At 72.1% G+C, this 107,626-nt stretch carries 117 protein-coding genes, 1 tRNA gene and 2 pseudogenes; 57 read left to right on the forward strand and 63 right to left on the reverse strand.

All coding sequences use genetic code 11. The features are described 5' to 3' along the window. Positions 1–105: 105 nt before the first annotated feature. Complete coding sequence (locus ACH5AO_RS30895) at positions 106–576, forward strand: GNAT family N-acetyltransferase (RefSeq protein WP_398930394.1); 471 nt, start codon at positions 106–108, stop codon at positions 574–576. Between the two features lie 194 nt (positions 577–770). On the opposite strand, the gene arfB is transcribed toward ACH5AO_RS30895, so the two are convergent. Further along, positions 771–1,208: an alternative ribosome rescue aminoacyl-tRNA hydrolase ArfB gene (arfB, locus tag ACH5AO_RS30900; RefSeq protein ID WP_398930396.1), complete on the reverse strand. Its 438-nt coding sequence runs from the start codon at positions 1,206–1,208 to the stop codon at positions 771–773. A gap of 174 nt (positions 1,209–1,382) precedes the next feature. Between arfB and ACH5AO_RS30905 the strand changes: the two genes are divergently transcribed. Beyond that, complete coding sequence (locus tag ACH5AO_RS30905) at positions 1,383–1,958, forward strand: TerD family protein (protein ID WP_279539912.1); 576 nt, start codon at positions 1,383–1,385, stop codon at positions 1,956–1,958. Positions 1,959–2,025: 67 nt separating this feature from the next. On the opposite strand, the gene ACH5AO_RS30910 is transcribed toward ACH5AO_RS30905, so the two are convergent. Beyond that, positions 2,026–3,429, reverse strand: a complete 1,404-nt coding sequence (locus tag ACH5AO_RS30910; RefSeq protein ID WP_398930399.1) for a M1 family metallopeptidase — start codon at positions 3,427–3,429, stop codon at positions 2,026–2,028. A gap of 50 nt (positions 3,430–3,479) precedes the next feature. Between ACH5AO_RS30910 and ACH5AO_RS30915 the strand changes: the two genes are divergently transcribed. Beyond that, entirely contained in the window at positions 3,480–3,980 is a 501-nt protein-coding gene (locus tag ACH5AO_RS30915; protein ID WP_398930616.1) for a hypothetical protein, read from the forward strand. Positions 3,981–3,990: 10 nt separating this feature from the next. Here ACH5AO_RS30915 and ACH5AO_RS30920 read toward each other — a convergent pair whose 3' ends face one another. Continuing rightward, positions 3,991–4,668 (reverse strand): pentapeptide repeat-containing protein, encoded by a 678-nt coding sequence (locus ACH5AO_RS30920; RefSeq protein WP_398930401.1) that lies wholly within the window; start codon positions 4,666–4,668, stop codon positions 3,991–3,993. 133 nt (positions 4,669–4,801) lie between these two features. Between ACH5AO_RS30920 and ACH5AO_RS30925 the strand changes: the two genes are divergently transcribed. From ACH5AO_RS30925 to ACH5AO_RS30935, 3 genes are read left to right on the forward strand one after another with little or no spacing between them, the layout of a single operon-like run. Further along, the gene (locus ACH5AO_RS30925) at positions 4,802–5,962 is read left to right on the forward strand and encodes an NAD(P)-binding protein (RefSeq protein WP_398930403.1); all 1,161 of its coding nucleotides are present in this window, start codon (positions 4,802–4,804) and stop codon (positions 5,960–5,962) included. Between the two features lie 55 nt (positions 5,963–6,017). Continuing rightward, positions 6,018–6,992, forward strand: coding sequence for a zinc-binding dehydrogenase (locus ACH5AO_RS30930; protein ID WP_398930405.1), 975 nt, complete (start codon positions 6,018–6,020; stop codon positions 6,990–6,992). After that, a complete protein-coding gene (locus tag ACH5AO_RS30935; protein WP_398930618.1) occupies positions 6,989–7,903 on the forward strand; it encodes an aminoglycoside phosphotransferase family protein in 915 nt (304 codons plus the stop codon). The genes ACH5AO_RS30930 and ACH5AO_RS30935 overlap by 4 nt, the downstream gene beginning before the upstream one ends. A gap of 36 nt (positions 7,904–7,939) precedes the next feature. Here the strand turns inward: ACH5AO_RS30935 and ACH5AO_RS30940 are convergent. After that, a tRNA-Thr gene (locus tag ACH5AO_RS30940) sits at positions 7,940–8,013 on the reverse strand. An 86-nt stretch (positions 8,014–8,099) separates the two neighbouring features. Continuing rightward, entirely contained in the window at positions 8,100–8,510 is a 411-nt protein-coding gene (locus tag ACH5AO_RS30945; protein ID WP_398930407.1) for a DUF3224 domain-containing protein, read from the reverse strand. A gap of 91 nt (positions 8,511–8,601) precedes the next feature. On the opposite strand from ACH5AO_RS30945, the gene ACH5AO_RS30950 reads away from it, so the two are divergent. From ACH5AO_RS30950 to ACH5AO_RS30970, 5 genes are all read left to right on the forward strand, one after another. Continuing rightward, on the forward strand, positions 8,602–9,573 hold the full coding sequence (locus ACH5AO_RS30950) for a helix-turn-helix transcriptional regulator (protein ID WP_398930408.1): 972 nt from the start codon (positions 8,602–8,604) through the stop codon (positions 9,571–9,573). Positions 9,574–9,782: 209 nt separating this feature from the next. After that, positions 9,783–10,871: an ABC transporter ATP-binding protein gene (locus tag ACH5AO_RS30955; protein ID WP_398930410.1), complete on the forward strand. Its 1,089-nt coding sequence runs from the start codon at positions 9,783–9,785 to the stop codon at positions 10,869–10,871. 183 nt (positions 10,872–11,054) lie between these two features. Continuing rightward, a complete protein-coding gene (locus ACH5AO_RS30960) occupies positions 11,055–11,498 on the forward strand; it encodes a hypothetical protein (RefSeq protein ID WP_398930412.1) in 444 nt (147 codons plus the stop codon). A 210-nt stretch (positions 11,499–11,708) separates the two neighbouring features. Then, positions 11,709–12,440, forward strand: a complete 732-nt coding sequence (locus ACH5AO_RS30965; RefSeq protein WP_398930414.1) for an NDP-sugar synthase — start codon at positions 11,709–11,711, stop codon at positions 12,438–12,440. 61 nt (positions 12,441–12,501) lie between these two features. Beyond that, the gene (locus ACH5AO_RS30970; RefSeq protein ID WP_398930416.1) at positions 12,502–12,951 is read left to right on the forward strand and encodes a VOC family protein; all 450 of its coding nucleotides are present in this window, start codon (positions 12,502–12,504) and stop codon (positions 12,949–12,951) included. Between the two features lie 85 nt (positions 12,952–13,036). On the opposite strand, the gene ACH5AO_RS30975 is transcribed toward ACH5AO_RS30970, so the two are convergent. The 6 genes from ACH5AO_RS30975 to ACH5AO_RS31000 form a co-directional block, all read right to left on the reverse strand. After that, the gene (locus tag ACH5AO_RS30975) at positions 13,037–14,695 is read right to left on the reverse strand and encodes a DoxX family membrane protein (RefSeq protein WP_398930418.1); all 1,659 of its coding nucleotides are present in this window, start codon (positions 14,693–14,695) and stop codon (positions 13,037–13,039) included. A gap of 118 nt (positions 14,696–14,813) precedes the next feature. Then, positions 14,814–15,758, reverse strand: a complete 945-nt coding sequence (gene rlmB / locus ACH5AO_RS30980) for a 23S rRNA (guanosine(2251)-2'-O)-methyltransferase RlmB (protein WP_398930420.1) — start codon at positions 15,756–15,758, stop codon at positions 14,814–14,816. A gap of 179 nt (positions 15,759–15,937) precedes the next feature. Continuing rightward, positions 15,938–17,338 carry a cysteine--tRNA ligase gene (gene cysS, locus ACH5AO_RS30985; protein WP_398930422.1) on the reverse strand — a complete coding sequence of 467 codons (1,401 nt, stop codon included), beginning with the start codon at positions 17,336–17,338 and terminating at the stop codon, positions 15,938–15,940. A 141-nt stretch (positions 17,339–17,479) separates the two neighbouring features. Then, complete coding sequence (gene ispF / locus ACH5AO_RS30990) at positions 17,480–17,995, reverse strand: 2-C-methyl-D-erythritol 2,4-cyclodiphosphate synthase (protein ID WP_398930424.1); 516 nt, start codon at positions 17,993–17,995, stop codon at positions 17,480–17,482. Further along, on the reverse strand, positions 17,985–18,770 hold the full coding sequence (gene ispD / locus ACH5AO_RS30995; RefSeq protein WP_398930426.1) for a 2-C-methyl-D-erythritol 4-phosphate cytidylyltransferase: 786 nt from the start codon (positions 18,768–18,770) through the stop codon (positions 17,985–17,987). Before ispD ends, ispF begins: the two co-directional genes overlap by 11 nt. Before the next feature lie 369 nt (positions 18,771–19,139). Continuing rightward, the gene (locus tag ACH5AO_RS31000; protein WP_003953493.1) at positions 19,140–19,622 is read right to left on the reverse strand and encodes a CarD family transcriptional regulator; all 483 of its coding nucleotides are present in this window, start codon (positions 19,620–19,622) and stop codon (positions 19,140–19,142) included. 652 nt (positions 19,623–20,274) lie between these two features. On the opposite strand from ACH5AO_RS31000, the gene ACH5AO_RS31005 reads away from it, so the two are divergent. Beyond that, entirely contained in the window at positions 20,275–20,991 is a 717-nt protein-coding gene (locus tag ACH5AO_RS31005; protein ID WP_398930428.1) for a DUF461 domain-containing protein, read from the forward strand. Positions 20,992–21,229: 238 nt separating this feature from the next. Here the strand turns inward: ACH5AO_RS31005 and ACH5AO_RS31010 are convergent, their stop codons facing one another. Further along, positions 21,230–21,910, reverse strand: a complete 681-nt coding sequence (locus ACH5AO_RS31010; RefSeq protein ID WP_030829297.1) for a response regulator transcription factor — start codon at positions 21,908–21,910, stop codon at positions 21,230–21,232. Next, positions 21,907–23,199: a sensor histidine kinase gene (locus ACH5AO_RS31015; RefSeq protein ID WP_398930429.1), complete on the reverse strand. Its 1,293-nt coding sequence runs from the start codon at positions 23,197–23,199 to the stop codon at positions 21,907–21,909. Before ACH5AO_RS31015 ends, ACH5AO_RS31010 begins: the two co-directional genes overlap by 4 nt. A 201-nt stretch (positions 23,200–23,400) precedes the next feature. On the opposite strand from ACH5AO_RS31015, the gene phoU reads away from it, so the two are divergent. Together phoU and ACH5AO_RS31025 are read left to right on the forward strand one after the other, a co-directional pair. Continuing rightward, on the forward strand, positions 23,401–24,102 hold the full coding sequence (phoU, locus tag ACH5AO_RS31020) for a phosphate signaling complex protein PhoU (protein ID WP_398930431.1): 702 nt from the start codon (positions 23,401–23,403) through the stop codon (positions 24,100–24,102). Positions 24,103–24,231: 129 nt separating this feature from the next. After that, positions 24,232–24,387: a hypothetical protein gene (locus ACH5AO_RS31025; protein WP_398930433.1), complete on the forward strand. Its 156-nt coding sequence runs from the start codon at positions 24,232–24,234 to the stop codon at positions 24,385–24,387. A gap of 201 nt (positions 24,388–24,588) precedes the next feature. On the opposite strand, the gene ACH5AO_RS31030 is transcribed toward ACH5AO_RS31025, so the two are convergent. Next, positions 24,589–25,902 (reverse strand): MDR family MFS transporter, encoded by a 1,314-nt coding sequence (locus ACH5AO_RS31030; protein ID WP_398930435.1) that lies wholly within the window; start codon positions 25,900–25,902, stop codon positions 24,589–24,591. Between the two features lie 153 nt (positions 25,903–26,055). Between ACH5AO_RS31030 and ACH5AO_RS31035 the strand changes: the two genes are divergently transcribed. Continuing rightward, the gene (locus tag ACH5AO_RS31035) at positions 26,056–26,817 is read left to right on the forward strand and encodes a phosphoglyceromutase (RefSeq protein WP_398930437.1); all 762 of its coding nucleotides are present in this window, start codon (positions 26,056–26,058) and stop codon (positions 26,815–26,817) included. A gap of 160 nt (positions 26,818–26,977) precedes the next feature. On the opposite strand, the gene ACH5AO_RS31040 is transcribed toward ACH5AO_RS31035, so the two are convergent. Beyond that, complete coding sequence (locus tag ACH5AO_RS31040; RefSeq protein WP_398930439.1) at positions 26,978–27,415, reverse strand: ATP-binding protein; 438 nt, start codon at positions 27,413–27,415, stop codon at positions 26,978–26,980. Positions 27,416–27,660: 245 nt separating this feature from the next. Here ACH5AO_RS31040 and ACH5AO_RS31045 point away from each other — a divergent pair, with 245 nt between their 5' ends. Continuing rightward, on the forward strand, positions 27,661–28,491 hold the full coding sequence (locus ACH5AO_RS31045; RefSeq protein ID WP_398930441.1) for a GntR family transcriptional regulator: 831 nt from the start codon (positions 27,661–27,663) through the stop codon (positions 28,489–28,491). Positions 28,492–28,656: 165 nt separating this feature from the next. Here the strand turns inward: ACH5AO_RS31045 and ACH5AO_RS31050 are convergent, their stop codons facing one another. Then, positions 28,657–29,244, reverse strand: coding sequence for a DUF6928 family protein (locus tag ACH5AO_RS31050; RefSeq protein WP_398930443.1), 588 nt, complete (start codon positions 29,242–29,244; stop codon positions 28,657–28,659). A 368-nt stretch (positions 29,245–29,612) separates the two neighbouring features. On the opposite strand from ACH5AO_RS31050, the pseudogene ACH5AO_RS31055 reads away from it, so the two are divergent. After that, positions 29,613–29,835: pseudogene (locus ACH5AO_RS31055) on the forward strand (hypothetical protein). 316 nt (positions 29,836–30,151) lie between these two features. Here ACH5AO_RS31055 and ACH5AO_RS31060 read toward each other — a convergent pair. Together ACH5AO_RS31060 and ACH5AO_RS31065 are read right to left on the reverse strand one after the other, a co-directional pair. Beyond that, positions 30,152–31,495: a hypothetical protein gene (locus ACH5AO_RS31060; RefSeq protein WP_398930445.1), complete on the reverse strand. Its 1,344-nt coding sequence runs from the start codon at positions 31,493–31,495 to the stop codon at positions 30,152–30,154. 127 nt (positions 31,496–31,622) lie between these two features. Beyond that, a complete protein-coding gene (locus ACH5AO_RS31065; protein WP_398930447.1) occupies positions 31,623–32,057 on the reverse strand; it encodes a hypothetical protein in 435 nt (144 codons plus the stop codon). Between the two features lie 168 nt (positions 32,058–32,225). Between ACH5AO_RS31065 and ACH5AO_RS31070 the strand changes: the two genes are divergently transcribed. Beyond that, a complete protein-coding gene (locus ACH5AO_RS31070; protein ID WP_398930449.1) occupies positions 32,226–33,212 on the forward strand; it encodes an alpha/beta fold hydrolase in 987 nt (328 codons plus the stop codon). A 76-nt stretch (positions 33,213–33,288) separates the two neighbouring features. Here ACH5AO_RS31070 and ACH5AO_RS31075 read toward each other — a convergent pair whose 3' ends face one another. Next, positions 33,289–34,110, reverse strand: a complete 822-nt coding sequence (locus ACH5AO_RS31075; RefSeq protein WP_398930451.1) for a hypothetical protein — start codon at positions 34,108–34,110, stop codon at positions 33,289–33,291. 94 nt (positions 34,111–34,204) lie between these two features. On the opposite strand from ACH5AO_RS31075, the pseudogene ACH5AO_RS31080 reads away from it, so the two are divergent. Further along, positions 34,205–34,297 (forward strand): annotated as a pseudogene (locus ACH5AO_RS31080) (restriction endonuclease); the annotation flags it as partial. A 44-nt stretch (positions 34,298–34,341) separates the two neighbouring features. Here ACH5AO_RS31080 and ACH5AO_RS31085 read toward each other — a convergent pair. Further along, positions 34,342–34,809, reverse strand: a complete 468-nt coding sequence (locus ACH5AO_RS31085; protein WP_398930453.1) for a DUF2000 family protein — start codon at positions 34,807–34,809, stop codon at positions 34,342–34,344. Between ACH5AO_RS31085 and ACH5AO_RS31090 the strand changes: the two genes are divergently transcribed. Then, positions 34,808–35,614, forward strand: a complete 807-nt coding sequence (locus ACH5AO_RS31090; protein ID WP_398930455.1) for a helix-turn-helix domain-containing protein — start codon at positions 34,808–34,810, stop codon at positions 35,612–35,614. The genes ACH5AO_RS31085 and ACH5AO_RS31090 overlap by 2 nt on opposite strands. Before the next feature lie 76 nt (positions 35,615–35,690). On the opposite strand, the gene ACH5AO_RS31095 is transcribed toward ACH5AO_RS31090, so the two are convergent. The 3 genes from ACH5AO_RS31095 to mshA form a co-directional block, all read right to left on the reverse strand. Continuing rightward, positions 35,691–36,497, reverse strand: a complete 807-nt coding sequence (locus ACH5AO_RS31095) for a hypothetical protein (protein ID WP_398930457.1) — start codon at positions 36,495–36,497, stop codon at positions 35,691–35,693. Positions 36,498–36,607: 110 nt separating this feature from the next. Further along, on the reverse strand, positions 36,608–37,114 hold the full coding sequence (locus tag ACH5AO_RS31100) for a YbjN domain-containing protein (RefSeq protein ID WP_398930459.1): 507 nt from the start codon (positions 37,112–37,114) through the stop codon (positions 36,608–36,610). Then, positions 37,107–38,444, reverse strand: coding sequence for a D-inositol-3-phosphate glycosyltransferase (mshA, locus tag ACH5AO_RS31105; protein WP_398930461.1), 1,338 nt, complete (start codon positions 38,442–38,444; stop codon positions 37,107–37,109). Before mshA ends, ACH5AO_RS31100 begins: the two co-directional genes overlap by 8 nt. Before the next feature lie 269 nt (positions 38,445–38,713). Here mshA and ACH5AO_RS31110 point away from each other — a divergent pair, with 269 nt between their 5' ends. From ACH5AO_RS31110 to ACH5AO_RS31120, 3 genes are all read left to right on the forward strand, one after another. Continuing rightward, on the forward strand, positions 38,714–39,505 hold the full coding sequence (locus ACH5AO_RS31110; RefSeq protein ID WP_398930620.1) for a class I SAM-dependent methyltransferase: 792 nt from the start codon (positions 38,714–38,716) through the stop codon (positions 39,503–39,505). 209 nt (positions 39,506–39,714) lie between these two features. Beyond that, positions 39,715–40,803, forward strand: coding sequence for a C40 family peptidase (locus tag ACH5AO_RS31115; protein ID WP_398930462.1), 1,089 nt, complete (start codon positions 39,715–39,717; stop codon positions 40,801–40,803). Positions 40,804–41,250: 447 nt separating this feature from the next. Beyond that, positions 41,251–42,603, forward strand: coding sequence for a PP2C family protein-serine/threonine phosphatase (locus tag ACH5AO_RS31120; protein WP_398930464.1), 1,353 nt, complete (start codon positions 41,251–41,253; stop codon positions 42,601–42,603). A 58-nt stretch (positions 42,604–42,661) separates the two neighbouring features. Here ACH5AO_RS31120 and ACH5AO_RS31125 read toward each other — a convergent pair whose 3' ends face one another. The 3 genes from ACH5AO_RS31125 to ACH5AO_RS31135 all read right to left on the reverse strand — a co-directional run bounded on the left by ACH5AO_RS31125 (position 42,662) and on the right by ACH5AO_RS31135 (position 44,265). Next, positions 42,662–42,994: a DUF2516 family protein gene (locus ACH5AO_RS31125; RefSeq protein WP_398930466.1), complete on the reverse strand. Its 333-nt coding sequence runs from the start codon at positions 42,992–42,994 to the stop codon at positions 42,662–42,664. A 128-nt stretch (positions 42,995–43,122) separates the two neighbouring features. Next, positions 43,123–43,728 carry a hypothetical protein gene (locus tag ACH5AO_RS31130; RefSeq protein WP_398930468.1) on the reverse strand — a complete coding sequence of 202 codons (606 nt, stop codon included), beginning with the start codon at positions 43,726–43,728 and terminating at the stop codon, positions 43,123–43,125. A gap of 78 nt (positions 43,729–43,806) precedes the next feature. After that, the gene (locus ACH5AO_RS31135; protein WP_398930470.1) at positions 43,807–44,265 is read right to left on the reverse strand and encodes a helix-turn-helix domain-containing protein; all 459 of its coding nucleotides are present in this window, start codon (positions 44,263–44,265) and stop codon (positions 43,807–43,809) included. A 361-nt stretch (positions 44,266–44,626) separates the two neighbouring features. Here ACH5AO_RS31135 and ACH5AO_RS31140 point away from each other — a divergent pair, with 361 nt between their 5' ends. The 7 genes from ACH5AO_RS31140 to ACH5AO_RS31170 all read left to right on the forward strand — a co-directional run bounded on the left by ACH5AO_RS31140 (position 44,627) and on the right by ACH5AO_RS31170 (position 50,894). Continuing rightward, positions 44,627–45,367 (forward strand): class I SAM-dependent methyltransferase, encoded by a 741-nt coding sequence (locus ACH5AO_RS31140; RefSeq protein WP_398930472.1) that lies wholly within the window; start codon positions 44,627–44,629, stop codon positions 45,365–45,367. Beyond that, a complete protein-coding gene (locus tag ACH5AO_RS31145) occupies positions 45,367–46,029 on the forward strand; it encodes an ATP-binding cassette domain-containing protein (RefSeq protein WP_398930474.1) in 663 nt (220 codons plus the stop codon). Before ACH5AO_RS31140 ends, ACH5AO_RS31145 begins: the two co-directional genes overlap by 1 nt. Then, positions 46,022–47,674 carry a DUF6297 family protein gene (locus ACH5AO_RS31150; protein WP_398930476.1) on the forward strand — a complete coding sequence of 551 codons (1,653 nt, stop codon included), beginning with the start codon at positions 46,022–46,024 and terminating at the stop codon, positions 47,672–47,674. Before ACH5AO_RS31145 ends, ACH5AO_RS31150 begins: the two co-directional genes overlap by 8 nt. 113 nt (positions 47,675–47,787) lie before the next feature. Then, positions 47,788–48,348, forward strand: coding sequence for a hypothetical protein (locus ACH5AO_RS31155; protein ID WP_398930478.1), 561 nt, complete (start codon positions 47,788–47,790; stop codon positions 48,346–48,348). Positions 48,349–48,416: 68 nt separating this feature from the next. Then, positions 48,417–48,941 carry an ATP-binding protein gene (locus ACH5AO_RS31160; protein WP_398930479.1) on the forward strand — a complete coding sequence of 175 codons (525 nt, stop codon included), beginning with the start codon at positions 48,417–48,419 and terminating at the stop codon, positions 48,939–48,941. A gap of 632 nt (positions 48,942–49,573) precedes the next feature. Then, entirely contained in the window at positions 49,574–50,206 is a 633-nt protein-coding gene (locus tag ACH5AO_RS31165; RefSeq protein ID WP_398930622.1) for a glyoxalase, read from the forward strand. Between the two features lie 88 nt (positions 50,207–50,294). Continuing rightward, entirely contained in the window at positions 50,295–50,894 is a 600-nt protein-coding gene (locus ACH5AO_RS31170) for a DinB family protein (RefSeq protein WP_398930481.1), read from the forward strand. Between the two features lie 10 nt (positions 50,895–50,904). Here the strand turns inward: ACH5AO_RS31170 and ACH5AO_RS31175 are convergent, their stop codons facing one another. Further along, positions 50,905–52,134, reverse strand: coding sequence for an aminotransferase class V-fold PLP-dependent enzyme (locus ACH5AO_RS31175; RefSeq protein WP_398930483.1), 1,230 nt, complete (start codon positions 52,132–52,134; stop codon positions 50,905–50,907). A 173-nt stretch (positions 52,135–52,307) separates the two neighbouring features. After that, complete coding sequence (locus ACH5AO_RS31180; RefSeq protein WP_398930485.1) at positions 52,308–52,652, reverse strand: winged helix-turn-helix transcriptional regulator; 345 nt, start codon at positions 52,650–52,652, stop codon at positions 52,308–52,310. Between the two features lie 50 nt (positions 52,653–52,702). On the opposite strand from ACH5AO_RS31180, the gene ACH5AO_RS31185 reads away from it, so the two are divergent. Beyond that, positions 52,703–53,590, forward strand: a complete 888-nt coding sequence (locus tag ACH5AO_RS31185; RefSeq protein ID WP_398930487.1) for an NAD(P)-dependent oxidoreductase — start codon at positions 52,703–52,705, stop codon at positions 53,588–53,590. A gap of 6 nt (positions 53,591–53,596) precedes the next feature. Here the strand turns inward: ACH5AO_RS31185 and ACH5AO_RS31190 are convergent, their stop codons facing one another. The 4 genes from ACH5AO_RS31190 to ACH5AO_RS31205 form a co-directional block, all read right to left on the reverse strand. Continuing rightward, positions 53,597–55,609 carry a HelD family protein gene (locus ACH5AO_RS31190; protein WP_398930489.1) on the reverse strand — a complete coding sequence of 671 codons (2,013 nt, stop codon included), beginning with the start codon at positions 55,607–55,609 and terminating at the stop codon, positions 53,597–53,599. A 44-nt stretch (positions 55,610–55,653) separates the two neighbouring features. Next, positions 55,654–56,262: a TetR family transcriptional regulator gene (locus tag ACH5AO_RS31195; RefSeq protein ID WP_398930491.1), complete on the reverse strand. Its 609-nt coding sequence runs from the start codon at positions 56,260–56,262 to the stop codon at positions 55,654–55,656. Positions 56,263–56,395: 133 nt separating this feature from the next. Continuing rightward, positions 56,396–57,151, reverse strand: coding sequence for an HAD family hydrolase (locus ACH5AO_RS31200; protein WP_398930493.1), 756 nt, complete (start codon positions 57,149–57,151; stop codon positions 56,396–56,398). Beyond that, on the reverse strand, positions 57,151–58,032 hold the full coding sequence (locus ACH5AO_RS31205; protein ID WP_398930495.1) for a GntR family transcriptional regulator: 882 nt from the start codon (positions 58,030–58,032) through the stop codon (positions 57,151–57,153). The genes ACH5AO_RS31200 and ACH5AO_RS31205 overlap by 1 nt, the downstream gene beginning before the upstream one ends. A 158-nt stretch (positions 58,033–58,190) precedes the next feature. On the opposite strand from ACH5AO_RS31205, the gene ACH5AO_RS31210 reads away from it, so the two are divergent. Continuing rightward, on the forward strand, positions 58,191–58,379 hold the full coding sequence (locus ACH5AO_RS31210) for a hypothetical protein (RefSeq protein WP_398930497.1): 189 nt from the start codon (positions 58,191–58,193) through the stop codon (positions 58,377–58,379). 33 nt (positions 58,380–58,412) lie between these two features. On the opposite strand, the gene ACH5AO_RS31215 is transcribed toward ACH5AO_RS31210, so the two are convergent. Beyond that, positions 58,413–59,252, reverse strand: coding sequence for a GntR family transcriptional regulator (locus tag ACH5AO_RS31215; protein ID WP_398930499.1), 840 nt, complete (start codon positions 59,250–59,252; stop codon positions 58,413–58,415). Positions 59,253–59,504: 252 nt separating this feature from the next. On the opposite strand from ACH5AO_RS31215, the gene ACH5AO_RS31220 reads away from it, so the two are divergent. Continuing rightward, positions 59,505–59,690 (forward strand): hypothetical protein, encoded by a 186-nt coding sequence (locus ACH5AO_RS31220; protein WP_398930624.1) that lies wholly within the window; start codon positions 59,505–59,507, stop codon positions 59,688–59,690. A gap of 171 nt (positions 59,691–59,861) precedes the next feature. Here ACH5AO_RS31220 and ACH5AO_RS31225 read toward each other — a convergent pair whose 3' ends face one another. Further along, positions 59,862–61,118, reverse strand: a complete 1,257-nt coding sequence (locus ACH5AO_RS31225; protein WP_398930501.1) for a GNAT family N-acetyltransferase — start codon at positions 61,116–61,118, stop codon at positions 59,862–59,864. A 134-nt stretch (positions 61,119–61,252) separates the two neighbouring features. After that, positions 61,253–61,888, reverse strand: coding sequence for an aerial mycelium formation protein (locus ACH5AO_RS31230; protein WP_398930503.1), 636 nt, complete (start codon positions 61,886–61,888; stop codon positions 61,253–61,255). 177 nt (positions 61,889–62,065) lie between these two features. On the opposite strand from ACH5AO_RS31230, the gene dtd reads away from it, so the two are divergent. Further along, positions 62,066–62,491 (forward strand): D-aminoacyl-tRNA deacylase, encoded by a 426-nt coding sequence (dtd, locus tag ACH5AO_RS31235; RefSeq protein ID WP_398930505.1) that lies wholly within the window; start codon positions 62,066–62,068, stop codon positions 62,489–62,491. A gap of 31 nt (positions 62,492–62,522) precedes the next feature. Here the strand turns inward: dtd and ACH5AO_RS31240 are convergent, their stop codons facing one another. From ACH5AO_RS31240 to ACH5AO_RS31265, 6 genes are all read right to left on the reverse strand, one after another. Beyond that, positions 62,523–63,488: a YgfZ/GcvT domain-containing protein gene (locus ACH5AO_RS31240; RefSeq protein WP_398930506.1), complete on the reverse strand. Its 966-nt coding sequence runs from the start codon at positions 63,486–63,488 to the stop codon at positions 62,523–62,525. Positions 63,489–63,497: 9 nt separating this feature from the next. Further along, positions 63,498–63,935: a Fur family transcriptional regulator gene (locus ACH5AO_RS31245; protein ID WP_398930508.1), complete on the reverse strand. Its 438-nt coding sequence runs from the start codon at positions 63,933–63,935 to the stop codon at positions 63,498–63,500. A 32-nt stretch (positions 63,936–63,967) separates the two neighbouring features. Then, positions 63,968–64,543, reverse strand: coding sequence for an FABP family protein (locus ACH5AO_RS31250; protein ID WP_398930510.1), 576 nt, complete (start codon positions 64,541–64,543; stop codon positions 63,968–63,970). Between the two features lie 226 nt (positions 64,544–64,769). Further along, positions 64,770–65,633, reverse strand: coding sequence for a hypothetical protein (locus ACH5AO_RS31255; protein WP_398930512.1), 864 nt, complete (start codon positions 65,631–65,633; stop codon positions 64,770–64,772). Next, complete coding sequence (locus tag ACH5AO_RS31260; protein WP_398930514.1) at positions 65,630–66,460, reverse strand: hypothetical protein; 831 nt, start codon at positions 66,458–66,460, stop codon at positions 65,630–65,632. The genes ACH5AO_RS31255 and ACH5AO_RS31260 overlap by 4 nt, the downstream gene beginning before the upstream one ends. Further along, complete coding sequence (locus ACH5AO_RS31265; RefSeq protein ID WP_398930516.1) at positions 66,457–67,173, reverse strand: hypothetical protein; 717 nt, start codon at positions 67,171–67,173, stop codon at positions 66,457–66,459. The genes ACH5AO_RS31260 and ACH5AO_RS31265 overlap by 4 nt, the downstream gene beginning before the upstream one ends. 191 nt (positions 67,174–67,364) lie before the next feature. Here ACH5AO_RS31265 and ACH5AO_RS31270 point away from each other — a divergent pair, with 191 nt between their 5' ends. Next, positions 67,365–67,727 (forward strand): DsrE family protein, encoded by a 363-nt coding sequence (locus ACH5AO_RS31270; RefSeq protein WP_398930518.1) that lies wholly within the window; start codon positions 67,365–67,367, stop codon positions 67,725–67,727. A gap of 10 nt (positions 67,728–67,737) precedes the next feature. Here ACH5AO_RS31270 and ACH5AO_RS31275 read toward each other — a convergent pair whose 3' ends face one another. The 8 genes from ACH5AO_RS31275 to ACH5AO_RS31310 form a co-directional block, all read right to left on the reverse strand. Continuing rightward, complete coding sequence (locus ACH5AO_RS31275) at positions 67,738–67,998, reverse strand: DUF3099 domain-containing protein (protein WP_398930520.1); 261 nt, start codon at positions 67,996–67,998, stop codon at positions 67,738–67,740. A gap of 87 nt (positions 67,999–68,085) precedes the next feature. Continuing rightward, on the reverse strand, positions 68,086–68,373 hold the full coding sequence (locus tag ACH5AO_RS31280) for a DUF1416 domain-containing protein (protein ID WP_004986406.1): 288 nt from the start codon (positions 68,371–68,373) through the stop codon (positions 68,086–68,088). 42 nt (positions 68,374–68,415) lie between these two features. Beyond that, complete coding sequence (locus ACH5AO_RS31285; RefSeq protein ID WP_398930522.1) at positions 68,416–69,261, reverse strand: sulfurtransferase; 846 nt, start codon at positions 69,259–69,261, stop codon at positions 68,416–68,418. A gap of 126 nt (positions 69,262–69,387) precedes the next feature. Further along, on the reverse strand, positions 69,388–69,468 hold the full coding sequence (locus ACH5AO_RS31290) for an Ms5788A family Cys-rich leader peptide (RefSeq protein WP_398930626.1): 81 nt from the start codon (positions 69,466–69,468) through the stop codon (positions 69,388–69,390). A gap of 197 nt (positions 69,469–69,665) precedes the next feature. After that, a complete protein-coding gene (locus ACH5AO_RS31295) occupies positions 69,666–70,409 on the reverse strand; it encodes a DUF2993 domain-containing protein (RefSeq protein WP_398930523.1) in 744 nt (247 codons plus the stop codon). 129 nt (positions 70,410–70,538) lie between these two features. After that, entirely contained in the window at positions 70,539–71,582 is a 1,044-nt protein-coding gene (locus ACH5AO_RS31300; protein ID WP_398930525.1) for a hypothetical protein, read from the reverse strand. Between the two features lie 3 nt (positions 71,583–71,585). Further along, entirely contained in the window at positions 71,586–71,840 is a 255-nt protein-coding gene (locus ACH5AO_RS31305; RefSeq protein WP_398930527.1) for a MoaD/ThiS family protein, read from the reverse strand. Positions 71,841–71,878: 38 nt separating this feature from the next. Beyond that, a complete protein-coding gene (locus ACH5AO_RS31310; protein ID WP_398930529.1) occupies positions 71,879–72,724 on the reverse strand; it encodes an alpha/beta hydrolase in 846 nt (281 codons plus the stop codon). 223 nt (positions 72,725–72,947) lie between these two features. On the opposite strand from ACH5AO_RS31310, the gene ACH5AO_RS31315 reads away from it, so the two are divergent. From ACH5AO_RS31315 to ACH5AO_RS31345, 7 genes are all read left to right on the forward strand, one after another. Beyond that, positions 72,948–73,730, forward strand: coding sequence for a response regulator transcription factor (locus ACH5AO_RS31315; protein ID WP_398930531.1), 783 nt, complete (start codon positions 72,948–72,950; stop codon positions 73,728–73,730). Positions 73,731–73,772: 42 nt separating this feature from the next. Further along, positions 73,773–74,798: a LacI family DNA-binding transcriptional regulator gene (locus ACH5AO_RS31320; protein WP_398930533.1), complete on the forward strand. Its 1,026-nt coding sequence runs from the start codon at positions 73,773–73,775 to the stop codon at positions 74,796–74,798. Between the two features lie 123 nt (positions 74,799–74,921). Then, on the forward strand, positions 74,922–76,037 hold the full coding sequence (locus ACH5AO_RS31325) for a S1C family serine protease (protein WP_398930535.1): 1,116 nt from the start codon (positions 74,922–74,924) through the stop codon (positions 76,035–76,037). Positions 76,038–76,106: 69 nt separating this feature from the next. Continuing rightward, entirely contained in the window at positions 76,107–76,841 is a 735-nt protein-coding gene (locus ACH5AO_RS31330) for a response regulator transcription factor (RefSeq protein ID WP_398930537.1), read from the forward strand. After that, positions 76,838–78,259 (forward strand): sensor histidine kinase, encoded by a 1,422-nt coding sequence (locus tag ACH5AO_RS31335; RefSeq protein WP_398930539.1) that lies wholly within the window; start codon positions 76,838–76,840, stop codon positions 78,257–78,259. The genes ACH5AO_RS31330 and ACH5AO_RS31335 overlap by 4 nt, the downstream gene beginning before the upstream one ends. A gap of 92 nt (positions 78,260–78,351) precedes the next feature. Continuing rightward, positions 78,352–78,603 (forward strand): hypothetical protein, encoded by a 252-nt coding sequence (locus tag ACH5AO_RS31340; RefSeq protein ID WP_217128737.1) that lies wholly within the window; start codon positions 78,352–78,354, stop codon positions 78,601–78,603. Next, positions 78,603–78,995, forward strand: a complete 393-nt coding sequence (locus ACH5AO_RS31345; protein WP_398930541.1) for a DNA-binding protein — start codon at positions 78,603–78,605, stop codon at positions 78,993–78,995. Before ACH5AO_RS31340 ends, ACH5AO_RS31345 begins: the two co-directional genes overlap by 1 nt. Positions 78,996–79,047: 52 nt before the next feature. Here ACH5AO_RS31345 and ACH5AO_RS31350 read toward each other — a convergent pair whose 3' ends face one another. After that, a complete protein-coding gene (locus tag ACH5AO_RS31350; protein ID WP_398930543.1) occupies positions 79,048–80,871 on the reverse strand; it encodes a bifunctional metallophosphatase/5'-nucleotidase in 1,824 nt (607 codons plus the stop codon). A 158-nt stretch (positions 80,872–81,029) separates the two neighbouring features. Here ACH5AO_RS31350 and mshD point away from each other — a divergent pair, with 158 nt between their 5' ends. Beyond that, positions 81,030–81,956, forward strand: coding sequence for a mycothiol synthase (gene mshD, locus ACH5AO_RS31355; RefSeq protein ID WP_398930545.1), 927 nt, complete (start codon positions 81,030–81,032; stop codon positions 81,954–81,956). Here the strand turns inward: mshD and ACH5AO_RS31360 are convergent. The 5 genes from ACH5AO_RS31360 to ACH5AO_RS31380 form a co-directional block, all read right to left on the reverse strand. Continuing rightward, entirely contained in the window at positions 81,916–82,638 is a 723-nt protein-coding gene (locus tag ACH5AO_RS31360; RefSeq protein WP_398930547.1) for an ABC transporter, read from the reverse strand. The genes mshD and ACH5AO_RS31360 overlap by 41 nt on opposite strands. Next, a complete protein-coding gene (locus tag ACH5AO_RS31365; RefSeq protein ID WP_398930549.1) occupies positions 82,635–84,161 on the reverse strand; it encodes an ABC transporter permease in 1,527 nt (508 codons plus the stop codon). Before ACH5AO_RS31365 ends, ACH5AO_RS31360 begins: the two co-directional genes overlap by 4 nt. Continuing rightward, the gene (locus ACH5AO_RS31370; protein ID WP_398930551.1) at positions 84,158–85,027 is read right to left on the reverse strand and encodes an ABC transporter ATP-binding protein; all 870 of its coding nucleotides are present in this window, start codon (positions 85,025–85,027) and stop codon (positions 84,158–84,160) included. The genes ACH5AO_RS31365 and ACH5AO_RS31370 overlap by 4 nt, the downstream gene beginning before the upstream one ends. Before the next feature lie 296 nt (positions 85,028–85,323). Continuing rightward, positions 85,324–86,211: a zf-HC2 domain-containing protein gene (locus tag ACH5AO_RS31375; RefSeq protein ID WP_398930553.1), complete on the reverse strand. Its 888-nt coding sequence runs from the start codon at positions 86,209–86,211 to the stop codon at positions 85,324–85,326. Beyond that, the gene (locus ACH5AO_RS31380; RefSeq protein WP_398930555.1) at positions 86,208–86,750 is read right to left on the reverse strand and encodes an RNA polymerase sigma factor; all 543 of its coding nucleotides are present in this window, start codon (positions 86,748–86,750) and stop codon (positions 86,208–86,210) included. The genes ACH5AO_RS31375 and ACH5AO_RS31380 overlap by 4 nt, the downstream gene beginning before the upstream one ends. Positions 86,751–86,860: 110 nt before the next feature. Here ACH5AO_RS31380 and ACH5AO_RS31385 point away from each other — a divergent pair, with 110 nt between their 5' ends. From ACH5AO_RS31385 to pstB, 11 genes are all read left to right on the forward strand, one after another. Further along, on the forward strand, positions 86,861–87,268 hold the full coding sequence (locus ACH5AO_RS31385) for a GntR family transcriptional regulator (RefSeq protein ID WP_398930557.1): 408 nt from the start codon (positions 86,861–86,863) through the stop codon (positions 87,266–87,268). Next, positions 87,265–88,158 carry an ABC transporter ATP-binding protein gene (locus ACH5AO_RS31390; RefSeq protein ID WP_398930559.1) on the forward strand — a complete coding sequence of 298 codons (894 nt, stop codon included), beginning with the start codon at positions 87,265–87,267 and terminating at the stop codon, positions 88,156–88,158. Before ACH5AO_RS31385 ends, ACH5AO_RS31390 begins: the two co-directional genes overlap by 4 nt. Beyond that, positions 88,155–89,162, forward strand: a complete 1,008-nt coding sequence (locus ACH5AO_RS31395; protein ID WP_398930561.1) for an ABC transporter permease — start codon at positions 88,155–88,157, stop codon at positions 89,160–89,162. Before ACH5AO_RS31390 ends, ACH5AO_RS31395 begins: the two co-directional genes overlap by 4 nt. Continuing rightward, positions 89,159–90,031, forward strand: a complete 873-nt coding sequence (locus ACH5AO_RS31400) for a hypothetical protein (RefSeq protein ID WP_398930563.1) — start codon at positions 89,159–89,161, stop codon at positions 90,029–90,031. Before ACH5AO_RS31395 ends, ACH5AO_RS31400 begins: the two co-directional genes overlap by 4 nt. Positions 90,032–90,175: 144 nt before the next feature. Then, the gene (locus ACH5AO_RS31405) at positions 90,176–92,545 is read left to right on the forward strand and encodes an RNA degradosome polyphosphate kinase (RefSeq protein WP_398930565.1); all 2,370 of its coding nucleotides are present in this window, start codon (positions 90,176–90,178) and stop codon (positions 92,543–92,545) included. Then, a complete protein-coding gene (locus tag ACH5AO_RS31410) occupies positions 92,526–93,851 on the forward strand; it encodes a CHAD domain-containing protein (protein WP_398930567.1) in 1,326 nt (441 codons plus the stop codon). Before ACH5AO_RS31405 ends, ACH5AO_RS31410 begins: the two co-directional genes overlap by 20 nt. 11 nt (positions 93,852–93,862) lie before the next feature. After that, positions 93,863–94,303 (forward strand): NUDIX hydrolase, encoded by a 441-nt coding sequence (locus ACH5AO_RS31415; RefSeq protein ID WP_398930569.1) that lies wholly within the window; start codon positions 93,863–93,865, stop codon positions 94,301–94,303. A gap of 236 nt (positions 94,304–94,539) precedes the next feature. Next, positions 94,540–95,664, forward strand: coding sequence for a phosphate ABC transporter substrate-binding protein PstS (pstS, locus tag ACH5AO_RS31420; protein WP_398930571.1), 1,125 nt, complete (start codon positions 94,540–94,542; stop codon positions 95,662–95,664). Between the two features lie 104 nt (positions 95,665–95,768). After that, the gene (gene pstC, locus ACH5AO_RS31425) at positions 95,769–96,767 is read left to right on the forward strand and encodes a phosphate ABC transporter permease subunit PstC (RefSeq protein ID WP_398930573.1); all 999 of its coding nucleotides are present in this window, start codon (positions 95,769–95,771) and stop codon (positions 96,765–96,767) included. Then, the gene (pstA, locus tag ACH5AO_RS31430) at positions 96,764–97,819 is read left to right on the forward strand and encodes a phosphate ABC transporter permease PstA (protein WP_398930575.1); all 1,056 of its coding nucleotides are present in this window, start codon (positions 96,764–96,766) and stop codon (positions 97,817–97,819) included. The genes pstC and pstA overlap by 4 nt, the downstream gene beginning before the upstream one ends. A gap of 53 nt (positions 97,820–97,872) precedes the next feature. Then, entirely contained in the window at positions 97,873–98,649 is a 777-nt protein-coding gene (gene pstB / locus ACH5AO_RS31435; protein ID WP_398930577.1) for a phosphate ABC transporter ATP-binding protein PstB, read from the forward strand. 212 nt (positions 98,650–98,861) lie between these two features. Here pstB and pitH read toward each other — a convergent pair whose 3' ends face one another. Together pitH and ACH5AO_RS31445 are read right to left on the reverse strand one after the other, a co-directional pair. Beyond that, on the reverse strand, positions 98,862–99,860 hold the full coding sequence (gene pitH / locus ACH5AO_RS31440) for a low-affinity phosphate transporter PitH (RefSeq protein ID WP_398930580.1): 999 nt from the start codon (positions 99,858–99,860) through the stop codon (positions 98,862–98,864). 7 nt (positions 99,861–99,867) lie between these two features. Continuing rightward, on the reverse strand, positions 99,868–100,488 hold the full coding sequence (locus ACH5AO_RS31445; protein WP_030223622.1) for a DUF47 domain-containing protein: 621 nt from the start codon (positions 100,486–100,488) through the stop codon (positions 99,868–99,870). 239 nt (positions 100,489–100,727) lie between these two features. Between ACH5AO_RS31445 and ACH5AO_RS31450 the strand changes: the two genes are divergently transcribed. Further along, entirely contained in the window at positions 100,728–101,087 is a 360-nt protein-coding gene (locus ACH5AO_RS31450; RefSeq protein ID WP_398930582.1) for a metal-sensitive transcriptional regulator, read from the forward strand. A 6-nt stretch (positions 101,088–101,093) separates the two neighbouring features. Here ACH5AO_RS31450 and ACH5AO_RS31455 read toward each other — a convergent pair whose 3' ends face one another. The 6 genes from ACH5AO_RS31455 to ACH5AO_RS31480 all read right to left on the reverse strand — a co-directional run bounded on the left by ACH5AO_RS31455 (position 101,094) and on the right by ACH5AO_RS31480 (position 105,829). After that, a complete protein-coding gene (locus ACH5AO_RS31455) occupies positions 101,094–101,279 on the reverse strand; it encodes a hypothetical protein (RefSeq protein WP_398930584.1) in 186 nt (61 codons plus the stop codon). 82 nt (positions 101,280–101,361) lie between these two features. Next, on the reverse strand, positions 101,362–102,198 hold the full coding sequence (locus ACH5AO_RS31460) for a hypothetical protein (protein WP_398930586.1): 837 nt from the start codon (positions 102,196–102,198) through the stop codon (positions 101,362–101,364). Between the two features lie 354 nt (positions 102,199–102,552). Continuing rightward, a complete protein-coding gene (locus tag ACH5AO_RS31465; RefSeq protein WP_398930588.1) occupies positions 102,553–103,263 on the reverse strand; it encodes a phosphatase PAP2 family protein in 711 nt (236 codons plus the stop codon). Between the two features lie 210 nt (positions 103,264–103,473). Then, a complete protein-coding gene (locus tag ACH5AO_RS31470) occupies positions 103,474–104,421 on the reverse strand; it encodes an NlpC/P60 family protein (protein WP_398930628.1) in 948 nt (315 codons plus the stop codon). A gap of 156 nt (positions 104,422–104,577) precedes the next feature. Further along, positions 104,578–105,054, reverse strand: a complete 477-nt coding sequence (locus ACH5AO_RS31475) for a Uma2 family endonuclease (protein WP_398930590.1) — start codon at positions 105,052–105,054, stop codon at positions 104,578–104,580. Between the two features lie 331 nt (positions 105,055–105,385). Next, positions 105,386–105,829, reverse strand: coding sequence for an ATP-binding protein (locus ACH5AO_RS31480; RefSeq protein ID WP_398930592.1), 444 nt, complete (start codon positions 105,827–105,829; stop codon positions 105,386–105,388). Between the two features lie 202 nt (positions 105,830–106,031). Between ACH5AO_RS31480 and ACH5AO_RS31485 the strand changes: the two genes are divergently transcribed. Together ACH5AO_RS31485 and ACH5AO_RS31490 are read left to right on the forward strand one after the other, a co-directional pair. Then, positions 106,032–106,877 carry a helix-turn-helix domain-containing protein gene (locus tag ACH5AO_RS31485; RefSeq protein ID WP_398930594.1) on the forward strand — a complete coding sequence of 282 codons (846 nt, stop codon included), beginning with the start codon at positions 106,032–106,034 and terminating at the stop codon, positions 106,875–106,877. A gap of 10 nt (positions 106,878–106,887) precedes the next feature. Then, a complete protein-coding gene (locus ACH5AO_RS31490) occupies positions 106,888–107,241 on the forward strand; it encodes a DUF397 domain-containing protein (protein WP_398930595.1) in 354 nt (117 codons plus the stop codon). Positions 107,242–107,626 lie beyond the last annotated feature (385 nt).

Below are 107,626 nucleotides of genomic sequence, written 5' to 3' on the forward strand. Positions count from 1 at the left end.
CCGCAGCGACCTCATAGACGGCTGCCTCGCCGAGACCGGCCTGACCATCCGACCCGCCTGAGCAATCCAGCGACATCACGAGTTCAACCTCAGTAGGGTGCCCGGGTGACGACGACCACCGCACCTCGCCTCGAAGAGATCACACCGAAGAACCTCAAGGCCGCCCTCGGCATACGGGTCCGCCCCGACCAGGAATTCGCGGTCGACCCGGTGGCGGACTCCCTCGCCGAGGCTTACGTGCATCCCGGTAAGGCCTGGCCCCGCCTGATCATGGACGGTGACCGCGCGGTCGGCTTCCTGATGGCCTTCCTCGACATCGACTGGCACGACGACGGCAGCGCCATCCGCTCCGGCCTGTGGCGGCTGAACATCGCGGCGGAGGAACAGGGCAAGGGGTACGGGCGGTTCGCCGTGGAGTCGGTGGCCGGGGAACTCCGCCGCCGGGGCACGCGAGAGTTCCACGTCACCTGGCACCCCGGCGACAACGGCCCCGAGGGCTTCTACCTGGGCCTGGGCTTCCGCAAGAACGGCGAGGTCGCCGAGGGCGAGACGGTGGGCGTGCTGGACCTGGGCTGAACCACAGGGCCCCGAAAGGGGCGCGGGGAACTGCGCGACCAGCCACCACGGACCCGCAGGGACCCTCACGCGGCGTCCCCCGGACCTCCGGTCCGACACCTCCGCAGGAGCCACCGGTGGCCGGGGTCACACCTCGGAGGGCCGGGGTCACACCTCGGGGGCCAGGGCCACGCCCAGGGAGAACCGGGGGGGGGTCACCCCCAGTCCCGCGCGGAGCGCCCCCGCTTCGTCTCCGACCGCTGCTTCTTCTCCCGCAACCGCCGCTCGTTGATCCCGCGCGGAATGCGGGTAGGCCTGCGCGGCTTCGGCGGCGGCGCGCTCGCCTCCGCCAGCAGCGCCGCCAGCCGCACCGCCGCCGCCTCCCGGTTGCGCCACTGCGAACGGTGCTCCGAAGCACGAACGGTGATCACACCACCGGTCAGCCGCCCGGCCAGCCGCTCCAGCGCCCGCCGCTTCCACACCTCGGGCAGCGCCTCGGTACGGGCGAGATCGAAACGCAGCTCGACCTGGGAGTCACTGGTGTTCACATGCTGTCCACCGGGCCCGGACGACCGCGAGAAACGCCACATGAGCTCGGCCTCGGGCAGGGAGACGGAACCGCGGATGACATAGGGACCGGACATGACGTCCATGTTCCCGCCCCTGACCGGGCCACGTCACCCGAATATCCCGGACCCCGAACTCCGGCCCCCGCGACACGGGTAAAGAAAGTAAAGCGACCTGGAACCTCTCGCACCCCTCTCCGCGTTCAATGGGGTAGCTGTAGCTTCTAGGCCGTACGTAAACGAGGGAAGGGACTCCCAACAATGGCTGTAAGCCTGTCCAAGGGTGGCAACGTCTCGCTCACCAAGGAGGCTCCGGGCCTGACCGCCGTCACCGTGGGCCTCGGCTGGGACGTCCGCACCACCACCGGCACGGACTTCGACCTCGACGCCTCGGCGATCGCGGTCAACACGCAGGGCAAGGTCTACTCCGACGCCCACTTCGTGTTCTTCAACAACAAGCAGACCCCGGACAGCACCATCGTCCACACCGGCGACAACCGCACCGGCGAGGGCGCCGGCGACGACGAGGCGATCAACGTCAACCTCGCCGGGCTCCCCGCCGACGTCGACAAGATCGTCTTCCCGGTCTCGATCTACGACGCCGAGAACCGCTCGCAGAACTTCGGCCAGGTCCGCAACGCCTACATCCGCATCGTCAACCAGGCCGGCGGCGCCGAGATCGCCCGCTACGACCTGTCGGAGGACGCCGCCACCGAGACCGCCATGGTCTTCGGCGAGCTGTACCGCAACGGCGCGGAGTGGAAGTTCCGCGCCGTCGGCCAGGGCTACGCCTCGGGCCTCGTGGGCATCGCCCAGGACTTCGGCGTGAACGTCTGACGGACACCCGCTTCCACAGCGGAGCCCCGGCCCGGCATCCCGCCCGGCCGGGGCCTCCGGCACACCCTCAGGGCCGCTCCGGCCGCCCCTCCCCGTACAGCCAGTCCTCCCAGATCCCGGTGAAGTCCTCACGGGGGGCCGACTCCTCCACGTACGCCGTGAAGTCACCGGTGTCCGCGTTTCCGTACCGGTGCTCCCGCGCCCAGCCCCGGAGCAGGGCACGGAAGGCGTCGTCACCGACCCTCTGCCGCACCTTGTGCAGCACCATCGCACCACGCCAGTACACGGGAGTGGCCGAGATGTCCGCCGCGCCCGGCGGCTCGGCCGGCGGGAAGGACCACAACGCCTCGTTCGTCCCCGCGTCCGGGAAATACGAACCGGCATACAGCAGGTCGAAGATCCGCTGTGCGCTGTCGCCCCCGTGCTCCTCCTGCCACAGCCACTGCGCGTACGTCGCGAAACCCTCGTTGAGCCACATGTCCCGCCAGGTGCGCGGGGTCACGGAGTCGCCGTACCACTGGTGGGCGATCTCGTGGACCAGCAGCACGATGTCGGGAGCACCGGGGAAAACCGGCCGGCTCTGGGTCTCCAGGGCGTACCCGGCGTCCTCGGGACGCTCGACGACCGCACCCGCGGAGGAGAAGGGGTACGGGCCGAAGGTCCGCTCCGCCCACTCCAGCACCTCGGGGATCCGCGCCAGGACCGCACGGCTCGCCCCCGCCTGCTCCGGATCGACGGCCGTGTACACGGGCAGCCCACCGGCGGTCACCGTACGACGGACCTCGTACCTGCCGATGGCCAGCGTCGTGAGGTAGCTCGCCATCGGCTCCCCGGTGCGCCACCGGTACGTCGTACGGCTCCCCTTCCGCTCCTCACCGGCCGGCTCCCCGTTGGACACCGCCCGCAACCCCTCCGGCACCGTCACCGCGACGGCGTACGTCGCCTTGTCGGAGGGATGGTGATTGCCCGGGAACCACGCCATCGACCCCACCGGCTCCCCCAACGCCAGCGCCCCGTCGGCGGTACGCAGCCAGCCCTCCTCGGAACCGTCCGGATCGGTGACGGTCACCGGGGCGCCGGAGTAACGGACGGTCACCCGGAAGGTGCCGTCCACCGCCTCGCGCGGGCGGACGGTCAGCTCCTGCCCCGCCCGTCTCCAGCGGGCGGCCACACCGTCGACGGAGACCTCCTCGACGTCGAGGCCCTTGAGGTCGAGGTTCAGCGCGGAAAGACTCTCCGTCGCACGGGCGGTGATCGTCGCGGTGCCGGTGAGATGACGCGCGCGAGGATCGTAGACGAGGTCAAGGGCGTAGTGACCGACGTCGTAACCACCGTTACCGGCCTTCGGGAAATACGGATCCCCCACACCGGAGCTGCCGGCGGGAGCCCCGGAACCATCCCCGCAGGCGGCCACGGACGCCACGAGCAGGGCGGCGACGACACTGCGGGAACCGGGACGGTGGAAACGCACTCCAGGATCCTATGAGGACCGACGCGTCACGGCGTGACACCATCACCCCCGTGCTCGACATCGGCTACGCCCTCTCCAACCGCTTCCCCGACCCCCCGCAGACCGACTACCGCCGCGCGGACGTCCACGCCCTGCGGCACGACCTGTTCTGCGGCGACGTCTACCTCGCCGACACCACATCGGACCGCGAGCTGTCCACGGCCTGGGGATGGGTGCCGGTGCTCGACTTCGCGTGGGCCCTGTGCGACATCGTGGAGCTCGTCGACCGGGACCCGGCCGGCTCCCGGGCCTCCCGCCCCCAGCACGCGGAACTGGACTTCACCGAGTCCACCGACCGCCTGCTCTTCGAACGCCGCTTCGGCTGGGTGGACATCGAAGCGGAGTGGCTGCCCGCCTCCGAACCCCCGCTGACCTTCTCCCACACCGAACTCCGCCGCGAGGCCCGCGACTTCCTCCACGACCTCCTCGCCGACCTGACCGACCTCCACGAGGACCTCGGCGAGAACCCGGCCATCTGGACCCTCCAGGCCCGCTTCCCCCGCGTGAAGTAACCCCCTCCCCTCAGTCCTCCACCCTGATCCCCAGCTCCCCCGCCAGCACCGGCGCCAGATCCAGCAACTGCCCCGTGCCGATCACCGCCCCCGACAACCGGTCCGCCCCCCGCGCGATCTCCAGCGGCGCGGCCCCACGCAGGTCCACGTCCTTCAGCACGGCCCCCGAGAGGTCCGCGCCCTTCAGCGCGCAGTCCACGAACTCCACACGCTCCAGCAGCGCCCCGCCGAAGTCCGGCTCGACCAGGACACACCCCTCGAAGACGACGTCCTTGAGCCGGGCCGACCGCAGATTCAGGAAATCGATCTTCCCGCCCCGCACCAGCACCCGCTCCAGCACCGCCCCGTGCAACCGCGTCCCCCCGAGCCGCGCGTCCGTCAGCTCCACATCGCGCAGGGTCGCCTCGGCCAGATCGGTACCCACGCCCCGGACACCGACGAGCACCGAATCCAGCACCCGCACCCGGGACAACCGCGCCTCGTCCAGCGCGCATCCCGTCAGCGCGCAGTCCATGAAACGCGCCCCGCCACCGTCCTGCCCGGCGAAGTCCGCCTCCCGGAACTCCAGCCCGTCGTAATCCCCGTCCGGCTCCAGCCCACCCCCCTCCCACCGCTCCAGCGCGGGCAACCGCACCTCAGGACGCCTCGCCCCCTTCACACCCGTACCGCCCACCGCTCTCCTCGCCATGCCCCCATGCTGCACCCCACCACTGACAATCCCCCCGACCTGCGAGAACCCCGCACATGTCACATTTCCGCACCCCCACACCGTCCTCTGTGCAAAGCCGGAAGGCGACCCCGACCGAGGGAGACCCCCAGCCATGCACCCCATCACCGTCATCGGCGGCGGCTTCGCCGGACTCACCGCGGCCATCACCGCCGCCGAAGCGGGCGCCAAGGTCACCGTCCACGAAGCCCACCACACCCTCGGCGGCCGGGCCCGCACCGCCGAAGGCCCCTACCGGACGAACGAGGGACCCCACGCCCTCTACAACGGCGGCCCGCACTGGACCTGGCTCCGGCAGCGCGGCCTCATCGGCCCCCTCGCCCCGCTCCCGCCCCTCGAGGCGGCCCGGCTACGCCTCCGCCACCGGGGCACCCTGCGCCGCACCCCGCCCCTCGCCCTGCTGAAACTCCTGCGCCGCGGCACCGCCCAGGCCCCCGTCGACACCGACTTCCTCACCTGGGCCACCGGCATCGCCGGCGAAGAAGGCGCACGGGCCGCCGCCCACTACGCCGCGGTCGCACTGTTCCACCACGACCCGGGCGCCCTGTCCGCCGCGTTCGTGCAGGAACGCCTGCGCCGCGCCACCAAACTGCCCCCGGAGGCCCACTACCCGCGCGGCGGCTGGGGCGGACTCATCGACCGGATGGCCGCCCACGCGTGGAACCTCGGCGTGCGCGTGGAGACGCTGTCCCGCGTCCACACCCTGCCCACCGACACCCCCGTCGTCGTCGCCACCTCGCTCGACTCCGCCCACCGCCTCCTCGGCGACCCCTCACTGACCTGGCCGAGCGGCCGCACCGTCCTGGTCGACCTCGCCGTACGCACCCGGCGCGGTGACGCGTTCGCCGTGTCCGACCTCGACGCGCCCGGCTGGCTGGAGCGCTTCACCGCCCAGGACCGCACCCTCGCCCCCGCCGGCGAACAGCTGATCCAGGGCCAGATCCCGATCGGCCCCCACGAGACCAAGGCGGACGGCACCGCCCGCGCGGAGGAACTGCTCGACCTCGCCTTCCAGGGCTGGCGGCAACGGACCACCTGGCGGCGGGAGACGGTGGCGAACGGCCGCACCGGCGCCGTCGACCTGCCCGGCACCAGCTGGCGCGACCGCCCCGCCGTCGACCGCGGCGACGGCGTCTACCTCGCCGGCGACCAGGTCGCCGCCCCCGGCGTGCTCTCCGAGGTCTCCTTCAACAGCGCCCTGACGGCCGTCTCCCTCGCCCTCGGCCGGAACACCCTTGACCTCAAGCGCGCTTGAGGTCACACCGTGGAAGCCGCAACAGCACACGACCCGACCCCTGAGGGGACCCTCCATGCACGCCATCCGCCTGCACACCTTCGGACCAGCCGAAAACCTCACCTACGAAGAGACCGAGGACCCCAGGCCGGGCCCCGGACAGGTCCGCATCGCCGTCCGCGCGGCCGGCGTCCACCTCCTGGACACAGCCCTCCGCGAGGGCATGCGAGGACCCGCCCCGGCCCCCGCCACCCTGCCGACCGTCCCCGGCCGCGAGATCGCCGGAATCGTCGACGCACTCGGCGACAACACCTCCGAAGACCTGCTGGGCCGCCGCGTGGTCGCCCACCTCGGCTTCGCACCCGGCGGCTACGCGGAACTCGCCGTCACCGACGCCGACCGACTCCACGACATCCCCGAACGCCTCGACTTCGCCGAAGCCGTCGCCATGATCGGCACAGGCCGCACGGCGATGGGAATCGTGCAGTTCGCCGAACCCGGCCCCACGGACGTGGTCCTCGTCCCGGCCGCGGCCGGCGGCATCGGCACCCTCCTCGTGCAATACGCCAAGAACGCCGGCGCCACCGTCATCGGCCTCGCCGGCGGCCCCACGAAAACCGCCCGGGTGACAGCCAACGGCGCCGACCTCGCCATCGACTACACGGACCCCCACTGGCCCGAACGACTCGACACCCACCGCGGCAAGATCACCCTCGTCTACGACGGCGTCGGCGGCGACACCGCCCGCACGGCGATCGACCTCCTCGCCCCCGACGGCCGCCACATCGTGTTCGGCTGGTCCTCCCAAGGCATCAGCAGCGACAGCCCCTACCTCGTCGAGGGCCTCTCGACCAACGTCCTCGGCCCCGAGATGATGCGCAGGGCAGGCGGCCCCGACCCCGTCCGCACCCTCGAACTGCGCGCCCTCACCGAGGCCGCCGAGGGCAGGCTCACCCCCGCCGTGCACCGCTTCCCCCTCGCCGAGGCCGCCGCCGCCCACCGCGCCCTGGAGAACAGGGCCACGACCGGAAAAGTCGTCCTGGAGCCATAACGGGTGCCACTACTGTGCGAGAGGTGATCGACGTTCCCGCAGAACTCGCCGCCGCCCAGGAGAAGTTCAACAAGGAGGCCGGCCGCGCCTTCATCGCCGCCCTCCCCGACCTCACCGACGCCTTCCTGCACCGCTGGAACCTGCGCGTCACCGGCGCGCCCATGCACGGCGTGAGCGCCCTGGTCCTCCCCGTCGACCGCGCGGACGGCACACCCGCCGTGCTCAAGCTCCAGGTCCGCGACCACGAGACCGACGGCGAACCGGTCGCCCTGCGCCTGTGGAACGGCGACGGCGCGGTCCGCCTCCTCGACCACGACGAACCCACCGGCACCATGCTCCTGGAACGCCTCGACGCCACCCGCATGCTCGCCCACCAGGAAGACGTCCACGAGGCCGTCCTGGTCATCGCCAGCCTCCTCGCCCACCTCCACACCACCCCGGCCCCCGAAGGCATGCGCCACCTCCGCGACATCGCGCCCGCCATGCTGGAACGGACCCCCGCCGTCCTGGACCGCATCCCGGACCCGGCCGCCCGCCGCCTCGTCGCCGACTGCGCCGCCGCCGTACGCGAGGTCACCGGCGAACCCGGCGACCGCCTCCTCCACTGGGACCTGCACGACGAGAACGTCCTCGCCTCCGACCGCGCCCCCTGGCTCGCCATCGACCCCAAACCCCTGGCCGGCGACCCCGGCTTCGACCTCTGGCCCGCCCTCGCCAACCGCTTCGACCCCGACGACGTCACCTGGCGCTTCGACGCCATGACCGACGTCCTCGCCCTGGACCGCGCGCGGGCACGCGCGTGGACGTACGGGCGGCTGCTGCAGAACTGCCTGTGGGAGGTCGAGGAGGGCCGTCCGCTGGACGAGACGGACCTGGAGATCGCCCGTCGGCTACGCGGTCTTACGGCATGAAAAACCCCAGGTCAGACCTGACCTGGGGTTTCACTGAGCCCCCTGTCGGATTCGAACCGACGACCTACGCATTACAAGTGCGTTGCTCTGGCCAACTGAGCTAAGGAGGCGCCGCGCGGCGCGCGCGAAGGCTGGTCCACTGTACACAGAGCCGGTTTCGCCGGGCCACGCACTTGTGGGACGAGGTCCCGCCCGTTCACCCCAAGTCGTACTCGAAGGTGTACGCCACCTCCGTCTCCCCGTGCCGGTAGGTGAACCCGCCCGTGCCGCGCAGGCCGGTCAGCTCCCCGGTGCCCGAGCCCTCGACGACCTCGAAGGCGCAGTGGACGGTGCCGTCGGGCTCGAAGCGGCCGCGCTCCTCCAGGACGAAGGTGCCGGACCGGCCGTCGACCCGGCCGGCGACGAGCTCCATTCCGGCGAAGGTGCCGGTTCCGCCGGTCAGGTAGGTGATCGCGTAGTCGCAGGTCGTGGCCTCGGCCTCGATGCCGCCCGAGAAGGCGTTGGTGACCGTGGCGTGCGCGAGACGGGGGAGAACACCCTCCTCGGTGACGGGGCTCTCCTTCCAGTCGGCGAAGGTGAAGTGGCCGGTGGTCTCGGTGGTGGGCATGGACGTTCCCTTCCGGGGTGGACGACGGTGTGCCCCACCCTTCCCGCCGTACCTGACATCCTCTGTCAGGTACGGCGGGACAATGGCTCCCATGCGCGCCGACCGGCTCCTCTCCCTGCTCCTGCTGCTGCAGAACCGCGGCCGGATGACCGCCCCCGAACTGGCGGCCGAGCTGGAGGTGTCGGTGCGCACCGTGTACCGGGACATCGAGGCGCTCGGCGCCTCCGGGGTGCCGGTGCGGGCCGAACGCGGGCCGGAGGGCGGCTACCGCCTGGTGGAGGGCTACCGCACGCGGCTCACCGGGCTGACGGACGCGGAGGCCGGTTCGCTGGTCCTCGCGGGACTGCCGGGACCGGCCAGGGACTTGGGTCTGGGTGCCGTACTGGCGAGCGCCCAGCTGAAGGTGGAGGCCTCCCTGCCGGGCGAACTGGCGGACCAGGCGCGGCGGGTGCGCGAGCGGTTCCACCTGGACGCGCCGGCCTGGTTCCGGGACGCCGACCCCGTGCCGTACCTGGAGCCGATCGCGCGGGCCGTGTGGGAGCGCAGGGTGCTGGAGACCCACTACCGGCGCTGGCGCGGCGAGGTGCACCGGGAGGTGCGTCCGCTGGGGCTCGTGCTGAAGGGCGGCATCTGGTACCTGGTGGCGCTGGCGGACGACGCGGTGCGCACCTACCGGGTGTCGCGGTTCCAGGCGGTGGCGGAGACGGGCGAGGAGTTCATCCGGCCCGCGGGCTTCGACCTGGCCGCGTACTGGACGGAGTCGTCCCGGCGGATGGAGGCGGCGATGCGGCAGGGCACGGCCCGGGTGCGACTCTCACCGCGCGGGCAGAAGCTGCTGCCGATGCAGTTCGGGGCGGCGGGGGCGCGGGCGCTCGCGGACGCGGGGCCGGCGGACGAGCGGGGCTGGGTGGAGGTGGAGCTGGCCGTCGAGTCGGAGTCGGTCGCCACCGGCGACCTGCTGCGGCTCGGCGTCGAGGCGGAGGTGCTCGGCCCGGCAGGGCTGCGGGAGGCGGTCGCGACGGCGGTGGGGGTGCTGGCGGACCGCTACGCGAGCGAGCGGTGATCACGTACGAAACACGACAGTCACCGCCGTGGTCGAAAGTTTCCACGAAATTCACAGCCCTGGAACTACTGACAACCAGGTGAACGCCGGGTACCGTCCTGTGCCAGTTCACTCGTGTGGACCACACCACAGCGGAGTCTCCGTCGTGGCTTCACCTTCCTACTCGGATCGTCCGGCACGTTCCTGCCGGTAGAAGGGGACCATTCACCATGGCCACTGTCACGTTCGACAAGGCGACCCGGGTCTACCCCGGTTCCACCAAGCCCGCCGTCGACGCCCTCGACATCGAGATCGCGGACGGCGAGTTCCTCGTCCTGGTCGGTCCGTCCGGTTGCGGCAAGTCGACCTCGCTCCGCATGCTCGCGGGGCTCGAGGACGTCAACGGCGGTGCGATCCGCATCGGTGACCGCGACGTCACGCACCTGCCGCCGAAGGACCGGGACATCGCCATGGTGTTCCAGAACTACGCGCTCTACCCGCACATGACGGTCGCGGACAACATGGGCTTCGCGCTCAAGATCGCGGGTGTCAACAAGGCGGAGATCCGGCAGAAGGTCGAGGAGGCCGCGAAGATCCTCGACCTGACCGAGTACCTGGACCGCAAGCCGAAGGCGCTCTCCGGTGGTCAGCGTCAGCGTGTGGCGATGGGCCGTGCGATCGTGCGTGAGCCGCAGGTGTTCCTCATGGACGAGCCGCTGTCCAACCTGGACGCCAAGCTCCGTGTGTCCACCCGTACGCAGATCGCGTCGCTGCAGCGCCGTCTGGGCATCACCACGGTCTACGTCACGCACGACCAGGTCGAGGCCCTGACCATGGGTGACCGTGTCGCGGTCCTGAAGGACGGTCTGCTGCAGCAGGTCGACACCCCGCGGAACATGTACGACAAGCCCGCGAACCTGTTCGTCGCCGGCTTCATCGGTTCCCCGGCGATGAACCTGGTGGAGGTCCCGATCGCCGACGGTGGTGTGAAGTTCGGCAACTCGGTGGTGCCGGTGCAGCGTGACGCGCTCTCGGCGACCAGTGACAAGACCGTGACCGTGGGTATCCGTCCCGAGCACTTCGACGTGGCCGGCGCCGACTCCGACCAGGGTCTCGCGGTCACCGTGAACGTCGTCGAGGAGCTGGGCTCCGACGCGTTCGTGTACGGCACCGCGCAGGTCGGTGGCGAGTCCAAGGACATCGTCGTCCGCGTGGGTGGCCGTGAGGTGCCGGAGAAGGGCAGCCAGCTGCACGTCGTGCCGCGTTCGGGTGAGACCCACGTGTTCTCGACGTCGACCGGTGCGCGCCTGTCCGACTGACGCCGTTTCACGCGAAGGGCCCCGCGGATCGTCGCGGGGCCCTTCGCGTTGTCGACAAATACCCCGGCATACCGGCCATTTCGACCGTGTTCGTCAACATGCCAACCGGTTTATCGGGCTCCGTATCCCCCGTAACGGTGACGGAATGTTTTCTTGTCGCCACTGGGCGCTACCCTCGCTCGCGTGAAGCACTCCACGAACCGTCAGACGCGTCGCGGCCGGGGCCCCGCCCGCCGGATCGGCCGTTCCCTCGCCTTCGTCCTGCCCGTCGTCCTGGTGTTCTCCGGGACTCTCGCGGTCGCTCGGGTCAACTGGTCGGGAGCCTCCTCGAGCCCGGTGCTCGCGGCCGCCTCCGACGCGTCCTCCCGTGCCGACGTCCGGGCGCCGCAGCACGTGTTGCGGGACAAGTTGCTGATCGAACTGCAGGAGGAGGACCCGGGCGTGGCGCTCACCCACCTCCAGCAGGCCGTGAACGACCGCCCGTCGCTGGCGGAGCACTGCGCGTCCATCGCCCGCGCCCTCGGCAAGGCGGCGGTCCGCGTCTACGGCCCCACCAAGGCCCAGTCCTACGCCCGCCCGGTCTGTGACACCTCCTTCGCCTCGGGCGTCACCACAGCCGCCCACTGAACCCGCCCGGCCTGCCGCCGTCTTCCGCGGGCGGTCGCGCCTTCCCCAGTCCCTGGCTTGAAGGCCTGGGAGGCACCCCGGGGCGGTACGGGTGGGCCGGGGTCTCCCCTTGGGGAGACCCCCCGCGAACGCCGGGCCGCGCGAACGCCCCCCGCACCGGCACAGGGCACCTGTAAAAACCCCGAACGCCGCGCCGCGTAAAGTGCGGGCATGACCGATCCGCGTGCCGTCGCCCGCCCCGTACAGGCCGTAGTCCTGGCCGGAGGTCAGGGATCCCGGCTTCGTCCGTACACCGACGACCGTCCCAAGCCGATGGTCGAGATCCCCGGCACGGGAACCCCGATCATCGGCCACCAGCTCTCCTGGCTCGCCGAGGAGGGCGTGACGGACGTGGTGGTCTCCTGCGGTCACCTCGCCGAGGTCCTGCAGAAGTGGCTGGACACCGCCGACCTGCCCCTCTCCGTCACCACCGTCGTCGAGACGGAACCCCTCGGCCGCGGCGGCGGCCTGAAGTACGCCGCCGCTCACCTCCCGCACCCGGACCGGCCCTGGTACGCCACCAACGGCGACATCTGGACCCGTTTCTCGCTGCGTGACATGGCCGACTTCCACACCGAGCGGGACGCCGTCGCGACCCTCGCCCTGGCCCGTCCGCGCATCCCGTGGGGCGCGGTGCGCACGGACGGCTTCGGGCACATCACCGACTTCATCGAGGCTCCGCCGTCGACCTTCGAGATCAACGCGGGCGTGTACGTCTTCTCCTCCGAGTTCGCCGGCCTGCTCCCGGAGCGCGGCGATCACGAGCGCACCACGTTCCCGCGTCTGGCGCGTGAGCGCCGCCTGGCCGGTTTCCCGATCCCCCAGGGCTCCTACTGGCGGGCGATCGACACCGCGAAGGACCTGACGGAGGCGGCGAAGGAGCTCTCGGCGCAGGGCCGTTGACGTCTTCTTCCTTCCGCCCGTCACATCGCCCGGCCGCCGTCCGTCAGTGAGGTGGCACGACGTGGCGACCCGCCGCGTCGGACGGGTGGCAGGAGAGGACCGCACGATGCTGACCAGCGTCATGTACGTGACGATCAACGTGACCGACCAGGACCGGGCGCTGAGGTTCTACACGGACCAGCTCGGCCTGGAGAAGCGCACGGATCATTCGGGCCCCGAGGGACGCTTCCTCACGGTGGGCGTTCCGGGCAGTGCTCCGGAGCTCCTCCTGTGGCCGCACGGGGCGGGCTCGGGGCAGTCGGCCGCGGGTGAGCCGGGCGGAAGGGCGCTCGGTGTGGTCTTCCTGGAATCGGACGATCTGCGGAAGGACTTCGCGGTGTGGCGCGACCGCGGCGTGACGTTCGATCAGCCCGAGCCGGAGGACTACCCGTTCGGGGTGCGCATCGAGGCCGTGGACCCGGACGGCAACCGGATCGCACTGCGTCAGCGCGGCCGGGCGAGCGGGGCGTGACGGCCGGCCGTCCGTAGTCACCGCTTTTTCACGGCAGTGGGGTCCCGCACGGACGAGATGCGGGACCCCACTGCCGTACGCCGAGCTAGCCCAGGAGGCCGCCCACGAGTCCCGGCCTCCCGGAGGAGGAACCGCCGCTGCCCCCGCTCGGTGTGCCGCTGCCGCCGGAGGTGCCGGCGCCGCCCGAGGTGGGGCCGGAAGTGGTGCTCGGTGCCTGACCGGCCGGGGAGGACTGCTGGGGTGGGGCCTGACCGGTGCTGCCCTGGGTCTGGCTGGGTTCGCCGGTGGCCGCTCCGACGCCCTGGGTCGCGCCGGGGGCGGTGGTGCCGGCGGACGGGCTCGCCGTGTCCGAGGTGGCGTCCCGGGTGGGCGAGGTGGAGGCGGACGGGGTCTGCTTCTCCTTCCGGCGCTCGTGGGACTCCTCCGGCAGGGGGGAGCCGGGGAGCTCGTTGCGCGGGGCTTCGCCGGGTCCGGGGACGACCACGCGGTCGGCGTCCCGTACGGCACCGCCGAGCAGTGAGCCGACGAGCATGCTGAACCCGCAGACCACGAAGGTGACCAGGGCGCCCCGGCGCAGCACGTACCGGCGCAGGTCCCAGATGTCGGCGCGGGGGCCGAGCCGGCGCCAGGCTGCGCCCGCGAGGCGGCCGTCGACGGAGTAGACGGGGGCACCCGCGATGATCAGCGGTGACCAGGCGGCGAGGTAGATGATGTCGGGCGTCTCGTAGGCGGGGACGCTCTTCCAGCTGACGGTGACCAGCAGGGCCGCCGAGAGCGCCGCCCCGACGACGGCGGCCAGGCGCTGCCAGCAGCCGAGGGCGGTCAGGACGCCCACGACGATCTGCGCGAAGGCGATGGCGAGGCCGGAGCCGACGGGGTGCTCGAGGGCGAACTGGCGCAGCGGTTCGGCGACTTCCCAGGGGTGCAGGGTGTGCAGCCACTTGACCATGGAGCCGCGTTTGCCGCCCTCGAAGTAGAGGGGGTCGCACAGCTTGCTCATCCCGGCGTAGACGGAGATGCCGCCGAGGAAGACGCGCAGGGGGAGCAGGACGACGCCGAGGTTCATCCGGCGTCCGGGGTAGTAGGCGTGCCGGGCCGCGTCGTCACCGTGCCGCCTGGCGCGCCGGCCGGTGTCCTCGGACTCGTCGCCGTACGCGGGGTCGTCGTAGGCGGGCTCGTGGTACGCGGGGTCGTCGTAGGCGGGTTCGTCGTAGGCGCTGCCGACCGTGCGCATCGGGGGCAGCAGGGGCCCGTCGGCCGGGCGGCGCTGGGCGCCGACGAACGGGGTTTCGATGGGCTGGGTGGCCGGGTCGTCGGCGTAGTCGTACCCGGTGCCGGTGCGCGGGATGACCTGGGTGCCCCCGGTGTCGGCGAGCGGCTCGTCGGCGTGGTGGACGCCTTCGTGCCGTACGGCCTGGAGCAGCCGGTGGGCGCCGGTGTCGTCGGGTGCGGACCGGCCGCTCCAGACGACGGGCCGACGGCGGGTGGGTGCCTGGCCCGGCGTGCCCACGGTGGTGACGACGGGGATGCGGGCGGTCTCCTCGGCGGCACTCGCGTGCCGTGCGATCCGCGGCAGGGGGGCACGCCGCGCCGAGGCGCCCAGCTGCACGCGGAAGCTGGCGTGATTGACGATGACCTGGGCCGGATCGCTCGGCACCTTCACCATGCTCAGCGCGGGAGCGTCGTCGAGTCCCGACGAGCGGTCCCCCGTGGGTGTGCGGGGTGTTCTGGTGTCCACACGCATCTAACCGAGTGACACGGCGTTAGGACACTGTCTTGACCCGTCGGAAGTGTCCGGACCGCGTCAAGCCTGCCCGGACCACCCGAAACGCCCCGCACGGGTGACCCCGTAGAACATCCGTTCAGCCGCGCCGACGCGCCGCCTCGTACAGCACGATGCCCGCCGCCACACCGGCGTTGAGCGACTCCGCGCCGCCCGGCATCGGGATCCGGACCCGGATGTCGCAGGTCTCGCCGACCAGTCGGGAGAGGCCCTTGCCCTCGCTGCCGACGACGATGACGACCGGTCCGTCCAGCGCGGCGAGGTCGCCGAGCTCGGCCTCGCCGTCGGCGGCCAGGCCGACGACCGCGATGCCGGCCTTCTTGTACGCCTCCAGGGCGCGCGTCAGGTTGGTGGCGCGGGCGACGGGCGTACGGGCGGCCGTGCCGGCGGACGTCTTCCAGGCGCCGGCGGTCATGCCGGCGGCGCGCCGTTCGGGCACGACGACGCCGTGGCCGCCGAACGCGGAGACGGACCGGACGACCGCGCCGAGGTTGCGCGGGTCGGTGACCCCGTCGAGGGCGACGATCAGCGGGTCCTCACCCTCGTCGTGGGCGTTGGCGACGAGGTCCTCGGGGTGCGCGTACTCGTACGGCGGGACCTGGAGGACCAGGCCCTGGTGGTTCAGGCCGTTGGTCATGCGGTCGAGCTCGGGGCGCGGCGCCTCCATGAGGTTGATGCCGCCGCGTTCGGCCGCGAGCTGGAGCGCCTCGCGCACCCGCTCGTCGTTGTCGATGAACTGCTGGACGTAGAGCGTGGACGCGGGCACGCCCTCGCGCAGCGCCTCGACGACCGGGTTGCGGCCGACGACGAGTTCGGAGGCCGAGCGGCCCCCGCCGCGCCGCTGCTGCGGGCGGGCGCCCTGGGCGCGGCGTGCCTTCGCCTGGGCGGCGCGCTGCTTGGCGTGTCCCTTGCGCATCTCGGCGGGCGGCGTGGGTCCCTTGCCTTCCAGGCCTCGGCGCCGCTGGCCGCCGCTGCCGACCTGCGCGCCCTTCTTGCCGGACATGCGGCGGTTGTTCGCGGCCATGAGGTATCCGTCTCCATGAAGTCGTGGGTGGTGCTGCTTGTGTGCGTACCTGGTGCGTATCAGGTACGCACCTGGTGCGTACGTCTGTGACGTGTGCCTATGAAGTGTGCCGCCCGGAGGCCCGGACGGCACAGTCGATCTTCGGATGCCGAGGTCGGGGCCGGTCGGGGCCTGGCTCCTCAGCGCGGGCCGAGGCTCCAGCGCGGCCCCTGCGGGCTGTCCTCGATGACCAGGCCGGACTGGCTCAGCTGGTCGCGGATGGCGTCCGCGGTGGGCCAGTCCTTGCGGGCGCGGGCGGCCTCGCGCTGGTCGAGGACCATGCGGACGAGGGTGTCGATCACGCCGTGGAGGTCCTCGCCGCGGCCGGTCTCGCCGGCCCAGTGCGGGTCGAGCGGGTCGAGGCCGAGCACGCCGAGCATGGCGCGGACCTCGGCGAGGCGGGCGATGGCCTCCTCCTTGTCGTCGGCGGACAGTGCGCTGTTGCCCTGCCGGACGGTGGTGTGCACGACGGCGAGCGCCTGCGGGACGCCCAGGTCGTCGTCCATCGCCTCGGCGAACGCGGGCGGCACCTCGGTGGCGGGTTCGACGACGCCTCCGGCCTTCTCCACCACGCGCTGCACGAAGCCCTCGATCCGCGCGAACGCGGACTCGGCCTCGCGCAGGGCCTCCTCGCTGTACTCGATCATGGACCGGTAGTGCGGGGTGCCGAGGTAGTAACGCAGCACGATGGGCCGCCAGCGCTTGACCATCTCGGAGACCAGGACGCTGTTGCCGAGCGACTTCGACATCTTCTCGCCGCTCATGGTGACCCAGGCGTTGTGCACCCAGTAGCGGGCGAACTCGTCGCCGTAGGCCTTGGCCTGGGCGATCTCGTTCTCGTGGTGCGGGAAGATCAGGTCGAGGCCGCCGCCGTGGATGTCGAAGGCGCCGCCGAGGTACTTGTGCGCCATCGCCGAGCACTCCAGGTGCCAGCCGGGGCGTCCGCGGCCCCACGGCGTCTCCCAGCTGGGTTCGCCGGGCTTGGCCGCCTTCCACATCGCGAAGTCGCGCGGGTCCCGCTTGCCGGTCTCGCCCTCGGCGGACGGCTGGAGCAGGTTGTCGAGTTCCTGGTTGGACAGCTTCAGGTACTCGGGGAACGAGGTGACGGCGAAGTACACGTTGCCGTCGGCCGCGTAGGCGTGGCCGCGTTCGATGAGGCCGCGCATCATCTCGACCATCTCGGTGATGTGGCCGGTGGCGCGCGGTTCGTAGGTCGGGGGCAGGCAGCCGAGGGCGCGGTAGCCGTCGGTGAAGGCGCGCTCGTTGTCGTAGCCGATGGACCACCAGGGGCGGCCCTGTTCGGCGGACTTGGCGATGATCTTGTCGTCGATGTCGGTGACGTTGCGGACGAACGTCACCGACAGGCCGCGGTACTCGAACCAGCGGCGCATGATGTCGAAGTTCAGGCCCGAGCGGATGTGCCCGATGTGGGGTGCCGCCTGCACGGTGGCACCACACAGGTAGATCGAGACGCAACCCGGCTGGAGCGGGGTGAAGTCACGGATCTGCCGGGCGCTGGTGTCGTACAGGCGAATGGTCACGACACCAGGGTAGTGGGCGCGGGAAGGTGCGGTGCGCCTCCTGCGGTTTCGGGGGCGTATGTCGCGTGGGGCCCGGTGAGGGCTGGTCGTGTCCGCGTGGTGGAGCCGCGCGTCGGCGCGGCCCCTACCGGGTGGGTTCCGTCATCCCTCGTGGACGACGAGTGCCGTCGCCACCGCCATGAGGCCCTCGTCCCTTCCCGGGAATCCCAGGCCGTCGGTGGTGGCGCCGGAGACCGAGACCGGGGCGCCGGCCGCTTCCGAGAGGAGCTGCTGCGCCTCCGCCCTGCGCTTGCCGATCTTCGGGCGGGGTCCGACCACCTGTACGGCGATGTTGCCGATGCGGAAGCCTGCCTCCCGGACGATGCGCGCGGCCTCGGTCAGCAGGGTCACGCCGGACGCGCCGGACCATTCGGGGCGGCCGGTGCCGAAGTGCTGCCCCAGGTCGCCGAGGCCGGCGGCGGAGAAGAGGGCGTTGCAGGCGGCGTGGGCGACGACGTCCGCGTCGGAGTGGCCGGCCAGGCCGGGGCCCTCGCCCTCCCACTTCAGGCCGGCGCACCACAGTTCGCGGCCGTCCTCGAAGGCGTGGATGTCGGTGCCGATGCCGACCCGGGGCAGGGGGTACGGCTGCTCGGAGGCCGTCGTCCGCTCAGAAGCCATCGTTGAGCCTCCTGCGGGCCAGGACCGCCTCGGCGAGGACCAGGTCGAGGGGGCGGGTGACCTTGAAGGCCTCCTCGTGGCCGGGGACGGTGACGACGGTGAGGCCGAGCTGTTCGACCATGCTCGCGTCGTCGGTGACGTCGTCCTTCACCGTCCCGTGCGCGCGCACGAGGGTGTCCCGGTCGAAGCCCTGGGGGGTCTGCACGGCCCGCAGCAGGGAGCGGTCCGGGGTGGCGACCACGGGTTCCGGTTCGCCCGGGGCGGCGGGCTCGACCTGTTTGACGGTGTCGGCGAGCGGCAGGGCGGGCACGACGGCCGGTGCTCCGTCGCGTACGGCCTCGATGACGGCGTCGACGGTGTCGACGGGGACGAGCGGGCGGGCGGCGTCGTGCACCAGGACGATGTCGTAGCCGGGCGGCAGCGCGTCCAGGCCGTGTTTCACGGACTCCTGGCGGCTCTCGCCGCCGGGGACCACGAGGAAGTCGGTGCGGTCGGGCAGCGCGTGCGCGTCGAGCAGCGACTTGACCTCGGGGGCGCCGTCGGGCGGGGCCACGACGACGACCAGGGAGACGGCGCGGGAGTCGGCCATCGCGCGGACGGCGTGGACGAGCATGGGCGTGCCGCCCAGGGCGCGCAGGGCCTTGGGGGCGCCGGGGCCGAGGCGTACACCGCGGCCGGCGGCCGGGATCACGGCCGCCGTCCGGGCGGTCGCACGGCTGGTGGCGCGGCCGGGTACGGGGGTCGTCGAGGGCGGGGGGAGCGGATCGTCAGACATCGGTTCCTGTCAGGTTTGTGTGCTCGGCCCAGGTGGGTATGGCCTGGGCGTACCCCCTGCTCCCGGAGCGGGGGGAGTGCCGGGCGTTCCGCCTTGACCAGCCCCTTCCGTGACGCTGGTCGAGCCGGCCTCCCGGGCCCGGTGCACCAGGGGTGGGGACGTGAGTCATGGCACATTCCCCGGTGTGGCGCAAGCGCGGTGTGGGCGGGTGTCCCGTGGGCAGGTGTCCGGGGGCGGACATGCCACAGCGCCCGGCGACGTCCATGACGTCATCGGGCACCGTGGCATGGTGATGTGCTGAGTGCTGAGAGTGCGCTGCTCGCTGCGGCCGGGAGCCGGCCGCGGGTGCGAGCCGCGACTCAGGGAGTCTCAGGAGGCGAGAACCTCGTCGAGCAGGGCTTCGGCCTTGTCCTCGTTGGTGTTCTCCGCGAGGGCGAGCTCGCTGACCAGGATCTGACGCGCCTTGGCGAGCATGCGCTTCTCACCGGCGGAGAGTCCGCGCTCGCGCTCACGACGCCACAGGTCACGCACGACTTCCGCGACCTTGATGACATCGCCCGAGGCGAGCTTCTCCAGATTTGCCTTGTAACGACGGGACCAGTTCGTGGGCTCCTCGGCGTACGGAGCGCGCAGCACCTCGAAGACCCGGTCCAACCCGTCCTGACCGACCACATCACGTACGCCGACGAACTCCGCATTGTCCGCTGGCACACGTACCGTCAGGTCACCCTGGGCGACCTTCAGCACCAAGTAGGTCTTGTCCACGCCTTTGATCTGGCGAGTTTCGATAGCCTCGATCAGCGCGGCCCCGTGATGGGGATAGACCACGGTGTCGCCAACCTTGAACGTCATGTGACAGGTACCCCTTCCGTGGCTATCCAGGGTAACACGGATACGGCGTCTTCTGAATGGCGTTTTCGCAGGTCAGGGCCATTCTCGGGGCTTGACAACAGCGACAGGGACGTGCTGCGGACACCTAGCGGAAGCGGGTATTCGCAGGTCGGAGCGGCTCTCCGGCTCGAGCGAAACGCGTACGTTACACGCATCCGGAGCCTCACACGAGCGGCTGAACATCCCCATATGTCCGGTTCCAAGTGCTCGACTTCCGCCACTCCGTTCGGCTCACGGAGCCGGGTTCCGGTCGAATCCGGAATTGATCACACGCCGTGAGGATGAGCAGCCGGTGATCAATTCCGGAGTCCTCCGCTCATTCCTTCGCGAGAAATGCTCGATCACTATGGGAATGGCACGGGAGTACGGCGTGAAAGTGACCCAAGTGACTGGTGAGTCACTTACGCCTCAAGGCACGGAGTAGGCCCGTTCCCGATCGTCGACGAGGCGGGCGACCGGGGCTTCGGACACTCCTTCCCGGGCCGATGCGGGACGTCTCGGGAGGGTCGGGTGCGGCCGCGCGGGGACGGCTCGGTAACCTGAGGCCGCTGACAGACCCTTAGGGCGGCTTCACCCGGTCGCCAAACGCTCGAGTCAAGGAGTTGCCGCCGCCGTGAGCAGCAGCCTTCGACGCGGCGCTCTCGCCGCCGCCGCCATCGCGTTCTCGATCGCCTCGCTCTCCGCGTGCGCGGCCGGCCACAACGCCCAGACCCTGGAGATCCAGCCGGACAACGCGTCGACGACCGTCGGCGCCATCAAGGTCCAGAACGCCACGGTCATCACCCAGCCCGACCTGGAGTCGACGGGCCCGGCGGTCGTCTCCGCCACGCTGTTCAACGAGGGCCGCACCGACCAGACGCTGGAGTCGGTCACCGTCCCCGGCACCGGCAAGACCGCCGAGCTGACCCCCGCCGAGGGCGGCAGCCTCACCGTCCCGGCCGGTGGCTCGCTGGTCCTCGGCGGCGAGGGCAACGCGGCCGCCGTTCTGCCCAGCAGCCGTGAGGCCGTCCAGGACGGCAACGCCCAGAAGATCACCTTCACCTTCAGCGAGACCGGTGACGTGAGCCTGCGCGCGCTCGTCTTCCCGGCCGAGCACTTCTTCGAGAAGTGGGGCCCGACCGAGGCTCCGGTCGCGCCGGGCGCCTCGACGGAACCGTCTGCGGACTCCTCGGCGGAGTCCTCCGGCGAACCGGCGGACGACACCACGGACGAGGCCACCGGCACCTCGGAGGACGGCGAGAACGCCGAGAACGGCGAGTCGACGGAGACCGACACCCCGTCGGGCACCCCGACCGACGCCGCCTCCGCAAGCGCCCAGACCAGCCACTGACACTCGTACGACACTGAAGGGCGGGACCCCGAACAGGGGGTCCCGCCCTTCAATGCGTCACGCCACCGTAGCTACGGCCAGTCGTGCCGCTGGAGCTGCGGCCAGTCGCGCCGCCGTAGCTGCGGGCAGTCGTGCCGCTGGGGCGGCACGGGTGGGCGCAGCGGCACCCCGCAAGCGCCGGGCAGCGCAACACCCCCCGCCCAGCCCCGGCACCGGCACCGGCACCGGCACCACGGGCCTACGGCTCGAACTTGTACCCCAGCCCCCGCACCGTCACCAGGTACCGCGGCGCCCCCGGATCCGGCTCGATCTTCGCCCGCAACCGCTTGACGTGCACGTCGAGCGTCTTGGTGTCACCGACGTAGTCGGCACCCCACACCCGGTCGATGAGCTGCATCCGCGTCAGCACCCGCCCCGCGTTCCGCAGCAGCATCTCCAGCAGGTCGAACTCCTTCAGCGGCAGGTCGACCTTGGTGCCGCCCACGGTCACCACGTGCCGGTCGACGTCCATCCGCACCGGCCCGGCCTCCAGGGCCGCCGGAGCGACCTCCTCCGGCTCCCCGCGCCGGCGCAGCACCGCGCGGATGCGCGCCACCAGCTCGCGCGAGGAGAACGGCTTGGTGACGTAGTCGTCGGCCCCTATCTCCAGGCCGACGACCTTGTCGATCTCGCTGTCCTTGGCGGTCACCATGATGACCGGGACGTTGGAGCGGCCGCGCAGCTGGCGGCACACCTCGGTGCCCGGCAGCCCGGGCAGCATCAGGTCGAGCAGTACGAGGTCGGCGCCGTTGCGCTCGAACTCGTCGAGTCCGTCGGGCCCGGTGGTCGCGACGGCGACCTCGAAGCCCTCCTTGCGGAGCATGTACGACAGGGCGTCGGAGAAGGACTCCTCGTCCTCGACGACGAGCACTCGGGTCACGGAAGGACCTCCGGGGAGGGAAGCGTTTCGTACGCGGATGGATCGGAAGAGTGGGGGGATGGGTGGGACGTCCGTCCGGCCTCGCCGTCGAGGTCCTCGGTGTCGTCCCGGTGGGACATCTGATGGGCGCGGTCGCGGGCCGCACCGGCCTCCGGCAGCCGCAGGGTGAAGGTGGAACCCTGGCCCTCGGCGCTCCACACCGTGACCTCCCCGCCGTGCGAGGCGGCCACGTGTTTCACGATCGCGAGGCCGAGCCCCGTACCGCCGGTGGCACGGGAGCGGGCCGGGTCGACGCGGTAGAAGCGCTCGAAGATGCGCTCCTTGTCCTTGTCGGAGATGCCGATGCCCTGGTCGGTCACCGCTATCTCGATCAGGTCCCCGCCGGGCTGGGCGACCGTGCGGGCCGCGATGCCCACGCGGGTGCGGGCGGGTGAGTAGTTGACCGCGTTCTCGACGAGGTTGCCGAGCGCGGCGGCGAGCTGGCCGCGGTTTCCCCACACGTGCAGGTCGGCGGTGCCGCCCGCGGCCATGGTGATCTCCTTCGTCCCCGCCGCGTGCCGGCAGCGGTCGATGGCCTCGGCGACCAGTTCGTCGACGCGGATGGGTTCGGCGTCCTCCAGCGGGTCGTCGTTCTGCACCCGGGAGAGGTCGATGAGTTCCTGCACCAGGTTGGTCAGCCGGGTCGCCTCGATCTGCATCCGCCCGGCGAACCGTTCCACGGCCTCGGGATCGTCGGCGGCGTCCATCACGGCCTCGGAGAGCAGCGAGAGCGCCCCGACGGGGGTCTTCAGCTCGTGGCTGACGTTGGCGACGAAGTCGCGTCGCACCGCCTCGATGCGGCGGGCCTCGGTGAGGTCCTCGACGAGCAGCAGGACGAGCCGGGAGCCGAGCGGCGCGACCCGCGCGGACACCGCGAGGGCCTCGCCGCGTCCGGTCCCCCGGCGGGGCAGGTCCAGCTCGACCTGGCGTATCTCGCCGTCGCGCCGGGTGTCGCGGGCCATCTGCAGCATGGGCTCCACGGCGAGCTTGCCGCCGCGCACCAGTCCGAGGGCGTACGCGGCGGAGCTGGCCTTGACCACGCCGTCGGCCTCGTCGAGGACGACGGCGGACGAGCGCAGTACGGACAGGACGGTGTCCACCCCCGGCGGAAGCACCGGGTCCGTGTGCAGCGAGGTGCGCGTGGGGCGCCGTTGCTCGCGCTCACTGAAGCGGAACGCCAGCATGGCGATGACGCCGGTGAGCACTCCGGCGATCGCTGCCACTGCGGCGACCGCCGCGTTCACGTCCATGCTCCCAGGTTAGGCATGGTGTGGCCGATGCCCACAGCCGTCGGTGGCCGAGCTCGAACACTCGTCGCCCAGAGTTCACCTTGGAGCCAGTGATGGTTCATTTGGGGTGACGGAATCGGACGCGTACGGGCCCGAACGTGGGAGCGTGGGGAGGAGACCAGGCCCCTGAAGCCCGGACAGAGACGCACGAGAGGAACCCTGATGCGGGACGCGTACCACGAGGAACTGGATTCGATCGGCGACGGTCTGGTGGAGATGGCCCGGCTGGTCGGGTCGGCGATCGGACGCGCCACGACGGCCATCCTCGACGCCGATCTGAAGCTTGCGGAGAGCGTGATCGAGGCCGACCAGAAGGTCGACGAGCTCCAGCACGACCTGGAGGCCCGGGCCATCGCCCTGCTGGCCCGCCAGCAGCCGGTGGCCACCGACCTGCGCATAGTCGTCACCTCGCTGCGGATGTCGGCCGACCTGGAGCGCTCGGGCGACCTGGCCCAGCACGTGGCGAAGCTGGCCCGGCTGCGCTACCCCGAGCGCGCGGTCCCGCAGGACCTGCACGCCACCATCCTGGAGATGGGCCAGCTCGCGCAGCGCCTGATGGCGAAGGCGGCCGAGGTGATCATCACCAAGGACGTCGACCTGGCGCTCCAGCTGGAGCAGGACGACGACGCGATGGACCTGCTGCACCGCACCCTCTTCCAGCACCTGATCGACGACCGCTGGAAGCACGGCATCGAGACGGCCGTCGACGTCACGCTGCTGGGCCGCTACTACGAGCGCTTCGCCGACCACGCGGTCTCGGTCGCCAAGCGGGTGGTGTACCTGGTCACCGGCGAGCACGCGGACGACATCCAGGCGGACCTGCAGCCGGAGATCCAGGCGGTCAAGGAGGCGGAAGAGGCCTGACCGGGGCGTACCCGCGCGACGGGGCCCGGCCGGAGGGCGTACGAGCCTCAATGCGCCGTTGATGCGCCCGGCGGAGCGGGCGTGGAATGGGGGCAGGTGTGCACAGGTGCCAGCCCCGAGGAGGGACCCATGGCCGATTCCCCCAGCACGACGCCCGACCCCACGCGGGAACACGAGACCGAGCAGCCCGCCGAGATCAGGAACCTCACCCTGATCGCCGCCTGCGGCTGCGGCTCGGGCTGCGGTTGCGGTTGCCAGTCGGGCAGCCCCTGCCAGTGCGGCTGACGCCGTACGCACCCGGCCCGCCACCGACCGAGGCCCCGGCGCCCTTGACGGGCGCCGGGGCCTCGGCGTGCCGGTGGGCGCGAAGCGGGCCGGCGCGTCCGCGAACGCACCGGTCACAAGGCCGACGGGATCCACGCGGTGACGCTGCCGATCCGGCCGGGAGGTTCGCGGAGGTCCGCATGCCCGCGGGGCCGGCGCTTCTCAGGAGGCACTGACCTCCGGGGCCTTCCCCACCACGACCGCTTCCTTCCCCGGAAGCCCGTCCGTCGGAAGCCCCTCCCCCGGAAGCCCTTCTCCAGGAAGTTCTTCTTCCGGAAGCCGCCGCATCAGCAGCCCGTACCCGAGCCCGGCCACCGTCCCGACGACGGCGCACGCCCCCCACAGCCACTCGGCGCCCCAGCGGTCGATCACGAAACCGGACATCAGCGGGGCGACGAGGGCGGCGACCGCCCAGGACATGGTGTACATGCCCTGGTAGCGCCCGCGCCCGTGCGCCGGGGAGAGGCGGACGACGAGTCCGGTCTGGGTCGGCGCGTTGACGATCTCGGCCAGCGTCCACACGCACACGGTGAGGGCGAAGACGCCGACCGACCCGGCGAAGGCGGTGAGCCCGAAGCCGTATCCGGCGAGCAGCGAGGAGATCACCAGCAGCCGTCCGGGGTCCCGGTGCTCGATGAACCGGGTGACGGGAATCTGCAGGACGACGATCAGTACGCCGTTGACGGCGATGGCCATGCCGTAGTCCGCGGGCGTGAACCCGGCCTCGCCCATGGCGACCGGCAGCCCCAGGTACCCCTGCTGGAAGACGAGGGCGATGAGGAAGGACAGCCCGACGACGCTCATGAAGCGCCCGTCGCGCAGCACGGTCCCGAGCGAGACGGCCCCGCTCCCCGCGGAGGCGTCCGGGGCGTCCTTGCCGTCCGGCCGGGACTCGGGCAGCTTCACGAAGACGAGCACGGCGCAGACCAGCGTCATGCCGCCCTCGATCAGGAACCCGGCGAGGTAGCTGTACTCGGCGATGAACCCGGCCGCCGCGGAGGAGACCGCGAAGCCGAGGTTGATGGCCCAGTAGTTGAGCGAGAAGGCCCGGATACGGTCCTCCGGCCGCACGATGTCGGCCATCATCGCCTGCACCGCCGGCCGGGAGGCGTTGGAGGCCATTCCCACGAGGAAGGCGACGGCGGCGATGCCGACCGGGTCGCGCACGAACCCGAGAGCCACCACGGACACGGCCGTGGAGACCTGCGCCACGAGCAGCGTGGGCCGCCGCCCCAGCCGGTCGGTCATCACCCCGGCGCCCAGCGACGAGATCACCCCGCCCAGCCCGTGCAGCGCGGCGACGAGCCCGGCGTAGGAGGCGGAGTACCCGCGGTCGAGCGTCAGGTAGAGCGCCATGAAGGTGGCGACGAACCCGCCGAGCCGGTTGACGAGGGTGCTGGCCCACAGCCACCAGAACTCACGGGGAAGCCCCGAGACGGACTCACGCGCGGCACGTCTCAGTCCGGTGACTGACATGGGACCCCCGTAGAAGATGTAAGCGTCTGATGCGGCAGGCACACCTTACGAAGCGAGAGACCCGGGTAGCCACCCGATTAACAGATCCCGTCAACCGTCCGCCAGGCGGGCGGGGCGCGCGGCCCGTACGGGACGTCGATTACGCTCGGACACATGGCCGACGCACCGTACAAGCTGATCCTCCTCCGCCACGGCGAGAGCGAGTGGAACGAGAAGAACCTGTTCACCGGCTGGGTGGACGTCAACCTCACCCCGAAGGGCGAGAAGGAGGCGACGCGCGGCGGCGAGCTGCTCAAGGACGCCGGCCTGCTGCCCGACGTGCTCCACACCTCCCTCCAGAAGCGCGCGATCCGCACCGCGCAGCTCGCGCTGGAGGCCGCCGACCGCCTGTGGATCCCGGTGAACCGCAGCTGGCGCCTGAACGAGCGTCACTACGGCGCCCTACAGGGCAAGGACAAGGCGCAGACCCTCGCGGAGTTCGGCGAGGAGCAGTTCATGCTGTGGCGCCGCTCCTACGACACCCCGCCGCCGGCGCTCGACAACGACGCCGAGTACTCCCAGTTCTCCGACCCGCGCTACGCGACCCTCCCGCCGGAGCTGCGCCCGCGGACGGAGTGCCTGAAGGACGTCGTCGTCCGGATGCTCCCGTACTGGTTCGACGCGATCGTCCCCGACCTCCTGGCCGACCGTACGGTCCTGGTCGCCGCCCACGGCAACAGCCTGCGCGCCCTGGTCAAGCACCTCGACGGCATCTCGGACGCCGACATCGCGGGCCTGAACATCCCGACGGGCATCCCGCTGTACTACGAGCTCGACTCGGACTTCAAGCCGGTCACCCCCGGCGGCAAGTACCTCGACCCGGAGGCGGCCGCCGCCGCCATCGAGGCGGTCAAGAACCAGGGCAAGAAGAAGTAAGCGCCCGCCTCAGTAAGCCCCCCTACCTGCGATTTCACGTCGGTGGGGGGCTTGCTTGTGGGCTGGGCCGTATCGCCCAAGGTTGTCGGAGAAGGGCCGAGTCGAGGGCTTCCAGCGCTCCGTCCAGACGGAGGGCCGGGTCGAAGACCTGATCCCCGCGTCATGAGGGCCAGGCGTCAGCCAGCTCGAAGGAGACGACCGTCCCCCCGAAACGGCTCGGTCCGGAGTGCCAGGAAGCGGCGATGGAGTCGACCAGGAGCAGCCCGCGCCCGTGCGCGTCGTCGGCCTCCGGTCTGCGGAGGCGCACGCTCGCCGGGAACCCCGGATTGTGCACCTCCACGCGCAGCGAGGTTCCCTCTCGGAACCACTCGACCCGTACGACCCACTCGTCGTCGGACCGCCCGTGGAGGATCGCGTTGGTCACCAGCTCCGAGATCATCAGAGCGCAGTCGTCGACCGAGCAGAGCGGGCGGTACGGGGCGATGAACTTCCGGAACCAGCGTCGCGCTCGGGGAACGGACTCCGGAACCGGCGGCAAGGTCATCGACCCGAGTCGCGGTGATCCCTCACCGGGGTGCCGGTCGATCACAAAGGCCATGCGCACTCACTCCTCACCGTTGCCACCGCGTCGGCGGCAGCACTGATCCCGGACGTCGAACCGTCTTGGTCGACACCTACGGAGATGGAACTTCTCTAGACATCAACAACCCTTTCGACGCCTCTCTAGAGATGTCAAGTGAAATGGTCGGAGTCCACCGGAAAGGAGACGCGTGCGACTACAGGCAGCGAGCGAACGCCCGATCTGTGGCCTAAGGTGTCTAGAGAAGCGAGGAGGGTTCTGGAATGGCGACTACCGACGACGACCGTCGGCCCAAGTACCAGCGGATCGCGGACTCCCTGCGCGAGGCGATCCGGTCGGGCGAGTACGGTCCCGGTGATCGGCTTCCGGGAGAGAACGACCTCATGACCACGCACGGCGTGGCCCGCATGACGGCCCGACAGGCCCTGAGCGTCCTCCGGGACGAAGGCATCGCCGAAGCCCGCAAGGGCGCAGGCGTGTTCGTCCGGGACTTCCGCCCGATCCGACGCCACGGCATCCAGCGTCTGGCCCGAGACCAGTGGGGCAACGGCCGTTCCATCTGGTCGGCGGACAGTGAGAACCGGGTACTTGAGGTCGACCAGGTCTCCGTGTCCGAGGAGACGGCGCCCGCCAGTGTCAGCACGGTCCTGAGCCTGGCCGACGGAGAGGTGACGTGCGTACGGCGCCGGCGCTTCGTCCTGGACGGCAAGCCAGTTCTGCTCGCGACCAGTTACCTCCCCATGTCCCTGGTCGCCGGTTCCGCCATCACCCAGGAGGACACCGGGCCGGGTGGGACGTACGCCAGGCTCGCCGAACTCGGTTACGAGCCGGCGCACTTCCGGGAGGAGATCCGCTCCCGCATGCCGTCGAAGGACGAGGCGACGCAGTTGAGCATGGCTACGGGCACGCCGGTCATCCTCATTTCCCGCACCGCGTTCACGGACCAGGGCCTCCCCGTCGAGGTCAACGAGATGACACTGGACGCCGCCTCGTACGTCCTGGAGTACGACTTCGACGCGAACCCGAAAGCCACGCCGTCCGACGTGCCGGAGCCCTTGACCAAGTCACCTCGGGACGAAGAGACCATGGGCTAAAGGCCGTCGCGCTCGGCCAGTGAGCCGTCAGGGCTCAGTGTGTAGAAGCGTGGCGGACCCATGGCTTCCACGGCTCTGCGCAGCTCCGCTTCCTGCTTGGCCGGGTCGGGCCCGTATGGGTCTCGCAGGTGGAATCGGTAGAGCTTGATGGCGTCCGCGTCGACGTCATCGCTCGGGACGGCCCTCCTGGATGAACCCGCAGAGCGCCCGCAGCGCGTCCTCGCCCAGTTCCAGAGGGTGGAAGGGGAGGGCGTACGGCTCTTCTTCGTCGCCGGGCCAGGGGACGATGTCCGCCGGGCGGTCGCCAGCCCAGTAGGGCAGTTCGAAGGGGAGGGGCTCGCCGATGTTCTCGATGATTCCGCTGTCCGGCGACAGGCTCAGGGAACGGACGAGGCGCCCGTCCTCCCACACGGCGAACGCCAGCCAGTCGACGACGCTGTGTATGGCGTGCAGGACGAGCCGTCGGTCGGCGCTCGCCGCCACGAGGTGTTCCGGGAGCTGGGAAGGGGCGTCGATCATCACTTCCTGATCGCCGATGACCTCCACGCCCGGCCAGCTCGCTGCGTACACCGTCCCTCTCGGCGGGTACACACCGTCCCAGAGGTTCGAGCCCCCGCACTGCTCGATCTCCCGGCCCGGGTAGAGCCGCCGCACCATGGCGACCGTTCGGTCAAGATCCGCCACCCCCACGCGCCGCAGCAATCCCGGCACGTCGCCGTCCGCGTACACCAGCAGTCCCGTCTTGGCTCCCACAGCCCCTCCCCAGAGCGTTACGCCTGATGGTGGGCGCACCCTAGCCGCGCGCACTGACAAGGCGACTCAACCCGCCTGCCCGGCTGAGCCGTCTCCGGGTCGTCTCAGGACGCTCGACGGCGGTCGATGACGATCGCCAGGCGCGCGAGCCCACCACTTTTGATCAGGGAGAACCCAGCTCCTCAAGATCTCCGGCAAGACTCGGAGCAAGAAGGGGCAAGCCGCCCCCTCCCGCTCCCGAGCTGCGGTTTCTTCGTGGGCGAGGGTTTCTTGCCGTGCCGGACGCCGGTCGTCCCGCCGGGGCGTCGGGGCGGGTGAGGAGACGGTGGACACGGCGGACGGGAGGGGGTGGGCGCATACTGGGGTCGGTGACGGGATCCGCCGCACCGAAGCGGCGCCTGCCCACCAGCCCCTTCAAGGCCCCGGTCATGTCGTCTCCCCGGCACTTCGCCGTGGGCGACCGGGTCACGCACGACGTGTACGGCCTCGGCCGGGTGAATCACCGCCGAGGGCGAAAACGCGGCGCTCGTGGGCTTCGGTTCGACGCGAACGCGGATCCTCAGCCCGTACGCGAAGACGACCAAGCCGTAGGACCACTGTGCCCGGCCACGGGACCTGTACCGAAAGAGAGACCTCTCATCGAACTGACCTCGCTGTTCTCCGCTCCGGAGGGGCGAACCCGCCGTTCCGTCGCAGCATCGCCGCCTCCGGCCACGAACCCCTTCTTGAGCCCGGACTTCGGGGAGGACGAGACCTTCGTGCCCGAGGACGCACACGATCCCGCCTCGGGCATGCGGGCGGCGCGGCCCCGGGCCGCTTGAGGCCGCGTTCCGCACGGTCCGTCCGGGTGGGCCGGTCTCGTGCCGGCCCACCCGGAGGGTGTGCGCGTGCCCGGTGACGACAGCTCCTACTCCGTGAAGTCGGACCAGACCGTCTGCTGGTTGCCCGACGCCGTGATGCCTCCGGAGTGGCCGCGCAGGCGGAGGTAGTCGGTGAAGAGGTCGGCGTGGCCGTCGCGGTCGGAGTCGCGCAGGCGGAGCCGTTCGCCGAAGGACTCGCCGGTTTCCAGGTTGCCCGGCACGCCCGAGCTGGCGCGGTCGAAGAACTGCGACTTGGATCCGGTGAGCCCCGAGGCGCTCCCGCGCAGGATGTGGACGGCGCCCGCGTCGGCGCGGCCGTCGATGTCCTCTCCGGGGGCGGCGACGGCGAGGTCCGGGTAGCCGTCGCGGTTGACGTCGCCCACGGAGATCCGGGCGCCGAAGCGGTCGCCGGACTCCATGCTGCCGGAGACGCCCGCGGTGTTCTGGTTGACGCGGGTGACGCTGCCGGGGCCGCTGGAGCCGCCGCGCCAGACGAGGACGCCGCCCGCGCCGTTGGCGTTGGGGTGTCCGAGGGCGATGTCCCCGTAGCCGTCCTTGTCGAAGTCGGCGATCCGGGCGTCGACCTCCCAGCTGGTGTCCTCACCGGTGCCCAGCTTGTAGGTCTTGCCCCGGGTGAGCGTGCTTCCGCCGCGGATGAACCAGGCGCCGGTGACGGTGTGTTCGGTGCCGTCCACTCCGCCGATGACCACGAGGTCGGAAGCCTTGTCCTTGGTGACCCGGCCGGCGGTCAGGTGCTCGGCGAACATCTTGTCGTTGGTGAGCTTGGTGACCTTGCCGCTGAAGCCGGACTTGGTGAGCGAGCCGACGTAGACGTGCGCGGTGTGGTCGTTGATCAGGGCCAGGTCGGGCTTGCCGTCGCCGTTGAAGTCACCGGTGGCGAGGTCGAGGCCCATCTGGCCGTACTTGCCCGGGGACTTGTTCGGGACGGTGGTGCCTCCGGACAGTCCCGACGCGGACCCCCAGATGATCGTGGCCCCGCCCTGCTCCTTGTTCTTGCCCACGTCCTCGCCGTAGACGCCGACGGCGAGGTCGGCGTATCCGTCGCGGTTGAAGTCGGCGGCCGCCATCGCGTGGCCGAAGCCGTCGTCCCACTCGTTGGCGCCGGGGATGCCCGCGCTGTTCTGCGTGATGTTCTGCTTGCGCCCGTTCGGTCCGGTGGCCGTGCCGTAGATGACGCCGACCGTTCCGGAGCCGTCCGAGCCCGCGTCGGTGACGCTCTCGCCGTACGCGTAGTCGCGGTAGCCGTCACCGTTGAAGTCGTCGGCGTACTTGGCGGGGGCCGCGGACGCGGTGGGGGCGGCGAGGAGCGGAGTGCAGAGCGCCGCCACGAGTGCGGAAGCGGCTGCGAGGGCGGTACGCGAGGAGGGCATGATTCTCCGAGGTCCGAGAAGCGTCCTGTGGACGGACGCTTGAACTGCGATCTTGGACGCGTACGGACCGTCGATGGTTATACACCAACAATGACCGCCTTCCCCTCACGGCGGCTCCGGTCCCGGCTCAGGCGAGCTCCCGGATCCCGACGGGGTCGTACGTGCCGTCGTGGAAGGTGAAGGGCTTCACCTCCGTCTCGTACACGTGGCGGATGTGGCCGCCGTAACCGCTGCTCACGACGTGAGGGGCTATCAACCGCAGGAACGCGTCGAGGTGGAGGACCAGGTCGTCGACCCAGTCCTTGCGGGCGAACAGCTCCCACTCGTACCGCTCCCCCGATGTCGTGAACTCCTGCACCGTACGGCGCAGGGAGGCGGTGTCGCCGCCGGGGAGGCGGCTGTGGTCGCCCGTGAGCAGCAGCGGGTAGGGGTGGTCGTCCGGGTCCCACGCGTCCGGGCAGTCGTCGTCCACGCCCATGTGCCAGCGCAGGGCCGCCAGTACCGGGGCCGGGGTGTCGTCGCGCAGGAAGCAGGAGAGGACGACCTCGTAGTGCTCGCTCATGGCGGCATTGTGGGGGACCCCACTGACATCGCCGCCGCCGAGGTCTCACAGCCCGTCCGCCACCGGTGCCGGACCTCGCTTTGCCGGATCGGCAAACGTGCTCGGACCCTCGGGGCGGCCTTCCGCATGATCGGGGTACGGAAGAGCACCGGGCCCGGAGGAGGGCGCATGTCGCAGCACGCCACGGAGATCATCCACCGGACGGTTCCCTCACCGGGAGGGCGGATCCACCTCGTGGAGCAGGGGAGCGGGCCGCTGGTGCTGCTCGTGCACGGGTTCCCGGAGTCCTGGTACTCCTGGCGCCACCAGTTGCCGGCCCTCGCCGCGGCGGGGTACCGCGCGGTCGCCGTCGACGTGCGCGGGTACGGGCGCTCCTCAAGGCCGGCCGCGCCGGACGCGTACCGGATGACGGCCCTGGTGGAGGACAACGTCGCGGTGGTGCGCGCCCTGGGCGAGGAGTCGGCCGTGGTCGTCGGGCACGACTGGGGCGCGAACATCGCCGCGAACTCCGCGCTGCTCGCGCCGGAGGTGTTCCGCGCGGTGGCCCTGCTGAGCGTCCCCTACGCCCCGCGCGGCGGTCCCCGGCCCCGTGACGTCTTCGCCGGGATGGGCGGCGACGAGGAGTTCTACGTGTCGTACTTCCAGGAGCCGGGCCGCGCCGAGGCGGAGATCGAGCCCGATGTACGGGGCTGGCTCGCGGGCTTCTACGCGGCGCTGTCCGCCGACACCATGCCCGCGCCCGGCGCTCCCGATCCGCACTTCGTCGGCAGGGGCGGGACCCTGCGCGAGCGGTTCCCCGCCGGCCGGCTGCCCGGCTGGCTGAGCGAGCGGGATCTCGACGTCCACGCCGGGGAGTTCGAGCGGACGGGGATGACCGGCGCGCTCAACCGCTACCGGAACATGGACCGCGACTGGGAGGACCTCGCCGCCCTCGACGGCGTCCCGATCACCCAGCCGTCCCTGTTCGTCGGCGGCCGCCTGGACGCCTCCACGACCTGGCTGGCCGACGCGATCGAGGCGTTCCCGGTCACGCTGCCGGGCCTGGTCTCCTCGCACCTGCTCGACGGCTGCGGCCACTGGGTCCAGCAGGAGCGCCCCGACGACGTCAACCGTCTCCTCACCGAATGGCTGGCGGCCGCCCTGACCGTGTCGTGACGGCTTGACACCCGCTCGACACCCCGCGGTTGGCGCCAGACCTCCGGGCCGCTTCCGGACTGAGGCGCTGGCACGTTCAGCGCGGCCCGGCTGCGGTCAGCCGCAGGTGCCGGCCCAGGCCGTACGGGTACCACCACGGGCTGTGCGCGCCGGCGTCGAGGTGGTCGATCGCGATCAGGGTGTCCGCCGCCGTCTTGCAGCGCGGGTGGCGGGTGGCGAAGGCGGCGACACGGGGGCGCTGGGTGGGGAGCCAGGCGGTGATGACCCCGGGGTCGCCGTCGTACCACCAGGTGAAGTCGAAGTCCTCCCAGAGCAGGTCGGTCGCCCAGGCGAAGGCGAGGCGGACCAGGCCGGCGTCCGCCGCCGGGCCGAGGAGGCCGGGGAGGGCGGCGAGGTGGTCCAGCCAGGGCCGCAGGCCGCCCGTCGCGTGGGCGATGCCCTCCACCAGGTCCGTGACGTCTCCCGCGGGCCGGCCGTCGGTCAGGGCGACGGCCAGCAGCGCGCGGAACGCCCGCTCCACCGCAGCGCGTTCGGGCGCGGGCCAGTCGGCCAGGGCGGCACCGTAGACGGCCAGGTGGCCGATCTCCAGGTCCGGGTCGTTGCCCTCCTCGCCTCCCGGGCCCCAGTGGCGCAGGGCGCGCGGCATGAGGCGGCGCCACAGGACGGGATACTGGTCCTCCTCCCAGTGGTCGACGGTCTCCCGCAGGAAGTGGCCGAGGACGTCGTCCGGTACGGCGGCGGGGTCGCCGCCGAGCAGGACCAGATCCGACTCCGGGGTGCAGTACGTGCAACCGTCCACCGGGCGGTCGAGTGCGGGGGGCGACGCGAAGACGCGGTCGGCTTCGGCGAGGGCCTGGCGCCACATCGCGTACGGATCGACGTCACGGGGATCGGACATGTCGGCCTGCCACGGGGACTCCGCACAGGGTGCCTGGCGAAGAGCGCGACATTACCAGCCGCGGGTCCTCCCGGTCCTCCGGCCCTCATGCCTCATGACGCGATCAGCGGAGTCGAGGCAGTGGAGCAGGGGCAGGGTCCGGGCCCCGCACAAGCCGTCGCTGCTGCCGTACGCCCTCGGCCGGTGGACCGGACCTCGCCCGCCTGTCCGCTCCACCACCTGGCCGGTGTCTCACGGGTGCATCCGCGCGCCCTTGAGGACCTTGTCCACCGCGTTCCTCGGGCCGTGGACCGACAGGCCCACCAGGTCCAGGTCCGCCGTGCCGACGGCGCGGACCGCCGCGCGGTTGGCCTCGTCGTGGCCCGTGGCGAACAGGTCGGAGGTGAAGACCGCGCGGGGCAGGGCGCGGGTCAGGGCGCGCGCGTGGGCCGCCTTCAGCACCTCCTTCGTGCCCTGGAAGACCAGGACCGGCTGGCGGAACATCGGCAGGTACGGCACGCCGTCCGCGTCCTCGTAGGGTGCGCCGACCAGTTCGGGGAGCCGGGTGCCCAGGCCGCTGACCAGGAACGCGGTGACGTTGAGGCGCTGCCAGGGCTCCAGGTCCTCGCGCAGCAGTACGGCGATCTTCGTGTCGAAGCGAGTGCTCATGCAGGGAGACTGCCGTCCTGGTCCCGTGCGCGTCTTGTACGTTGTTTGCATGGCCGCAGACCGCCCCGAGCGGGCCGTTTCCGCCTGGCGGCCCCGTGTTCCGGGCGTCGTCGAGGTGTTCCACGCCCGCTTCACCGAGTACGCCTACCCGATGCACGTCCACGACGCCTGGACGCTGCTCATCGTCGACGACGGGGCCGTACGGTACGACCTCGACCGGCACGAGCACGGCACCCCGCACGACACCGTGTCCCTGCTGCCGCCGCACGTCCCCCACAACGGGGCCCCCGCCACCCCCGGCGGCTTCCGGAAACGGGTGCTCTACCTCGACACCGGTCATCTCCCCGACGGTCTCATCGGGGCCGCCGTCGACCGGCCCGATCTGCGCGACCCCCTGTTGCGGCGGCGCGTGGGGCAGGTGCACTCCGCGCTCGTGCGGCCGGGGGACGAGCTGGAGGCCGAGAGCAGGCTGGCGTTGGTCGGGGAGCGGCTGCGGGAGCACCTGCGGTCCCGGGAGGTCCGCGACGCGCCCCGGCGGGACCCGGTGCTCGCGCGGCGGCTGCGGGAGCTGCTCGACGAGCGGGTCGTGGACGGTGTGAGCCTGGCGGAGGCCGGCGGGACGCTGTCCGCCCATCCCGCGCACCTGGTACGGGCGTTCAGCGGTGCGTACGGGATCGCACCGCACCAGTACCTGATGTCCCGCCGGGTGGGCCGTGCCCGGCGGCTGCTCCTGGAGGGACGGCCGCCGGGCGAGGTCGCCGTCGCCACCGGCTTCTACGACCAGGCGCACCTCACCCGGCACTTCCGCAGGCTGGTCGGGGTCACGCCGGGGCGTTACCGCGCGGAAGGCCGGTAGCCCCGCGCGGAGGCCGATGACCCCGCGCGGAGGGCCGGTGCCCCCGCGTGGAGGCGGGTCACCGGTCCCGCATGGGTCACTTCACGTCGACGTAGTCGCCCGCCGCCGTCGCGCCGCCCGTCGTGGACGTCTCGCCGAAGGTCCAGCGCCAGTAGCCGTCGGTGGTGGCCTTCACGGTGGTCTTCAGGGAGCCCGTGGAGTTCGCCCGTACGGTCTTGACGGTCGTGTAGGTGCTGGTGCCCGCCTTGCGGAACTGGAGCTTGGCCAGCTTGTCGGGGTAGCCGACGTACGCCTCCCTGCCCCAGTCGGCGCGGGTCAGCTTGCCCGTCACGGTGAGCGTCTTGTTCTTGACGACCGGTTCCGGCGAGGCGTTGACGGTGACCCGCGCGGCGCGCTTGACCTGGACCGTGCCGAGGCCGGTCAGGTTCTCCTCGGCCTTGAGCTTGGTCTCGGAGCCCGGGGCCCAGAGGCGGATGTTGGCCGCGATCTTCCAGGTGGTGGCGTCCTTGGTGGAGTCCAGGGTCCAGCGGGGGTCGATGTAGAGCTCGCCCTCGACGTTCGCCGAGCGGGGGGTGTCGTCGTAGTAGATGACATGGGCGGTGCGGATGCCGCTCTCCACGCCCTTGGCGGCCGTGGTGTCGTGGTACAGGTACGGGAACGCGGTGACGTCGCCGGACGAGTACCCCGCGGGCCAGGTCATGCGGAAGCTGAGGCTGGGGTACTTCTCCTCGGAGATGCCCACGATGATGGGCTTGCCCTTGTTGACGACCACGTTCGACACGGTGACGCCGGTGTCGGCCGCCTGGGCGGGTGTCGCGGTGCACACCCCGAGGGCGAGCGCTCCGGTGAGCGCGGCCATGAGGGCGGATCTGCCTGTGCGCATGCACGTCCTCTTCATGCACGGGACCCCTGAGACCGGGGTCCGGATCGCGGCAGGTTAACAGTCCGCTCCCGCACGTCCGTTCGGCACCCCTGTCGTGACCTGCGCGGTCGTCACCCGTCCGAGGGGCGTTGCAGCAGGTGGGTGAACGCGTCCAGGTTGCGGGTGGACTCGCCGCGCGACACCCGCCAGTCGTACTCCTTGCGGATCGCCGAGGCGAAACCGAGCTCCAGGAGGGTGTTGAAGCTGCCGTCGGCGGCGTCCAGGACCTGGCCGAGGAGGCGGTCGAGTTCCTCCGCGGTGACGGCGGAAAGGGGGAGGCGGCCGGTGACGTAGACGTCGCCGAGCGGGTCGACGGCGTAACTCACGCCGAAGAGCTTGAGGTTGCGCTCCAGGAGCCAGCGGTGGACGGCCGCCTCGTTCTCGTCGGGGTGGCGGATGACGAAGGCGTTCAGGGAGAGCGTGTGCCGGCCGGCGATCAGGGACACGGTCGTGGAGAGCTTGCGGGTGCCGGGGAGCTTCACCACGTAGTTGCCGGGCGCGGGGCTCTCCCACTCCAGCTCGGCGTCCTTCAGGACGCCCTCGATGACCCGCGCTGCCTCCGTCGCCTTGTCAGCCATGGTGCGAGCGTACGTGACGGCGGTGGGCCTGGGTCGCGGCCGTGTAGACGTCGGCGGTGGCCGCGGCGGAGGTGTCCCAGCCGAAGGCCTGGGCGTGCCGGGCGGCGGCCTCGCCCATGCGTTCGGCGAGGTGCGGGTGGTCGGCGAAGTCGCGCAGCACGCGTGCGTAGGCGTCGGGGTCGTGGCCCTGGACGAGGAAGCCGGTGTGCCCGTCGCGCACGGCCACCGGGAGGCCGCCGACCGCCGCCGCGAGCACCGGGGTGCCGGTGGCCTGCGCCTCTATGGCGACCAGTCCGAAGGACTCGCTGTAGGAGGGCATGACGAGTACGGACGCCGCGCGGAACCAGTCCGCGAGCTGTTCCTGCCCGACGGGCGGGCAGAACCGCACGACGTCCGCGATGCCGAGCCGCGCGGCGAGCTTCTGCAGCCCTTCCGGCTTGGCGAGGCCGCTGCCGCTGGGGCCGCCGACGACGGGGACGCAGATGCGGGAGCGCAGCTCGGGACGCTCGCCGAGCAGGGCGGCCACCGCGCGCAGGAGCACGTCGGGTGCCTTGAGGGGCTGGATGCGGCCCGCGAAGAGGGGGATCAGGGCGTCCTGCGGCAGGCCGAGGCGGGCCCGCGCGGCGGCGCGGCCGTCGGCCGGGCGGAAGCGGGTCAGGTTGACTCCGGGGTGGACGACGGCGACCTTGCCGGGGTCGGCGGCGTAGTGCCGTACGAGTTCGCCGGCCTCCTCGGTGGTGTTGGCGATGAGCCGGTCGGCGGCGGCGACGATCTGGGTCTCGCCGATGACGCGGGCGGCGGGCTCGGGCGTGTCGCCGTCGGCCAGGTTGGCGTTCTTGACCTTGGCCATGGTGTGCATGGCGTGCACCAGGGGCACGCCCCAGCGCTGGGCGGCGAGCCAGCCGACGTGGCCGGAGAGCCAGTAGTGGGAGTGGACCAGGTCGTAGTGGCCGGGGCGGTGGTGGGCCCAGGCCTGCATCACGCCGTGGGTGAAGGCGCACAGCTGGGCCGGGAGGTCCTCCTTGGCGAGGCCTTCGTAGGGGCCCGCGTCGACGTGCCGGACGAGGACGCCGGGGGCGAGTTCGACGGTGGGCGGGAGGGCGGCGGCGGTCGCGCGGGTGAAGATCTCGACCTCGATGTTGATCGCGGCGAGGCGTTGCGCGAGCTCCACGATGTAGACGTTCATGCCGCCCGCGTCGCCGGTGCCCGGCTGGTGGAGCGGGGAGGTGTGCACGGAGAGCATCGCCACGCGGCGGGGCCTGCGGTGCAGCCGCAGCCGCGGGGACGCGGTGGGGTAGCGCCGCCCGAGCCTCGCGGTGTACTGGCTCACGTGGCGTTCCTCCTCGCTGCGGGCACGGCTGTCGGAGGGTGTGCGTCCCTCGGCGGGGTCAACGTCCGAAAGCCGCGTCCCCATTTCCGGACGACGTCCCCGGTTCACGTTTTTGCCGAATCATTACCATACGTCGCTCAACCGTTCGAAAGTGGGCCGCGTCACCCACACCGGCACCGCTTCCGGGTACCCGCATACTCGTCCCCATGACAGTCCGCGTCCCCGCCCTCCCCCGCCCCCGGCCCGGCTCGAGCGGGAGGAACCCCGTCGTGGGCACGGTGACGCGCGGGACGACCAACCCCAACCGGCTGCGCCGCATGGACCGCTGGATCACGGCCACGCACGGCGCGGAACTGCGCCGCGCCGCCGATCCCGTCGCCGTCGACCTCGGCTACGGCGCGGCCCCCTGGACGGCGGTCGAACTGCTGCACCGGCTGCGCGCCGTGGCGCCCCGCGCGCGCGTGGCGGGCGTCGAGATCGAACCGGCCCGGGTCGCGGCGGCACGGCCGTACGAGCGCGAGGGACTGACCTTCCTCCGCGGCGGCTTCGAGGTCCCGGTCCCCGGGCGGCCGGTGCTGGTCCGCGCGGCGAACGTGCTGCGCCAGTACGACGAGGCCGAGGTCGCCGCCGTGTGGCGGCGGCTGTGCGCGCGGCTCGCCCCCGCCGACCCGGCGACCGGCTCGCGCGGCGGGCTGCTGGTCGAGGGGACCTGCGACGAGATCGGACGCCGGCACGTCTGGGTCGCCCTCGGCCCCGAAGGGCCGCGCACGGTCACCTTCGCGACCCGCCTCGGCTCCCTGGAGCGCCCCTCCGACCTGGCGGAACGCCTGCCGAAGGCGCTCATCCACCGCAACATGCCGGGCGAGCCGGTGCACGCCTTCCTGCGCGACTTCGACCGCGCCTGGGCCGCCGCAGCGCCCTACGCCTCGTACGGCGCGCGGCAGCGCTGGATCCGGGCGGTGCGGGACCTCACCGCCGACTGGCCGGTGGCGGACGGGCCGGGGCGGTGGCGGCAGGGGGAAGTGACGGTGCGGTGGGAGGCGTTGGCGCCCGGGCGTTGACGCCCTGGCGGTGAACCTCTCGTGACGGCTCGGGGTGGCAGGAACGATCTCCGTGAGCCGTTCGTCACACTGACGGGACGAGCGCCATGCCGGGGAATGCCGGGAAGGGAGAAACGGGAAGCACTCCCCCTGTCGTTTCACGCGCCGGCGTGGCAGCATCCCCGGATGAGGGGATGTTACTGACGGTTAATCAAGCGGGGGTAGCGGTCATGGGAACGGGCAAGCGCGGGTTGCTCACGGCGGCGGTGGCCGTGGTCTGCGCGGTCACCGTACTGGCGGTGCCCGGTACGGCGTTCGCGGCTCCCGCTCCCCCGCCGTCCCCCGGTACGACCGCGAGCGTCACCGTGGTCGCCGACGAGGACCTCGAGATCGTCCGCGAGAAGCTCGACGAGCTCTACCGCGCGGCGGCCGTCGCCACCGACGAGTACAACGCCGCCGAGGAGAAGGCCCGGCAGCAGTCCTCCCAGATCGTCCGGCTGGCGAAGAAGATCGTCGAGGGCCGGGAGAGACTCAAGGAGCTGAAGGCCCGCGCGGGCGCCGCGGCCGCCGCCCAGTACCGCGGTGGCGGGCTCCCGCCCGAGGCCCACCTGGTGCTGAGCGACGACCCGCAGGACTTCCTCGACGGCGCGGGCCGGGTGCGCCAGGGCGAGCACGCCACCAGAGGCATGCTCGGGGAGATGACCCGCACCCAGCAGGACCTGGAGCAGTACGCGCAGGACGCCGAAGCGCAGATGAAGAAGCTCGAGTCGGGCCGCAAGGCCAAGGCCGCGGCGCAGAAGAAGATCGAGAAGCGGATCGAGGCGGCCGAGAAGCTCGAGTCCCAGCTGGAGGAGGAGGAGAAGGAGCGCCTGGCCCGGCTGGAGCGGCAGGCCGCCGCCGAGGCGCAGGCCACCTGGCTGGGCTCCGGCATCCTCGACGAGATCAGGGGCGAGGCGACGAAGCAGGGCGAGAAGGCCGTCGCGTACGCCACCGCGCAGATCGGGAAGCCGTACCAGTGGGGAGCCGAGGGGCCGGAGACGTACGACTGCTCCGGACTGACCTCACAGGCCTGGATCGCGGCCGGGCGGAGCATGCCGCGTACGTCGCAGGCGCAGTGGCAGCAGTTGAAGCGCGTCGACATCGAGGACATGCGGCCCGGTGACCTCGTCATCTACTTCGGCGACGCCAGCCACGTGGGGATGTACGTCGGGGACGGCATGATGGTGCACGCCCCGCGCCCGGGGCGGACGGTGACGCTCGCGGGGGCCGGATCGATGCCGATCCTCGGGGTGGTACGGCCGGACGCGGACACGGACTGAACGGCGCGCCCCGAGGCGGCCACGAACGCGGGCCGAGCAGCACGCCCGAGGCGGACGCGGACTGAACAGCGCACCCCGGAGCGGCCACGGACGCGGGCCGAGCGGTGTCCGCCCACCCGGTTCGCCCCCGGGGCGGCCGCTCAACACCCCGGTGACACACGCCACGTGACCCAGGGCACGTCGATCTTGCGGTCAAACCCCCTGCGGACGTGACGTTCGTCATCCCCGTGGTGGCCGCGGGCTGTCCAAGTGCGGCAGTAAACGCGGCATATGACGGTGGCCGACGGCGGAGCGGCGTGGCTCACGCCATTCCGCTGCGGCGCCGTCAGCCGCTATGGTCCCCGTTCGAAGGGGCGTCCCCTGCTCGCACACGGAGGTGGGAGCCGGGCACAGGCCTACGGCCGAAGCCCCGCCGTGCCCTCGGGGGGAGGGAAGGAACCCGCAACCATGCCCGCACCCATACCGCGGCAGAGAGCGATCCCGGCCGCGGAAGGTGGTCAGGCGCCGGCCGCCGCACCGAACGGCGGCCCCGTCCAGGACTCCCCGGAGGCCAGGGCGGCGGCCCCGTCCGAGAACGCCACCGACCGGACCGGCACCGCGCCGGCCCGGGCCGAGACGGCCGCCCACACCAACCTCACCCTGCTGCTGATCGAGGACGACCCCGGCGGGTCGCCGATCGTGCCGGAGCTGCTCGACCAGTCCGGCAAGCCGATCCGCGTCCGCGCCGCCCGCAACCTCACCGAGGCCGAACGGCTGCTGACCGACGACGTCCACTGCATCCTGCTGGACCTCGCGCTGCCCGCGCCCGGCCGGGCGGGCGACGGCGACGACGAGCTCGCCGTGCTCAAGCACGTCCTGGAGCTCGCGCCCCGGCACGCCGTCCTCGCGCTCACCGGCGCCGACGACACCGAGCGCGGCGCCGAGGCCGTACGGGTGGGCGCCCAGGACTACCTCGTCCGCGACGAGCTGGACGGCCGGCTGCTGAGCCGGGCGATCCGGTACGCGGTGGAGCGCAAGCGGTCCGACTCCGCCGAGCGGCGGCTGGCCGAGGGCCGCGTGCGCGCCCAGGAGAACCGCCGGCTGGAACGCGGCCTGCTGCCCACCCCGCTGCTGGACGGCTCCCCGCTGCGGTTCGCCGCCCGCTACCGCCCCGGCCGCTCCCGGGCCCTGCTCGGCGGGGACTTCTACGACGTCGTCCGCACCCCGGACGGCACCGTGCACGCCATGATCGGCGACGTCTGCGGGCACGGCCCGGACGAGGCCGCGCTCGGTGTGGAGCTGCGCATCGCCTGGCGCGCGCTGACCCTGGCGGGGCTCTGCGGCGACCAGCTGCTGGGCACGCTGCAGCAGGTGCTGGAGCACGAGCGGCCGGACGACGAGATCTTCGCGACCCTGTGCACGGTGGACATCGCGCCGGACGGCCGCCGGGCGGGCCTGTGCCTGGCCGGCCACCCGTCGCCGCTGCTCATCCGCCCGGGTCACCCCGTGCGCCTGCTGCCCTACGACAACAACGGCCCGGCGCTGGGCCTGCTGCCGGGTGCCCGCTGGCCGCGGACGCAGGTGGAGCTGGGTGCCGAGTGGAGCCTGATGCTCTACACCGACGGCCTGATCGAGGGCCGGGTCGGCGACACCGGGGAACGGCTCGGCCAGGACGGCATGGTGGAGATGATCCGCCGCCAGCTCTCCGAGGGTCTGCGCGGGGAGGAGCTGCTGCGCACCGCCGTCAACGAGGTCCGGGACCTCAACGGCGGCGAGCTGACGGACGACGTGGCGGTACTGCTGCTCGACCGGACGGCGTGAGCGGGGGTCCGCCGCCGCCCGGAGCCTCCGTCACTCGGCCGCCCGGGACCTCCCCCGCTCAGCGGCCGCCGTTGTACGGGCCGTAGGGGCCGTCGCTGCTGGAGCCCTTGCGGGCGCGCCCGCCGCCGGGGAGGCCGCGGAGCGCGGGGCGGACGTCGACCATGTACACGATGGTCGCGATCAGCCCGATGATCGGCAGGAACGACAGTATGTTGAAGATCAGGTTCACCACGAAGGCGATGCCGAGGACGATCAGCCAGAAGGGCTTGGTCTGCTTGTCGGCCGCTCGGTAGGCGTCCTCACGGCGCGTGGCGGCGTCGATCAGCGCGAAGCCGCTGAACACGATCAGGGCCATGCTCAGCAGCCACATGAATCCCGCGAAGCCCTGCATCAGCACAACGGTCCACCACCAGACTCGTCTCGTCCTCTACGCCGTCACCGTACCCGCATCCACCGGCCGGCTACCCGGACAACGGGCCGGGCACCGTGAGAGTGCCCGGCCCGTCCGGTTCGTCCCGCCTACTTCGCGGGCGGCGTCGTCTTCTTCGCCGCGGCCTTGCGCACCGGGGTCTTCTTGGCGGCGGGCTTCCGCACCGCGTCGGAGTCGTCGGCGGCGGGCTTGTCGTCCTTGACCTCGACCGGTTCCAGCCGGGCCGCCGGCTTCGGCTCGGCCGCCGGCTCGACGGCGACGGCGATGTCCTCGATGCTCTCGGCGGCGTCGCCGCGCCAGGTCTTCACGGCCTGCTCGCCGTGCTCGGCGACCTTCTCGTAGGTCTCCCGGGCCTTGACGGCGTACTCGGCGGCGATGCCGACCCCGCGCAGCGCGAGGTCCTGGGCGTTCTCGCCGAGCTTCTTCAGGTCGGTGTCGAGCGAGCCGAGGAACTCGCCGACCTTGGTCTGGAGCGTCTCCTGCGTCTCCCGGACCCGGACGGTCGCCCTCTCCTGGACGGCCTTGGGGTCGGTGTTGCGCACGGCCTCGATGCGGGCCGGGGCCTCGGCGCGCAGCTGCTCCACCAGGGCCGGCACCTTCTTGGCCTGCTGCAGCGCGAGGTCGGCGGTACCGGCGGCGAAGTAGAGCGGGGTCGGGTCGCTGAGGGTCTTGCGCAGGTCGTCGGTGATGGCCATGGTGATGGTCCTCCCGGATTCGTTTTCGGCTGAGGGTTCTGTCTGGTCCGCGTCGGGCGGCCGGTGCCCTGGTCCGGCTCAGCCGGCCGTCCGCCGCGGACCGGTGTCGTCGTCGCCGGCCGTGCCGCCCGCGGGGGCGTCGACGGCCTCGGATTCCCCGGGCGTCGCCTCACCGTCCTCGGCGCTCCCGAACCCGTTCTCCTTGCGGAACGACTCGTAGATCTGGAGCAACACCTGCTTCTGACGCCCGGTCAGGGCGGGGTCGGCGAGGAGGGCGGCCCGCGTCTCGGCCTCGGACCGGTCCCGCTCGGCGTCGAGGATGCCGGCCCGGACGTACAGCGTCTCGGCGGAGATCCGCAGCGCCTTGGCGACCTGCTGCAGCACCTCCGCGCTCGGCTTGCGCAGCCCGCGCTCGATCTGGCTGAGATACGGGTTGGACACCCCGGCGGCGTCGGCGAGCTGCCGCAGCGACAGCTGCGCGCTGCGCCGCTGCTCGCGCAGGTACTCACCGAGATTGCCGACGTTGAGCGATGCCATGCCCCCACACTGCTCCACCTCGCTAACTTTTGCAAGCACCTGCTTGCAAAAGTGCGCCACGACACGGTCAGCGGCGCGGAGTGCGGGTCGGCGGCCGCGCATCGGCGCTCGCCGCGCTCCCGCGTGGGGTGAATCTCCTCTCGACGCCCACCGGGGCGGCACCGGTGTCGTTCCACGCGCGGTCACGGGCCCGCGGGCCAAGGGAGACTTTCGGCCCCGGGCCAAGGCCCGCTCACCCCTTCGAGACCGCTGAACAACTGCCTGAACGCGGGGAATTCCTCTTCTCAACAGGACCGTTCTCCGGTCACGCCGATCATGTGTTCTTGATCTGCTCAATGGGGCATGCCTAGCGTCACCCGCCATGGGGACCAACGCTTACGACGATCTTCTTGCGGACATCTACGACCAGATGTACCCGGACGCGCTCTCCGGCACGGCCGAGACCGTGGAGTTCGTCTCGACGCCCTGCCCGTCCAGGGGGTCCGTGCTGGGGCTGGGCGTGGGGAACGAACGACTCGCCGTGCCGCCGGCCGGCCGCGGGGTGGACGTGTACGGCATCGACTCCTCGGCCCGTATGCTCGCCGATCTCGCCGCGCGGGACTCCGCCGGTGCCGCGAGGACCGTCGAGGGCGACTTCCTCACGGCCACCACGGGTCGGCGGCACGATGTCGTCCTGATGGCGCTCAGCACGTTCTTCTCGCTGCCCGAGCAGGAGCAGCGGATCGACTGCCCGCGCGCGATGCGGGAGCGTCTCGCCCCCGGCGGGCGGGTGGTCCTGGAGGCCTTCGCCCCCGCCCCGTACCACCGGCAGGAGGGCGAGAAGACCACGACCCGCTCCCTCGGCCCGGGCACGGTGATGCCGGAGAGCAACCATGTGCCTCAGGCACGGCAGCTCATCGTCCTGGTCTTCGCCCTGCTCGCCGACGGCCCGACCCGCACCGCCCACACCGCGCTGCGCTACGCCTGGCCCGCCGAAATCGACGCCATGGCCCGGTGCGCGGGTCTGCGGCTCGTCGAGCGGTACGCGGGCCGGTCGAAGGAGCCCTGCGGCTCCGGCAGCCGGCGTCATGTGCCGGTCCACGAGGTAGCGGACGCCGCGTGATGAGCGCCCTGCTGGAACTGACGGACGTACGGCACGGGTACAGCGGCCGGGCCGTCCTCAACGGGGTGAACCTGACCGTCGGCGCGGGTGAGTGCGTCGTCCTGCTCGGTGAGAACGGCTCGGGGAAGTCCACCCTGCTGCGGCTCGCCGCCGGGCAGGAGCTCCCGGAATCGGGCAGCGTCACATTGCGCGGCACGGCCGTCTCCGAGGACGACTGGACCGTACGGGCCACCGTCGCCGCCGTCCTGGACAGCGGGGTGGGCTATCCGGACCTGAGCGTCCGTGAGCATCTGATGCTCGTCGCCCTGGCACACGGCCTGGGCGACGGGTCGGAGGAGGCGGTGGACGAGGTGCTGGCCGAGCACCATCTGGCCGAGCGCGCCGACGCTCTGCCACACCAGCTGTCCTCCGGGCAGAGCCAGTTGATGGCGCTGGCGCAGGCCTTCGTCCGGCCCGCCGAGCTGCTCCTGCTCGACGAGCCCGAGCAGCGGCTCGACGCGGACGCCCGGACCCGGCTGGCCGGACGGCTGCGGTCCGCGAAGGAGCGGGGGACGGCGGTGCTCCTGGCCACCCACAACCGGGAACTGGCGGACGCCGTGGCCGACGCCGAGTACACCGTGTCCGGCGAAGGCCTGCTGGTCGCGGGTGCGTCCGGTGGCTGAGCTGATGACGCGTCCGGTGCGCACCACGGACGAAACCGGCGCCGCCCACCACACCGGCGCGGTCCTGGCCCGGCTCCGGATGGCCCGGGCGGGACGGCGTGAGGAGCGCCGCAAGAGCATCGCCTACACGCTGTACTGCACGGCACTGCTTCTCGGCATCTGGGGCGTCCCCCTGCTGGTCGCCGCAGCACAGGCCGGCGCGGACGGCCGGCTGCGGGGGCCGGTGACCGAGCGCCTGCTGTCGGCGCTGCCGACGACCCTGCCCGCCGTACTGGCCACCGTGGTGCTGATGCTGGCCGAACGGGCCATGTGGCAGGGGCCGGTGCTGCTGGAGCGGGCAGCCCTGTCGTGGCTGCTGCCGCAGCCCGTGCTGCGCCGCGCCCTGTTGCTGCCCCGATTCATCGTGGCGTCGGCGACGACCACGGCGATCGCGACCGCGGCCGGCGCGGTGGCCGGGTTCCTCCTGCACGCCCTCGGGGCGGGCACCTGGTGGGCCGCGACCACCGGAGGAGCGCTGACGGGCGCGGCGGCCGGCTTCACCGGGACCGCCCTGGCCACCCTGGTCCAGCGCCACTGCGACACCGCACTGCGACGCGGGGCCTGGGTCCGGCGGACGGCGTGGGCGGTGGTGGCGGTCCTCTGGCTGCTCGCCGCCGTCTCGCTGGCGGGCGGCTCATGGGCCGGGGAACAGGTCGTGCCCTGGTCGGGGCCGTGGGGCTGGGCCGCGCTGCCGCTGGTGGCGGTGGCGGGCGGGGCCCCCGCGGCAGCCGGGTGGGCCGGGGCCGCCCTGTCGCTCCTGGTGCTGGCCACCGCGGGCCGGGCAGGGGCCGACGCGGCAGTACGGATCCCGGCCCGGGTACTGCGCACCCAGGCGGGCACCGCGCTGCGGGTGCAGGCGTCCCTGTACTCCCTGGATCTGCGGCAGGCACGGACGGCCGTACGAGCCACTCGCTCGCGCACCGTGCGCTCCACCGTGCGTCCGCCGTTCCCGCGACGGGTGTGGCTGCTCGTCCCGTGGCGGGATGCGACCGCGCTGCTGCGCGCACCGGGGCGGCCGGCGTGGGCAGCGATCTGGGCCGCCGTGGCCGTGGCGCTGCTGTGCCTGGACGGCACACCGGCCGCGGTGCCGCTGATGGCGCTGCCGGCCGGGTATCTGGCCGCGGCACAGCTGGCGGAACCGGCACGTCTGGAGACGGACGACGTCCGGCGCTCGGCGCATCTGCCCTGGCCCGCCCGGGTGCTGGCGCTGTGGCACGGGGCGGTGCCCGCGGCAGGGCTGCTGGTGCTGTCCGCCCTGTGCGCGGCGGCGGCCGCGGGGGCCGGCCTGTGGTCGGACCGGCTGCTGGTCCTGCCCGCGCTGGTGCCCTCGCTGGTCGGCGCCGCGCTGGTGAGCGCCTACCGGGGCGTCGTGCCGGTGCATCTGATGATCGGTTCGATGACGCCACTGGGTGACACGGGGCCGCTCGCGGCGTTGCTGTGGCAGGCACGGGGACCACTGGTGGCGCTGGGCTGCCTGGCGGTCGTGGACGGTCCGGTGCGCGGGAGCGAGCCGGATGCCGTGGGTCTGCTGTGGCCGCTGGTCGTCGGGGTGGGGATGACCTGGTGGGCAGGGGTGACGGCGCGCCGAACCATGCGCGGCCGATGAGCCCATGGGGCCGGTCGCCCTGCGACCGCGGTGCTCCACGACCTCCTTGGCTCCATGACTTCCTTGTTCCGCGAGTCCGTCCGGCCCGATGACTTCGACGGGGGAACGCCGTTATGAGGGTGAACAATGTGACGCGGGCTTCGGCTCCGGCCACCGGTCTCGGCTCGTCGACGGCCGTGAACGTGCCGCTGGACCGGCTCGGACTGGGCGGCCTGGCAGGCTCGGACACGTCGACGCCGCTGGGCAGCAACCAGAGTGTGACGGGGACGACGGACACCGGGGTGGACGTCTTCGTCAAGCAGGTGGATCCGCTGAAGCCGGACGCGCGGCGGCGGTTCGCCCGTATGCGCGACTTCGAGGAGTTCGCAGCGGCCCACCCGGTCCCGGAGCTGCGCGCACCGCGGCTGCTGAGCTTCGGCGAACCGGAGCTGCTGATCGCCCCCGCCCTGTCCGGCGCACCCCGGCACCCGTCCCGGACGGTTCGGCCGAACCCCTGGTCCTCGATCCGCTGCCCCGTGCGCCCGAACGCTTCGGTACCGACGCGAGGTCAGGGGGACCACGCGGAGCGGGCGGGAAGTCCCGCTGGGGCGCCGGAAAGGGAAGCGGAACCCGGCACACGCCGAAGGCGGCCTTCGGCACTGGTGACGACAGGACCGCAAACGACCTCAAGGTGACGACCACCGTGCTCGGTCACTCTGGAAAACACCGGAGCCGCACCGGACAAGGCGCTACCGTGGGGCCCGTGATCGTGTGGATCAACGGCACCCACGGCGCGGGCAAGACGACGACCGCCCCGCTCGTGCAGCGGCTGCTCCCGGACTCACGGGTGTTCGACGCCGAGAAGGTCGGCGAGACGCTCATGGACATCACGCCGCGGCTGCCCGGTACGGACAACTTCCAGCACTGGCCGCCGTGGCGGCCGCTCGTGGTCGAGACCGCCCGCCGCGTCCTCGACTACACCGGCGGCACCCTGGTGATGCCCATGACCGTCCTGGTCGAGGAGTACTGGCGCGAGATCAGCGCGGGCCTCGCCCACCACTCCATCCCGGTACGCCACTTCGTCCTCCACGCCGACCGGGAGACCCTGCGCGGACGCATCGCGGGGGACACGGTCCTCGGCCCGGACTCCCCCTTCCGGCTCAGCCACCTGGAGCCCTACGCCGAGGCGGCCCGCACCTGGCTGCACCGCGAGGCCGAGGTCGTCGACACCACCCACCTCACCCCGGCCGAGGCGGCCCTGCGGATCGCGGAGGCCGTCAAGGGCTGAGCCGCCCGTTGTCAGTGCCGTCGGCGAGGATTCCGGACATGACTGCGACCGCCGCCGCCACACGAACCCTCCTGGACGACGTCCGCACCAGCGCCGCCTGGATCGCCCGCGCGCTCAACGGCTCGGGGTACCGGGCGGACTTCACGCCCACGAGTCTGCGGGACGTCGAGCGCTTCATGGCCGAGCACAGCGACCACGGGATCGCGGTGCCCGGCGGCCTCCTCGCGACGGATCTGGGGCCGCGCCTGTTCGCCCTGGGCGCCTACCTCGGGGAGACGGTCCGGCGCAGCACCGGCGGGGCCTGGGAAGCCGACGACGAGGACCCGCACAGCGAGGTGGACCTCAGGCTCCGCCTTCCCGACGGTTCCGTCGTCTGGCCCGTCCAGCGTGTGATCAAACGCTTCCAGCACGGCCACGAGGACAGCATCGTCGGCTACGCGATGGGCCTGGACCTGCACCTGTCCGCACCGGCCCGGCGGCGTCATCGCCCCGGTGCGGCCGACCGGACGGCCGCGCCGGGGCCGGAGCCGGAGCCGGGTCCGGGGTCGGGTCCGGGGTCGGGTCCGGGGTCGGGGAAGACCGGTCAGGAATCGAGAAGCCTCCGGAGGCGGAGGACTCCTAGCGTGGAGGGCATGACATCCATCGACAGTGTGACGCTCGACGTGGCCGACATCGCGGCCGCACGCCGGTTCCAGTCCGCCGCCTTCGGGCTGGACTCGCGGATAGGGCTGCGCGCCTCCCAGGAGGCCACGAGCGGGTTCCGCGGGTTCACCCTGGGGCTCACGGTGTCCCAGCCGGGTGACGTCGACAGCCTCATCGGCACCGCCGTGGAGGCCGGTGCCGTACCGCTGAAGCCGGCCGCGAAGTCGCTCTGGGGGTACGGCGGCGTCGTCCAGGACTCGGACGGGACGATCTGGAAGGTCGCGACCTCGGCGAAGAAGGACCGCGGCCCCGTCACCCGGCGGATCGACGAGATCGTGCTGCTGCTCGGCGTCGAGGACGTGGCCGCGAGCAAGCGGTTCTACGTCGAGCGGGGCCTCACCGTGGCGAAGAGCTTCGGCCGTGTGTACGTCGAGTTCGCCGGCGGGGAGTCGAGTCCCGTCAAGCTGGCGCTGTACCGGCGCCGTGCCCTCGCCAAGGACCTCGGCGTCTCCGCGGAGGGGAGTGGATCGCACCGGCTGGTGATCGGCGGCGGTGCGGGCGCCTTCACGGACCCGGACGGCTTCGCCTGGCAGGCCGCGTCACCGGCCGCCCTCGCCTCCTGACCCCGGCGCACGCCGTGCGCCGGGGGAACGGGACGCCCGGGCGCGGAGGCCGCCGGTCCGGCGGGCCGCGCACGGCAGACTGACCCGCATGACCACCGCAGCCGATACCACCGTGTCCGATCTCCGCCGCTATCTCCAGGAAGCCCGCGACGCCCTGCTGTGGAAACTCGAAGGGCTCTCCGAGTACGACGTCCGACGTCCGATGACGCCGACCGGCACCAACCTCCTGGGCCTGGTGAAGCACGCGGCCGGTGTGGAACTGGGCTACCTGGGCGACACCTTCGGCCGGCCGTCCGGCGAGCCGCTGCCCTGGCTCGCGGACGTGGCGGAGACCAACGGGGACATGTGGGCCACCGCCGAGGAGTCGCGCGAGGACATCGTCGGCCTGTACCACCGGGCGTGGGCGCACGCGGACGCGACGATCGAGGCGCTGCCGCTGGACACGGCCGGCAGGGTGCCGTGGTGGCCGGACGACAGGGACGGACTGACGCTGCACCACGCCGTGGTCCGCGTGATCGCCGACACCCACCGGCACGCCGGCCACGCCGACATCCTCCGCGAACTCCTGGACGGCGCCGTGGGGGAGAGCCCGACCGGCACCAGCCTGCCGTCGGACGACCCGGCCTGGTGGGAGGCCTACCGGGACCGTCTGGAGCGCGTGGCCCGGGAGGCCGGCCGCGGGGTGTGACCGGCGCCCCTCACCGTGCCGCGCGGGCCCACTCGCCGAGGACGGGGACGCATTTCTCGGCGAAGTACTCGTAGTCCTCGGCCGTGTTGTAGACGTGCGCGGACAGCCTCAGGTAGCCGACTCCGCCGAAGCTGGTGAACGCCGCCTCGACGCCCAGCTCCGCGGGCGCCCGGTCGCGCAGGGCGTCGGCCGCGAGGCGGCTGGTGCCGAGACCGTCGGGCAGCCGCACCAGCCGCATGCCGGGCACGGGCATGCCGACGTCGACGGAGGCGTCCGCGCCGGTCAGCCCGGCGAGCGCGGCGCCCACGACCCGTGCGCCGTAGTCGGCCAGCTCGTCCATGTACCGGCGGGTGGCGGGCCAGCCCCAGGTACGGCCGACGAAGTCGAGGGCGGTCGGGGCCGCCAGCGGGCCGGTGGCGTCGAGGGTGCCCTGGTGGTCGAAGCGGCCGGGGTACGGGTCGGCGGCGCCCCACGAGTCGATCAGCGGGTACAGCCCGTCCCGCAGCGGACCGCGCGCCACCAGGACCGCGGTGCCGCGCGGCGCGCAGCCCCATTTGTGCAGGTTGCCCGTCCAGAAGTCGCCGTCCCACCCGTCGAGCGGGGCGGCGATCAGCCCGGGCGCGTGCGCGCCGTCCACGAGCAGCGGGATCCCGCGCCGCCGCAGCTCCGCGCTGATCCGCTCCACCGGCAGCCGGCGGGCGGTCGCCGAGGTGACCTGGTCGACGACGACGAGTCCGGTCGCCTCGCCCACCTCGGCCATCACCGCCTCGTACGCCCGCTCCTCGCCGGCGTCCAGCGGCACCCCGGCGGTGCGCACCCGGCCGCCCCAGCGGCGGGCCAGCCGTTCGGCGCCCATCGTGACGGCGCCGTAGCCGTGGTCGGTGACGACGATCTCCCCGCCGCCCCGGCGCTCCAGTCCCGCGTACACGACGCTCGCGCCGGCGCTCGCGTTCGGCACCAGGGCGAGGTCGCCGGGGTCCGCGCCGAGGAAGGCGGCGAGCTCGGCCCGGACCGCCGCGAGCCGCTCCGGCAGCCCGGAGAACCACACCACAGGGGCGCTCTCCATCCGCGCCCGCAGCTCCCGCTGCCGCTCCTGGGCGGCCAGCGGCACGGCGCCGAAGGACCCGTGGTTGAGATGGCGCAGTGCGGGGTCCAGCGACCAGGCCCGCGCCGCCGGCCGGCCGTCGGCCAGCAGCAGGGGCCGGGGCGCGGTGCCGACCTCGGTCTCGGTCTCGCTCACCTGACTCCCCTCCGTCGGCTCCCCGCCGTGAGGAGCACCGGATCCTAACGCGGCGCCACGAGGCGTCCCGGCGGCAGGCGTACGCACTTTTTTGTGGGTACTTGGCAGCGCGGCGGCGTGCGGCGAACCTGGTTGCGGGCGCCGGACGGGAAGGGAGCGGGAACGGCCGCCCGTCAGGAGGCCGGGGCCTTCGCCAGCCGCGACAGTCGGCGGTGACCCCAGTCGGACAGGGGTGCCAGCGCCTCGGCGAGCTCACGGCCGAACGCGGTCAGGGAGTAGACCGTCTTCAGCGGCAGCACGTCGTGCACCTCCCGGTGCACCAGCCCGTCCGCCTCCATCTCGCGCAGCGCCTGGGTCAGCACCTTCTCGGTGAGGCCCGGCACCTTCCGGCGCAGTTCGGCCGGCCGGTGCGGGCCGGACTCCAGCAGCCACAGCAGCGTGGTCTTCCACTTGCCCTCGATCACGGCGATCGCGGCGGTCACCCCGCAGACGTCCGGATCGTGGCGCCGGTGCACCATACCGTGCCCCTTTCCTCAGTAATTGCCATGAATACTACGGGAGTTGAAGCATGTCCGTGCAGACCGACCAGCCCTCCGTCACCGTCCTCGGTCTCGGTCCGATGGGCCGGGCGCTGGCCGGCGCGTTCCTGGAGGCGGGAGTGCGCACCACCGTCTGGAACCGCACGCCCGGCCGGGACGCCGAGCTGACCGACCGGGGCGCGCTCCCGGCAGCCTCGCCCGAGGAGGCGGTGGCCGCCGCCCCGCTCACCGTCGTCTGCGTGGTGAACCACGACGCCTCGGACGCCGTGCTGCGCCAGGACGCCGTCACCGCCGCCCTCAAGGGCCGTACGGTCGTGAACCTGAGCGCCGACACCCCCGGCCGTGCCCGGGACACGGCCGAGTGGGCCGGCCGGCACGGCGTCCGCTACCTGGAGGGGGCGATCATGACCCCGGCCCCGACCATCGGCACGGACGACGCGGTGTTCCTGCACAGCGGCCCGGAGGAGCTGTACCGGGAGCACCGGCCCGTCCTTGCGGCGCTCGGCGGCAGCCACACCCACCTCGGGGAGGAGATCGGCCGGGCCGCGGCGTACGACATCGCGCTGCTCGACGTCTTCTGGACGGCGATGGCCGGCTACACGCACGCCCTCGCCGTGGCCCGCGCGGAGGGCGTCACCGCGACGGAGCTCGCCCCCTTCGCCCAGGGGATCGCGGCGATCCTGCCGCCGCTGTTCGCCGAGTTCGCGGCGGACGCCGACGCCGGCACGTACTCGGGCGAGATCAACCCGATCACCTCGGCCGCCTCGACCATGGCCCACGTCGTCCACGCCTCCGAGGCCCACGGCATCGACGCGAGCGTGATGCGCGTGATCGAGGGGCAGGCCCGCCGCGTCATCGCCCTCGGCCACGGCACGGACGGCTTCACCCGGGTCGCCGAACTGCTCGCCGGCCGCTGACGGGGGTCAGAAGGGCAGCTCCCGCGCCCGTACCACCTCCAGCCGGGAGACCGCCCGGGTCAGCACCACGTACAGCCGGTGCAGCCCCCGCTCCTCCGCCTCCGCGATCGCCGCGGGTTCGACGGCCACCACGTGGTCGTACTCCAGTCCCTTGACGAGGCTCGCCGGCACCACGTCGACCCGCTCGTCCAGTACCTCCGGATCCGCCCCGGCCAGCGCCCGCCGCAGCCGGGGCACGTCCGCGTCCGCCGCCACGACACCGATGGAGCCCTCCCGTTCCCGCGCGTCCCGCACGGCGGCCACGACCGCGTCCGGCACCTCGTCCGGCCCGGCGGCCTCCCGGACGCGCACCTCGCCGTCGCCGCGCGGGGAGCGGGCCGCCGGGACGTCGACGTCCAGTCGTTCCAGGAGCCGGTTGGTGAGCGCGAGCACCGCCCGCGGCACCCGGAAGCCGGTGGTCAGCGGGATCACGGCCGCGTCCGGCTTCCCCAGGTGCCGCAGCGCCGCGGGCCACGAGCGGGCCGCCCAGGGGGTCGTCCCCTGGGCGAGGTCGCCCAGCACGGTGAGGGAGCCGAAGGCGGACCGGCGGGCGATGGCCCGGCACTCCATCGGGGAGAGGTCCTGGGCCTCGTCGACCACGACGTGCCCGTATCCCGCGGGGTGCTCGAGCAGCCCGGCGACCTCGTCGAGCAGCACCAGGTCCGCGGCCGACCAGCGCGCCGACTTCCACGACCGCGGCGCCCTCGTCCACAGCAGCGCCTTCCGCTCCCCGTCGTCCAGTACGCCCTCGGCGGCGGCGGCCAGCGCCTCGGGGTCGCCCAGCAGCGCGGCCACCACCTCCTCCGCGCGGACCCGCGGCCACACGGCGTCGACGTACGCGGACACCGGCCGCGACCGCTCGATCCGGCGCGCCCAGGCGGCGGAGCGCGGGCCGCCGCGCCGCTCGGCCCGCTCCCGCACGGCCCGCACGATCCGGGCCCGCAGCCGCTCCCGCCCGACGTCGTAGGGCGGCTCCTCGGCCCGTACGTCCGTCACGATCCGGGTCAGTTCCTCCGCCTCGACCCGCCAGCGGTACGAGCCGTCGGGCACGGTGAGGGAGCCGGCCGGGCCGGTGCGCACCCGCGCGTACAGGGCCCGGCGCAGCACCTCGGCCATCCGGGCGTCGTGCTTGACGACGGCGGCGCGCCCGTCGTCGGTCCCGGTGACCGGGTGCCGGGCGATCTCCTCGGCGAGGGTCGACTGCCGTACGCCGGTCTCGCCGAGGGCGGGCAGGACCTCGGAGATGTAGGAGAGGAAGGTGCGGTTGGGGCCGAGGACGAGCAGTCCCCCGCGCCGGATGCGCTGCGGGTGGGTGTAGAGCAGGTAGGCCGCCCGGTGCAGGCCGACGGCGGTCTTGCCGGTGCCGGGGGCACCCTGCACGCACACGGAGACGTCCAGGTCCCCGCGGACGAGGTCGTCCTGTTCGGGCTGGATGGTGGCCGCGATGTCCCGCATGGGCCCGACGCGGGGCCGCTCGATCTCCCGGGCGACGATGTCGCTGACGCGTTCCTCGCCCCGCTCCAGGTGCTCGTCCTCCAGGCCGGTCAGGTCGGCGGAGTCGCCCCGGCTGCCGGGTGCCCAGCCGAACCGCCGGCGTACGGCGACGCCCTGCGGGTCGCGGGCGGTGGCCTGGTAGAAGGCGCGGGAGACGGGTGCCCGCCAGTCGACGACGAGGGGCGGGGCGGCGGGGTGCTCGGTGATCCGCAGCCGTCCGACGTGGTAGCTCTGCCCCGGGTGGCCGGTGTCGTCCCGCGTGAAGTCCAGCCGCCCGAAGAACAGCGGTCCCGGGGGCAGTTCCCGCAGGTCCCTGGCGTGGCCGCGCAGCCGGCGTCCGAGGACCTCGGCGTCGGCTCCGGAGGCGGAGACGTCCTCACCGGTGACGACCTGTTCGTCGGCGTCGTCGGCCATGGCGGCGAGGGCGGTGCGGCAGCGGTCGTGGTGCGCGCGTTCCCGGTCGAGGGCGGGCTCGGGTGGTGTCATTCCACCGAGCGTACCGAATAAAGCAACCGAGTTACATTTTTTACTCAGTCACACAGGCGTGGCAGTGTCTCCTCCAGCGCCCCGAACGCCCGCCCGGCCGCTTCCACCGCGTCGTCCCGTACGTCCTCGATCCGCTCCCCCGCCGCGATCCGCCGCCAGTTCTCCTGCGCGAGGATCCGCCGTACGGCGATGATCTGCCCCGCCGCCAGCCGTGCGCCGAGCCCGCCCCCGAGCGCCCCGGCCAGCGCCTCCTCGGACCGCTCCAGGTGCCCGTACAGCCGCGCGACCAGCGCCGGTGTTCCGTACAGCAGCGCGTGGAAGGCCAGCACCTCGGGATCGTCGCTGAGGCCGGTGACCGGATCGCACCGCCGGAGCCCGTCCAGGAAGTGCCGTCGCAGCGCCTCGACCGGCTCCGGCCCCCGCGCGGCCACCCGGGCGGCCTCGTCCTCGTGATCGGCGATCCGGTACAGGACGAGGTCCTCCTTCGCCGGGAAGTACCGGAAGAGCGTCGGCTTGGAGATCTCGGCCGCGGCCGCCACCTCGGCGACGGACACGGCGTCGAAGCCCCGCTCCAGGAAGAGCCGGATCGCGGTGTCCGACACGGTCCGGTACATCCGCCGCTTCTTGCGCTCGCGCAGGCCGATCTCGCTCATGCCGCGAGCCTACGCACCCGCCGGCCGGCGCCGTCCCTCCCCGGGTGCCCGCGGAACCCCGCTCACCCGGAGAGCAGGTACCAGACCGAGTCGGACCACTTCCGCCCGGACGGGAGCACGCGCGGCGTGATGCTCACCGCGCTGACGGTTCGGGCCCGACCCCTGCGCGGACCAGCCGGAGGACGGTCCCCAGTGAATGCACGACCGCCGTGGCGCCCGCGTTCCGCAGGAGTTCGTCCTTGCGTTCGTTGCGCGCGTAGCCGAGGAAGGGGACGCCGGCCGCCCGGGCGGCGGCCAGGTCCGACGGGGCGTCACCGATCATCAGGGAGGTCTCCGGAGCGGCGCCCAGGGCGTCCAGGGCCCGGTTGACGCAGTCCGGGTCGGGTTTGAGACGGTCCAGCTCCTGGGTGCGGCCGTATATGTGGGGCGCGAAACAGGCGCCGAGGCCGCGGGAGGCGAGGTACTCGCGCACGGCGCGCGGGGAGTGGTCGGTGGTGACGGCCGGCCGGGAGCCCACCGCGGTCCAGGTGCGGATCAGCGGATCGGCGTACGGGGTGGGCATCGCCGAGGCGGCGGCGCGCAGTTCCTCCCGGGTGAGCCGCTCCTCCAGCTCCGCGGCCAGGTCGCCGCCGGGGTGCCGGCGGTCGACGGCGCGCAGGACGACGTGCGGGTCCGGGGATTCGCGTTCGGTCTCCGTCAGCAGGCCGTGCAGTCCCCGGCTCTCCAGCCAGGACGTCAGGCCGTTCGCCACCCGCTCCGCCGAGTGGCCCGCGAACAGGCGGCAGACGGGGCCGTCGAAGTCCCACAGCACGACACGGGCGCCTTCGATCAGGTGCCGCAGTCCATCGAGTTCGTCGTCGGTCCCGGTCCGCTTCGTCTCAGAGGTCACTAGGAGAGTGTCAGGTCCGTGGTGATGGTTTCCCAGAGGGCGTCGAACCACTTCCGGGATTCCTCCACGAACGCCCGCTCCCGCTGTCCGTCCCGCTGGGCGAAGGAGAAGAGCAGGGACTGGGAGCCCAGGGCGTCGTACATCTCGAGGCTGCGGCTCTCCCACTCCTCCTCGCGCCGAGTCAGTACGTAATAGCCCATCAGCGCCTCCTCCCCGTTGAGCAGGTACAGCTTCACGGGCGGGGTGAACGGCAGCGCGCGGAAGGAGACGCGCACGTCGACGCCGTGGGTGACGCGCAGGGTCCGGAGATTGTGCTGGAGCACCCGGGCCTGGGCGTTGCGCTGGGCCAGCCACCGCTCGTGGACCGGGCCCTCGGCGCCGTCCCCGCCCTCGACCGGGACGGGGAAGGCCAGATTGATCCTCCGGGAGGGCAGCAGGACCCGGACGTCGACCGACTCGGGGCGGATGCGTTGCTCGTGGATGTGCCGGACCGGTTCGCTCACCGCCAGCATCAGGCTCTCGGCGGTCATGCACACCGCGTCGATCCGCACGCGGGCCGCCGAGAACGCGCTCGTCAGGCGCGGCGCCAGTCCCACCATCGTCGACTGGGGGCCCTCCCGGGCGGGGTCCGGCTCGGCGATCCGCGGCGGGCTGCCCTTGCCGACGTTGGTGAGCAGGCCGTCGTCCCGGAGCGCGTACAGGGCCTGGCGGACGGCGCCGCGCTCCACGCCGAACTCCTCGGCCAGCTCGGCCTGGGTGGGCAGCCGGTCGCCCGCCCTGAGAGCGCCGGACCGGATGCGTTCCCGCAGGATGTCGGCGATCTCCTGCGGCGAGAGCCTGCTGCTGCCGTGCACCGACGCATTCTCCTGAGACACGACCAAACGTTACAACCTTGATCCATCTGACGGGAGTTGTTCGGGAGTTGTTTATGAGTAAAAACCAAGTAGGAACAACTATCGCATAGTTGGTTGCCAACTTCTCCAAGTTGGTGGTTCTCTGGTTCCACAGCCCCGGCCCGCACCCGAAGGAGGTACACGCCGTGTCCGTCCTCGCCCTCGTCCCAGCCGTCCTGGTCGTCACCGCCGAACAGCTCGTCCGGTGGGAGTACGGCGCGGCCGGCATCCTCGGCCTGCTGCTGCTCGCCGCGGGCATCAGGTCCAACAGACCGGGGGTCAGCTCCGCCGGCGCGGTCCTGCTCGCCCTGCTGGTGTCGAGGCCGGCCCTGTGAGGAGCGACCGCGGCCCCGGCCCCGCGGGAGGCCTCAGCCCGTGAGCACCAGCTCCGAGCTGATCGTCTCCCACAACGCGTCGAACCACAGGGCCGACTGTTCCACGAACGCGGTGTCCCGCAGGACGGCCCCCTGCTCGAAGGCGAACAGCAGGGACCGGACGCCCTGCGCGTCGTACGTCTCCAGGTGTTCCTGGTCGATCTGCGCCTCGCTGCGCGCCAGCGTGTAGTAGGCGAACAGCGCCTCCTCCCCGTTGAGCAGGTACAGCTTCACGGGCGGGGTGAACGGCAGCGCGCGGAAGGAGACGTTCACGTCGACGCCGTGGGTGGTGCGCAGCGCGAGCAGGTTGTGGCGGAGCACCTGGCCCTGGGCGTTGCGCTGGACCAGCCACCGCTCGTGGACCGGGCCCTCGGCGCCCTCCCCGCCCTCGACCGGGACGGGGAAGGCCAGGTTGATCCTCCGGGAGGGCAGCAGGACCCGGACGTCGATCTTGGCCGGTTTCAGCCGCCCGGAGTGGATCTGGCGCAGCGGCTCCCCGATGGCCAGGGTGAGGGAGACCGAGGTCAGGCAGAGTGCGTCGATCTCGACGTGCTCGGCCTCGAAGGCGGCGGCGATCCTGGGCGCGAGGCCCACGGTGGTGGGCAGCGGGGGTGCCGAGGGTCCGGTCGGCGCCCTGCCGGGGTTCGCGGCGACGGTCGCCGGGGTGCCCTTGGAGACGTCGGCGAGCAGGTGCTCGGAGTGCAGGACGCGCAGCGCCTGGCGCACCGCGGGGCGCTCCACGCCGAACTCGGCGGCGAGCTGGGCCTGGGTGGGCAGGCGCTGCCCCGGCCGCAGCGCCCCGGACCTGATCCGCGCGCGCAGTTCGTCGGCCACCTCGTGATGTGTTCTCCGTGGCCGCTGTGGCTTCTTCCGCCCATCGGCGGAGGTGCGTTCCGGATCCACGATCGAACACTACAACTTCCCGCCATCTTCGGGCAGTTCAGCGGAGGGTGGTTATAAGCCTCTTCCAAGTGGCTATAACTAGGAGCAAGTTGGCAACCAACTTTCACAACCTGGTCGACCATCCGAGGAGTTGGCCATCAGGGAGAGAGAGGAGGGAAGCCGCGAATGACAAGGGGGACCGCCATGCCGCTCATCGCCATCGTCCTCGCAGCCCTGGCCATCGGGTTCGAGCAACTCGTCCAGTGGAAGTACGGGCCGATGGGAATCATCGCCTTCGTCGCCCTCACCGTGGGCGTCAAGGCACGCAACACCCTGATCAGCGGTATCGGCGCGGTCATCCTCGTGATGCTGCTCGCCCAGCCCGGCTGACAGCGCACCGCACGGACCGCCGGCCGGACTCCCTTCCGGAGGGGAGCCGGGAGTCCCGCCGACGGGCACCACCCGCACGACAACCACAACCACAACCGAACAGCTCGCTACGGATGAGTCACCCGTCGTCGGCGGAAGGAGGAGGGCAGCGGGGCGCGAGGGCGACAGCGCTCAGAACACGTCCGGGCACCACGGTCGCCTGGAGGTACGCAGCAGGGCGTCGGCCCGACGGGCGGCGCCCGCTCGTTCTTCCCGGACCCGGCCCAGCGCCGCCAGCCGCACCGCCGACTCGTCGCCCAGCCACAGCACGGCCAGCTCGGCGACGTCCAGGGTCAGATCGGCGCTCTCGGTGGTCGGCGCACAGCTTCCGGTCCCGTCCGCGGACGCCTCCAGCCGGAAGCGGCCCCCGGCCAGTCCGGCCCGGTCGGCCACCTCCAGCACCAGCGACCCCGCGGCCTCGTACGTCCGCGCTCGAAGAGCCCGTACGACGTCCAGGATCCGCACCCACAGCCAGTCCGCCTGCGTGGTCACGGCGGCGGCGCGCGGGTCCGGCAGGAAGTGCGGGAGCAGGTCGTCGGGCGCCCGCCAGCCGCTCTTCACCCGCACCACCCAGTCGATGGAGCACAGGTAGAGCCAGAGCGCGCGCTCGGCCGCCGGGGTCACCCCGGTCAGCCACTTCACCCGCGCCGTGTTCAACGGCTGCTTGGCGTCACCCCAGTCGTCGTCGGCCGTGTAGGCGGCCATGCCCTCCACCTCGCCGGCGGCCGAGCGGTACACCGCGTAGTACGGCTCCTGGAAGGCCGGCCAGAAGCGCACCGCCCCTGTCGTCACCTTCCACCACAGTTCGTCCCGGCCGACCACGCCCGCCACCGTGCGGCGCAGCCGCTCGTGCAGCTCGGGGCCGAGCTTGCGGACGTCCTCCGCGTCCACCAGGTCGATCCGGCCGCCGTCCTCCGGGCCGGCCCGGCGCGGGTCGAGACCGGCGCGCGGCACGTCGACCGTCCACTCGGTCGCCGTGGTGGCCGGGCCGAAACCGTACCGGCCGTAGATCGGGTACTCGGCCGCGATCAGCGTCGCGACGACGTCCCCGCGCTCCTTCGCGGCGGCGAGGTCCCGCGCCATCATCCGGGTGAGCAGTCCGCGCCGGCGGTGGGTGGGGGTGACGGTGACGTTGGTGACGGCGTCGGCGGGCACGGTCGCCCCGCCGACCACCGTGAGCTCCTGCGCGAAGGACCGGAACGTCGCCACGCAGCGCCCGTCGTCGAAGGCCCCGACCGACCGGCCGGGCGTGAACTGCGCCCGGCGCGTGTCGAGGATCTCCTCGGACAGGGTGGGTTCCCGCAGGAACCCGGTGTTCATGGCACGGTGCCAGTCGGCGAACTCGGCCTCGGTGATCGGACGTACGTCGATGGCGTCGCGGGAGGTCATGGGCTCACGGTAGGTCGGCCGCGCGCCGGGTGTCGAAAAGGTTTTTCCCGAGGAACCCACCGAGATCTCTCCGAGGTCCCTCCGACGTCCCTCCCGGGGTTTCCCGGGTTTCCCCCGGCTCCCCCGCGCGGTGCTCACGCGAGCAGGTCGTCGACCTGTGCCTCCCCGTCCCGGTACCGGCGCGCGATCTCCGCGCTGCACTCGTCGGCCGTGCGCTGCAGCCGCTGCCGCCGCCGGGACACCTGCTGCTCGTACCGCACGAGCCGCCCCATCGCGGTGTTCAGCTCCACGTCCGTGCGCGCGCCCAGGTCGGACAGCTCCACCTCGGCGAGCATCTCGGCCGCCAGCCGCCGGTACTCCTCGCTCCGCGGCGTCCCCAGCGTCACGTGCCGGGCGGAGGAACGGTGCCGGGCCGGGGTGTCCCGCAGGATCTCCCCCAGCCGCTCGACGACGGACGCCTCCCCCGGCGCGGCGACCGACGGCACGCCCTCCGGCAGCAGGCGCCGGGCCAGTTCCGCCCGCAGGATGTCGATCCGTCCCTGCAGCAGCCGCCGCACGTAACTGAGGTCGGCCTCGTCGCGCTGCGCGTCCCGACGCATCGCGCGCAGCTCGGCCAGGCTGAGCACGATCAGATCGCGCACCACCCGGTCCTCGGGCAGCACCGGACTGTCCGTGCGCTGTGTGGGCGGCCGGCAGAACTCCCGTTCCCCGATTCCCGCCTGGGCCGACAGGACAGCCTCGAGCGGCTGTCCGATCCCCGGTGTGCTCATATGCCTCAACCGTCCCCTCGACCGGCATGTGCCAGCATCGTGCCACCCCAAGCAGCCGCAATGTGAGCGAGTGCCCCCGATCCGCCCCAGATGGACGCTAAGGAGTAAAAATAGCCCGACCGGGGTTCCGCGCGGGCCGCCCTCGGCCGCCTGTTCGCCGACCGGCATGATGGTCGTATGCGAGCAGTGGTGCAGAGGGTCGACGGCGCGCGTGTCGTCGTGGACGGCGAGACGGTGGGGGCGATCGAGGGCGAGGGGCTGTGCGTCCTCGTCGGCGTCACCCACGAGGACACCAAGGAGAAGGCGGAGCGACTCGCCCGCAAGCTCTGGTCGGTGCGGATGCTCCAGGACGAGAGGTCGTGCAGCGACACCGGCGCCCCGCTGCTGGTGATCAGCCAGTTCACCCTGTACGGCGACGCCCGCAAGGGCCGCCGCCCCACCTGGAACGCCGCCGCCCCCGGTGACCTCGCCGAGCCGCTGGTCGACGAGGTGGTGGCGCAACTGCGCGCGCTGGGCGCGACGGTGGAGACGGGCCGCTTCGGCGCGAGGATGAGCGTCTCGCTGACCAACGACGGCCCGTTCACCGTCCTGCTGGAGATCTGAGCCGTACGGCTGAAGATCCGAGCCGTACGGCTCAGGGCTCGACGACGGTCTCCTGCGCGGCGGCCGTGTCCCCCGCGAGCAGCCGCGCGTCCACCGGCACGTTCCGCTTCACCAGCGCCAGCGCGACCGGTCCCAGCTCGTGGTGGCGTACGGACGTGGTGACGAACCCGATCTTCCGCCCGTCCGGCCCGTCGTCGGCGACCCGGAGCTCGGTCCCCGCCACCGGCAGGTGCACCTCGCTGCCGTCCAGGTGGAGGAAGACCAGCCGGCGCGGCGGCTTCCCCAGGTTCTGCACCCGGGCGACCGTCTCCTGACCCCGGTAGCAGCCCTTCTGCAGGTGCACGGCGCTGCCGATCCAGCCCAGCTCGTGCGGGATGGTGCGGTGGTCGGTCTCGAAGCCGAGCCGCGGCCGGTGCCGCTCGACCCGCAGCGCCTCGTAGGCGAGGATCCCGGCGGCCGGTCCCACCTTCCGCGCGTACGACTCCAGGTCGGCGCGCGGCAGGAACAGGTCACGCCCGTACGGCGTCTCGCGGACGGCGACCCCCTCGGGCGCCTCCGCGATGGACCCGGCCGGCAGGTGCACCACCGCGGTGTCGGCGGTGCGGTCGGCGACCTCGACCCGGTAGAAGAACTTCATCGACTCCAGGTACGCGATCAGCGCCTCCCGGGTGCCGGGCTCGACGTGCGCCCAGACCGTCTCCCCGTCGTCGACCAGGTAGAGCGCGTGCTCGATGTGGCCGTTGGCGGAAAGTATCAGCGCCTCGGTGGCCTGGTGCGGCGGCAGGTCACTGACGTGCTGGGTGAGCAGCAGGTGCAGCCAGGCCAGCCGTTCGGGGCCGGAGACGGTGACGACCCCGCGGTGGGACAGGTCGACGAAACCGGTGCCGTCGGCGAGGGCGCGCTGCTCGCGGAACAGGTCGCCGTAGTGGGCGGCCACGCCTTCGTCCACGCCCTCGGCGGGGACGGCGCCGGGCAGGGTCAGCAGAGGGCTCTTCATGTGCCAAGCCTACGACTCGGTGGCCGAGGCCTTCCGGGAGCAGTCCTCGCACCGGCCGAAGATCGCGAAGTGCTTCATGTCGGTGTCGAAACCGAACTGCTCGCGCAGCTTGGCGGTGAACTCGGCGGCCACCGACAGGTCGGCCTCGATCACATTCGTGCAGTCCCGGCAGACCAGGTGGATGTGGTGGTGCCGGTCGGCGAGGTGGTACGTCGGCGCGCCGTGCCCGAGGTGGGCGTGGCTGACCAGGCCCAGCTCCTCGAGGAGCTCCAGCGTGCGGTACACGGTGGAAATGTTGACCCCCGACGCCGTCTTCCTCACTTCGCCGAGGATGTCGTCGGGGGTCGCGTGTTCCAGGGTGTCCACGGCTTCGAGCACCAGCTGCCGTTGCGGGGTCAGCCGGTAGCCGCGCTGCCTGAGGTCGCTCTTCCAGTCGGTGCTCACCACACCCACGAGTCTAGGACCTCCCGGCGGGAGGCCTACTTGAAGAAGGCGATCCCGTCGTCGGGCATGTCGTCGGGCAGGGCCTTGGCCCAGCGCTCGACCTCCTCCGGGGTGACGACCTTCTTCAGGTGCGCCGACATGTAGGGGCGCAGCTCGACCTCGGGGGTCTGCTTCTCGCCGACCCACATCAGGTCGCTCTTGACGTAGCCGTACAGCCGCTTGCCGGCGCTGTAGGGGCGGGCGGCGGCGGTGCGCGCCACCGCGTCCGTGACCAGGTCGATCTGCGGCTTCTGGTGGGCCAGCTCGCCGTACCAGATCTCGATGACGCCGTCGTCGCGGGTCATCGTCACCTCGACCTTGCGGTCGGCGTCGATCCGCCAGAAGCCGTGCTCCGACTCCAGCGGGCGGACCTTGTTGCCGTCGCCGTCCAGCACCCAGGTGTGGGAGCTGTACTCGAGGAAGTCCCGGCCGTCGTGGGTGAACGTGACCTCCTGGCCGAAGTTGCACTTCTCGGCGCCGGGGAAGTCGTGCACGCCCGCGCCGGCCCAGTTGCCGAGCAGGAAGGCGAGCGGGACGAGGTCCTTGTGCAGGTCGGACGGGATCTCGATCATGAGCGGAACTTCCTGGCGTCGGTGATCAGCGCTGGCCCTGGTACAGCTTCTTCACGGTCAGCCCGGCGAAGGCGAGAACGCCGACGGCGACCAGGACCAGCAGGGCTTCGAAGAAGATAACCACGGGGTGCTCCTTGAGCGGGGGGTGCGGTGGTGTGCACGGGGCCGGGCCCCAGCTTACGCGGCCGGGGCCGGCCCCTGTCGTGCGAGGTGTGCCTCCCCCGTCTCAGCCCAGCAGCTGGCTCTGCAGCACGACCGTCTGCCGGAACGGCACGGCGGGCGCGGTCCCCTTCCGGGACTGCAGCACGACGGCGAGGACGTCGCCGGCGGCGAGGTAGGCCTGCCGGTCCTGTTCGGCGCCGTACGGCTCGGTCTCGACCTGGGCCGAGCGCCGGACCCCCGCGACCTCCGACTTCACCGGGAACGAGTCGTCGTTGTCGGTGAAGTCGGCGCCCCGGACCTGGTAGGCCGAGACGTACGAGAAGTGGGGCACGAAGAAGCCCTGCTCCACCACGCCCGCCGTGTCGAACCGCAGCAGGTAGATCCGCGTCCGGGTGCCGTCCGCGGTCGTCCAGCCGCGGGCCGCGACGTGCCGCAGACCGTTGTCGACGAGCTCCTGCCGGAAGGTGTCCCGGTCGTCGCCCTCCTGGTACTCCTCGAGGAAGTCGTCCATGTCCAGCCAGCCGTCCGTGCCGCGCAGTGCCTCGTCCTCCTCCGCCCCCTCGGGGGCGGGCAGCAGCAGGGCGCGCAGGTCGGCGTGGTGGGTGCCGGCCGGGTTGGACTCCGCCTGCGGTCCGGGGCTGCCGGCGGGCAGCGGCGGCTTCGTCAGCTCCGGGTAGTCCCACCGCCCGTCGGAGGCGGTCGCCAGGCCGGGCACGTCCGTCCGTTCCATGCGCGTGATGCCGTACGCCGTGCCCGCGCCGGCCACGGCGAAGACGGCCACGGCGGCGGTCCAGCGCAGGGCGGCGCGCAGCACCCGGCGGTCCTCGCGCGGCGGCCGCCCGGGGCCGGCCATCGCCTCCGGCACGGCGGGTGCGGCGGGCGGTTCCGCGGGCGGGGCGGGTACGAGGGTCTGCGGCTGCTCGGTCATACGGCCTTCCCCGGTTCGTCGATGCGGTCGAGCTGCTCGCGGAACAGCGCGGCGACGCTTCTGGTGTCCAGCGGCTTCGCGCCGTCCGCGGTCAGGGTGACCAGGACGTTCCCGACACGGGCCGAGCACTGCATCATGTCGAGGTCGGTCTCCGTGTCCGCCGGCGGCAGGAAGCACCGGGCGTCCTCGTGGCCCTTGATCTTTGGCCCCTCGCGGAAGATGTCCAGGGCGTCGAGGAACTCGGTCTGGAACCGCGCGAAGTCCCGCACGGCGGCCTTGTTCTCCATCCGGGCGAGCACGATGCCCACGGTGTGGACCTCGTCCTCGTTGTAGACGCTGTTCGATCCGCTGGTGTAGCTGCGCATCGCCATGCCCTCGACGCGCCAGCCGTCGATCTCCTTCTCCAGCCGCTTGCGCTGGGAGCGCGGCAGATCGCGCAGCGACTCCTTCTGCAGCGCCGTGGCCTGGGCGCCGCTGAGCTGCGCGTCCGAGCCGAACTCGCCGAAGTCGGGCCCCGGGAACCAGTGGTCGTACCCGTACGGCACGAGCATCGCGGCCAGTCCCCGCCGCTCGGTCCTCCCTTCCTCGGCGGCCGCCGGCTCGGGGAACTTCCAGGTGGCCGCGCCGGCCTCGCGGTCGGCGTCCCGCACGGTCACGACGGTGTACCCGACGCCCGTGACGACGGCCCCGGCGAGCAGCACGGAGCCGACGGCGGAGGCGACGCGGCCCCACCGCACGGGCCGCTTCGCGGGGGCCGCGGCGGGAGCGCCGTCAGGGGCGCCGTCGGGGGCGGGCGGCAGGGGTGCCGTACTCCGCGTCTCGTTCACAGCCGCTCCATCTGCCGCTCGGCGAGGTCCATGATCATTTTCTTGGGAACGGGCTCGGTCCCGTACACCCAGATCTCCATGGAGACGTCACCGCGCCAGGCGTGCGCCTCCGCGGCGTACAGGGGCTCGTAACCGGGTTCGGTATCGGGGCTGTTGTGGACGTACGCCCTGCCGTCCCCGGTGCCGGGGACGGCCCAGCTGTCCGTGTCCGCCGCCTCGTCCGCCCAGTAGTGGCTGCTCTCGGTGTGGTCGGCGGCCGCCAGGCCCTCCTCCTGGCGGAACTGGACCAGCCGGATCTCCACGGTGTGGTCGTCGTCGTCGCGCCAGCCGACGACGGCCGCCCTGCGGAACCCGTCCATGGCCAGCTGCCCGAAGACCGAGCCGGCCCCCTCGTAGTAACCGGCGTACTCGGCGAGGTCCATCCAGCCGTCCTCGCCCACCGGCCAGTCGGGCTCCCGCGCGCCGCGCGGCTTCTCCAGCAGCAGCTCGCGCAGGTCGCCGTCGGTCCGCACGCGGCGGTCCCGCCCGGCCGACAACGGCTCGGGCGCCTCGCCCTCGGCCTGCGTGAGCACCGGCTGCGACAGCGGCGGCAGCCCGGTGGGCTCGCGGTCGGCCTGTACGAGGTATCCGGCGCAGGTTCCGGCGACCACGCCGAGCACGGCCGCGGCGGCGATCAGCACGGCCGTCCGCCCCGGCCGGCGCTTCCGGGACACGTCCGGAGCCGGGGCCTCCGGGGTCCCGTCCACAGAAACCTCCGGAGCCTCCGGGGCCGGGGCGTCGGCCGCTTCTTCAGGTTGTTCCAAGACGTCCCCCACAGAAGGTGAAGCGCGTATTCCGTTCACGCGCGCACAGGAGACCCACAGGCGTCGGCCGAAGTTGTGTCGATCATGATTACGATTCGGTCATGGCCAAGAAGCTTGTGATCAAAGTGACCGCGGGAACCGACGCACCCGAGCGCTGCTCGCAGGCGTTCACGGTGGCGGCGGTGGCCGCGGCCAGCGGTGTCGAGGTCTCCCTGTGGCTCACCGGCGAGTCCGCGTGGTTCGCCCTGCCGGGCCGCGCGGCCGAGTTCGAGCTGCCGCACGCCGCCCCGCTGCCCGACCTGCTGGACACGATCCTGGCCACCGGCCGGGTCACCCTGTGCACCCAGTGCGCGGCCCGCCGCGACATCGCCGAGAAGGACGTCCTCGAGGGCGTACGGATCGCCGGCGCGCAGGTCTTCGTGCAGGAGGCGATGGCGGACGGGACGCAGGCGCTCGTCTACTGAGCGGCCCGCCCTACCGGGGCCGCTTCCTGCCGTCCAGCTCGTCCCACCACTCGTCGGACGTCGGATCGCCGGACGGGTCGTCCCACCAGCGGTCCTCCGGGCCACGCCGGTTGGCGACCATCGCGGCGACCGGCGGGATCACCATGGCCACCACGCACATGCCCACGGCCGCCGGCATCGACCACAGCCGCACCACGCCCCAGGCCAGGACGAACAGCCCGACGCAGGTGCCCATCAGGGCGAAGTAGGCGTGCCGCCTGCGCGCGTACATACGTCCAGCGTAGGTCCGGACACGCCGGAGGGCCGCACCCCGAGCGTCCGACCCGTGGGGTGCGGCCCTCCGGCCGTTCCCGTGTCCTCAGACCGCGATCGCGACCTCGGCCAGACCGCCCTGCTGGGCGACGACCGTGCGGTCGGCGGTGCCGCCGGGCACCAGGGCGCGGACGGTCCAGGTGCCCTCCGCCGCGTAGAAGCGGAACTGTCCGGTGGCGGAGGTCGGGACCTCCGCGGTGAACTCGCCGGTCGAGTCCAGCAGACGGACGTAGCCCGTCACCGGCTCTCCGTCGCGGGTCACCTGACCCTGGATGGTGGTCTCACCGGGCTTGATCGTCGAGGCGTCCGGGCCGCCGGCCTTCGCACCGCACATGTCGTACTCCTGAAGTGGTCTGGAAAGGTCGGTGGGGAGGGGTTACTTGCCGGAGCCGAGCTCGATCGGCACGCCGACGAGGGAGCCGTACTCGGTCCAGGAGCCGTCGTAGTTCTTGACGTTCTCCACGCCGAGCAGCTCGTGCAGCACGAACCAGGTCAGCGCGGAGCGCTCGCCGATGCGGCAGTAGGCGATGGTGTCCTTGGCCAGGTCGACCTGCTCGGCCTCGTAGAGCGCCTTGAGCTCGTCGTCGGACTTGAAGGTGCCGTCGTCGTTGGCGTTCTTCGACCAGGGGATGTTGGCGGCGGTCGGGACGTGGCCCGGGCGCTGCGACTGCTCCTGCGGCAGGTGGGCCGGTGCGAGCAGCTTGCCGGAGAACTCGTCGGGCGAGCGCACGTCGACCAGGTTCTGCGCGCCGATGGCGGCCACGACGTCGTCGCGGAAGGCACGGATGGACGTGTCCTGCGGCTTGGCCTTGTACTCGGTCTTCGGGCGCTCCGGCACCTCGTCACCGGGGACCAGCTCGCGGGCGTCGAGCTCCCACTTCTTGCGGCCGCCGTCGAGGAGCTTGACGTCCTGGTGGCCGTACAGCTTGAAGTACCAGTAGGCGTACGAGGCGAACCAGTTGTTGTTGCCGCCGTAGAGGACGACCGTGTGGTCGTTGCCGATGCCCTTGTCCGACAGGAGCTTCTCGAAGCCCTCCTGGTCGACGAAGTCGCGGCGGACCGGGTCCTGCAGGTCCTTGGTCCAGTCGATCCGGATGGCGTTCTTGATGTGGTTCTTCTCGTAGGCGGACGTGTCCTCGTCCACCTCGACGATGGCGATGGTCGGGTCGTCCAGGTGCTCCTGGACCCAGTCGGCGTCGACCAGGACGTCGCTGCGGCTCATGCTTCTTCTCCTCCGGGGCAGTTGCGGCGGGGTGTGCGGGCGGGAGGGTGCGCGCGGCCTCGGCGGGTCCGGCGCACGGGTGCCCTCAGCGGGGACGGGGGCGGGAACGCGGACGTCGACGTCCGCTCAGAAGGAACGACAGAGCATGGCGGCGACACGGCACAGGTCTACTGCCCGCCGCTTCGTGAGATCCGCCTGTCGTTCCATGCGTCCGATCGTAAGGAGGGACGGGCGGGCATGTCACCGGTATGTCGCATGGTGAGACGGGATCGTCCGGAATGCGGGACGAAGTACCGCGGGAGCGGCCCTCCCCGCCCTCCGGGCCCTTCCGGTCCCGTCCTCACTTCTGCCCTGCGGACGCCCCCGTCTCGTCTGTCGGACAACTTCCCCCGTCACACCACTCCCTACCCGACCAGCCGGACGTCGGAACCCTTCACCGTGATCTCCACGCCGTCCTCCGCGGCCTCGACCTTGTCCAGCCGGATGCCGCCGGGCAGTCCGTCGATCCGCTGCTCGAAGTCGGTGGTCCGCCGCACGCTGGACTCGACGATCTCGGCCCCGCCGATCTCCGGTACCGCGTCGGCCTTCACGCGCACGGTGTCGCCGTCCACGACCGTCACGGAGCTGAGCACGGAGACCGGCTCGGGCAGCTCGGCGCCCAGCACGGTGGCCTCCAGCGCGACCTTGATCTTCCCGTTGCCGCCGTCGGACAGGCCGACGATCCTGGCCGTGACGCCCGGGGCCACCTGGCTGGGCTCGGACTTGCCGGCGGCCTTCAGCAGCTCGTCGTAGGCGACGGTGGCGGTGCCGGTGGCGCTGTCGGCGACGGCGGAGCTGAAGTCGGTGGAGAAGTCGACGCCGTTCATGTCCGCGCGCAGGTCGGCGATGCGGATCCGCCGGGCGTCGTCGCCGGTGCCGGCCTCGTAGTCCTGGATCCCCACCTCCACCTCGTCGAGGGTGCCGCCGGCGAGCTGGGTGAGGAAGGGGAAGCCGTTGATCGACACGTCGGGGGTGCTCGCCAGGTTCTCGGTCGCCCTCAGTCTGTCCGCCGCCTCGCCCTCGGCGAAGTCGACGGCCACGCGGTCGACGACGACGAAGATCCCGCCGAGTATCACGATGACGATGAGCAGTATTCGCAGTGCGCGCATGCGGTGTCCCCCACCTGGCGGTTTCGACGAGGTCGTGCCGCGAGGGTAACCCTGTGGCGGGTGGGAGCCGGGGGATTGTCGATCACCTGTGACAAGGGACCGCGCCGCGGGCGTCCCACCCGCCGGCCGTCAGCCGGCCAGCCGCCCCAGGACGTACACCGCGGGGGCCGCCGCGGCCAGCGGCAGGGCCACGCCCGCCGTGAAGTGGACGAAGCGGGACGGGTAGTCGTACGAGGCCACCCGGTGGCCGATCAGCGCGCAGACCGCCGCGCCCGCGCCGAGCGCCGCCCCCGCCGGACCGTCGACGGCGTACCCCGCCCCGGCCGCCGCCAGCAGCGCGGCCACCACGGACACCGGCGTCGGCAACGGCAGCGCCCGCGCCACCGCCCCCGCCGCCACGGCCACCGCGCCCACGGTCACCGCGGACGCGTCCGCCGCCAGGTAGCCGCCCGCCGCGATCGCCAGCGCCGCCGCCACGACCGTCGCCATCAGGCCGTACATCCGCTCGTCGGGATCCGCGTGCGACCGCAGTTGCAGCACCAGCGACAGCAGCACCCACACCCCCAGCGTCCCCAGGATCGCCGCGGGCGACCGGTCGGACACCAGCAGCGCCGCGTCAGCGGCCAGCGCGCCGAGGAACCCCAGCGCGATGCCCTGCCGCGCCGGCCACATCCCGTTCAGCCGGAACCAGCCCGCCGCCGTGAGCCCCTGCAGCAGCACCAGCGGCACCAGCAGCGCGTACGTCCCCAGCGCCGCCCCGCCCGCCAGCAACAGCCCCAGCAGCGCGGTGAGCACCGCCGGCTGGATGCCGGGCTCGATGATCGGCGACCGCCCCTCGGCCCGCGCCCGCTGCGCGTCGGTGACGCGCGAGTTCCCGCCCAGCGTGGCCGGCCCGTACTCGGGCCCGGACCCGTCGGCCGCCGGGGCCTCCGGGGCCGCCGGGACCTCCGGGGCCGCCCGGGGAACGGGGGCCGGAGCGGGAGCGGGGGAGACCGGGGCGTACACCGCCGCGGCCACCGGCGGCTGCGTCTCCCACGTCTGCCCCTGCCACTGCTGCGTGTACTGCTGGTCCGCGTACGGATCCTCGTACGCCTGCTGCTGCCCCGGCCACACGCCCTGAGCCCGCTGCGGATCCTGGTACGGGTCGTACGCCCCGTACGGCTGGTTCGTCATCGCTCACCCTCCTGCGAACGGCGGAAGCACCTCGACCGTGCCGCCGTCGGCCAGCCGTACCGTCTCATGCGCGCGCTTCCCCACGGGATCACCGTCGACGAGGAACGAGCACCGCAGCAGCACGCGCGCGAGCTCGCCGGGGTGCCGCCCGCGCACGCCGTCGAGCGCCTCGGCGAGCGTGGCCGCCTCGTACGCCTCCTCGGCCACCCCGGCCGCGGCCTTGGCTGCGGCCCAGTACCGCACCGTGACCTTTGCCATCTGCTGATCCTCAATCGGTCGACGACGAACACCTCAGGCTAGCCCGCTCGGCTCGCCGCCCAGTCCCCGATCCGCCCCAGCAGCGCCTGGGGTGCCGCGTTCTCCGCGTGGCCCATGCCGGGCTCGACCCACAGCTCCCCGTGCTCGCCGGCGGCGGCCGCCAGCATCCGCGGGTGGTCGAGCGGGAAGTAGCCGTCCTGGTCCCCGTGGACGATCAGCAGCGGCGTGGGCGCGATCCGCGGCACCGCCTCGACGGGCGACAGCGGCACCGGGTCCCACTGCCGGTGGTGGATCCGCGTCCGCAACCCGTACCGCCCCACCAGGCGCCCGGACGGCCGGGTCACCAGCCAGTGCAGCCGCCGCATGGGGGCGGTCCCCCGGTAGAACCACCGCGCGGGCGCGCTCACCGAGACGACGGCGTCGACCCCGGCGTCCCGGCCGGCCGCGGCATGCCGCAGCACCACCGAGCCGCCCATGGAGAACCCGACGGTGGCCACCCGCGCGTACCCCAGCTCACGCGCCCACCCCACCGCCGCCGCGAGGTCGAGCACCTCCCGGTCCCCGACCGTCGACCGCCCGCCCGACGCCCCGTGCCCCCGGAAGGAGAACGTCACGACGCTCCCGTACCGCGCGAGGGCCCGGGCCGCCCTGCGCACGTGCGGCCGGTCCGCGTGCCCGGTGAACCCGTGCGCGATCACGAACACGAGATCACGGGAAGGAGGGCCACCCGGTTCGTATACGGAATCGATCGCCACGCCGTCCGTGGTGCGCAGGAACGTCCGCAAAGGGACACCGTCCCGTGTTACCCCACCCGTCTCGGAATATGGACGAATGGTGGAACGAACGGTGGATCGCGCCACATGACCTGCCCGACCGGTACTCATGTCGGCTATTCTGCTGCGAAGAGGACTCGGGCAGTGAAGCCCCCGGGTCCTTTTGTGCTTTCGGAAGCGTTGTATACGAACGCGGGAAACCGCCGGTGTACGGGCCGTCGAACGCACGCAGCAATGCCGTAAACGTCCTCGCAGGGACCGAGGAGGAACCAGACGTTATGGGCGAGCGAACCGTGCACGAGCGAACGACGACGACCCGGGCCGGTGGGGTGCGATGAGCTCTCTGCTGCTCCTGACCAACGCCCTCCAGCCGTCGACGGAGGTGCTCCCCGCCCTCGGCCTGCTGCTGCACAACGTGCGGGTGGCGCCCGCGGAGGGCCCCGCCCTCGTCGACACCCCCGGCGCCGACGTGATCCTGGTCGACGGCCGGCGCGACCTCCCGCAGGTCCGCAGCCTGTGCCAGCTGCTGCGCTCCACCGGCCCCGGCTGCCCCCTCGTCCTGGTGGTGACCGAGGGCGGCCTGGCCGCCGTCACCGCGGACTGGGGCATCGACGACGTCCTCCTGGACACCGCGGGACCGGCCGAGGTGGAGGCGCGGCTGCGCCTCGCCATGGGCCGCCAGCAGATCGTCAACGACGACTCCCCGATGGAGATCCGCAACGGCGACCTGTCGGTCGACGAGGCGACCTACTCCGCGAAACTCAAGGGCAGGGTCCTCGACCTCACCTTCAAGGAGTTCGAACTGCTCAAGTACCTCGCGCAGCACCCCGGCCGGGTCTTCACCCGCGCCCAGCTGCTCCAGGAGGTCTGGGGCTACGACTACTTCGGCGGCACCCGCACGGTCGACGTCCACGTACGGCGCCTGCGCGCCAAGCTCGGCCCCGAGCACGAGTCGCTGATCGGCACCGTCCGCAACGTCGGCTACCGGTTCGTCACCCCGGAGAAGACCGAGAAGCCCGAGAAGGCCGAGAAGCCGGCGCGCGCCGCGAAGGACGCTGGGGCCGCCGGGGCGCAGGAGAGGGCGGACAGCGCGGAAACGGCGCCATCCAAGGTCTGACACGCCCTGCCCACCCCGGGTATATCCGCGTAGACTCCGCGCGTGGCCAAGGTAACCAGGGATGACGTGGCGCGGCTGGCGGGGACCTCCACCGCCGTCGTCAGCTACGTCATCAACAACGGACCCCGGCCGGTCGCCCCGGCCACGCGCGAGCGTGTCCTCGCCGCGATCAAGGAGCTGGGGTACCGGCCGGACCGGGTCGCCCAGGCGATGGCGTCGCGGCGCACGGACCTCATAGGCCTGATCATCCCGGACGCCCGCCAGCCGTTCTTCGGCGAGATGGCGCACGCTGTCGAGCAGGCCGCCTCCGAGCGCGGGAAGATGGTGCTGGTCGGCAACACCGACTACATCGCCGAGCGCGAGGTCCACTACCTGCGGGCCTTCCTCGGCATGCGGGTCTCCGGCCTGATCCTGGTCAGCCACGCGCTCAACGACCAGGCCGCCGCGGAGATCGAGGCGTGGGACGCCCGGATCGTGCTGCTGCACGAGCGCCCGGAGGCGATCGACGACGTCGCCGTCGTCACCGACGACCTCGGCGGCGCCCAGCTCGCCGTGCGCCACCTGCTGGAACACGGCAACGAGTACGTGGCCTGCCTCGGCGGCACCGCGGAGACCCCCGCCGTCGGCGACCCGGTCTCCGACCACGTCGAGGGCTGGCGGCGCGCGATGGACGAGGCCGGCCTGCCGACCGAGGGCCGCCTCTTCGAGGCCCCGTACAACCGCTACGACGCCTACCGCGTCGGCCTGGACATCCTGTCAGGACCGGACCGCCCGCCCGCGGTCTTCTGCTCCACCGACGACCAGGCGATCGGCATCCTGCGCGCCGCGCGGGAGCTGCGGATCGACGTGCCGGGCGAGCTGGCGGTCGCCGGGTTCGACGACATCAAGGAGGCGGCGCTCGCCGATCCGCCGCTGACCACGGTCGCCTCCGACCGTTCGGCGATGGCCCGCGCGGCGGTCGACCTCGTCCTGGACGACGGGGTGCGGGTGACGGGCTCGCGGCGCGAGCGGCTGAAGGTGTACCCGTCCCGCCTGGTGGTGCGCCACTCCTGCGGCTGCGGGCGGTAACCGGACCCCGCCGCCGGGCCCGCCACCGCTCCGGGCGGCCTTTATATCGGGCATACGAGGTTCTGCCGGGCTTCTCAGCGCACACTCAGCTCGCTCTCATCGTCGGGCGCGAGGCTCGACGCCATGACCGAGAGCCTCCGCCCCAGCGGCGAGTACGGAAACCCCGCCCCGGTGGACCCCGAGTGGCCGCCCCCGCCGGCGTACGCCCCGCCCCGGCAGCCCGCACCGGAGTCCGCGCAGGAGCCCGCCCCGCAGCCCTCCTCGGCGTTCACGCAGGAGCCCGTGACGGAGCCCGCGCCTCGGCCCGCGTCGAAGTTCGCGCAGGAGCCTGCCCCGGAGTTCGCGCAGGGGCCCGTGAAGCGGAAGCGTGCCCGTGGTCCGGCGGCCCTGCTCGCCGCCGTGGCGATCGTCGCGGCGGCCGTGGGCGGCGGCACCGCCTACGGCATCCAGGAGCTCACCGGCAACGGCACCGTGGCCACCGGCTCGGCCGGCACCACCGTCGTACCGGTCGGCAAGAAGGGCACGGTGTCCGGCGTCGCCGAGGCGGTCACCCCGAGCATCGTCGAGATCAGCGCCACCTCGAACGCCGGGTCCTCCACCGGCTCCGGCGTGATCATCACGTCCGACGGCGAGATCGTCACCAACAACCACGTGGTCTCCGGGGCCTCGTCGATCGAGGTGCGGACCAGCGACGGCACGACGTACACGGCGGAGACCGTCGGCACCGACAGCAGCAAGGACCTTGCCCTGATCAAGCTCCAGGACGCCTCCGGACTGCAGACGGCCACCCTCGGCGACTCCGACGGCGTGCGGGTCGGCGACCAGGTCGTGGCGATCGGCTCCCCCGAGGGCCTGACGGGCACGGTGACCAGCGGCATCGTCTCCGCCCTCGACCGTGACGTGACGGTCTCGACGGACGAGGGCGAGGGGCAGCGACAGCAGCGGCAGGGCGGCGGCTGGCCGTTCGAGTACGGCGGCCAGGAGTTCAACGGTGACACCGGCAGCTCCACGACCACGTACCAGGCGATCCAGACCGACGCGTCCCTGAACCCGGGCAACTCCGGCGGCGCGCTGATCGACATGAACGGCCACGTCATCGGCATCAACTCCGCGATGTACTCGGCGAGCGGCAGCGGCTCGTCCTCCTCCGACGCGGGCAGCGTGGGCCTGGGCTTCGCCATCCCGGTCAACACCGTCAAGTCGGACCTGTCGGCGTTGCGCTCCGGCTCGACGACCTGACGCGCCGCCCGCGTGACGTGCGACGCTGAAGACCTGACACCGTAGAGAGCCGTGAGGAACCCCGAGCCCATGAGCCCCGCAGAAGGCGACCGTGACCCCCAGCGCATCCTGATCGTCGACGACGAGCCGGCGGTGCGCGAAGCGCTCCAGCGCAGCCTGGCCTTCGAGGGGTACGGCACCGAGGTCGCCGTCGACGGCGCGGACGCCCTGGAGAAGGCGGCGGCCTACCGGCCCGACCTGCTGGTGCTGGACATCCAGATGCCCCGGATGGACGGCCTGACCGCCGCCCGCCGCATCCGCGCCTCCGGCGACACCACGCCCATCCTGATGCTGACCGCCCGGGACACCGTCGGCGACCGGGTCACCGGCCTGGACGCGGGGGCGGACGACTACCTGGTCAAGCCGTTCGAGCTGGACGAGCTGTTCGCCCGTATCCGCGCGCTGCTGCGCCGCAGCTCGTACGCGGCGGCGCTGGCCGCCTCCGCCGAGTCCGACGACGTCCTCGCCTTCGCCGACCTGCGCATGGACCTGTCGACCCGCGAGGTCACGCGGGGCACCCGGCGGGTGGAGCTGACCCGCACGGAGTTCACCCTCCTGGAGATGTTCATGGCGCACCCGCGCCAGGTGCTCACCCGTGAGCAGATCCTGAAGGCGGTCTGGGGCTTCGACTTCGAGCCGTCGTCCAACTCGCTCGACGTGTACGTCATGTACCTGCGCCGCAAGACCGAGGCGGGCGGCGAGCCGCGCCTGGTGCACACGGTGCGGGGGGTGGGGTACGTGCTGCGGCAGGGCGGCGCGGAGTGAGCGGGCTGGTCCGCCGCGTCCGCGCGCTGCCCATCCGGGCCCGGCTGTCGCTGCTGGTGGCGGCGGCGGTGGCGTTCGCGGTGGCGGTGGTGGCGGTGGCCTGCTGGTTCGTGGTGAAGAGCGTGCTGGTGAGCTCGCTGGACGAGGCCCTGAAGGCGAACCGGATGAACGGGCAGCAGGTGAGCAAGTACCTCGACCTGCGCACCGGTCTGTGCGCCCACGAACCCGTCACCCACGAGGAGAACCCCTTCGGTTCGTCCGTACAGCTCGTGGACGGCAAGGGCGGGAGCTGCCTCATCATCGGAACGGAGGAGGTCCCGCTCACCGGCGCCGACCGCGCCGTGGCCGAGGGCACGTCCGCCGACGCGCTGCACGAGGCGACGGGGTCCGACGGAGGGCGGTACCGGGTCTTCACCTACACCGTGCCCGGTCTGCGGGACGTCGCCGTCTCCGCCGCCCGGCCGCTGAGCGAGGTGAACGACTCCCTCAGCAACCTCGCGCTGGTGCTGGTCTTCGTCGCGGGCGCCGGGGTCGTGGGGGCCGCCGCCGCCGGCCTCTGGGTGGCCCGGACCGCCCTGCGCCCCGTGGACGAGCTGACCCGGGCGGTCGAGCACGTGGCCCGGACCGAGGACCTGGGGGTGCGCATCCCCGTGGAGGACGACTCGGAGGACGAGATCGCCCGGCTCTCCCGCTCCTTCAACTCCATGACGTCCGCGCTGGCCAGCTCCCGCGACCTCCAGCAGCAGCTCATCGCGGACGCCGGCCACGAGCTGCGTACCCCGCTCACCTCGCTGCGCACCAACATCGAACTCCTCACCCGCAGCGAGGAGACGGGCCGGCCGATCCCGGAGGCCGACCGCAAGGCCCTGCTCGCCTCCGTGAAGGCGCAGATGACGGAGCTGGCCGCGCTCATCGGCGACCTTCAGGAGCTGTCCCGCCCCGACACCGGCCAGCACACGGACCGGGCGCAGATCGTCGCCTGGCAGGACGCCGTCGAGTCGGCGCTGCGCCGCGCCCGGCTGCGCGGCCCGGAGCTGACGATCACGGCGGACGTCCACCCCTGGTACGTACGGGCGGAGCCGTCGGCGCTGGAACGGGCGGTGGTCAACATCCTGGACAACGCGGTGAAGTTCAGCCCGGAGGGCGGCACGATCGACGTGCGCCTGGCCGACGGCGTCCTCACCGTCCGCGACCACGGGCCCGGCATCCCCGCCGACGAACTCCCGCATGTCTTCGACCGGTTCTGGCGCTCCCCGAGCGCCCGCGCCCTTCCCGGCTCCGGCCTCGGCCTGTCCATCGTGGCCCGCACGGTGCAACAGGCGGGCGGCGAGGTGTCCTTGACCCGGGCGGACGGCGGCGGCACGACGGCCACGGTCCGTTTGCCGGGCGCCCCGACCCCGCCGCCCGGGGTGCCGTAGGCGGGGGCGGCGACCTTTCCGTGCCGGGCGGCGGCCGAACGGCGTCCCCGCACACCACACCCACCCTTGCCACCGCCAGTAGGATTCACCATATGAGCGGTAGCAAGAAGTACTCGATCAGTCTGCCCGAGGACCTCGCCGAGGCCGTGCGCGCCCACGTCGGCCCTGGCGGATTCTCCGCTTACGTGGCCGAAGCCCTCGAGCATCGGGTCGCCATGGACAAGCTTCGCGAGATCGTCGCCGACTTCGAGACCGGCGACGACGAGCTCACTCGCGAGGAGGTCGAGGCCGCCCGCGCACTGCTGCGTCACGACCACCGGCAGTCCGGCAGGACCGCCGCTTGATGCCCGGCACCCTCCTGCTCGACAGCGAAGGGCTGTCGAAGCTCTACCGCAAGGACCGGGCCGTCGTGGCCTTCGTCCAGGCCGCCTCGGAAGAGGGTGTCCGCGTGGCCACCAGCGCCATGACGACACTCGAGGCCGACTACGAACGCGTTCATCCCGCCCGCATCGCATGGGTCCTCTCCCGCGTGGACGTACACGACGTCACCAAGGCGGTCACGGACCACGCCGCGACCCTCCTGCGCACCCACCACCTCCACGGTCACGAGTACGCCATCGACGCCGCCCTGGCCGCCATCGCCCGCACGGTCCCTCAGCCGGTCACCGTCCTCACGCCCGACCCCGAGAACCTGACGCTCCTCTGCGGCCCCAGCGTGGAAGTGCTCAAGGTCTGAGCCGGGGCCGGTACGAGGCGGTGAACGCGCCTCGTACCGGCCCCGTCCGTACTTATCGCACGATCGTGATGCGGTCCGCCTTCGGCGGGGCGAGCGGGCTCGCCGCCGTCGAGTGGGCGGTCAGGTACTGCTCGAGGGCCGCCAGGTCGTCCTCGCCGACCAGGTCGTTCGTGCCCTGGCCCAGGGTCGGGAAGCCGTCGCCGCCGCCCGCGAGGAAGCTGTTCGTCGCGACGCGGTAGGTGGCGTCCGGGTCGATGGGCGAGCCGTCGAGCTCGATGGAGTCCGTGACCACGCGGTCCGCGCCGGATTTCGTCAGGTCCAGGGTGTAGGTCAGGCCGGAGGAGATCTGGAGGATCTTCGGCGCCGCCTCGTTCGGGCCGCTGACCTGCTCCTTCAGGGCCTGGATGACCTGTGCCCCGGTGAAGTCCTGGAGGTTGACCGTGTTGGCGAACGGCTGGACGGTGAAGGCCTCGGCGAAGGTCACCACACCGTCGCCCTCCGCGCCGCCGGCCGCGTGGGTGAGCGAGGCACGGATGCCGCCGGGGTTCATCAGCGCCAGGTCGGTCTCCTCGTCCAGCGTGCGGCCGTACTCCAGTTGCGCGTCGGCGATCAGGTCACCGAGCGGGGACTCGGTGCCGTCCTTCACGATGTCGCCGGAGATGTAGCCGATCGGGCGGTTGCCGATGGGGGCGGCGAGGGTGTTCCACTTGTCGATCAGGCGGGTCATGTCGGGCGCCTCGGGAACGTCCCGGGTGACCACGTGGTTCGCGGACTTCACGGCCGTACGGGCGATGTCACCCGTGGCGCGGTCGTAGGTCAGCGTGGTGTCGGTGTAAAGGCGGCCGAAGGACGCGGCCGAGGTGACCATGCGGGGCTTGCCCGCCGGGTCCGGGATGGTGCACACGTACGCGTTGTGGGTGTGGCCGGTGACCAGCGCGTCCACCTGCGGCGTGATGTTCTTCGCGATGTCCGCGATCGGGCCGGAGACGCCGTCGCCGGCGCCCGGGGAGTCGCAGTCGTAGTTGTAGGAGGACGAGGCCGGGAAGCCGCCCTCGTGGATGAGCGCCACGATCGACTTCACGCCCTGGCGCTGGAGCTCCTTGGCGTACTTATTGATCGTCTCGACCTCGTCCTTGAAGGCGAGGCCCTTGACGCCCTCCGCGGAGACGATGTCGGGGGTGCCCTCCAGGGTCACGCCGATGAAGCCGACCTTGACGCCCTGCTTCTTCCACACCCAGTACGGCTTGAGGATCGGCTTCCTCGTCCTCTCGTCCAGGACGTTCGCCGCCAGGTACGGGAAGTCGGCGCCCTTGAACCTCTTGTCGGTGTAGCAGCCCTCGTCCGGGTGGCAGCCGCCGTTCTGGAGGCGGGCCAGTTCCCTCGCGCCCTCGTCGAACTCGTGGTTGCCGACGCTCGTCACGTCCAGGTCGAGCTTGTTCAGCGCCTCGATGGTGGGCTCGTCGTGGAAGAGGCCCGACAGGAGCGGGGAGGCGCCGACCATGTCGCCGCCGGCGGCGGTGATGGAGTAGCGGTTGCCCTCGCGCGCCTGGCGCAGGTGGGTGGCGAGGTACTCCACGCCGCCCGCGTCGACGGTCCTCGTCGTGCCGTCGGGCTGGAGTTCGGTGACCCGGCCGGAGGAACCGGACGGCGGCTCCAGGTTGCCGTGCAGGTCGTTGAAGGACAGCAGCTGCACGTCCTGGTAGCGGCCGTGGTCGCGGGACTTGCCCTTGTTCCCGTGGTTCTCGCCCGCCGTCGCCGACCCGGGCAGGGCGGCCGCGGCCAGCGCGCCGACGGTGAGCACACCGGCGGCGGTCGCGAGGAGACGGTTCGTACGGCGTCTGCGGCGCTGGTGGTGCGCCGGGGATGTGGCTGGCATGCGCCCCCCTGTGGGTCCGAGTGGGTACCGGCGCAGCCTAGGGTCAACGCGCGTAGCGCAACAGGGCTTCGGGGTTACGGCATGGTTTAGCTTTCCCCCGTGTCGCTGTCGTCCGTTTTGCGACACCCTCCCCGCGCGCTCCCTTTAATCTCGTACGCATGACCAGCGACGACTTCGCACGGCCCGGCCGCCCCCGCTCGCTCCAGACGTACGCCGCGCTCGACCCCGAGCAGACCGGGGCGGTCCTCGCCCTGCTCACCGAGGCCGCCAGAACCGACGGACAGCAGGCGGTGTCCGAGCAGGGGCGGTTGCAGCTGCGCGGCGGGGAGCGGGACGGGGTCTCGCACCTGCTGCTCTCCGTCGACGGCGAGCTCGTCGGGTACGCCCAGCTGGAGGACACCGATCCGGTGGAGCCGCCGGCCGCCGAGCTGGTCGTGCACCCCTCGCGCCGGGGCAACGGGCACGGGCGGGCGCTCGGTTCGGCGCTGCTCGCCGCGTCCGGGAAGCGGCTGCGGGTGTGGGCGCACGGCGGCCACTCCGCCGCCCGGCACCTCGCGCAGGTCCTCGGTCTGACGCTGTTCCGGGAACTGCGGCAGATGCGGCGGCCGTTGGCCGGCCTCGAGCTGCCCGACCCGGTGCTGCCGGACGGCGTGACCGTCCGGACGTTCGTGCCGGGGCGGGACGACGCCGCCTGGCTCGCGGTGAACGCCGCCGCGTTCGCCCACCACCCCGAGCAGGGCTCCCTCACCCAGCGCGACCTGGACGACCGCAAGGCCGAGGCGTGGTTCGACCCCGCGGGGTTCTTCCTGGCGGAGAAGGAGGGCCGGCTGGTCGGCTTCCACTGGACGAAGGTGCACGCGGCGGAGCGCCTCGGCGAGGTGTACGTCCTCGGGGTGAGCCCCGACGCGCAGGGAGGCGGCCTCGGCAGGTCCCTCACCACGATCGGGCTGCGGCACCTGGCCGGCAAGGGCCTGCCGACCGCCATGCTCTACGTCGACGCCGACAACAAGGCGGCGGTGTCCGTCTACGAGCGGCTGGGCTTCGTCACCTACGAGACGGACCTGATGTACCGGACGGAGACCTGAGTCCGCGTGTACCGGATGTACCGGACGGAGGCCTGGGTCCGCGCGGGCCGCGGAGGGTGAGGCGGCGCCCCGGTTCCGTCGCGCACACCGCGCCCACCACCACCGCCGCGCACAGCAGGACCGCCCAGCGGTCGTGGCCCGCCGCCCACCGCGCGTCGTCCGGGGTCGTGAACAGCGCCCAACTCCCCGGGGTCAGCAGCGGGCCCAGCACCGACCCGACGAGCAGGGCCCCGGCGACCGCCTGACCCGGCCGGGCACCGTCCCCGCGGTGGATCACGAGCGCCGCCCCGGTCAGGGCGAGGGCGAGGGCCGTCGCCGCCTCGAGGGTGATCGCGGCGGCCGGGGGGCGTACGGGCGCGGGCACCAGGAGCAGCGCGGCGGTCCACCACACGGCGGCGACCGGGGCCACGAGGAGGACGCGCAGTCCGTGGCGGACGGCCCGCCGGGTGGGGACGGCGGCGGTGGTGTGCCGGGCCGGGTCGTCCAGGACGAAGGCCGCTCCCAGCGCGAAGGCCACGGCGGACGCCCGCAGCGCGTGCAGCGCGAGCCGGCCGGTCGCCTGATCGCCCATCAGCCTCGGTACGGCGGCGAGCAGCAGGCCCAGGGCCCCGGCCACCGCGATCGTCCTCCAGGGCATGGTCCGTACGGTCGCCCGCGGCAGGGCCGCGTCGATGGTCCTCACCCGCACTCGTCCTTCGCCTCCGGTTCGTCCAGGCCCAGCAGTCGCGCGACCCGGTCCGTCGTCACCCGCGGGGCCGTCAGCTCGGCCCAGTGCGCCTTCACCTTCGCGGCGGTCCCGTCCTTCGGGCGCCGCAGCAGCTCGCGCACCACCTCCGTCTGCGCGGTGGTCATGGACAGCGGGTTCGTTTGCGAGAGGACGACCGCGGAGCCGGCGTCGCTGTCGTCCAGGCGCACCCGTCGCAGGTCCGACATGGGGTCGGGCCGGTCGGCGAGCGCCAGCCACATCACGGTGACCATCCGGCCGTCACACAGGTCACCGGCCTCCGCCTCGGTTCCCGCGACCAGCACACCGGCCACGGCGACGGCGAACTCGGGGACCCGGTTGCCGCCCCAGGCCGTGCCGACGGTGACCTCGCCGGGGCGGGTGGACGGGTCGATCGCCGCGTCGCCGTCCAGGCCGTACCGCGCCTCGACCCGTTGCCGTACGACGAGCGGCCGGTCCTGCGCGGCGGAGCCCGCGAGGGAGCGCACGCCGTCCAGGACCTCCGCCCAGTCGTCGGTGCGCGCTCCCCACTCCGGGAAGGCGCAGTACGTCGTGGTGTCCCCCCGTTCGGCGCACCGCTGCTCCTTCTCCGGGGTGACGGAGAACCGCGTACGCGCCTCGGTGATCTCCGGCGACAGGTCCTGGGCCTGAGCCACCGCGCCCACCAGGGTCAGCGCCACCGCCCCGGCGACGCCCGCCCGGACGGTCCGCAGCCGGGCACCCCCGGAGACCAGCACCGCGAGCAGGGCCGCGCTCAGCGCGAGACCCGTGAGGTACAGGGCGTGCCAGGCGGCGGGACGGCCCAGCAGCTCGGACGGCAGCGTGGTGGAGGTGTTCTCGCCGACCGTCAGCGACAGCCACCGCGTCCACCCCTCGTTGCCGGGGCCCGTGGTCAGCAGGGAGGAGAACAGGAGGAGGACGATCAGCAGCGGGGCGGCGAAGGAGAAGGCCAGCAGCCGGGCCAGCAGCACCCCGAACGCTCCGAGCAGCAGCACGGACAGCGGCCCGGTCAGCAGCTCGCCCGGCGAACCGTGCCCGACCGCGCCCGGCTTGAGCGCCTCCCAGGTGAACTGGCCGGCCACGCACACCCCGGTGAGCAGCGCGACGGCCGCGACGGACAGCAGATGGGCGACCGTACGGCGCCACGGCGGGACCACCAGCACGTCGAGGTGCCGGTCGGTGTCGTACCGCCGGGAGCGCAGCACGGCCTGGTTGACGCAGAGCAGCACCGCGAGGCCGACGAGCAGGGGCGCGTTCTGGGTGGCGCGGTCGGCGTCCTGCAGCGCGGGGAAGCCGTCCCAGGAGGTGCGCGTGCGCCACACCGTCCCGCCGAGGTACACCGAGAAGGCGATGAGGACCGGCGCCCGCAGCAGGAGCCGGCGGGCCTCGAAGCGGGCCAGGACGAACACGGCCGCCCAGGGCGCGCGGGGACCGGACGCCGTGACCGTGGCGGCCGGGGTCCCGGTGGTGAGCGTGGTCATGCGGCCACCTCCGTGTCCGTCGTGTCCGTGCCGTCGAGGGTGAGCAGGTAGCCGTCCTCCAGGGTGGGTTCGAGGAGCTCCGCGCCGGCGGGCGGGTCGCCCACGTTGCGGAAGGTGCCGAGTCCGGTGCGCCAGCCGGCCTTCGCGCCGGGGTCGCGTTCGCTGCTGCTCCACACCCGGCCGGTGGCCCGCGCGGTCAGCTCGGCGGGGGTGCCGTCGAAGCGGACGGTGCCGCCGGCCAGTACGACGACCCGGTGGCAGAGCATCGCCACGTCCTCGGTCTGGTGCGTGGACAGCAGCACCGTGCGGCCCTCGCCGGCCCGCGCGATCAGCTCCCGGAACCGCATCCGCTGTTCCGGGTCGAGTCCGACGGTGGGCTCGTCGAGGACGAGGAACGCCGGGTCGCCGACGAGCGCCGCCGCCAACGCCACCCGCTGCCGCATCCCGCCGGACAGCTTGCGGATCCGCTTGCCGCGCGCGTCGGCGAGGCCGGCCTCGTCGAGCACCCTGCGCACCTCGCGGTGGCGGGCGGCGCGGCCGGTGAGCTCCTTGAGGATCGCCACGTAGTCGACGAACTCGAAGGCGGTGAAGTCGGGGTGGAAGCCGGGCGTCTGCGGCAGGTAGCCGAGGTTGCGCCGGACCGCCTGGCGGCCGCGCGAGGTGCCCGGGTCGTGGCCGAGCACCGTGAAGGCGCCCCGGTCGGGCGGTACGGCGGTGGCGAGCACCCGCAGCAGCGTGGTCTTGCCCGCGCCGTTGGGCCCGAGCAGCCCGGTGACACCGGTGGACAGCCGCAGCGACACGTCGTCGAGGGCGCGGGTGCCGCCGTGGCGCAGGCTCAGCCCGGAGGCGGAGACGGTGGGGGTCATAGGGAACTCCCGTACAGATGGAGGCGGGTGGACGAAGTCGAAGGCGGCCGGACCGCGATTCCCCGGGGCGAGGAGCGGCCGGGGCCCGGCCGGCGAGGTGCCGGGGTGATCGGGCCGGGTTTCCCCGGGTGGAAAGCCGGGGCGGTCGGGCCGGGTTTCCCCGGGTGGAAAGCCGGGGTGGTCGGACCGGGTTTCCCGGCGGAGAGGCAGCCGGGGTGATCGGGCCGGCCCCCCTCGGGCGAGATACCGGGGCGGCCGGGCCGGACTCCCCCTACCGGCGGGAAGCCAGGCGGCCGTCAGGCCGCATGCCGGCTGCTGAGGTCGAAGCGGTCCCGGAGCAGGACCAGCAGCCCGGCGGCGAGGACGGCGACCGCCGCCGACACGCCCTGTCCGGCCGCGGTGAACGGGGCGAGCGGGCCGTCCCCGCCGGCCCGGGCGGCGTCCGCCGTGAGCAGCAGCGCGATCCAGCCGCCGCCGACGAGGGACGGGGCGAGCACCGGGCCGAGCCGGGCGGTCAGCGCCAGTCCGGTCGCGGTGAGCGCGAGGGCCGGCAGCAGCCAGGTCAGGGCGCGCAGCCCGTACCCGGGCAGGGCGAGGGTGGCCAGCCCGTTGAGGCCGAGCCCGGCGCCGAGCACCGCCACCGTGCGGATCATCAGCAGCCGGAAGCCGTGCGTCGGGGCGACGACCGCCATCTCGTACGTCGGGTCCAGCGCGGGACCGTACGACAAGGCGACCCCGGCGAGCGGCAGCAGCGGGGCGAGGGCGAGGAAGAGGGTGGGTGAGCCGCCGCCGTGACCGCCGCCGCCGTGACCGGCGGTGACGGCCACCGTGAGCAGGAGGACGGCGGTGACCGCGCCCAGCCAGGAGCGGCGCAGGGCCGGGGTGGCGGCGAGCAGCCGCGCGGTGTGGTCGGCGACGCCGAACCGCGGCAGCAGCGACTCCAGGAATCCGGGCCGGGGCGCGTCGAGTTCGGCGTCGAGCCGTTCCCATCCGGCGTCGAGGGCGACCGGGTCGCTCACCCCGGCGAGGACGGCCCGGCAGTGCGCGCAGGCGGTGAGGTGGGTGTCGGCCGACCAGAGCAGGGGCGGCTCCAGGTCGCCTCGTGCGTACGCCCGCAGGTCGTCCTCGGGCACGTGCCAGCCGGTGCCGCCCCCGGACGTACCGCCCGTCGTTCCGTACGTCATGCCAGCGCCTCCCGGAGTTGCCTGCGGGCCCGCATCGCCCGCGTCTTGACCGTGCCCGGCGGGATGCCGAGCAGGACGGCGGCCTCACGGGTGGTCAGCCCGTCGACGACCGTGGCCTGGAGCACCGCGCGCAGTTCCGGCGACAGCCGGACGAGCGCACCGGCGAGGTCCCCGTGCTCCACCCCCGCGAGCACGCGGTCCTCCGCCGACGCCTCGTCCCGGTGCCGCAGCCGCGCCAGCGCCTGCCGCAGCCGGCCCCTCGCGCCGGCGCCGCGCAGGGCGTCGACCAGCCGGCGGGAGGCGATCCGCCACAGCCAGCCGGCCGCGTCCCCGTCCTCCCGGTAGCGCGCGCTCCCCCGCCACACCGCCAGGAACGTCTCCTGTACGACGTCGTCGACGATCCCCGCGTCGGCGCACCGGCCGCGCATCCGGGCGGTCAGCCACGGCGCGTACCGCCGGTACAGCTCCTCGAAGGCGCGCCGGTCCCCGTCCGCCGCGACGGCGCGCAGCAGCTCGCCGTCGCTTCTCGTTTCGCTCACGTCCCCTCATCGCGCGGGCCCCGCCGATCGGTTCACGGGATCACGGTTGACTTTCCCACCCTCCTTGCACCACCCTTTCACTACTCAATTAGTGAAAGGGTGGTTGTCGAGTGGTCGACTACCGGATCGACCGGCACAGCGGCGTGGCCACCTACGTCCAGATCGTGCAGCAGACCAAGCAGGCCCTGCGCCTGGGCCTGCTGGAGCCCGGCGACAAGCTGCCCACCGCCCGCGAGGTCGTCGAGGCCACCGCCGTGAACCCCAACACCGTGCTGAAGGCCTACCGCGAGCTGGAACGCGAGGGCCTGGTGGAGGCCCGGCGCGGCCTCGGCACCTTCGTACGGCGTTCCCTGGGCGCCGCCCCCGCCGACTCCCCGCTGCGCGCGGAGCTGGAGGACTGGGCGTACCGGGCCCGCGAGGCCGGCCTGGAGCGGGAGGACGTGGCCGCGCTCTTCACCGCCGTACTCGAAACGCACTACCCCACACACCCGAAGACCCCCCAGGGAGACCCGTCATGACCGTCCCGGCCATCGAGGCGGACGCGCTCGGCAAACGCTTCGGGCGGCGCGCCGCCCGGGCGCTGCACGACTGTTCCTTCCGGCTGCCCGCCGGCCGCGTCTGCGCCGTCGTCGGCCCCAACGGCGCGGGCAAGTCCACGCTGCTCGCGATCGCCGCCGGGCTGCTCGCCCCCACCGACGGCACGATCACCGTCCTCGGCACCGACCCGGCGTCGGCCCGCCCCCGGGTGGGCTTCGTCGACCAGGACAAACCGCTGTACCCGCAGCTCACCGTCGCCGAGACGCTGCGCATGGGCGCCGACCTGAACCCCGGCCGCTGGGACGCGGACACCGCGGAGCGGGTCGTGGCCGGCGGGGACCTGGACCCGCGGGGGCGGATCCGCTCCCTCTCCGGCGGCCAGCGCACCCGCGTGGCCCTCGCCCTGGCCCTGGGCAAGCGGCCCGAACTGCTGCTCCTGGACGAGCCGATGGCCGACCTCGACCCGCTGGCCCGGCACGAGCTGATGGGCGTCCTGATGGGGCAGGCCGCCGCGCACGGCACGACGATCGTGATGTCCTCGCACGTCGTCGCCGAGCTGGAGGACTCCTGCGACCACCTGCTGCTGATCGGCGGCGGCCGGGTCCGCCTGGCCGGCGAGATCGACGACCTGCTGGCCGCCCACACCCGCGTCTCCGCCCCCGCGACGACGGACCTGGCCCCGCACGACGTCGTGGAGTCCCGCACCACCGGCCGCCAGCTCAGCGCGCTGCTCCGCCCGGCCGGCCCGCTGCCCGGCGACTGGCGCGCCGCCGCGCCGTCCCTGGAGGAACTCGTCCTGTCCTACCTGCGCAACCCCGAGGCCCCCACCCCGGCCCCCACCGCACCCGACACCGCGGAGGCCGCCGCGTGACCACCACCCTGACCACCGTCCCGTCCGAGACCGCCACCGGCCCCGCCCACGCGCCCCGCCAGCTGCGCTGGCTGATACGGCTGCACCGCCCGGCCCTCCTCGCCGGCGCGGCACTCGTGCTGCTGACCGGCGCGGCCCTGCTCTGGCTCGGCGGCCCGTTCACCGACGCCTCGGCGACGGCCTGGAAGCAGTACAACGCCTGCTCCTTCGACGAGAACTGCTCCTACGACCAGGACGCCATCCTCCGCTACAAGGGCGTGTACAACTACACGACCTACGCCGTGCTCGCCGTGCCGTTCCTGGTCGCCGCGTGGGCCGGCGGCTCGCTCACCGGCCGTGAGACGGAGTCCGGCACGACCCGCCTCGCCTGGACGCAGGGCGTCTCCCCGGCCCGCTGGCTGGCCTCCCGGCTCGCCTTCCCGGCCGTCCTGACCCTCGCGGCGACCGGCCTGCTCGCCCTGCTGCACCGCCTCGCCTGGACCGCGGCCGAGGGCCGCGTCGACACCGCCCTGTCGTGGGACCACACCCCCACCTTCTACGCCAACGGCACCGTCCTGGTGGCTCTCGCCCTTGCCGGGCTGGCCGCGGGCGTCCTCGCGGGGCTGTTGCTGCGCCGTGCGATGGCCGCGCTCGCCGCGGCCGCGGTCGCGCTCGGGGCGCTGTGGGCGGCCGTCCACGCCGCCCTGCCGCGTCTGTGGCCCGCGATCACCGAGGTGAGCAGTCTGCGGGACGGCCCGAGGGGGGACGGCATCCTGGTCGGGCAGGGCGTGGTGACCGCCGACGGCGACCGGCTGGCCGCTCCCTGCTACACCAGCACGCTGCCCGGCTGCGAGGCGAGCCTGTCCGACGTGCACGCCGTCAGCTTCTACCGCGACATCCACCCCGCCGCCCACTACTGGCCGCTCCAGCTGGTCGCCTCCGGCATCGTGCTCGCCGTCGCCGCCCTGGCGACGCTCGCCGCGTTCCGGCTGCTGCGCCGGCGCACCGGGAAGGCCGCCGGATGAACGGCACGACCACGGCGGCCCGGGCCCGGCTGCCCCGGACGGTGCTGCGGGTGCACCGCACCGCGCTGATCGTCTGGGGCGCCTTCGTCACGGGCCTGACCGGCTGGCTGGTGTGGCTGAACACGATCACCGTGGACTCCGTGCGCGCGGCGGAGGCCGAGTGCTCGCGCGGCCCGTGGACCTGCGTGGACCTCTTCGAGGGCCTGCGCTACAGCGAACCGACCGGCTACGTCGGCTTCCTCACCGGCTACGGCTTCCTCGCCGTCGCCGCGTTCGCCGGCGGCTCGCTGATCGGCCGCGAGCTGGAGTCCGGCACCGCCAGACTGGCCTGGACGCAGGAGGTCACCCCCGCCCGCTGGCTGACCGCCAAGCTCGCCGTGCCGGCCCTCGCGCTCGTCGTCGGCGGCACCGTCCTGGTCCTGGCGTTCCGCTGGGGCTGGGCGGCCAACCGGGACCTCATGGGCGACCACTGGGCCTTCGCCGAGGTGTTCGTGGCACGCGGCCCGGCGACCGTGGCGTACGCGTTGTGCGCCCTGGCCGTCGGCACGCTCACCGCGCTGCTGCTGCCCCGCGCGCTGCCCGCGCTCGCCGTGTCGGTCGCCGCGATGTGGCTGCTCAACCTGGTCCTGGAGCGCTGCCGCGCGTCCCTGCGGCCGGCCGTCACCCGGACCTCGCCGAAGCGGTTCGAACTGCCGGACGGCGTCTGGCAGCAGGGAGGGGGCCGCACCGGCACCGGCGGCCACTACGCCACGTACCACCCGGCCTCCCACTTCTGGCCGCTGCACCTGGTGGAGACCGGCATCGTGCTGGCCGTCGCGGCCCTCGCCACGACCGCCGCCTTCGCGGTGCTGCGCCGCCGCACGGCCTGACGCGCGCCCGTACGTCCCTTCCGGCCGGGAAGGGACGTACGGCTTCCGCACCGGGTCCCGCCCACCCCCGCGGGCCGCCGCCCGATATCCGGGACGTCATGTCTCCGTAACCATCGATTCAGACAGGCTTGCGACGCTCGGCCAATGAATCCCGCCGTGCCAGAGCCTTCACCGCCCCGAAGGGTGAACGGGGGGAACGGGAACGCCCCAGGGCCACCACCGCTCCCGCCCGCGTCCTCCGACGCGCCCGTGACGCCGGCGGCGCGGAACAATGGGGCCATGAGCCAGCCCAGCACCCAGGCACAGGTACAGCACCCGCAGCCCTCCGTGGGCTCCATAGCCGCCCACCGCCCCCACACCGTGGCCGGAACGGTCTCCGACCTGGAACCCGACATCGACGCGGACCTCGACGGTTACGAGGAGTCGGTGGCCGACGGCGCCGCCCCGCTCCCGCAGGGCCGCTTCCTCGACCGGGAACGCAGCTGGCTCGCGTTCAACGAACGCGTCCTCGAACTCGCCGAGGACCCCAGCACCCCGCTGCTGGAGCGCGCCAACTTCCTCGCGATCTTCGCCAGCAACCTGGACGAGTTCTTCATGGTCCGCGTGGCCGGACTGAAGCGCCGCATCGCCACCGGCGTCGCCACCCGCTCCGCCTCCGGCCTCCAGCCGCGCGAGGTGCTGGAGATGATCTGGGCCCGCTCCCGCGAGTTGATGGCCCGGCACGCCGCCTGCTACCACGAGGACGTCGCCCCCGCGCTCGCGGAGGAGGGCATCCACCTGGTCCGCTGGAACGAGCTGACGGAGAAGGAGCAGGCCCGCCTGTTCACCCTCTTCCGGCACCAGATCTTCCCGGTCCTCACCCCCCTCGCGGTCGACCCGGCGCACCCCTTCCCGTACATATCCGGCCTGTCGCTGAACCTGGCCGTGGTCGTGCGCAACCCGGTCACCGGTCACCGGCACTTCGCCCGCGTGAAGGTGCCGCCGCTGCTGTCCCGCTTCCTGGAGAGCTCCCCCGGCCGCTACGTCCCCCTCGAGGACGTCATCGCCGCCCACCTGGAGGAGCTGTTCCCGGGCATGGAGGTGCTGCAGCACCACGCCTTCCGCCTCACCCGCAACGAGGACCTCGAGGTCGAGGAGGACGACGCGGAGAACCTGCTCCAGGCGCTGGAGAAAGAGCTCATGCGGCGCCGCTTCGGGCCGCCGGTGCGCCTGGAGGTCGAGGAGTCCATCGACCGCGAGGTGCTGGACCTGCTGGTGCGCGAGCTGAAGGTCGGCGAGGCCGAGGTGTACCCGCTGCCGGGTCCGCTCGACCTCACCGGTCTGTTCCGCATCCACGGCCTGGACCGGCCCGAGCTGAAGTACCCGAAGTTCATCGCCGGCACCCACCGTGACCTGGCGGAGGTCGAGACGGCGTCGCAGCCCGACGTCTTCGCCGCGCTGCGCAGCCGGGACGTGCTGCTGCACCACCCGTACGACTCGTTCTCCACCTCCGTGCAGGCGTTCCTGCAGCAGGCCGCCGAGGACCCCGACGTGCTGGCCATCAAGCAGACCCTGTACCGCACGTCGGGCGACTCCCCCATCGTCGACGCGCTGATCGACGCCGCCGAGGCCGGCAAGCAGGTACTGGTCCTGGTCGAGATCAAGGCGCGCTTCGACGAGCACGCGAACATCAAGTGGGCGCGCAAGCTGGAGGAGGCCGGCTGCCACGTCGTGTACGGCCTGGTCGGCCTGAAGACCCACTGCAAGCTGTCCCTGGTGGTCCGTCAGGAGGGCGACACGCTCCGGCGGTACAGCCACGTCGGCACCGGCAACTACCACCCGAAGACGGCCCGCCTCTACGAGGACCTCGGGCTGCTCACCGCCGACCCGCAGGTCGGCGCGGACCTGTCCGACCTGTTCAACCGGCTCTCCGGCTACTCCCGCCGCGAGACCTACCGGCGGCTGCTGGTCGCCCCCAAGTCCCTGCGGGACGGCCTGGTCTCCCGCATCGACAAGGAGGCCCAGCACCACCGCGCCGGCCGGCCCGCCTACGTCCGCATCAAGGTCAACTCGATGGTCGACGAGGCCGTCATCGACGCCTGCTACCGGGCGTCGCAGGCGGGCGTGCCGGTCGACATCTGGGTGCGCGGCATCTGCGCGATCCGGCCGGGCGTGGCGGGCCTGTCGGAGAACGTGCGGGTGCGGTCCGTCCTCGGCCGCTTCCTCGAGCACTCCCGCGTGTTCGCCTTCGGCAACGGCGGCGAGCCCGAGGTGTGGTTCGGCAGCGCGGACATGATGCACCGCAACCTCGACCGCCGTATAGAGGCGCTGGTACGGGTCACCGACCCGGCTCACCGGGCGGCCCTGAACCGGATGCTGGAGACCGGCATGTCGGACACCACCGCGTCCTGGCACCTCGCCGCGGACGGCGAGTGGACCCGGCACGCGACGGACGCGGACGGCCAGCCCTTGCGCAACGTCCAGGAGATGTTCATAGACGCCCGGAGGCGCCGGCGTGGCACAGCGACACCTTGATCCGACGGCCGGTCCGGTACCGGCGGACGCCCTGGCCCGTTATCTACGGGACCAGGCGACCGAATTCCTCCGCGCGCTGCGCCTCCACCGGGAGACCGGTGCGGGCGCGGCCGCGTCGGACGGTTCCGTCGAGGCGGCCCGCTCGCTGCGCCGCGCGGCCCGCCGCATCAGCGCCAGCCTGCACACCTTCCAGCCGGTCCTGGACCCCGACTGGTCGGAGGCGATGCGCCCCGAACTGGCCTGGGTCTCCGGCACCCTGGCCCTGGAGCACGCCTGCGCGTCCCGCCTGGACCAGCTCCTCCTCGCCCTGCACCGGCTGTCGGGGGCGGCGCCCCTCCCGGCCCGGCGGACGGCCGCGTCCCGCGCGCAGGCCCCGGCCGGCCTGACACTCACCGGACCCGGCACCACCACGGCCTCCGCGGCCACCGCGTCCGCCGCCACCGCCGTGGCCACCGTGGACGCGGACGCCGACGACGGGAAAGCCCCCCAGGAAACGCCCCCGCCCGGCCACGAACCCCGCACCGGCGGTACGGGAGGCAACGGGCTCCCGGCCGAGGGCGAACTCGAGGCCGGCCGGCCCGCACGCCTGCGCCACGCCGCCGCGGCGACCGCGACGGGCACCGTCCCGAGGACCCCCGGCCGCAAGGCCACCACCCTCACCGCCCCCGCGGCGGCCCCCGCACCGGACCGGGGGAACCTGACCGTCGGCGCCGCCAAGGCCGGTGCGCTGCTGGACCGGCAGCTGACGCTGGCCCGGACCCGGGCGCACTCCACCGCGCTCCAGGCGCTCGGCTCCTCCCGGTTCCACGCGGTCGCCGACAAGGTGGCCGTGCTCGCCAGCGAGGTACCGCTGTCCCCGGCGGCGGCCGACGCCGACCTGCGCCCGCTCGCCGACGCCGCGCGCGAGCGGCTCGCCGACGCCGTCGCCGCGCTGCCCCTGCTCACCGCGGGCAGCCCGTACAACGCCGAGGCCCTGATCCACGGCCTCTCCCCGGATCCCGCCCCGCACCCGCAGGACGCCCCCTGGCACCAGGTCCGGCTCCTCCTGCGCCTGCACCGCTACGCCCTCGAGGTCCTCCGGGCCGGCCCGGACCCGGGCCTCCTCGCCGCCGGCGAGGCACTGGACCGGCACCGCGACGCCGCCGAGGCGGCGGCCGCCGCCGCGCAGGCGGCCCGTACCCCGCGGATCGCCCCGGCCACGGCGTACGCGCTGGGCGTGCTCCACGCCGACCAGCGGCACGAGGTGGAGGCGGCGCGGTACGCGTTCCAGCGGTCCTGGCAGAAGGAGAACACCGGCACGTCATAGGGAGGCGCACAGTGAGCACCCCGGGTTCCGCGTCCCACCGCACCCTCACCGTCCAGGCCGCCGGCTGCGTCCTGTGGCGCCGCTCCCCCGTGACCGGCGAGCTGGAGCTCTGTCTCGTCCACCGGCCGAAGTACGACGACTGGTCCTGGCCCAAGGGCAAGCTCAAGCGCGGCGAGGACCCGCTGGCCGGCGCCCTGCGCGAGGTCGCCGAGGAGACGGGCCACACGGCCGTCCCGGCCGCCGAGCTCCCCAGCGCGCACTACCTGGCGAACGGCCGCCCCAAGCGGGTCCGTTACTGGGCGGCCGAAGCGGTCTCGGGCGCGTTCACCCCGACCGACGAGGTCGACCGCGTCCTGTGGCTCCCCCCGGAAGCCGCCCACGCCCACCTCACCGAGCCCCGGGACGCCGATCTGGTGGACGCCCTCCTCACCGCCCTCCGTCCGGCACGGTGAGTGTCCTGTTCCCGCCCGGTATCCCCTTGTGTCCTCGACGTGAGCGTTCCGTGACCTCACCGCACCGTCCCCAGGGGTTCACCGCGCGTTCATTTACGCCCATCGGCTCCTTCACCTGTTCTGCCTAATTTCGGCCTTACACGATGCGGATCGCCCGGAGAGATGGATGGGTGACCGTGTCACCCACACTTCGCACGCCGCCGAATTCAGGACGGCGGCCACTGGAAGGAACTCAAGTGAAGCTTCAGCGCAAGAACCGGCGGGCCCTCGCTCTCGGTGCTCTCGCCGTCTCCGGCGCCCTGGCCCTCACGGCGTGCGGCTCCGACGACACCGGTGACAGCGGCAGCGGAGACGCCACCACGAGCACGCAGGCCGGCAACATCAAGTGTGACGACGCCAGTGGCCAGCTCCTCGCCGACGGTTCGTCCGCGCAGAAGAACGCGATCGACGCGTGGGTGAAGCAGTTCGCCGCCGCGTGCAAGGGCGTCCAGATCAACTACAAGGGTGGCGGCTCCGGCGCCGGCATCACCGCGTTCACCCAGGGCACCGTCGGCTTCGCCGGTTCGGACTCCGCGCTGGAGGCCGAGGAGATCGCCGCCACCAAGAAGGTCTGCTCCGGCGGCCAGGGCATCGACCTGCCGATGGTCGGCGGCCCGATCGCCGTGGCGTACAACGTCGAGGGCGTCGACGACCTCGTCCTGGACGCGCCGACCCTGGCGAAGATCTTCAGCGACAAGATCAAGAACTGGAACGACCCGGCGATCGCGAAGCTGAACCCCGACGCCAAGCTCCCCGACCTCAAGATCCAGGCGTTCCACCGCTCCGAGGACTCCGGCACCACGGACAACTTCACCAAGTACCTGATCGAGACCACCCCGGAGAACTGGAAGTACGAGGGCGGCAAGGCCTGGACGGCCCCCGGCGGCCAGTCCGCGTCCGGCTCCTCCGGTGTCGCCCAGCAGGTCAAGCAGACCAACGGCGCGATCAGCTACATGGAGCTCTCCTACGCCAAGGACTCCTCCGTGGTCGCCATCGACACGGGCGCCGCCGAGCCCGTCAAGGCCTCGGTCGAGGGTGCCACCAAGGCCATCGCGGACGCCAAGGTCGTCGGCACCGGCAAGGACCTGGCCCTGGAGCTGAACTACGCCACCAAGGCCGAGGGCGCCTACCCGATCACCCTGGTCACCTACGAGATCGTCTGCGACAAGGGCAACAAGGCGGAGAGCCTGCCGACCGTCAAGGCGTTCCTGAACTACATCGCCAGCGAGGACGGCCAGCAGGTCCTCGCCGAGAACGACTACGCCCCCATGCCCGAAGAGATCATCACCAAGGTCCGCAGCACCATTGCCGGCCTGAGCTGACCCGAGTGTGCGGCCCGGTCCCCCCGCGGGACCGGGCCGCACCGTCCGGTGCACCGCCGCCAGGAGCCCCGTACACAGCAGGGCGCCGCAGACCGGAGAACCCGATGGACATAACCACGAAGACACCTCCTCCCCCACCACAGCCGACCGTGGCCGAGCAGAAGCGCACCGTCCGCGGCGCCACCCGTCCCGGAGACCGCGTCTTCCTCGGTCTCGCCCGTGGCTCGGGCATCTTCCTGCTGGTGATCATGGCCGCCATCGCGGTCTTCCTCACCTGGCGTGCCGCCGTCGCCATCGGCAAGAACGAGGGCGACTTCCTCACGACCTTCGAGTGGAACACCGGCGGCACCGAGCCGGTCTTCGGCATCGCGGTCCTGGCCTACGGCACGATCGTCTCCTCGATCATCGCCATGGTCATCGCGGTCCCGATCGCCGTCGCCATCGCGCTGTTCCTCACCCACTACGCCCCGCGCAGGCTGAGCGGCCCGATCGCCTACGTGATCGACCTGCTCGCCGCCGTACCGTCCATCGTGTACGGCCTGTGGGGCGCCCTGATCCTCGTCCCGCACATGAACGGCCTCTTCGGCTGGCTGAACGACTACTTCCGCTGGACCGGCATCTTCTCGTGGGAGGAAGGCCCGGCCCGCTCGATGCTCACCGTCGGCATCCTGCTCGCGATCATGATCCTGCCGATCATCACCAACGTGAGCCGCGAGGTGTTCCGGCAGGTCCCGCGGATGAACGAGGAGGCCGCGCTGGCCCTCGGCGCCACGCGCTGGGAGGTCATCCGGATGTCGGTGCTGCCCTTCGGCCGTTCCGGTGTGATCTCCGCCTCGATGCTCGGCCTGGGCCGCGCGCTCGGCGAGACGATGGCCGTCGCCACCGTGCTCTCCCCGGACTTCCTGATCCACGGCAGCCTGCTCAACCCGGGCGGCGGCACCTTCGCCCAGAACATCGCCAGCAAGTTCGGTGAGGCGGACGAGTTCGGCCGTGACGCGCTGATCGCCTCCGGTCTCGTCCTGTTCGTCATCACCCTGCTGGTCAACGGCGCGGCCCGCATGATCATCGCCCGCCGCAAGGAGTACTCGGGGGCCAACGCATGAGCACCACGACCGTCCAGCGCCCGAGCACGCTCCAGGGCGCCCGGCTGCCGAAGTGGTCCCCCTGGGCCATCGCCGCGGGTTCGCTCGCCGTCGCCGTCGGCCTCGGCCTGGCCACCGGCCTCGAGAGCCGGGTCCAGTGGGGCCTGATCGCCGCGCTGCTCTTCGTCCTCGGTACGTACTTCATCGCCGCCGGCGTCGAGGGCAAGCGCCAGGCCAAGGACCGCGTCGCGACCTCGCTGGTCTGGGTCGCCTTCCTGCTCGCCGTGGTGCCGCTGGTCTCCCTGGTGTGGACGACCCTCTCCCGCGGTGTGAAGGTCCTCGACGGCTACTTCCTGAGCCACTCCATGGGCGTCGTCGCCGACACCGAGCCCGGCGGCGGCATCTACCACGCCATCATCGGCACCGTGGAGCAGGTCGGCATCGCCACCCTGATCGCCGCGCCGATCGGCGTGCTCACCGCGATCTACCTGGTCGAGTACGGCCGCGGTTCCCTGGCCCGCGCCGTCACCTTCTTCGTCGACGTGATGACCGGCATCCCGTCGATCGTCGCCGGTCTGTTCATCCTCAGCCTCCTGCTCATCTTCGACCTGGGCTTCTCCGGCTTCGCGGGCGCCCTCGCCCTCGCGATCCTGATGATGCCGGTCGTGGTCCGTTCCACGGAGGAGATGCTCAAGCTCGTCCCGAACGAGCTGCGTGAGGCGTCCCTGGCGCTGGGCGTGCCCAAGTGGCGCACCATCCTGAAGGTGGTCCTGCCGACCGCGGTCGGCGGTATCACCACCGGTGTGATGCTGGCGGTCGCCCGCATCGCCGGTGAGACCGCACCCGTCCTGCTGCTGGTGTTCGGCAACCCGTTCATCAACAACAACCCCTTCGACGGGGCGCAGGCGTCGCTGCCGCTGTACGTCTACCAGCAGTACGCGAACAGCGCGGGCTCGGAAGCGGCGTACGACCGCGCCTGGGCCGCGGCTCTCACCCTGATCGCCTTCGTGATGATCCTCAACCTGGCGGCCCGCGGCATCGCCCGCTGGAAGGCCCCGAAGACCGGTCGCTGACGCGGCCATAAGCGACCGATCTCACGACTTTCTCGAAAGAAGCAGTGATTCCCATGGCCAAGCGCATTGATGTCAGCGGCCTCAACGCCTACTACGGCTCGTTCCTGGCCATCGAGGACATCTCGATGACCGTCGAGCCCCGCTCCGTGACGGCCTTCATCGGCCCGTCCGGCTGCGGCAAGTCGACCTTCCTGCGCACGCTCAACCGCATGCACGAGGTCACCCCCGGCGGCCGGGTGGACGGCAAGGTCATGCTCGACGACGAGAACCTCTACGGCGCCGGCATCGACCCGGTGTCCGTGCGCCGCGAGGTCGGCATGGTCTTCCAGCGCCCGAACCCGTTCCCGACGATGTCGGTCTACGACAACGTGGCGGCGGGCCTGCGCCTGAACGGGAAGTACAAGAAGTCCCAGCTGGACGACATCGTCGAGAAGTCCCTCAAGGGCGCCAACCTCTGGAACGAGGTCAAGGACCGCCTGAACAAGCCGGGCTCCGGCCTCTCCGGCGGCCAGCAGCAGCGTCTGTGCATCGCCCGCGCGATCGCGGTCGAGCCGAACGTCCTGCTGATGGACGAGCCCTGCTCCGCCCTGGACCCGATCTCGACGCTCGCCATCGAGGACCTGATCGGCGAGCTGAAGGAGCGCTTCACGATCGTCATCGTGACGCACAACATGCAGCAGGCGGCCCGCGTCTCCGACCGCACCGCCTTCTTCAACCTGGCGGCGGTCGGCCAGCCCGGCAAGCTGATCGAGATCGACGACACCGAGCGCATCTTCTCCAACCCGTCGGTCCAGGCCACGGAGGACTACATCTCCGGCCGCTTCGGCTAGGCCGCGGAGCTCCTCGCGGTGCTGCATGGCGGTGCCACCGCGAGGCACAAAGGGCCCGCCCCCGACTCCCGGGGGCGGGCCCTCATAACGTGCGGGCAGTCGTGCCGCGCAACCGCGCGTAGCCGCGTAGCCGCGGGCAATCGTGCCGCTGGGGCGGCACGGGTGGGCGCGGTTACGCGGCACGACTGCCCGCGGCTGACGCGCAGGCACGGCTAAAGCACAACCAGATTCACCAGCCCGAACGACAGCGCAGCGACCACCGCCGCCGCCGGCATGGTGATGAACCACCCGAGGACGATGTTCTTGGCCACCCCCCACCGCACGGCGTTGACCCGCTTCGTCGCCCCCACACCCATGATCGCCGAAGTGATCACATGCGTCGTGGAGATCGGCGCGTGGAACAGGAACGCCGACCCGAACATGATCGACGCCCCCGTCGTCTCCGCGGCGAACCCCTGCGGCGGATCAAGCTCGATGATCTTCCGCCCCAGCGTCCGCATGATGCGCCACCCGCCCGCGTACGTCCCCGCGGACAGCATCAACGCACAGGCGATCTTCACCCACACCGGAATCGGATCGCCGTAGTCCTCGACATCCGCGATGACCAGCGCCATCACCACGATGCCCATCGTCTTCTGCGCGTCCTGCAGGCCGTGCCCCAGCGCCATGCCCGCCGCGGAAACGGTCTGCGCGATCCGGAACCCCCGCTTGGCCTTGTGCGGATTGGCCCGCCGGAAGATCCAGAGGATCACGGTCATCACCAGGTAACCGGCGAGCAGACCGACGACCGGCGACACGAACATCGGAATGACGATCTTGTCGACCACCCCGTGCCAGTACACCGTCGTCCCCCCGGCCAGCGCCGCCCCGACCATGCCCCCGAACAGCGCGTGGGACGACGACGACGGCAGCCCGAAGTACCAGGTGATCAGGTTCCAGACGATCGCCCCGACCAGCGCGGCGAAGAGGATCCCCATCCCCTTGGATCCCTCGGGTGTCTGGATCACCCCCTCGCTGACGGTCTTGGCGACCCCGGAACCCATGAACGCGCCGGCGAGGTTCATCACGGCCGCCATCGCCAGCGCCGCCCGGGGCGTCAGCGCCCGCGTCGACACGGACGTGGCGATCGCGTTCGCCGAGTCGTGGAAGCCGTTGGTGTAGGTGAAGAAGAGCGCGACCCCGATGGTCACGACCAGAGCGAAGGTGTCCATGAAGTGCTCAGGACTCCTTGACGGCGATGGTCTCCACCGTGTTCGCCACGTGCTCGAAGGCGTCGGCCGCCTCCTCCAGTACGTCCACGACCTGCTTGAGCTTCAGCACCTCGATCGCGTCGTACTTGCCGTTGAAGAGGTGGGCCAGCAGCTTGCGGTGGATCTGGTCGGCCTGGTTCTCCAGCCGGTTGACCTCGATCCAGTACTCGGTGAGGTTCTCCATGGTGCGCAGGTGCGGCATGGCCTCCGCGGTCAGCTCCGCGGCCCGCGCCAGGACCTCGATCTGCTGCTCGACGCCCTTGGGCAGTTCCTCGATGTTGTAGAGGACGACCAGGTCGACGGCCTCCTCCATGAAGTCCATGATGTCGTCGAGGGACGACGCGAGGGAGTAGATGTCCTCACGGTCGAACGGCGTGATGAACGAGGAGTTCAGCTGGTGGAAGATCGCATGCGTGGCGTCGTCACCTGCGTGTTCCGCGGCCCGCATACGCTCTGCGATCTCGGCTCGGGCGGAGGGGTCCGCCCCGAGCAGTTCCATCAGGAGTTTCGAGCCCGTGACGATGTTGTCCGCGGACGCGGCGAACATGTCGTAGAAGCTCGTCTCCCTGGGGGTCAGACGAAAGCGCACGTGGGGTCCTCGGTGAGCATCGGTTTCGGTCAGGCTGATGCTAGGCGCATCATCCGGCCACGACTAACGGGCCGCTCACCAGTGTCACCCATCAGGCAGGTCGACGAGCACGGGGGCGGTCCGAGGTACGTTTCCGGCCGCGGCGCATGTCATCGGCCAAGATGCCTATACCCAGCAAAGTTCGCTACCATATACCCACCAGGGGTATGTGTCGCCCGTCAGTGCACCAGGAGGACGCGATGACGACCACCGAGACCGGCGCGAACGCGCCCTCCTCCGCGGACGTGACGGACCTCGTGACCGATCACGACCGCGGCGTCCACGGCTACCACGACCAGAAGCAGGAGCACCTCAAGCGCCTGCGCCGCATCGAGGGCCAGATCCGCGGACTGCAGCGCATGGTCGACGAGGACGTGTACTGCATCGACATACTCACCCAGGTGTCCGCCTCCACCAAGGCGTTGCAGTCGTTCGCGCTGCAACTGCTGGAGGAGCACCTGCGCCACTGCGTCGCGGACGCGGCCGTCAAGGGCGGCGACGAGATCGACGCGAAGGTCAAGGAGGCGACGCAGGCCATCGCCCGCATGCTCCGGACCTGACCGGTCTCAGTTCCCGGCGGACTCGGCCCGTGCCTCGGCCACCCTCAGCACCTCGTCGATGCTCTCCAGGCTGAGCCGCTCCTCGGCGTTGGAGGCGGCGATGATCAGCTCGCCGCAGAGTTCGATCTCGGCGAGCGCCACGTGGTCCTGAACCGGAACCGTCCCACCGCCGAGCGGTGCCACGCGCCTCACCTCATCTCCGTCGTCACCGACTTCCTAGAGTAGGGAGCGCCCTACGCACCGCGCATGGCACGGAAGGGCTAGTTCAGGCCGGTCACTCCCGGCTCACCTCCTCGGCGATCCGGCCCGCGTAGATGTCCTCGCCCTCGGGAATCCGTACGTCGGCCGGCACCCCGAAGTCGTACAGCAGCGTGGTCGAGGCGACCGCGACGGGTCTGTCCTGCCGGCCGTTGACGAAGCTGAACCGGTGCCGGAGCTTGCGGATCCGTCCCTCGTCGTCGAGGTAGGCGTCGAACGGCACCCGCGCGGTGGCGAACCCTTTCGCCGCCGCGCCCAGCGCCTCCCGGTTCGCGTCCGAGGCGTCCCGCGAGGCCTGCCGCAGGTCGGCGGTCCCCCGGTAGTGGCGCACTTCCGTCCCGGCGACCTCGGTCCGCCCCACGAACGTCGCCGACCGTGTCCCGCGCAGCACCTCGGCGGCGGCGAACGGATCGGTGGCCCCACCGGTGACGAGGTTCCCGTCGGACAGCGTCCCGGTGTCCACCCGCACCCATTTGTCGGCGGGCACTCCGGCTCCCCGGTTCTTCATGAACAGCGCCCCGGGTGCGAGCAGCTCGGTGATGGGCTGCCGCACGGTGCCTCCCGCCGGGTCCTGCGGCAGCCGGACCTTCAGCCGCCCGAGCCGCTTGCGGTAGTCGTACACGCCCTCGCCCCGGATGGTGACCCGGGTTCCGCCGGTCGCCATCTCCAGGGAGGTGCGCGCTTGGGAACTCCCGGCGGCCACCAGCGCGTCGGCGGCCTGCCGCAGCACCCGCACCGGATCCCCGGCGGGAGCCCCTCGGGTCACGGCGTCGCTTCTCGCGCAGCCCACGGCCCCGAGCCCCAGACAGCACACCACCCCGAATCCAGCCACCACGCCGCGCATCCGAGCCATGCCCGGTTAACGACCGGTAAGTGGCCCCGTCACGCCGGTGAGCGGGGCGCTACCGTGGTCGGCGTGCCGCACCAGGACGACGAACCGACCCCCGCCCGCCACACCACGACCACCGTCGAACAGGGCCCTTTCTGCACGGCTCGCTGCACCTGCGGCTGGCGGGGACCGGCCAGAAGAGCCAGGAGCCAGGCAAGGAAGGACGCCCAGAACCACACGGGCGAGTGACGCACCCTCTCCGCCACCACGGGCACGGCCACCGCGTCACCGCAGGCAATCGTGCCTCCCCCAGTGCCTCAATGGCCTGGGAGGTACCCCCAGGGCGATGGGGGTCCCCCGCCCGGCAGCGGAAGCGGCTCAGGCCGCCAAGTCCCGCTCCTCGGTCCCGGTCGCCTCGTTCCGCGTGGTCCCCGGGGGGACCTGTCCCCGCTCGACCTGCCGCCGTCCCCGCGCGGAAACCAGCCACCCGCCCCGCGGCGACCGCTCGATCGCCCGCATCAGCGGCGTCAGCAGCGCCATGGCGAGCGGCGAGAGCAGCAACGCCACGGCCGTACCGAGCGCGAGCCCGCCCACGACGTCCGTCGGGTAGTGCACACCCATGTAGACCCGGATGAACCCGCCCAGCAGCCCCAGCACCAGCCCGACGATCCCGAGCCGTCGGTTGACCAGGAACAGCCCCACCGCCAGCGCCATGCAGAGCGTCGCGTGGTCGCTGACGAACGAGTAGTCGTCCTTGCCGTCGACCAGGACCTCGAGCCCCTCATGGTCGAGGAAGGGCCGGCGCCGCTCCACGAACCCACGTATCGGCACGTTCACCAGCACGGCGACGCCCGCCGCGAGCGGGGCCCACACCAGGCCCGCCACGGCCGGGGCCGCGTCCTCGCCACCCCGCCGCCTGACGCCCCACCAGCACCACACCAGCAGTCCCACCAGGGCGAAGAGCAGGCCGAACTCGCCCACGAACTCCATGAGGTGATCGAGCCACGGCGGCGCGGCTTTCGCCAGGCCGTTGATGTCGTAGAGCAGGTCGACGTCGGGGTTCGACCCGGAATCGGCGAATCCAGCCATGGTGCTGCGGCCCCTTCGTCATATCTTCCGGCGCACGTTCGCACGCCGTTCCTGCCACCCCCGTGGTTTGTAGATCCGCTCGCCAGCTCGGCTACGACAACAGAAACGCACGGTCCCCGTTGATACGTTCCACACTCCACCGAATGATCACGCAGACGTTATCGAAGAGAGATACATCACCGCAGCTCAGGGGGAGGGTTGACGCTCCGCTCACACCGTGGTGGGGAGTGCTTTCGCGCCATCCTCGGTGACCCGGGTGGCACCAAAATAGTCAGGAGTGTCGATCGGGTCGAATCGGATCACCGCCCCGGTCCGGGGCGCGTCGATCATGTACCCGCCGCCGACATAAATACCCACATGCCGGATGGCCCGGGAATTGGTGAGGTCGTCCGAGAAGAACACCAGATCGCCCGGCAGCAGTTCGTTCCGCTTCGGATGCGGGCCCGCGTTGTACTGGTCGTTGGCCACCCGCGGCAGCGTGATCCCCACGCTCTCGTACGCCGCCTTGGTCAGCCCCGAGCAGTCGAACCGTCCTCCCTGCTCAGGCGTACCGTTACCGCCCCACAGATACAGCGTCCCGAGCTTCTCCTGCGCGTACGCGATGGCCCCGGCGGCCTGCTCCGACGGATCGACCCGCCCCACCGGCGCGGCAAAGCTCTTCTCCAACGCCCGGATCCGCTTGACGTAGTTCTGCGTCTCCTTGTACGGCGGGACGCCCCCGTACTTGATCACCGCGTACGCCCCCGCGTTGTACGAGGCGAGCATGTTTTCGGTCAGGTTCCCGCCGACGTCCTTCACGTAGGACGCGAGCGCGCAGTCGTACGCCGCCGCCGACGGAATCGCGTCCTTCGGGTCCCATACGTCACGGTCCCCGTCCCCGTCCCCGTCGATCCCGTGCGTGGCCCACGTCCCGGGGATGAACTGGGCGATGCCCTGTGCCGCGGCGTGGCTCTGGGCCTTCGGGTTGAATCCGCTCTCCTGGTAGAGCTGGGCGGCGAGCAGGGCCGGGTTGATGGCGGGACAGTGGTTGCCCCACTTCTGTACGAGTGCCTGGTACGCGGCCGGCACGCTCCCCTTGGCGAGGGTCTTGGCCGCCCCGCCGCCCGCCCCGTTGGCGAGGTTCCCGGCGACGACGTAGACCCCGACGACGAGCAGCATCACGAAGGCGAGCGCGGAACTGACGGCGATCCCCGCCGCGACCCATGTCTTACGCACCGCCAACCGCCCCTCACCGTCCGGCAGTCCACCGCCGCACGTCAGTGTAGAGGCGGCGCCCGCCCTTCGGAATGATCACGAGGTACTTCGGCGCGGTTGTTACGGCTGTGGTGAAGTGCCGTATTCCGGAAGCCCGTCCGTGGCCACGTCGAAAGCGAGCGGAGCAGGAAGCGGAACCGGCTCACCGTACTTCCCGTGCAGCACGTCCTGGTACGCGCCACCGTCCGGACGGCTGTACAGCACCCAGGTGGACTTCCGAGGGTCGACAGCGAGAAGAACAGGAACAAGCGCGACCGCGTACCAGTCCGCCTTGTCCCTGATCTCCCGGGACTTCTCCCACGGAGGGATGACCTCCACGGCGAGCGCGGCGTCCTGCGGGTCGGCAAGCCGGCGGTCGTCGTCCTCCCACTCCACGGGCAGGACGACCAGATCCGGCGTGACGTAGTCGTCAGGGTCGCCCGGCATGGCGATGGAGGACACTTCGAAGGCTGCGAGCCCGTCGGGCAGTACGGCTTCGAGCTGCTGACGGACACGCCGTACAACACCCGCGTGCTTGCCGCGCGGAGTCGGGGACATCACCAGCTTTCCCCCACGATCTGCACCCGCAGACCCGTTGCGTCCTCGATCCTCCCGGCAACGTCGCGCAGGTACCCCGGCCGCGGACGGACCTGGTCCTTCGGTGGCACGGGCATGACTCGCTGCCTCCGTCCCTCCGTCTCATCGGCCTGTTCGGCCGTGCGGGCGGGTTCGGGGGGAGGTCCGGCAGCCCGCTCGGCGGCGCGTCCACCGTACTGGGCCGGTTCCGTCACCGCGTCAGCATCGCGCTCCGCGCTTGCGCACCCGGCCGCTCCCGGCCTCGGCCCGAGCCTCGCCATCCAGCCTCCCCTCACGATATGTCCACGGACACCTACGGCAGGCCACTCCAGCCGCACTCCGCCCACAGCACCTTCCCGCCGGAGGGGCCTCCCGGTTCGCCCAGCGGCGAGGCGCCCCAGGCGTCGGCGTACGCCCGTACGAGGGCCAGGCCCCGACCGCCCTCCGCGGCTCCGTGCGGCATGACACCGTGGGCGAAACCGGCGCCCAGTCCGGAGGGAATGGTCGAATCCTTGTCCCACACCCCCACCCGGAGCTGGCCGGACCTGGTCGGGTGGATGTGGAGGGCGTACGGGCCGCCGGTGTGCAGATGGGCGTTGGTCAGCAGCTCCGAGGCGATCAGCTCGGCCGTGGGGGCGAGTTCGCCGAGTTCGTAGGCGGCGAGAACGGACCGCAGGGTCGAACGGGCGATCCCCGGTGAGCGGGCGTCACGCGAGAGGTGGAGGGTGTAGGACCAGGGCGGGGATACGGTGGACATGGAAGTCTCCGATCAGTGAGGACAGTTGGGTGGATGCGAACAGTTGCCCAGTGGCAGTGCCGAACCGTCGATCGGTGCGCTTCTGGGCGGGGCGCCTGCAACTAAGCTAGCCGGAACCGTAAAACTCTTTATACGGTTCCAGTGAAATTCCACATACTGCACTCATGTGAGTGACACGCACGGCAAGGAGGCGGACCAACCCGTGAGAAGCAATCCGACGGGTCGCCAGCTCCGCTTGGGCGCTGAACTGCGCAAACTCCGGGAGCGCGCGGGCCTGACGGCCGTCGAGGCCGGTCAACTCCTCGGCGTCAAGCCGAACCAGATCAGCAACATGGAGGCGGGACGGGCGGGTGTGAGTCCCGAGCGCGTCCGCGCCATGGCCCACCACTACGACTGTGCCGACAAGGCCCTCGTCGAAGCCATCGCCGGAATGACGGGCGAGCGCAGGCGCGGCTGGTGGGAGGAGTACCGCGACCTCCTGTCACCCGCGCTGCTCGATCTGGCCGAGCTCGAACACCACGCCATCCACCTGCGCGGCTCCGTGACCGTCCACATCCCCGGACTACTGCAGACCGCCGATCACGCCCGCGCGCTGTTCCGCCAGGTCGTGCCCGAACTCGCGCCGCCCGACATCGAGCACCGCGTCTCGTTCCGCATCAAGCGCCAGACCGTGATCTACCGGGACAATCCGACGCCATACCTGGCGCTCATTCACGAAGCCGCGCTACGCATGCAGTTCGGAGGCTCCTCCATCACCAGGGCACAGCTACGGCACCTGCTGGACATGAGCGAGCGGGACCACATCACCATCAAGGTGATCCCCTTCGCCGCCGGCGGCTTCCCGGGGTCGGGACAATCGGTCTTCTACTCGCGCGGGCCCGTCCCCCAGCTCGACACCGTCCACCTCGACCAGTCACACGGTCCTACCTTCCTCGATGCCGAGGCCCAGCTCGACAAGTACCGCGCCGTCCTGGAACGGGTGGAGACCCGGGCCCTCACCCCCGAAGCATCACGGGACCTCATCCACGCCATCGCCCAAGACCTCTGAAGGGATCGAGATGCCCCAGCTCACCTGGCAGAAGTCGTCGTACTGCGGTGAGGGCGACTCCTGCGTGCACGTCGCCGCAACCCCCGCCGGGATCCACATAACCGAGTCCGCCGACCCCGGCGGAGCGATCCTCACCACCACCCCCGACGCCTTCCGCTCCCTTCTCCACTCCCTCAAGGAAGAACCGCACCGGGACCCTCGGACTCCCGCCCTCGAAGTGACCACCGTTGGCGACGACGACCGGACCGTCCACCTCCACGCCCCCGGCGACCCCGGTGTCCCCGTCGTCACCACCGACCGCCGCCGTTGGGACGCCTTCGTCCGTGGTGTCCGGGCCGGCGAGTTCGACCACTTCGTGGCGTAGTGCCACGCCCCACGTAACGGGACGGGGAGCGAACGTCCCGCCGGCTGATCGAGGCGAACCCTCTCCCTCCTCCCCCACCTCGCCGTGGCAACGCGGGGCGGGAGAAGACCCGCCCTGCCGAAAAGCGTGAGCAGCAGGCGGGGCAACGTCCATCGGGCGCTCAAACGAGCACCCCGAGGACAACGAGAGCCGAGATGCTCACACATTTCAGGTGAGCAAGTCAGTCCGCGCCCGCCCACCTCCTGCCGCACGGGCCCAAGCCGCTCCGCACACACCTCGTTGCCCAGCATTACCCAGCGTGATACACAGAGTGACGATACGACTGCTCACCCAGCGGAGCGCGCCCCTACCGGAGTACGGCGCACGCCGGTGGCAAGCTATTCGT

It is taken from the genome of Streptomyces sp. NPDC018964, assembly GCF_044390325.1.
Taxonomy (GTDB): domain Bacteria; phylum Actinomycetota; class Actinomycetes; order Streptomycetales; family Streptomycetaceae; genus Streptomyces.

Excerpts from the sequence above, each read along its gene's own strand:
- arfB (WP_398930396.1), bottom strand. The coding sequence starts at position 1,208 with ATGGACGTCATGTCCGGTCCCTATGTCATCCGCGGTTCCGTCTCCCTG.
- ACH5AO_RS30905 (WP_279539912.1), top strand. The coding sequence starts at position 1,383 with ATGGCTGTAAGCCTGTCCAAGGGTGGCAACGTCTCGCTCACCAAGGAG.
- ACH5AO_RS30920 (WP_398930401.1), bottom strand. The coding sequence starts at position 4,668 with ATGGCGAGGAGAGCGGTGGGCGGTACGGGTGTGAAGGGGGCGAGGCGT.
- ACH5AO_RS30925 (WP_398930403.1), top strand. The coding sequence starts at position 4,802 with ATGCACCCCATCACCGTCATCGGCGGCGGCTTCGCCGGACTCACCGCG.
- ACH5AO_RS30930 (WP_398930405.1), top strand. The coding sequence starts at position 6,018 with ATGCACGCCATCCGCCTGCACACCTTCGGACCAGCCGAAAACCTCACC.
- ACH5AO_RS30945 (WP_398930407.1), bottom strand. The coding sequence starts at position 8,510 with ATGCCCACCACCGAGACCACCGGCCACTTCACCTTCGCCGACTGGAAG.
- ACH5AO_RS30950 (WP_398930408.1), top strand. The coding sequence starts at position 8,602 with ATGCGCGCCGACCGGCTCCTCTCCCTGCTCCTGCTGCTGCAGAACCGC.
- ACH5AO_RS30955 (WP_398930410.1), top strand. The coding sequence starts at position 9,783 with ATGGCCACTGTCACGTTCGACAAGGCGACCCGGGTCTACCCCGGTTCC.
- ACH5AO_RS30965 (WP_398930414.1), top strand. The coding sequence starts at position 11,709 with ATGACCGATCCGCGTGCCGTCGCCCGCCCCGTACAGGCCGTAGTCCTG.
- ACH5AO_RS30975 (WP_398930418.1), bottom strand. The coding sequence starts at position 14,695 with ATGCGTGTGGACACCAGAACACCCCGCACACCCACGGGGGACCGCTCG.
- rlmB (WP_398930420.1), bottom strand. The coding sequence starts at position 15,758 with ATGGCCGCGAACAACCGCCGCATGTCCGGCAAGAAGGGCGCGCAGGTC.
- ispF (WP_398930424.1), bottom strand. The coding sequence starts at position 17,995 with ATGGCTTCTGAGCGGACGACGGCCTCCGAGCAGCCGTACCCCCTGCCC.
- ispD (WP_398930426.1), bottom strand. The coding sequence starts at position 18,770 with ATGTCTGACGATCCGCTCCCCCCGCCCTCGACGACCCCCGTACCCGGC.
- ACH5AO_RS31000 (WP_003953493.1), bottom strand. The coding sequence starts at position 19,622 with ATGACGTTCAAGGTTGGCGACACCGTGGTCTATCCCCATCACGGGGCC.
- ACH5AO_RS31015 (WP_398930429.1), bottom strand. The coding sequence starts at position 23,199 with ATGGACGTGAACGCGGCGGTCGCCGCAGTGGCAGCGATCGCCGGAGTG.
- phoU (WP_398930431.1), top strand. The coding sequence starts at position 23,401 with ATGCGGGACGCGTACCACGAGGAACTGGATTCGATCGGCGACGGTCTG.
- ACH5AO_RS31025 (WP_398930433.1), top strand. The coding sequence starts at position 24,232 with ATGGCCGATTCCCCCAGCACGACGCCCGACCCCACGCGGGAACACGAG.
- ACH5AO_RS31030 (WP_398930435.1), bottom strand. The coding sequence starts at position 25,902 with ATGTCAGTCACCGGACTGAGACGTGCCGCGCGTGAGTCCGTCTCGGGG.
- ACH5AO_RS31035 (WP_398930437.1), top strand. The coding sequence starts at position 26,056 with ATGGCCGACGCACCGTACAAGCTGATCCTCCTCCGCCACGGCGAGAGC.
- ACH5AO_RS31040 (WP_398930439.1), bottom strand. The coding sequence starts at position 27,415 with ATGGCCTTTGTGATCGACCGGCACCCCGGTGAGGGATCACCGCGACTC.
- ACH5AO_RS31045 (WP_398930441.1), top strand. The coding sequence starts at position 27,661 with ATGGCGACTACCGACGACGACCGTCGGCCCAAGTACCAGCGGATCGCG.
- ACH5AO_RS31060 (WP_398930445.1), bottom strand. The coding sequence starts at position 31,495 with ATGCCCTCCTCGCGTACCGCCCTCGCAGCCGCTTCCGCACTCGTGGCG.
- ACH5AO_RS31065 (WP_398930447.1), bottom strand. The coding sequence starts at position 32,057 with ATGAGCGAGCACTACGAGGTCGTCCTCTCCTGCTTCCTGCGCGACGAC.
- ACH5AO_RS31070 (WP_398930449.1), top strand. The coding sequence starts at position 32,226 with ATGTCGCAGCACGCCACGGAGATCATCCACCGGACGGTTCCCTCACCG.
- ACH5AO_RS31075 (WP_398930451.1), bottom strand. The coding sequence starts at position 34,110 with ATGTCCGATCCCCGTGACGTCGATCCGTACGCGATGTGGCGCCAGGCC.
- ACH5AO_RS31090 (WP_398930455.1), top strand. The coding sequence starts at position 34,808 with ATGGCCGCAGACCGCCCCGAGCGGGCCGTTTCCGCCTGGCGGCCCCGT.
- ACH5AO_RS31085 (WP_398930453.1), bottom strand. The coding sequence starts at position 34,809 with ATGCAAACAACGTACAAGACGCGCACGGGACCAGGACGGCAGTCTCCC.
- ACH5AO_RS31095 (WP_398930457.1), bottom strand. The coding sequence starts at position 36,497 with ATGCGCACAGGCAGATCCGCCCTCATGGCCGCGCTCACCGGAGCGCTC.
- ACH5AO_RS31100 (WP_398930459.1), bottom strand. The coding sequence starts at position 37,114 with ATGGCTGACAAGGCGACGGAGGCAGCGCGGGTCATCGAGGGCGTCCTG.
- ACH5AO_RS31115 (WP_398930462.1), top strand. The coding sequence starts at position 39,715 with ATGGGAACGGGCAAGCGCGGGTTGCTCACGGCGGCGGTGGCCGTGGTC.
- ACH5AO_RS31120 (WP_398930464.1), top strand. The coding sequence starts at position 41,251 with ATGCCCGCACCCATACCGCGGCAGAGAGCGATCCCGGCCGCGGAAGGT.
- ACH5AO_RS31125 (WP_398930466.1), bottom strand. The coding sequence starts at position 42,994 with ATGCAGGGCTTCGCGGGATTCATGTGGCTGCTGAGCATGGCCCTGATC.
- ACH5AO_RS31130 (WP_398930468.1), bottom strand. The coding sequence starts at position 43,728 with ATGGCCATCACCGACGACCTGCGCAAGACCCTCAGCGACCCGACCCCG.
- ACH5AO_RS31135 (WP_398930470.1), bottom strand. The coding sequence starts at position 44,265 with ATGGCATCGCTCAACGTCGGCAATCTCGGTGAGTACCTGCGCGAGCAG.
- ACH5AO_RS31140 (WP_398930472.1), top strand. The coding sequence starts at position 44,627 with ATGGGGACCAACGCTTACGACGATCTTCTTGCGGACATCTACGACCAG.
- ACH5AO_RS31145 (WP_398930474.1), top strand. The coding sequence starts at position 45,367 with ATGAGCGCCCTGCTGGAACTGACGGACGTACGGCACGGGTACAGCGGC.
- ACH5AO_RS31155 (WP_398930478.1), top strand. The coding sequence starts at position 47,788 with ATGAGGGTGAACAATGTGACGCGGGCTTCGGCTCCGGCCACCGGTCTC.
- ACH5AO_RS31165 (WP_398930622.1), top strand. The coding sequence starts at position 49,574 with ATGACATCCATCGACAGTGTGACGCTCGACGTGGCCGACATCGCGGCC.
- ACH5AO_RS31170 (WP_398930481.1), top strand. The coding sequence starts at position 50,295 with ATGACCACCGCAGCCGATACCACCGTGTCCGATCTCCGCCGCTATCTC.
- ACH5AO_RS31180 (WP_398930485.1), bottom strand. The coding sequence starts at position 52,652 with ATGGTGCACCGGCGCCACGATCCGGACGTCTGCGGGGTGACCGCCGCG.
- ACH5AO_RS31185 (WP_398930487.1), top strand. The coding sequence starts at position 52,703 with ATGTCCGTGCAGACCGACCAGCCCTCCGTCACCGTCCTCGGTCTCGGT.
- ACH5AO_RS31190 (WP_398930489.1), bottom strand. The coding sequence starts at position 55,609 with ATGACACCACCCGAGCCCGCCCTCGACCGGGAACGCGCGCACCACGAC.
- ACH5AO_RS31195 (WP_398930491.1), bottom strand. The coding sequence starts at position 56,262 with ATGAGCGAGATCGGCCTGCGCGAGCGCAAGAAGCGGCGGATGTACCGG.
- ACH5AO_RS31220 (WP_398930624.1), top strand. The coding sequence starts at position 59,505 with ATGCCGCTCATCGCCATCGTCCTCGCAGCCCTGGCCATCGGGTTCGAG.
- ACH5AO_RS31225 (WP_398930501.1), bottom strand. The coding sequence starts at position 61,118 with ATGACCTCCCGCGACGCCATCGACGTACGTCCGATCACCGAGGCCGAG.
- ACH5AO_RS31230 (WP_398930503.1), bottom strand. The coding sequence starts at position 61,888 with ATGAGCACACCGGGGATCGGACAGCCGCTCGAGGCTGTCCTGTCGGCC.
- dtd (WP_398930505.1), top strand. The coding sequence starts at position 62,066 with ATGCGAGCAGTGGTGCAGAGGGTCGACGGCGCGCGTGTCGTCGTGGAC.
- ACH5AO_RS31240 (WP_398930506.1), bottom strand. The coding sequence starts at position 63,488 with ATGAAGAGCCCTCTGCTGACCCTGCCCGGCGCCGTCCCCGCCGAGGGC.
- ACH5AO_RS31250 (WP_398930510.1), bottom strand. The coding sequence starts at position 64,543 with ATGATCGAGATCCCGTCCGACCTGCACAAGGACCTCGTCCCGCTCGCC.
- ACH5AO_RS31255 (WP_398930512.1), bottom strand. The coding sequence starts at position 65,633 with ATGACCGAGCAGCCGCAGACCCTCGTACCCGCCCCGCCCGCGGAACCG.
- ACH5AO_RS31270 (WP_398930518.1), top strand. The coding sequence starts at position 67,365 with ATGGCCAAGAAGCTTGTGATCAAAGTGACCGCGGGAACCGACGCACCC.
- ACH5AO_RS31275 (WP_398930520.1), bottom strand. The coding sequence starts at position 67,998 with ATGTACGCGCGCAGGCGGCACGCCTACTTCGCCCTGATGGGCACCTGC.
- ACH5AO_RS31280 (WP_004986406.1), bottom strand. The coding sequence starts at position 68,373 with ATGTGCGGTGCGAAGGCCGGCGGCCCGGACGCCTCGACGATCAAGCCC.
- ACH5AO_RS31285 (WP_398930522.1), bottom strand. The coding sequence starts at position 69,261 with ATGAGCCGCAGCGACGTCCTGGTCGACGCCGACTGGGTCCAGGAGCAC.
- ACH5AO_RS31290 (WP_398930626.1), bottom strand. The coding sequence starts at position 69,468 with ATGGAACGACAGGCGGATCTCACGAAGCGGCGGGCAGTAGACCTGTGC.
- ACH5AO_RS31295 (WP_398930523.1), bottom strand. The coding sequence starts at position 70,409 with ATGCGCGCACTGCGAATACTGCTCATCGTCATCGTGATACTCGGCGGG.
- ACH5AO_RS31300 (WP_398930525.1), bottom strand. The coding sequence starts at position 71,582 with ATGACGAACCAGCCGTACGGGGCGTACGACCCGTACCAGGATCCGCAG.
- ACH5AO_RS31305 (WP_398930527.1), bottom strand. The coding sequence starts at position 71,840 with ATGGCAAAGGTCACGGTGCGGTACTGGGCCGCAGCCAAGGCCGCGGCC.
- ACH5AO_RS31310 (WP_398930529.1), bottom strand. The coding sequence starts at position 72,724 with ATGAGTACCGGTCGGGCAGGTCATGTGGCGCGATCCACCGTTCGTTCC.
- ACH5AO_RS31315 (WP_398930531.1), top strand. The coding sequence starts at position 72,948 with ATGAGCTCTCTGCTGCTCCTGACCAACGCCCTCCAGCCGTCGACGGAG.
- ACH5AO_RS31325 (WP_398930535.1), top strand. The coding sequence starts at position 74,922 with ATGACCGAGAGCCTCCGCCCCAGCGGCGAGTACGGAAACCCCGCCCCG.
- ACH5AO_RS31330 (WP_398930537.1), top strand. The coding sequence starts at position 76,107 with ATGAGCCCCGCAGAAGGCGACCGTGACCCCCAGCGCATCCTGATCGTC.
- ACH5AO_RS31340 (WP_217128737.1), top strand. The coding sequence starts at position 78,352 with ATGAGCGGTAGCAAGAAGTACTCGATCAGTCTGCCCGAGGACCTCGCC.
- ACH5AO_RS31345 (WP_398930541.1), top strand. The coding sequence starts at position 78,603 with ATGCCCGGCACCCTCCTGCTCGACAGCGAAGGGCTGTCGAAGCTCTAC.
- ACH5AO_RS31350 (WP_398930543.1), bottom strand. The coding sequence starts at position 80,871 with ATGCCAGCCACATCCCCGGCGCACCACCAGCGCCGCAGACGCCGTACG.
- mshD (WP_398930545.1), top strand. The coding sequence starts at position 81,030 with ATGACCAGCGACGACTTCGCACGGCCCGGCCGCCCCCGCTCGCTCCAG.
- ACH5AO_RS31365 (WP_398930549.1), bottom strand. The coding sequence starts at position 84,161 with ATGACCACGCTCACCACCGGGACCCCGGCCGCCACGGTCACGGCGTCC.
- ACH5AO_RS31370 (WP_398930551.1), bottom strand. The coding sequence starts at position 85,027 with ATGACCCCCACCGTCTCCGCCTCCGGGCTGAGCCTGCGCCACGGCGGC.
- ACH5AO_RS31375 (WP_398930553.1), bottom strand. The coding sequence starts at position 86,211 with ATGACGTACGGAACGACGGGCGGTACGTCCGGGGGCGGCACCGGCTGG.
- ACH5AO_RS31390 (WP_398930559.1), top strand. The coding sequence starts at position 87,265 with ATGACCGTCCCGGCCATCGAGGCGGACGCGCTCGGCAAACGCTTCGGG.
- ACH5AO_RS31400 (WP_398930563.1), top strand. The coding sequence starts at position 89,159 with ATGAACGGCACGACCACGGCGGCCCGGGCCCGGCTGCCCCGGACGGTG.
- ACH5AO_RS31405 (WP_398930565.1), top strand. The coding sequence starts at position 90,176 with ATGAATCCCGCCGTGCCAGAGCCTTCACCGCCCCGAAGGGTGAACGGG.
- pstC (WP_398930573.1), top strand. The coding sequence starts at position 95,769 with ATGGACATAACCACGAAGACACCTCCTCCCCCACCACAGCCGACCGTG.
- pstA (WP_398930575.1), top strand. The coding sequence starts at position 96,764 with ATGAGCACCACGACCGTCCAGCGCCCGAGCACGCTCCAGGGCGCCCGG.
- pstB (WP_398930577.1), top strand. The coding sequence starts at position 97,873 with ATGGCCAAGCGCATTGATGTCAGCGGCCTCAACGCCTACTACGGCTCG.
- pitH (WP_398930580.1), bottom strand. The coding sequence starts at position 99,860 with ATGGACACCTTCGCTCTGGTCGTGACCATCGGGGTCGCGCTCTTCTTC.
- ACH5AO_RS31450 (WP_398930582.1), top strand. The coding sequence starts at position 100,728 with ATGACGACCACCGAGACCGGCGCGAACGCGCCCTCCTCCGCGGACGTG.
- ACH5AO_RS31460 (WP_398930586.1), bottom strand. The coding sequence starts at position 102,198 with ATGGCTCGGATGCGCGGCGTGGTGGCTGGATTCGGGGTGGTGTGCTGT.
- ACH5AO_RS31465 (WP_398930588.1), bottom strand. The coding sequence starts at position 103,263 with ATGGCTGGATTCGCCGATTCCGGGTCGAACCCCGACGTCGACCTGCTC.
- ACH5AO_RS31470 (WP_398930628.1), bottom strand. The coding sequence starts at position 104,421 with ATGCTGCTCGTCGTCGGGGTCTACGTCGTCGCCGGGAACCTCGCCAAC.
- ACH5AO_RS31475 (WP_398930590.1), bottom strand. The coding sequence starts at position 105,054 with ATGTCCCCGACTCCGCGCGGCAAGCACGCGGGTGTTGTACGGCGTGTC.
- ACH5AO_RS31480 (WP_398930592.1), bottom strand. The coding sequence starts at position 105,829 with ATGTCCACCGTATCCCCGCCCTGGTCCTACACCCTCCACCTCTCGCGT.
- ACH5AO_RS31490 (WP_398930595.1), top strand. The coding sequence starts at position 106,888 with ATGCCCCAGCTCACCTGGCAGAAGTCGTCGTACTGCGGTGAGGGCGAC.